The sequence below is a fragment of the Ochrobactrum sp. Q0168 genome (assembly GCF_016427605.1).
Taxonomy (GTDB): domain Bacteria; phylum Pseudomonadota; class Alphaproteobacteria; order Rhizobiales; family Rhizobiaceae; genus Brucella.
Window position 1 is genome coordinate 628,723 of record NZ_JAELXQ010000001.1, and the last position, 113,724, is coordinate 742,446.

Genomic DNA, 113,724 nt, shown 5'->3' on the forward strand with positions numbered 1-113,724 from the left:
CCCCATCGCCTTGCCTTTTGTGCGGTTACTTCCATGTTTCCTGCCCATGTAGAAGTGCGTTCTTCACAAGCCTCACTGCCTGTCATATGTAGTTACCAGAAATAACCTGATTATGAAACATGCCTTAAATCTAAAGGCTGTAAAAGCGTAAGGAAGGAACGGAAATGGCTAAAATTGCACTCATTGGCGCGACCGGATTTGTCGGCGCAGCGATCCTCAACGAAGCGGCATCCCGCGGTCATCAAGTTACCGCGCTGGTACGCCACCCGGAAAAGGTTGAAAAGCTAGCCAATGTAACCGCTGTCAAGACCGACGTGTACGACACGGACGCGCTGGCCCAGCAGCTTGCTGGACACGACATCATCATTTCCGCTTTCAATCCCGGTTGGGGCGACGCGAATATTCGTGAAAACCACATCAAGGGCAGCCGCTCGATCAACGAGGCCGCCAAGAAGGCAGGCGTCAAGCGCCTCATCGCTGTCGGCGGCGCGGGTAGCCTGTCGATCAACGGCCAGCAGCTTGTGGACTCCGCCGAATTCCCCGCAGAATGGAAAGAAGGCGCTCTGGGCGCCCGCGAAGCCCTGAAGGAATTGCGCAAGGAAACCGGCCTCGACTGGACTTTCGTCTCTCCTGCTATCATTCTTCAGCCGGGCGAACGCACAGGCAAATATCGTCTTGGCGGCGACGAGCCGGTTTTCAACGACAAGGGCGAGAGCATCATTTCGGTCGCCGATCTGGCCGTAGCCATTGTCGACGAGGCAGAACAGAGCAAGCATATCGGCAAGCGCTTTACGGCAGCCTATTAATCTCAGCTTCTTGATCCCACCGTTGTCTTAACATTCAAGCCGGGTGGCAAATGTCATCCGGCTTCACGCATCAAACAACAGACGGAGGCGAGCGGAGATCGAGCGAGCCGATCAGGTTTTTCTGGATTTTCTCGGCTTTGGGGAAGAGCTTTTGGCACCACGGTTGCACAAGTGCGCAAAAAGCTCGGCGTGCCATCCGTAACATAAAGAAAAGTCCGATCTCCCGACCGGGCTTTTACTAAACCAGTTCCACGTCGACAACGCCTTGAATGGCTTTCATGGCGCTCGCAATCTGCGGACTGACACGGTAGCGGTGCGGCAATTCGATTTCGACTTCGCGCTGGCCGTTATCCTTGATGACGATCAGACTCACCTGTCCATCACCGCGGGTGTTGAAATGCGGCGCGATGTGGCGAACCGCTTCCGCCGAGCGCAGATAAAGCCGCATGGCCTTCTGCATGCGGCAGGCCTCGTCCTCAAGCGACTGCACCGTCTGGATGCGCAAACCAATACCTTCCGGGCGGTTTTCAGCCTGCACCGTGATCACCACCGATTTGCCGCTTTCCAGAAGATCGCGGTATTGCGCGAGCCCTTCCGAAAACAGCACGGCTTCAAACTGACCACTGGCGTCCGATAATTGCACAATGCCCATCTTGTTGCCGGTGCGGGTCTTGCGCTCCTGACGCGCCGTTACCGTGCCCGCCAGACGCCCGGCATTGGCGCCGCGCTTCACCGCAGCCGAAAAATCAGCCCAGCTTTGCACGCGCATACGATCCAGAACCGCGCGATATTCATCGAGCGGATGCGCCGACAGATAGAAACCGACTGCCTGAAACTCGCGATGCAGCATTTCTGACGGCAGCCATGGTGCTGCCTGCGGTAGAATAAGCTGTTCCTTCGGCGCACCCGACAGGCCGAAAATATCGGACTGGCCGCTGGCTGCATTTTCCTGCGTACGCTGGGCAAAGCCCATGATGCGGTCCATGCCCGCACTCATTGCCGGGCGCTCGCGCTTGAAGCAATCCATCGCGCCCGCATTTATCAGGCTTTCCAGCACGCGGCGATTGACGATCCTCGGATCGATCCGCTCGCAGAAATCCTCAAGGCTTTCAAACGGCTTTTGCGCGCGCACCTCCACGATATGATCGACGGCGGCTTCACCGACACCCTTGATGGCTGCCAGCGAATAGAAAATCTGCTTCTCGCCGACTTCAAACGGACGGAAGGAGGTCATCACCGATGGCGGCACAACCTCGATCCCCAGACGATTAGCCTCGCGGCGGAAATCATTGAGCTTGTCGGTGTTCGACATATCGTAGGTCATCGACGCGGCGAGAAACTCGACCGGATGATGCGCCTTCATATAGGCGGTCTGGTAGGAAACGATGGCGTAGGCTGCCGCGTGCGACTTGTTGAATCCGTAATCGGCAAACTTCGCGAGCAGATCGAAGATCATATTCGCCTGCGCCTTGTCGACTCCGCCTTCAATGGCGCCATCCACAAAACGGACACGCTGCTTGTCCATTTCCTCGCGGATCTTCTTACCCATGGCGCGGCGCAGAAGGTCAGCTTCGCCGAGCGAGTAGCCGGAAAGCACCTGGGCGATCTGCATCACCTGTTCCTGATAAACGATAACGCCCTGCGTTTCCTTGATCAGATGGTCGATCTTTGGGTGAATGGAGGCGATTTCCTCTTCACCGTTCTTGCGCGCATTATAGGTCGGGATGTTCTCCATCGGGCCCGGACGATAGAGCGCGACGAGCGCGATAATGTCTTCGATCCGGTCCGGGCGCATGCCGAGCAGCGCCTTTCGCATGCCCGCGCTTTCAACCTGGAACACGCCGACCGTTTCGCCGCGCGACAGCATTTCATAGGTCAGCTCATCATCCAGCGGCAGATGAGTGAGATCAATGTCGATCCCCTTGCGCGCCACCAGCTTGACCGCCGTTTCGAGAACCGTCAGCGTCTTCAGCCCGAGAAAGTCGAACTTGACCAGCCCGGCCTGCTCCACCCATTTCATGTTGAACTGGGTAACCGGCATATCGGAGCGCGGATCGCGATACATCGGCACCAGTTCCGACAGCGGACGATCGCCAATCACGATACCGGCAGCATGGGTCGAAGCGTGGCGATAGAGGCCTTCCAGCTTGAGCGCCATATCGAGAAGCCGCCCGACGACCGGCTCCTTCTCTCGTTCCTCGGTGATCTTCGGTTCGGTTTCGATGGCCTGCGCCAGAGACACCGGGTTGGCCGGGTTCTGCGGCACGAGCTTGCACAGCCGATCCACCTGGCCATAGGGCATTTCCAGAACACGACCGACGTCGCGCAGCACAGCGCGCGCCTGAAGCGTACCGAAGGTGATGATCTGCGCCACCTGATCGCGCCCGTATTTCTCCTGTACGTAACGGATCACCTCTTCGCGGCGATCCTGACAGAAGTCGATATCGAAGTCGGGCATCGAAACGCGGTCAGGATTGAGGAAGCGCTCGAACAGCAACGAGAAGCGCAGCGGATCCACATCGGTGATCGTCAGTGCATAAGCGACGAGCGAACCTGCGCCCGAACCACGGCCCGGCCCCACTGGAATGCCATGGGCCTTGGCCCATTTGATGAAGTCGGCAACGATCAGGAAGTAGCCGGGAAATTTCATGCGTGTGATGATGCCGATCTCATATTCGAGACGCTCGGCATATTGTTCCGCCGTATAGCCTTCCGCGAGCCCGATGCTCTCCAGCCGCATCTGCAAGCCCTCGCGGGCCTGCCGCGCCAGCTCTTCCGCTTCCTCGGCTACAGCAGCTTCAGGATCATCGGATTCGCCGGTAAATCGCGGCAGGATCGGAGCACGCGTCTGCGTGTACCAGCTACAACGCTTGGCAATCTCGACCGTATTGTCCAGTGCCTCGGGCAAGTCGGCAAAGAGCGCCGCCATCTCGGCACGGCTTTTCAGATAATGATCCGGCGTAAGGCGGCGTCGGTCGTCATTGGAGAGGATTTGTCCTTCCGCAATGGCCAGGAGCGCATCATGGGCTTCGTAATCCTCAGCCTTGAGGAAGAATGCCTCATTGGTGGCAACCAGAGGCAATTCCATCTCATAGGCTAGCGCAACGGTCTTTGCTTCCAGAGCGCGATCATAGCCCGCATAACGCTGCAATTCGACGTAAAGCCGATTGCCGAATGTTTCATGCAGGAACGCCAGACGCGATTGCGCCCTGTCTGGTCGGTCTGCCGCAAAGGAGCGACCGATTGGCCCGAGCGGCCCACCTGACAGAACGATGACGTCCTTTGCCAAGGCGGGTAACCAGCTCGCTTCTATATGCACCGGATCGCCGGAAGGCGTATCCAGAAACGCGCGGCTTACAAGCCGCACGATATTCGCATAGCCCTCTTCCGTCGATGCAAGCAGGACGAGCGGAGCCAGATCGAGCGCAAGCCTGCGATTGACGCTACGCCCATTGTCGTTGTGGTCGCCAAAGGCAACATCGACCTGACAGCCGATGATCGGCTGCAGACCATCTTTTGACGCCTTCTGCGCAAATTCCAGCGCGCCGAAAAGATTATTGGTGTCCGTTACCGCGATGGCCGGCGCTTCGTCGGCAATCGCCTGTTTGATGACCTTGCCGAGCGGCAATGCACCCTCAAGCAAGGAATAGGCCGAGTGAACACGCAGATGCACAAAACGCGGCGTGGAAACGCTTCCACCGGCTGCATTGTCTGCTGCTGCATCACTCATTCTATTTACCCCGATCAAACTGAACCGTGCGGGTGGACATACACCCGCTTCATGGGACCGCCTACTGAAATGCGGCGGGTCGCCAGCGACTCTGTCGCTTTGAGCTTTCAGTTTCAGGGAATGTCCCGGCGATGTCCAGAGAGACCGCCGCCGGTATCGAAAGGGTACACAAGAGAACCCTCACTGTTGACTTCAGATCGCACTGACCCAGATGGCGAAGGTTGCAATAAACAGGCTGACGGAGACGAATGACAAAACGTCGTGGACGAGATCGGTCATGTGGAAAACTCCTCTGTGTTCACGTATGTTTATTTTTTGTTCTATTTTTGTTCCTAAGTCAACACCCTGTTCGAGTCGCCAGTTACATTAGGGTTTACGAATAATAAACACGCAACCGCAGGCGGTATCACGCGCCTGCGGTTTCAATGGCTTAACGATGGAGAGAGTTGGACGTCTTACAGATCAACGACCTTGCCGTCCTGCAGGGTCACACGCCGGTCCATGCGGCGGGCCAGCTCGTGATTATGCGTGGCGATCAGCGCCGCAAGGCCAGACTGACGCACAAGCGCTTCCAGCGCGCCGAACACATAGGATGATGTTGTCGGATCGAGATTGCCGGTCGGCTCGTCGGCCAACAGCACAAGCGGCGCATTGGCAACGGCGCGCGCAATGGCAACACGTTGCTGTTCACCGCCGGACAGCTCGGCAGGACGGTGCGATGCACGCTTGCCGATCTTCATATATTCGAGCAGTTGCTGCGCACGTTCCGCTGACGACTTCTTGGTCAGGCCACGGATCATCTGCGGCATCATCACGTTTTCCAGCGCGGAAAACTCGGGCAGCAGATGGTGGAACTGGTAGACGAAGCCGATGTCGTTGCGGCGCACCGCCGTGCGGTCGTCGTCGGAGAGCGTGCTGCAGGAGCGCCCATCGAGAATGACATCGCCATGGTCGGGACGTTCCAAAAGACCCGCCGTGTGCAGCAGCGTGGACTTGCCTGCACCGGATGGCGCAACGAGCGCGACCATCTCGCCGCGACGCAGCGTGAAATCGGCGTCCTTCAGGATGACCAGTTCGCGGTCGACTTCCTTATAGGCGCGACTGACCTTTTCCAGCCGCAGAATAATCTCAGCCGCCATTATTCGTACCTCAATGCTTCGACCGGATCGAGCTTGGCAGCGCGCCAGGCCGGGAAAATGGTGGCGATAAAGGAAAGAACCAGTGCCATGACGATGACGGAAATCGTCTCGCCCGGGTCCATCTTGGCTGGCAGCTGGCTCAGGAAATAGAGCTCCGGATTGAACAGCGTGGTGCCGGAAAGCCATGAGAAGAACTCACGCAGCCGCTCGACATTCAGGCATACGACGACGCCGAGAACCACACCGGCGACCGTGCCGGTCACGCCAATGGCGGCGCCTGTCATCAGGAATATGCGCATGACTGCGCCGCGCGTCGCGCCCATGGTGCGCAGGATCGCGATATCATGCCCCTTATCCTTCACCAGCATGATGAGACCGGAGATGATATTGAGCGCCGCGACCAGCACGATCAGCGTCAGGATCATGAACATGACGTTGCGCTCGACTTCCAGCGCCGAGAAGAACGTCTGATTACGCTGACGCCAGTCAACAAGCGTCAGCTGGCGGCCCGCCGCCTCTTCCACCGGCGCGCGCATCGCATCCACCTTGTCGGGATTATCGACAAAGATTTCCAGCGACTGCACCTTGCCTTCTTGATTGAAGAAGAGCTGCGCCTCGGAAAGAGGCATCATCACGATGGAATTGTCATATTCCGACATGCCGATCTCAAAGATCGCGACAATCGGATAGGCTTTCACACGCGGATTGACGCCAAATGGCGTCACATCACCATCAGGAGAGATCACCCGCAGCGTATCGCCGACTGCAAGCCCCAGATTTTCGGCCATGCGCGTGCCGATGGCGACGCCGCCGCTCTGGTCAAAACCTTGCAGCGTGCCCTGGCGGATATTGCCCGACACGAGCTTCAGCTTCTCGAGGTCTTCTTCGCGCAAGCCACGGATCAGGGCACCATTGCCCGCGCCGATAGTGCCCTGCACCAGAGCCTGCCCTTCCACAACGGGAATGGCGAATTTGATGCCGGATATACCGTCGATACGCTTGATCAGATCGGCGTAATCATCCAGCGGACGATCGATCGGCTGCATGATCAGGTGGCCATTGATGCCGAGAATGCGAGTCAAAAGCTCGGCGCGAAAACCGTTCATCACTGCCATAACGATGATGAGCGTCGCCACGCCAAGCATGATGCCGGTGAAAGAAAACCCGGCGATCACAGAAATGAACGTTTCACGGCGGCGCGCACGCAGATATCGCCACGCGATCATCCGTTCGAAGGCCGAGAATGGGCCGGACTTGGGCGGCTTTACCGCTGCCTTGGCATGCCCTTCGGACTTTGCTGCCGCCGCGCCGCTCATGCTTCAGCCGTCAGCATGTTGATGGCGGCTTCCACCGTCAGGTTCTGGCGTTCGCCGGTCTTGCGGTCCTTGACTTCAACCTCGCCAGCGGCAACGCCGCGCGGACCAACGATCACCTGCGTCGGCAGACCGATCAGGTCCATGGTCGCGAACTTAGCGCCCGGTCGATCGTCCGTATCGTCCAGAAGCGGATCGACACCGGCATTGGTCAGAGCTTCGTAGAGCTTTTCGCTGACAGCGTCGCAACCTTCGTCGCCGGGCTTCATGTTCACGATGCCTGCGCCGAACGGTGCAATGGCCTTCGGCCAGATGATGCCCGCATCATCATGGAATGCTTCGATGGCGGCAGCCACCAGACGCGACGGGCCGATGCCGTAAGAGCCCATCGACACCAGATGTTCCTTGCCGTCCGGGCCCTGCACTTTCGCGCCCATCGGCTCCGAATATTTGGTGCCGAAATGGAAGATGTGACCGACTTCGATGCCGCGCGCCGAAACCTGATCCTCTGCTTTGACCTTGGCCCAATCGGCTTCGTCATGCATTTCGTCGGTGGCCGCATAAGGCGTCGTCCAGCGATTGACGATATCGGTCAGCTGCGCATCGTTGCGGAAATCCGTATCCGCGCCCGGCACGGCCAGATCGAGATAGGCCTTGTCGCAATAGACCTGGCTTTCGCCGGTTTCAGCCAGAATGATGAATTCGTGAGACAGATCACCACCGATCGGACCGGTATCGGCACGCATCGGGATCGCCTGCAGACCGACGCGAGCAAACGTGCGCAGGTAGGAGACGAACATGCGGTAGTAAGCCATCTTCGCGCCCTCATAATCGAGGTCAAACGAATAGGCGTCCTTCATCAGAAATTCGCGCGAACGCATCACGCCGAAACGCGGGCGCACTTCGTCGCGGAACTTCCACTGGATGTGATAGAGATTGAGCGGCAAATCCTTATAGGAGCGCACATAGGAACGGAAAATATCCGTGACCATTTCTTCATTGGTAGGGCCGAAAAGCATTTCGCGCTCCTGACGGTCCTGAATGCGCAGCATTTCCTTGCCGTAGGCGTCGTAACGCCCGCTTTCACGCCACAGATCGGCTGATTGGATCGTCGGCATCAGGATTTCGTTAGCGCCAGCGCGGTTCTGCTCTTCACGAATGATATTGCAAACCTTGTTCAGCACCTTCAGGCCAATCGGGAGCCAGGAATAGATACCGGCCGACTGCTGGCGGATCATGCCCGAACGCAGCATAAGCCTATGAGAGACGATTTCCGCCTCCTTAGGATTTTCCTTCAGAATGGGCAAAAAATACCGCGACAAACGCATCGTAACCACCGATCCAAAGAGAATGCCTGCTTGCTTTAAGAATCAGGCAAAAATTAAGCATATTTGAAGGTTTCTTATCGGGTTATGCTTGTGTTGAAAACCCGCTTGAAAAAGCTTTGCGCGGAGCGGTTTTCGCCATCCACAGGCATAAGAGGCAGGTAAATGGCCCAAGGGTGCAAAACACCGCCTCCGAATTCACATTCAATTTCAATATATTACAGATATATCATCAGCTTCGGGAAAATTTCACGAAAGAATTATGACGTTGAAGAAGATTTTTGATGACAAAAGCTGTGCAGTTCGCTATTTTTTTCATCATAAGAGCAACAACGGAATAAAACCGTTGTTTTCACGCGGTCAAAGTCTTGGGAGGATGGATCCAGGCGCGAGCTACGCAGCCGCCAGTAACATGGAAACGGATCGAACGCGTATTTTATTAGCAAGGCGTAAGCCTTGCTTTTTTTTTGCATTTGCATGGATTTCAGTTCCCGCCGACAATTTCAAGAAAAGCCACACAATAACCCATTGAATTTGTATGATTTATCCAGCTGCTTTTGCAGGCGACTATCTGCAATCTATTGCTAAAGTAAAAGTAGTTTTATTCTTGCGCTGACGGCAAGGGTTCGGAAGGAACGCGATGCACACCGCGGAGCTTCCTTAGTTTCATATAATTCAGTGAGTTACGCTAAGATCATAAGTTTCTGCGCAGGGTCCTTTTCCTGCATAAAAGAATGGCTGCCTAAAATATAGGCAGCCCTGAAATTCTCATCCGACTTCGCGAATGCGATTATGTCAGATCGGGGAAGAAATGCGGAATGTCATCGAGACCGAAACCACTGACCTGCGTCACATAATAATAGACCGCGAAGATGAGCGTGGCGACGACTGTGGTGCGTAAAAATGCGCGACCGATGCGCGGCGTTGCCGGAGCGCTGGCCACCGTGCCAAGCGTGACGTTGTTTTCCTCAGCCTGTGTCCGCAGGCCGACGGGCAGCAGCGCGAAAAGCGCTGTCCACCAGATAATGAAATAGATCGCTATGCCGGACATGATGGACATGATTACACTTCCTCAAGCTCAATCAGCGTGCCGTTGAAGTCCTTTGGGTGAAGAAAAAGGACCGGCTTGCCATGGGCACCGGTCTTCGGCTCTCCATCACCGAGAATGCGCGCGCCTTCAGCCTTGAGCTTGTCCCGCGCGGCAATGATGTTTTCCACCTCATAGCAGAGATGGTGCACACCGCCCGAAGGGTTCTTTTCGAGGAAGGCCGCGATGGGCGATCCCTCGCCCAACGGCTCCAGCAGCTCGATCTTCGTATTGCCGACGTCGATGAAAACCACGGTCACACCGTGTTCCGGCAAGGCCTGCGGCGCACCAACATTTGCAGCCAGTTTGCCACGATAAAGCGCGGACGCAGCCTCGATATCCGGAACGGCAATCGCGACATGGTTCAAACGTTCGAGCATCAGCACCTCCCTTGCTGCTATTCCTGTCGAGTGATGGGTCAGCGTATCCTATTCACGAATACGGTCACCACCGGCTTTTTGCCCCACGTCTGATTTGCCGCAGCGCGCACCGCACGGCGCGCGGATTCACGCACCAGCTCGACGTCCTTGCGGCGGACGCGTGGAATGCTCTCGACAGCCTCAACGACCGCATCGAGAAGAATATCTTCCAACAACTCGCCCTGACCATCTTCTTCCGGCAGACCGAAGGTCACCAGATCAGGCTCATCGAGAAGCTTGTGCTCACGGTCCAGCAGGATCGAAACAGCGACGTGGCCGACATAAGCGAGCTTACGGCGCTCGACCATGCCGATCTCTTCCTCATCGCCGATCAGCTTGCCGTCCTTGTAGAGACGGCCAATCGGCGCTTCGTCGATGATTTCGGCCTTGCCCGGCGCCAGTCGCAGCACATCGCCATTGCGGATCTGGGCGACCTGACCGATCCCTTCCATCGCGCCAAGCGAACCCTGCGCCACCAGATGTGCGGCTTCGCCATGCACCGGAACGAGGATTTGCGGGCGAACCCACGAATACATGCGCTTCAATTCACTGCGACGCGGATGGCCGGAGACATGCACCAGAGCATCGTCGTCGCCAATGATCTTGATGCCCCGATCAATCAATCGGTTCTTGATATCAAGAATGGCTTTTTCGTTGCCCGGAATGGCGCGCGACGAATAAATGACCGTATCGCCCGGCGATAGCGCCAGACTGCGCATTTCATCGCGGGCCAGTTTGGCGAGTGCTGCACGCGGCTCGCCCTGACTGCCGGTCAGGATCATCACCACGTTTTCACGCGGAATATAGCCGTAATCCTCTTCGCTCAGATATTCCGGCAGACCTTCCATATAGCCAAGCTCGGTAGCGACCGAGATTGCGCGCTTCATCGAGCGACCAACCACCAGAACCTGACGACCCGCATCGCGCGCCGCTTCCGTAATCGAGCGAATACGGCCCACATTGGAAGAAAAGGTGGTGATCGCCACGCGTCCACGGGCGTTTTCGATCAGCTCGCGCAGGCTGTCGCCGACCTGACGTTCCGACGGCGATTCACCCTCGCGCATGGCGTTGGTGGAATCGCAGATCAGCGCCACAACACCAGCGTCGCCAATGGCGCGGAAGCGCGCTTCATCGATGACCGGGCCAAGCGACGGTTCCGGGTCCATCTTCCAGTCGCCCGTATGCACAACCGTGCCGAGCGGCGTAGTGATCGCCAGGGACACAGGTTCCGGGATGGAGTGCGTAACGGCGACCGCTTCAACCTTGAACGGACCAACTTCGAATTTCTCACCAGCCTTATAGATGGTGATCGGAATTTCCGGTGCACTGATCTCGGACTGGCGTTTGGCTTCAAGCAGACCGGCGGTGAACGGCGTCGCATAAACCGGAACCTTCAGGCGCGGCCACAGATCGAGCAGCGCGCCGAAATGGTCTTCATGCGCGTGGGTAATGATGATACCGCGCACATTGTTCTTTTCCGCTTCAAGATAGCGGATATCCGGCAGAATGAGGTCGGCGCCCGGCTGTTCCGGCCCGGCAAAGCTCACGCCCATGTCGACGACCAGCCATTCGCGGTTATCCGCAGGTCCAAAGCCGTACATAGCGAGATTCATGCCGATTTCGCCAACGCCGCCAAGCGGCAGGAAGACGAGTTCCGGAGTATTGGATCGGGCCATGAAATTTCCTTTGTAATTATACCTGCTTATAAAGTGTATCCGGATCTGTTTGCCCCAAAACTCGATCCCACTTTCTGACGACGTGTTTTCGTCGCATCCACTGAACCTAAATGGCTTTAGTTGCAACCCCGGCAAGAAAAAGAAAGCTGTTATTTACGCAGTGTTGCAGCCGTTCCGAAATAAACATCGCCCGCTGTGACCGTTACGCGGCCACCATCATTGTCGCGGATCACGAAGCGGCAGGCTTCATCTATCGTCTCGAACCGGCCTTCGATGATGTTGCCTTCGACCTGCATGGTGACATTGCCGCCAAGACCATGCGCACGCTCCAGCCAGCGTTTGCGAATGGCATCAAGCCCACGCCCCTCGTCCCATACACGATAATTGACCGACCATGCATCGGAAAGAGCGGCAAACAATGTCTCGGCATCGCACTTGCTGCCAAGCGCATTGAGCGAAGTCGCGGCATAGGGCAAATCGTCGGGGAAAGCCACGATATTGGTGCCAATCCCGATGGCGACCGCAAAGCGATCCTTCGCTAGAATCGACGATTCCAGCAGAATGCCCGACAGTTTTGCACCATCCAGCAGCACATCATTCGGCCATTTGAGGCCGATCTTCGGCGGCACGGCTGGCCCCGTTGCAGCAAAAGCCACTTCCAGCGCATCGGCGAGCGAGAGGCCCGCAACAAAACCGAGCGTCGCCGCCGTTTTCAACTCATAGGATTCAATCAGAAGAAGTGTGGAGGCCAGATTGCCTTCCGGGGTAGACCAGGCGCGACCGCGTCTTCCGCGCCCGCTTTCCTGTCTCTTCGAAACGAGCCAGAGCTTTCCCGGATCACCTGCCGTAGCCCTTTCCAGAGCCACCTCGTTGGTGGAACCTACCGTCTCGAAAACCTCGAGACGGTAGCCAGCATTTTCAGCGACAGGCGAAAGCGCGAAATGCATTCGATCACCTGTCGCGGGTTACTTAGAAGAACGTCTTTGCTGCGGCTTCGGCAAATCCGCCGATTGGGCCAGCAAGGAACACGTAGAACAGCACGAAGGCACCCGTGACGCCGAGAACGAGACGCAGCTCGCCCGCGACTGGCACGAAACCGCCGACTGGCTCATCGAACCACATGATCTTGATCATGCGCAGATAGTAGAACGCACCCACAACCGACGCCACGATACCGATGATCGCCAGCGGATAAAGACCGGCCTGAACAGCAGCGAGGAAGGTATACCACTTGCCGAAGAAGCCAGCGAGCGGCGGGATACCGGCGAGCGAGAACAGGAAGATCGTCATGATCGTTGCCAGCACCGGGTTGGTGCGGGACAGACCGGCCAGATCGCCGATGTTCTCGACATTGCCGTCCTTGGTGCGCATGGCGAGAATGAAGGCAAAGGTGCCGAGCGTCATGGCAAGATAGATCGCCATGTAGATCGCCACGCCCTTCACGCCGACAGCCGTACCGGCAGCGAGACCGACAAGGGCGTAGCCCATGTGGCTGATGGAGGAATAAGCCATCAGACGCTTGATGTTGCGCTGGCCGATAGCGGCGAAGGCGCCGAGAACCATCGAAGCGATTGCGATGAAGATCACAACCTGCTGCCAGTCATGGGTGACCGGAGCAAAGGCTTCCGAGACGACCCGGATGATAAGCGCCATGGCGGCCATCTTCGGAGCGGCGGCAAAGAAGGCTGTTACCGGGGTCGGCGCGCCTTCATAGACGTCCGGCGTCCACATATGGAACGGAACGGCGGAAATCTTGAATGCCAGACCGGCCAGAATGAAGACCAGACCGAACACCAGACCAAGCTCACGCTGGCCGCCCGAAACTGCTTGGGCGATTTCGGTGAAGCCGATATGGCCGGTATAGCCGTAAACAAGCGAGATGCCGTAGAGCAGCATACCCGAGGACAGCGAGCCGAGAACGAAATACTTCAGACCGGCTTCCGTAGAACGAACGCTGTCGCGGTTGAACGCTGCCAGCACGTAAAGCGCCAGCGACTGCAGTTCGAGACCGAGATAAAGCGACAGCATGTTGGAGGCCGACACCATCAGCAGCATGCCGAGCGTCGAGATGACGATCAGGACCGGGAACTCGAACTTGTCGAACTTTTCCGCCTTGGCGAAACCAACCGACATGACGAGCGTGACGATGGAGCCGATCAGGGTCAGCACCTTCATGAAGCGGCCGAAGCCGTCATTGACGATGGCGCCGCCGAAAGCGGAGCCGTTCGCCGGGAATAGAAGAACCAGTGCCAGCGCTGCAATCAGCACTGCGACGGACAGTCCGTTGACGAGCGTGGTTGCACGCTCACCAGAGAACACGCCGATCATAAGCAGTGCCAAGGCGCCCACAGCCAGGAGAACCTCCGGTGCTGCAAGGGTCAGATGAGCTATCAGATCAGTCTGCATGACCTTACGCCTTTATTTTCTTATTGTGCCAGCATTGCATTGGCGGCTCCGCCAATTGCAGCGTCGTAATGTTGAACCAGAGCGGTCACAGCACTTGCAGTCGCATTGAAGACCGGTGCCGGATACACGCCGAAGAAGATGGTGAGTACCACGAGCGGGTAGAGAATGATCTTCTCACGCGGGCTAAGATCAAGGAGCGCCTTGAGGCTTTCCTTGTCGAGTGCACCGAAGATCACCTTGCGGTAGAGCCAGAGCGCATAGGCCGCCGAGAGAATGACACCCGTGGTTGCGAACAGCGCCACCCAGGTATTGACCCGGAACACTCCGAACAGCGTCAGGAATTCACCAATGAAGCCCGAAGTACCCGGCAGGCCGACATTCGCCATCGTAAAGATGAGGAAGGCCACGGCATATTTCGGCATATTGTTCACCAGGCCGCCGAACGCTGCGATCTCACGGGTATGCATGCGGTCGTAGATCACGCCGACGCAAAGGAAGAGCGCGCCCGACACGATACCGTGCGACAGCATCTGAAAGATTGCACCCTGAATGCCCTGCTCGTTGGCTGCGAAGATGCCCATGGTCACATAGGCCATGTGTGCGACGGACGAATAGGCGATCAGCTTCTTGATGTCTTCCTGAACCAGAGCCACCAGAGACGTGTAGATGATGGCGATCACCGACAGCGTGAAGATAAGCGGCGCGAAATCAGCGGAAGCCAGCGGGAACATCGGCAGCGAGAAGCGCAGGAAGCCGTAGCCGCCGAGCTTCAGAAGGATACCGGCCAGAATGACCGAGCCTGCTGTCGGTGCTTCAACGTGCGCATCTGGAAGCCATGTGTGAACCGGCCACATCGGCATCTTGACCGCGAAGGACGCGAAGAAGGCAAGCCATAGCCATGTTTGCATGCCAGCCGGGAAGCTGAACTTCTGCAGTTCCACGATGTTCATCGTGCCAGCCTGCCAGTACATGGCCATGATGGCGATGAGCATCAGCACCGAGCCCAGCAGCGTATAAAGGAAGAACTTCAAGCTTGCATAAACGCGACGCTTGCCGCCCCACACGCCGATGATGATGAACATCGGGATAAGGCTTGCTTCGAAGAACACATAGAACAGGAACAGGTCGAGCGCGCAGAACACGCCGATCATGAGCGTTTCCAGAATAAGGAACGCGATCATATATTCCTTGACGCGCTTTTCGACCGATACCCAGCTTGCAAGAATGCAGAACGGCATCAGGAAAGCAGACAGCACCACGAACAGGACGGAAATGCCGTCCACGCCCATGTGGTAGCTGATGCCGCCACCCATCCAGCCAGCCTGCTCGACCATCTGGAAACCTGGGTTCGAATTATCGAACCCGGCCCAGACAACGAGCGACAGGATGAAGACGAACACAGTCGTCAGCAAAGCGACGTTGCGGATGTTGCGACGCGCAGCCTCGCTGTCGTCCTTGATCAAAAGGATCAGTAACGCGCCGACAAGCGGCAAAAACGTGACCGTTGAGAGAATTGGCCAGTCGGTCATCAGAAAGAGCTCCCGAGCATCATCCAGGTGACGAGCGCGGCGACGCCGATCAGCATCGCGAATGCGTAATGATAAAGATATCCGGACTGCATCTTGACGACGCGGTTGGTGACATCGAGCACACGGGCCGAGATACCATCCGGACCGAAGCCGTCAATGAGCCAGCCGTCGCCACCCTTCCAGAACAGACGACCGAGCCACTTCGCCGGACGAACGAAGAGGAAGTCGTAGAGTTCGTCGAAATACCACTTGTTCAGCAGGAACTGGTACAGACCGCGATGGCGTTCTGCCAGTGCCTTCGGCATTTCTGGCGACCGGATATAGAAGATCCAGGCCACGATGAAACCGATGATCATAGCCGTGAAAGGCGACAGCTTAACCCAGGTCGGAACATGGTGGTAATGATCGAGGATTTCGTTGGTCGGCAGCGTGAACAGAGCGCCCTTCCAGAATTCGGCATAGTCATGACCGAAGAAGAATTCCTTGAACACGACACCGGCAAGAATTGCGCCGACAGCGAGAATGAACAGCGGCACCAGCATCACGGCAGGCGATTCATGGACGTGATGCATGACTTCCGCCGAAGCGCGCGGCTTGCCGAAGAAGGTCATGAAAATCAGACGCCAGGAATAGAAGCTCGTGAACAGAGCCGAGACGACAAGGAGCGTGAAGGCGTAGCCAGCTGCCGGGCTGTGCGAAGCGAACGTCGATTCGATGATGGCATCCTTCGAGAAGAAGCCAGCCGTACCGATGATCGTGCCCGGAATGCCGAGACCCGTAATAGCGACCGTACCGATGAGCATCATCCAGTAGGTTACCGGGATCAGCTTGCGCAGGCCGCCCATGCGACGCATGTCCTGCTCTTCCGACACGGAATGGATAACCGAACCGGCGCAAAGGAAGAGGAGCGCCTTGAAGAAGGCGTGCGTGAAGAGGTGGAACACCGCAGCGCCGTAAGCGCCGACGCCGAGAGCCACGAACATGTAGCCCAACTGCGAACAGGTCGAATAAGCGATAACGCGCTTGATATCGTTCTGCACCAGAGCGACCGTTGCCGCGAAGAATGCGGTGGTGGCGCCAATGATGGTGACAACCAGAAGAGCCGTATGGGACAGTTCGAAGATCGGCGACATGCGCGCAACCATGAACACGCCCGCGGTCACCATGGTTGCGGCGTGAATGAGAGCCGAAACCGGCGTCGGGCCTTCCATAGCGTCTGGAAGCCAGGTGTGCAGCAGAAACTGCGCCGACTTACCCATCGCGCCCATGAACAGGAGCAGGCAGACAACGGTCAGCGCCGTTTCCTTGTGCAGTTCATGGCCGAGGAAGTTCAGCACGACCTGACCCGCATCCGCAGCGCCTTCTGCCGGCAGATAATTGGCGGCGGCAGCGAAGATCGTGTTGTAATCGACCGACTGGAACAAAGCAAACAGGCCGAAGATGCCGAGCAGGAAGCCGAAGTCACCGACGCGGTTGACGACGAAGGCCTTCATGGCGGCAGCATTGGCCGAAGGCTTCTTGAACCAGAAACCGATCAGAAGATAGGACGCCAGACCCACGCCTTCCCAGCCGAAGAACATCTGGACGAGATTGTCCGACGTAACCAGCATGAGCATCGCGAAGGTGAACAGCGACAAATAGGCGAAGAAGCGCGGACGATGCGGATCATGGTGCATATATCCAATCGAATAGATATGCACGAGAGCCGAAACCGAGTTCACGACGACGAGCATGACGCCGGTCAGGGTATCGACACGCAGCGCCCAGTCGAAGGAAAGCGCACCCGAGGTGACCCAGTGCAGCACCGGAATGCGCACAGTTTCGCCGTCGCCCATCGGAATCTGGAAGAACACGATCCATGAGCAGATCGCGACGATAACCATAAGGCCGGAAGTGATGTATTCACTCGCTTTCGCGCCGATCTTATTGCCGAACAAGCCAGCAATAAGAAAGCCGATAAGCGGAAGGAAGACGATCGCGTAGTAGAGCATTTGCCCGTCAACCTTTCATAACATTGACGTCTTCCACCGCGATGGAACCGCGATTACGGAAGAAAACAACGAGAATTGCCAGACCGATGGCCGCTTCGGCAGCCGCAACAGTCAGAACGAAAAGGGCGAAGACCTGCCCGACCATGTCGCCGAGCTGGCTGGAGAACGCCACGAAGTTGAGATTGACCGAAAGCAGGATCAATTCGATCGACATCAGGATAACGATGACATTCTTGCGGTTCAAAAAGATGCCGAAGACGCCAAGCGTGAACAGGATGGCCGAAACGGTCAGATAATGAGCGATACCGATTTCCATATGCTTATCCTTAGATGCCTTTGCCCGTTTCGACCTGCTTGATCTCGATCGCCGTTTCTGGCGTGCGAGCTACCTGAGCCGGAATGGACTGGCGCTTGACATTCGGCTTGTGCCGCAGCGTCAGAACGATGGCGCCGATCATCGCGACCAGAAGGACGAGACCTGCAACCTGGAAGTAGAAGACGAAGTCGGTGTAGAGAATGTCGCCCAGAGCAGCGGTATTGGACCGCTCGGCGATATTCGGGATCGGCACAGCGCCCTGCCCCAGCTTCGGAGCAAACATGTTGCTTGCGAAGACGAAGATCAGTTCGCCCAGCAGGATCAACCCGACCAGAGCGCCGACCGGCGCATATTGCAGCGCACCGCGCTTCAGTTCCGAGAAATCCACATCCAACATCATGACGACGAAGAGGAAGAGAACCGCCACAGCGCCGACATAAACGACGAGCAGGATCATGGCGAGGAACTCAGCCCCGGTCAGCAGGAACAAAGCTGCCGCATTGAAGAATGTGAGGATCAGAAACAGCACCGAATGCACGGGGTTGCGCGCCGCAATCACCATGAACGCGCTTGCGATCATGATGAAAGCGAACAGATAGAAAAACGCTGCCGCAATACCTGTCAGCATGGGGATCCCCCAACACCTTTCCGTGAGCAAAGCCCTATTGCTTTGCCCGCTTTATTCATAAACTCTTGTTCGAGCATCGGACTGACCGAAAATTCGATCTGACGCTCGAACTGATCGGGAGCCCGATCAGCGATAAGGCGCATCCATCGCGATATTGCGCGCGATTTCGCGTTCCCAACGGTCACCATTGGCGAGGAGCTTGTCCTTGTCGTAGTACAGCTCTTCGCGCGTCTCGGTGGCGAATTCGAAGTTCGGACCTTCGACGATGGCATCCACCGGACATGCTTCCTGGCAGAAGCCGCAATAAATGCACTTCACCATGTCGATGTCGTAACGCACCGTGCGGCGGGTGCCGTCGTTGCGGCGGGGACCGGCCTCGATGGTGATGGCCTGCGCCGGGCAGATTGCCTCGCAAAGCTTGCAGGCAATGCAGCGTTCTTCACCATTGGGATAACGGCGCAGCGCGTGTTCGCCACGGAAGCGCGGTGAAACCGGGCCCTTTTCATGCGGGTAGTTCAACGTCGCCTTCGGCGCGAAGAACTGGCGCATGGAAAGAAAGAACGCGCCGACGAATTCCTTGAGAAGGAGCGATTTGGCTGCTTGAGCAAATGTTGCCATTGTTTTTACTCCTTACGCCAGACCGAAGACTTTGAGGAAGGTCGCGGTTGCGACAACCATGAAGAGCGAGATCGGCAGGAAAACCTTCCAGCCCAGACGCATCAGCTGGTCGTAGCGGTAACGCGGTACGAAAGCCTTCACCATGGCGAACATGAAGAAGCAGAGGCAGAGCTTGAGCATGAACCAGATGATGCCCGGAACCCAGTTGAGGAACCATACGTCGACCGGAGGCAGCCAGCCGCCGAGGAAGAGCGTGGTCATCAGGGCGCACATCAGCGTGATCGCCACATACTCGCCGAGGAAGAACAGAAGGAACGGCGTGGACGAATATTCGATCATATGACCGGCCACAAGTTCGGATTCAGCTTCGACAAGATCGAAAGGCGGACGGTTCGTTTCAGCAAGCGCCGAAATGAAGAAGATCACAAACATCGGGAACAGGCAGAGCCAGTTCCAGTCGAGGAACGAGGCAGGCAGGCCAAGCATGGTGCCAAAGCCTGTATTCTGCGAAAGCACAATGTCGGTGAGGTTGAGCGAGCCAACCGTCAGCAGAACGGTAACGATCACGAAGCCGATGGAGACTTCGTAGGAAACCATCTGCGCGGCAGAGCGAAGCGCACCGAGGAACGGGTACTTCGAGTTGGAGGCCCAGCCGCCCATGATCACGCCGTAAACTTCAAGCGAAGAAATGGCGAAGATATAGAGGATGCCGACATTGATGTTGGCGATGGCCCAGCCTTCATTGACCGGGATAACGGCCCAGGTTGCCATTGCGAGAACGGCGGAGACGAAGGGCGCAAGGAGGAAGACACCCTTGTTTGCGCCCGACGGAATGATCGGTTCCTTGAAGACGAACTTCAACAAGTCGGCGAAGGCCTGGAACAGACCCCAGGGACCAACAACGTTCGGGCCGCGACGAAGCTGTACCGCCGCCCAGATCTTGCGATCCGCGTAAAGCAGGTAAGCGACGACGATCAGCAATACGACGAGCAGAACGACCGACTTCAGCGCCATGATCAGCGCGGGTAAGACGTAAGCTGCAAAAATTCCTTCCATTGTTCCGTCTCTCTCTCGCTTACTCGGCTGCCTGTTGGAAGCCGCCAGCCGCGAGCGCCGAGCATTCGGCCATGACGGCGGAAGCGCGCGCAATTGGGTTCGTCAGGTAGAAGTCCTTGACCGGGGAAACGAAGGCTGCGCCGCCGCCCAGGTTGGTTGCCCCATTTGGAGCCTTGCCTGCCAGCGCAACGAGATCGTCAGCGGAAGCAGGCGTGATGGTGTCGATGGCCGCCATATGCGGATAGTCTGCATAAAGCTTGGCGCGAAGCTGCTGCAGGCTGTCGAACGGCAGGCGCTTGCCAAGGCTGTCCGAAAGAGCGCGCAGGATTGCCCAGTCTTCCTTCGCTTCGCCCGGTGCGAAACCGGCGCGGCTGCCAAGCTGCACGCGACCTTCAGTATTGAGCCAGGTGCCCGACTTTTCGGTATAGGCTGCGCCCGGCAGGATCACGTCGGCGGCATGTGCACCGGCATCGCCGTGCGTGCCGATGTAAACGACGAAGCTCGAACCCTTCCGGGTCATGTCGAGTTCGTCTGCACCGAGCAGGAACACCACATCCAGATTGCCCAGCATATCGCCAGCTGCCTTGCCGCCCTCACCCGGTACAAAGCCGATATCCAGAGCGCCAACGCGCGAAGCGGCAGTGTGCAGAACGGAGAAGCCGTTCCACTCATCCTTGATCGCGCCGACATCCTGAGCGAGCTTGGCGGCGGTCGCCAGAACCGCACGACCATTTTCGCCGGCGAGCGCGCCCTGACCGATGATGATCAGCGGGCGTTCTGCCTTGGCCAGCACATCGCGGAAAGCGTTCGTGCCAGCGGCGACGGATGCCAGTGTGTCGGCGCCTGCGCCGAGATATTCGTAATTGTAACGCAGTTCAGCCTGTTCGCCGATCAGCGCGACCGGGAAATGGCCCATGCGCTGACGCTTGCGAATGCGTGCGTTCAGAACGGCAGCTTCAACGCGTGGATTGGAACCGATGATGAGCAGAGCATCAGCGTTTTCAATGCCTTCGATCGTCGCGTTGAAGAGGTAGCTAGCACGACCCAGAGCCGGATCAAGGGCTGCGCCATCCTGACGGCTGTCGATATTGGCGGAGCCGAGCGAAGCCATCAGCCCCTTCAGCGCATAGATTTCTTCAACCGAAGCCAGATCGCCTGCAACAGCGCCGATCTTATCAGCCGACGTTGCTGAAACCTTGGCGGCGATAGCGGAGAAGGCTTCCGGCCAGCTTGCGGCGACCAGACGGCCATCCTTGCGAACATAAGGACGGTCGAGGCGCTGAGTGCGCAGGCCGTCCCAGATGAAGCGGGTCTTGTCGGAGATCCACTCCTCGTTCACCGCTTCGTTGACGCGGGGCATGACGCGCATCACTTCACGGCCACGGGTATCAACGCGGATGTTGGAACCGACCGCATCCATCACATCGATGGTTTCAGTCTTGTTCAATTCCCACGGACGCGCCTGGAACGCATAAGGACGCGAGGTCAAAGCGCCAACCGGGCAAAGATCGATCACGTTGCCCTGCAGTTCCGACGTCATGGCGCGCTCGAGATAGGTGGTGATCTCTGCGTCTTCACCACGTCCGATCAGACCGAGTTCGGAAATGCCAGCAACTTCGGTCGTGAAGCGGACGCAGCGCGTGCAGTGAATGCAACGCGTCATTACCGTCTTGACGAGCGGGCCGATATATTTGTTTTCGACAGCGCGCTTGTTCTCGCGATAGCGCGAACCGTCGGTGCCGAAAGCCATCGCCTGATCCTGCAGATCGCACTCGCCGCCCTGATCGCAGATCGGGCAATCCAGCGGGTGGTTGATGAGCAGGAATTCCATCACGCCTTCGCGGGCCTTCTTGACCATTGGCGTGTTGGTGAAGATTTCAGGCGCTTCGCCATTCGGGCCGGGACGCAGATCGCGCACGCCCATGGCGCAGGATGCCGCCGGCTTCGGCGGTCCACCCTTCACTTCAACCAGACACATACGGCAATTTCCGGCGATGGAAAGCCGTTCGTGGAAACAGAACCGTGGCACCTCAGCGCCTGCGGCTTCGGCAGCCTGAAGGAGCGTATAGTGATCGGGTACTTCGATCTCCGTGCCGTCAACCTTGATCTTTGCCATCGCTTGTCCAAACCTGCGGCTTGTGCCGCATCTTCCAGATCGTAAAACTTTGCACCTGCCCTTGTATTGGCATGGCCTTTTCCGAAAACCGCTGGGCACTTTTCGGGGCCATGCCCTGGCGGGCAGGCATCGCACAACTCACTCAGCCGCTTCCAGACGGATATTGCGGCTCTGCACGGCGTTGCGTGTATAATCATCAATGCGCTTTTCAATTTCCGGACGGAAATTGCGGATCAGGCCCTGAATCGGCCATGCAGCCGCGTCGCCAAGCGCGCAGATGGTGTGACCTTCAATCTGCTTGGTCACGTCGAACAGCATGTCGATTTCGCGCTTCTGCGCATTGCCCTTGACCATGCGTTCCATGACGCGCCACATCCAGCCGGTGCCTTCACGGCACGGCGTACACTGGCCGCAGCTTTCATGCTTGAAGAAGGCCGACAGACGGGCAATCGCCTTGATGATGTCGGTGGACTTGTCCATGACGATCAGGCCACCGGTGCCGAACGACGATTTCTTGTCGCGCATGCCGTCGAAATCCATGATGGCGTCCATCATGTCTTCGCCCTTGATAACCGGGCACGATGCGCCACCGGGAATGACAGCCAGCAGATTGTCCCAGCCGCCGCGAATGCCGCCAGCGTGCTTTTCAATCAGTTCGCGGAACGGAATGCCAAGGCCTTCTTCTACAACGCAAGGCATGTTCACATGACCAGAAATCTGGAACAGCTTGGTGCCGACATTGTTCGGACGGCCGATGGACGAGAACCATGCACCGCCGCGACGCAGGATCGTTGGCGCAACCGCAATCGATTCCACGTTGTTCACGGTGGTCGGGCAGCCATAGAGACCCATATTGGCCGGGAATGGCGGCTTCAAGCGCGGCTGGCCCTTCTTGCCTTCAAGGCTTTCGAGCAGCGCAGTTTCCTCGCCGCAGATATAAGCGCCAGCGCCGTGGGTGACAAAAATGTCCATATCCCAGCCGCACTTGTTGTCCTTGCCAAGCAGACCGGCTTCGTAGCATTCGTCGATGGCTGCCTGCAGGGCTTCACGCTCACGCATGAATTCGCCGCGAATATAGATATAGGCAGTGTGTGCGCCCATGGCGCAACCGGCGATCACGCAGCCTTCAATCAGCGTATGCGGATCGTGGCGCAGAATTTCGCGGTCCTTACAGGTGCCCGGCTCGGATTCGTCGGCGTTGACGACGAGGTAATGCGGGCGACCGTCGCTTTGCTTGGGCATGAACGACCACTTGAGACCCGTCGGGAAGCCAGCGCCGCCACGGCCACGCAGGCCCGACGCTTTCATCTCGTCGATGATCCAGTCACGACCCTTCTCGATGAAACCCTTGGTGTTGTCCCAATGGCCGCGAGCCATGGCACCCTTGAGGGAGCGATCCTTGAAGCCGTAAATATTGGTGAAGATGCGATCTTTATCAGCCAGCATGTCTCACCTGTTTCCGTTCGTGTTTGCGAATATCGAAGTCATCATACCGGCTTCTTTCCGAATACCTTGATGTATTCCTCGACGCCGCCCTTGGCCAAAGCCTTGGCTTGCTTCACCCAGTCTTCCCGCTCGATGCGACCGTGGAAGCTGAGATAACCGTCAACCCATTCGCGCTCGGCCTTCTTCCAGGCGGCAACCTGTTTGAAGGTGAAGATGCCGAGTTCATGCAGAGTTTCTTCAATCTTCGGACCAACGCCGGAGATCAGCTTCAGATCGTCAACCGCTTCCGGGCGCTCTATGGCGACCGGACGATTGGCATCGTCAAGCTTGAATGTCTGTGTAGTGTCAACCGAAGCAGCCTTTTCAGCGGCATTCGACACCTTGACGTCCGAAGGCGTCTTCAGAGCCGGATCGGTTTCTGGCGCATTGGTGACCGGCTTGGCAGCGTTGGACGGCGCGGCCGCCTTCGCAGCTTCCGCAGCCTTTTCCTCGGCAGCCTTGGCTTCGGCTTCCGCCTTGGCCTTTGCTTCCGCTTCGGCCTTTGCCTTGGCGGTCGCGGCATCCGATGCCTTGCGAGTTTCGAGACCGATCTGCTTGTAATCCAGATCTTCGGTCAGCGACGTCAGGCCGTTGACCGGATTGGACGTTTCACGGCCAATCTGCGGGCCCGGCTTAACGGTGTCGCCCTTGCCAGCTTCAAAGGCGTCGATGATTTCGGCGAGGCGTTCCGGCGTCAGATCTTCATAAGCATCCTTGAAGATCATGACCATCGGCGCATTGGCGCAAGCGCCCTGGCATTCCACCTCTTCCCACGACAGCGTACCGTCGGCATTGAGCTCGAACGGATCGTGGTTGATCTTGTGACGGCAGACATCCATCAGCGCTTCCGCGCCGCGCAGCATGCATGGCGTGGTGCCGCAAACCTGAATGTGCGCGCGCGTGCCGACCGGTTTCAGCTGGAACTGCGTATAGAAGGTGGCTACTTCCAGAACGCGGATCAGCGGCATGTCGAGCATGCCTGCTACGTGTTCAATGGCAGCTTTCGTGACCCAGCCGTCCTGCTCCTGCGCACGCATGAGCAGCGGAATGACAGCCGACTGCTGACGGCCATCGGGAAATTTTGCGATCGTCTTGTGCGCCCATGCCTGATTTTCCGCGTTGAACGCGAAAGCGGCTGGCTGGACAGCATCATCTGCGAGACGGCGAACGGACATCAGCGGTCAACCTCACCAAACACGATATCGAGCGAGCCAAGAATTGCCGACACGTCAGCCAGCATATGGCCGCGGCACAGGAAATCCATGGCTTGAAGATGGGCAAAGCCCGGAGCGCGCAGCTTGCAGCGATAAGGCTTGTTGGAGCCGTCCGAAACGAGGAAGACGCCAAATTCGCCCTTCGGGGCTTCAACTGCTGCGTAAACTTCACCGGCAGGCACATGGTAGCCTTCCGTGTAAAGCTTGAAGTGGTGGATGAGCGCTTCCATCGAACGCTTCATCTCGCCGCGCTTCGGCGGCACGATCTTGTTGTCCGTATTGGAAACCGGACCAACGCGTTCCTTGCCGAGAAGCAGGTCAACGCACTGGCGCATGATACGGGCCGACTGGCGCATTTCTTCCATGCGGATCAGGTAACGGTCGTAGCAGTCGCCATTCTTGCCGATTGGAATATCGAATTCCATCTCGTTGTAGCACTCGTAAGGCTGCGACTTGCGCAGATCCCATGCAGCGCCCGAACCGCGAACCATAACGCCCGAAAAGCCCCAAGCCCATGCATCTTCCAGAGACACCACGCCGATATCGACGTTACGCTGCTTGAAAATACGGTTTGGCGTGATGAGATCGTCGAGGTTCTTCAGCGTGACCATAAACGGGTCGATCCACTTGCCGATATCCTCGACAAGCTGATCCGGCAGGTCCTGATGGACGCCGCCCGGGCGGAAGTAAGCCGCGTGCATACGCGCGCCGCAGGCGCGTTCGTAGAACACCATCAGCTTTTCGCGCTCTTCGAAGCCCCAGAGCGGCGGCGTCAATGCGCCAACGTCCATGGCCTGCGTGGTCACGTTCAGCAGGTGGTTCAGGATACGGCCGATTTCCGAATAGAGAACGCGGATCAGCTGGCCGCGCTTCGGCACGTCGATACCCAGAAGGCGTTCGACGGCAAGCGCATAGGCGTGCTCCTGATTCATCGGCGCGACGTAGTCGAGGCGGTCGAGATAAGGCACAGCCTGAAGATAGGTCTTGGCTTCCATCAGCTTCTCGGTGCCGCGATGCAGCAGACCGATATGCGGATCGACGCGCTCGACGACTTCGCCGTCGAGTTCAAGCACCAGACGCAGCACACCGTGCGCGGCAGGGTGCTGCGGACCAAAGTTGATATTGAAATTGCGGACCTGAGTCTCAGCCATGTTCAGCTTCCCGTCGCTCAGTTCGTCTTTGCCTTCTCATCGCCCGGCAGGACGTAATCCGTCCCTTCCCATGGCGAGAGAAAATCGAAATTGCGGAATTCCTGACGCAGTTCGACAGGTTCATAGATGACGCGCTTCAACTCGTCGCTGTAACGCACTTCCACAAAGCCGGTCAGCGGGAAATCCTTGCGCAGCGGATGGCCTTCGAAACCGTAGTCGGTCAGAAGGCGACGCAGATCCGGATGACCGGAGAACAGCACACCATACATGTCGTAGGTTTCGCGTTCGTACCATTCGGCGCCAACGAATACCGAAACCGCCGACGGAACCAGCGTGTCTTCATCGGCCTGAACCTTGACGCGGATGCGCTGGTTCTGACGCGGAGACATCAGCTGATAGACCACATCAAAGCGATTGGCGCGCTGCGGATAGTCAACACCGGAAATGTCCGTCAGATTGACGAACTGGCACTGCACATCGTCACGCAGGAAGGTCAGAACGCTGATAAGGCTCGTCACGGGTACGCAAAGCGTCAGCTCGCCATAGGCCAGCTTCGCCTCTTCGATTGCATCGCCGAGGCGTTCCTTGATGTAGCCGGAAAGTTCACCGAGAGCTTCTTCGCTCATTTCCCTAAGTTCCTTATTTAGAACTCACACTGCACTTGCCTTGGGAGACTTTTGGGAGAAATCCCACGCGGCGGTGTCAGTCGAACCCTAACAAAACCTGTATGGCGCAAACCGGTCCAGGGACCGGATTAACGCTCGATCGTACCCGTGCGGCGGATCTTCTTCTGGAGAAGAAGAATGCCGTAAAGCAGTGCTTCTGCAGTCGGCGGGCAGCCTGGCACATAGATATCGACCGGAACCACGCGATCGCAGCCACGAACCACCGAATAGGAATAGTGGTAGTAGCCGCCGCCATTGGCGCAGGAACCCATCGAGATCACATAGCGCGGCTCTGGCATCTGGTCGTAGACCTTGCGCAGAGCGGGCGCCATCTTGTTGGTCAGCGTGCCTGCAACGATCATCACGTCGGACTGACGCGGAGACGCGCGCGGCGCGATACCGAAGCGTTCGGCGTCATAGCGCGGCATGGAAATATGCATCATTTCCACGGCGCAGCATGCGAGACCGAAGGTCATCCACATCAGTGAACCGGTGCGCGCCCAGGTGATCAGAGCGTCAGCGGATGTGACGATGAAGCCCTTGTCGGACAGTTCGCTGTTCAGATCGTTGAAGAAAGCATCGTCGGAGCCGACAGGCTTGCCCGTACGCGGGTCAAGAATGCCCTTCGGCTGCGGAGCCACGAGTGTGGTGTTGGCTGTGGTCAATCCCATTCCAGCGCTCCTTTCTTCCATTCATAGATGAAGCCGATGGTCAGGACGCCAAGGAACACCATCATCGATGCAAAGCCGAACCAGCCGATGGAACCGAAGGACACAGCCCACGGAAACAGGAAGGCAACTTCCAGATCGAAGATGATGAAGAGAATCGACACGAGATAGAAACGAATGTCGAATTTCATACGGGCGTCATCGAAGGCATTGAAGCCGCACTCGTAAGCCGAAAGCTTTTCCGGGTCCGGCTGTCTATATGCGACGAGGAACGGCGCAACCAGAAGGGCTACACCGATTACCATTGCGATGCCGAGAAAGATGACAATCGGCAAATAGGAACTTAAAAGCTCGTTCATGATCCTTTATCCGGCTTGAATACGAGGCTGCGCCGCCTGTCATAAGCTTTTTGAAGCCCACGGCCATGCGACACATTGCATCTGTTGCAACCTCGTCGCCCCAAGCAGCTTCAAAAGGCATGCCGTGCGAACTAAGCGCTTTCGCGGGGACGGTTAGCGCAGCCCGCGTTGAAGCGCAACCCCTCCAGCGCCTTCAGATGGGCATAGACGGGCCGAGATGCTTAATAAGGCGTCGCCTCAGGCCCGAATAACCCGGCTGAACCCGTTCAGCCCCGTCCTGGCGCTTGTAAGATCATAATTTTGTGAGGCACTGTCTCATGATGCATTCTCGCTGACAACAGCAAAGAGAATCAACGCATATATAAATAAAGCGCGCTTACATGCCCTTTTCCGCGCCGCAGAACTTGCGATGAATATAAGCGCGACGCACGACAATCGAGCTCCCTCCCCAACATAGCAAGCGCCTCGTCCGAAAAAAGCCATGCGTGACATGCGCAAAATTTGTTTCGTGCGGACGGCAATGTGGAGAATGGAAATGGTCCGGCAGCGTTTCAGTGCGCCAAGCCATGCCTTCAGATCGCCGCCGCACACTTTATCATGAGAGTATTGTTTGGAACCGGAATCGAAAGGAGGTCACATATGCAGCATTTTCTGCTCGCCGGCGGCGACCTTCTGGTGATCGGCGTGATCGTTCTCTCGGTCGCCTATCTCTCCTGGAAACAATTCTCCCGATAGAAGAACGCTTTCTCAAGCATTTGAACCTGCCGACAGGTCAAATCCGTCTGCGCAGTGTCTTTTGTCATCTCTGTGAGGAAGTTTGGCAAATGGCGTGGAGCGCCACTTTCGGTTCAACAGTGCATTTAATTTTGTTGAAGGAAAGTGGCGCGAGTGACGGGGCTCGAACCCGCGACCTCCGGCGTGACAGGCCGGCACTCTAACCAACTGAGCTACACCCGCGCATTTTTTAAAGCCCGTAGGCTTCGGTCACCACCGGCGTTTCCGTCGGTGTGAGCGGTCGTTTAAGGGGTTCGCACACAAGTGTCAAGCGCATGTTCGGAGAAGAATTACGATATTCTGCAATTCATTCACGAGCTGTGCAAAACACCCCGAAAACACGTCGCGAGAATAGGCCCAAGGCGCAGCAATACGCAAACGCTAGCCCGATATGAAGTACGACAGGGGAAGTCAATGAGGAGGCGTGGAGCGCCACTTTCAGTTCAACATTATATCTTATTGTGTTGAAGGAAAGTGGCGCGAGTGACGGGGCTCGAACCCGCGACCTCCGGCGTGACAGGCCGGCACTCTAACCAACTGAGCTACACCCGCGCATTTTTTAAAGCCCGTAGGCTTCGGTCACCACCGGCGTTTCCGTCGGTGTGAGCGGTCGTTTAAGGGGTTCGCTCACAACTGTCAAGCAAGTGCTCGAAAGAAAGCAAAAGAATTTTCGTCTTTCTTTCAAAATGCCAGTTTTCCCGGCTTTTTCAAAGACATCCTGTTATCCACATTCTCCTGCTGCCGCCACAAAAAAGACGACCAGCGCGATGAATCACCTGCTGTTTCGGATTATCCGCCCGCTCTCCGCATTGTGCGATTCCAAATCCCGCACAGATAGGCGTCAGGAAGAATGTAACTGTGGTGTTACGCGACAATTCTCTCTATTCAATGTATCTATGCCTGTCCCATCCTTTTAGCCGCCAAGGCGTGCAGAAAACGGATCGGGATAATATCAAGATCGAGTTGCGATAGACTGGCTGCTGCAAAAGCAGATGGAAAGGAATTGAGATGAGCTGGACACCCCATGGACAACACCTGATAGCTGGCGAGTGGGTTGCGGGGGAGACGACTTTTGCCTCGACACCGGCAACGGGTCCATCGCATGAATTCGCAGTCGGCACGCCTGCTCTCGTGGCGCGCGCCTGCGAAGCGGCAGAAGACGCCTTCTGGACTTATGGATATACAAGCCGCGAAGAACGTGCCCTCTTCCTCGAAGCCATCGCCGACGAAATCGAAGCGCGCGCTGCCGCCATCACCGAAATCGGCACGCAGGAAACCGGCTTGCCAGGGGGACGCCTTGAAGGCGAGCGCGGACGCACCACCGGCCAGCTGCGCCTTTTTGCCAGCCATATCCGCAAGGCTGACTATCTCGACCGTCGCGTCGATGAGGCCCTGCCCGACCGCAAGCCTGCACCACGCCCGGAAATCCGCCTGATGCAGCGCCCGATCGGCCCGGTTGCCGTTTTCGGTGCTTCCAACTTTCCGCTCGCTTTCTCGACCGCTGGCGGCGACACCGCAGCGGCGCTCGCCGCAGGCTGCCCGGTCGTTGTGAAAGGCCACTCGGCGCATCCGGGAACCGGCGAAATCGTCGCCGACGCCATTCAAGCCGCCATCATCAAGACCGGCATGCCGAAGGGCGTATTCAGTCTCATTCAGGGCGGCGACCGCAAGGTCGGCGAAGTGCTGGTCACGCATCCGCTTATCAAGGCTGTCGGCTTTACCGGTTCGCTTGGCGGTGGCCGCGCTCTGTTCAATCTGTGCGCTCAGCGCCCCGAACCGATTCCTTTCTTCGGCGAGCTTGGCTCGGTCAATCCGATGTTCCTGCTGCCGGAAGCCATGAAGGCACGCGCGACGTCGCTCGGCGAAGGCTGGGCCGGGTCTTTGACCATGGGCGCCGGTCAGTTCTGCACCAATCCCGGCATCGCCGTGGTTATCGACGGTTCGGACGCCGACAGTTTTGTGCAGTCCACGCGCCGCGCTCTGGAAAAGGTCGGGCCGCAGGTCATGCTGACCGATGGTATTGCCAAGGCCTATCAGGACGGCAAGGCGCATTTCGACAGCCGCAACTCCGTCAAGCCGGTGCTGACCACCGAAAGCAAGGGCCGCGAAGCTTCGCCCAATCTCTATGAGACCACCGGTGAAGCCTTCCTCGGCGATCATACCATCGGTGAGGAAGTGTTCGGCCCGCTCGGCGTTGTCGTGCGCGTTAAGTCGGTTGATGACATGGTGCATCTGGCCAAGGGCTTTGAGGGCCAGCTGACGGCAACCTTGCATATGGACAAGGACGACACTGCCGCAGCCCGCAAGCTTCTGCCGGTTCTGGAGCGCAAGGCTGGACGTGTATTGGCCAACGGTTTCCCGACCGGCGTGGAAGTGGTCGATTCGATGGTTCATGGCGGCCCTTACCCGGCCAGCACCAATTTCGGTGCAACCAGCGTCGGAACCATGTCCATCCGCCGCTTCCTGCGCCCCGTCAGCTATCAGAACATCCCAGCCGATGTGCTGCCTGCTGACCTTGCTTAAATAAACAGACGAGATGCAGATCTAAAGTCTCAAAAAGCTTTGGTCTGCGTCTCGTCATGAGAGCATACGGCCGCACCTGTCTCAAAAGTCCAAGTCAGTCGGCATGAACCGTTTCCGCAAGCCGCGCACGTTCGCGCAAGCGGAAGCTGCGAGGTGTTTCTCCGGTGAAGTTCTGGAAGAACCGCGAGAAATAGGCCGGGTCGGAAAAGCCCAGCGAATAAGCGATGTGCTGCACCGAAGAAGGCATTGCGACGAGGTCGCGCTTGGCCGTGTCGATCAGCTTATGCGCAATCATATGTTGTGTCGTTTCTCCCGTCAGCCTTCGCACCAGCCGGTTGAGATGGGTGGGCGACAGGCCCAGAATATCGGCATAAAAGGCCACCGGACGATGTTCCCGATAATGACGGTCGATCAGTTCCAGAAGTTTTTCCACGCGTGCGTCGCTATAAGCCGCGCGCCCGTTTTCAGCTTGTAGCTCGCTCAATGCCGGACGTGAGACGAGAACAATCATCGTCTTGAGCATGGATTCCAATATACTGTTTTTATATGGCTTTCTGGAATGAAACTCCATTTGAATGCGATCGACTGTCAGAGCAGCCAGCGCGCAATCTTCCGCTGAAGCCTCCTCCATCCCAACAAGGCGCGGCCCGTTCAGCCAGGCCGCAAAGGCGCTCCCCGGACGGTCGCTGACAAAGGGCATCTGTGGGCGCAGAACCGTAATAATATGGCCGGTAATATCGCGCGAGAATGAAAACCCGTGATTGAATCCGGGTGGCACAAGAATAGCGCATGGCGTGCGAAAACTGTGAACCACGCCATTGAAACTGGCATTGCCCGCGCCGCCCTGAATGTACAGGAATTGAAAGAAATTCTCGTGACGATGCAGCTCGATTTCAAACTGATGCAGGCTGGATCGCGAGTAAAGCGTTTCGCAATGCAGCCAGAAATCCGGCTTTTTGTCGGTTCCCTCCCCGTATAGCTCGTAGGTAGGAACATCAATGCGCATCATTCTTCCTCTTCAACTGTGTTCGATTTGTACAATTTATTGCAGCAAGAATCCATTGCCAGTCTGCGGTGGTTTCAAAGAATAAAGGGCATTCGTTGCGTTGGGAGGAAATCATGCGCACCAAAGTCGCCATTATCGGTTCGGGTCCGTCGGGTCTTCTGCTCGGACAGCTCCTGACGCGCGCCGGTATCGATAATGTCATTCTCGACCGCGCCAGCGAAAGCTATATTCTTGGCCGTGTTCGCGCCGGCGTGCTGGAAGAAGGTACTGTTCGCCTGATGGAAGAAGCTGGCGCCGCCGAACGCCTGCATCGCGAAGGCCTGCCGCATGACGGCTTCTCTCTCGCCTTCGACGGACGTAATCATCGCATCGATCTTCATGCACTGACCGGCAAGCGCGTGACCGTCTATGGTCAGACGGAACTGACGCAAGACCTGATGGATGACCGGCACAAATCCGGCACGGTCGGCATTTATGAAGCCGCGAATGTCACACCGCATGATTTTGACGGCGCGATGCCTTACGTCACCTACGAAAAGGATGGCGTCACGCATCGGATCGACTGCGATTTCATAGCCGGTTGCGACGGTTATCACGGTGTGAGCCGCAAGTCGGTGCCGGAAAAGGCCATCACCGCTTTCGAAAAAGTCTATCCGTTTGGATGGCTTGGCATTCTGGCGGATATCCCGCCGGTCGATCATGAACTGATCTATGCCAATCACGAACGCGGCTTTGCATTGTGCTCGATGCGGTCGGAAACCCGCAGCCGCTATTATCTCCAGTGCTCGCTGGATGAAAAGGTCGAGGACTGGAGCGACGACCGCTTTTATGATGAATTGCGCCGGCGCCTCCCCGAAAATCACGCCGGATCCTTGGTGACAGGCCCTTCATTCGAGAAATCCATCGCCCCGCTTCGCTCCTTCGTCGCTGAGCCGATGCGCTTCGGAAAACTGTTTCTCGTCGGCGATGCCGCCCATATCGTGCCGCCAACGGGTGCCAAGGGCCTCAATCTGGCAGCCAGCGACGTCCACTATCTCTTTGAGGGCCTGCGCGAGTTCTATCTCGAAAATTCCCGAGCGGGTGTCGATGCCTATTCAGCGAAAGCATTGGCGCGAATCTGGAAAGCGGAACGCTTTTCGTGGTCGATGACGAAGATGCTGCACCGCTTCCCGGACATGGAAGCCTTTGATCAGAAGGTGCAGGAAGCGGAGCTGGACTATATCAGCCATTCCCATGCGGCATCGACCGCACTGGCGGAAAACTATGTAGGATTGCCGTTCTAAATATAAGCAATCTGACATCCGGCGCGCCCTCTGCACCTCCATAGCGCGCCCTCATGCTTATCAATACGCATCAGGCTTGAACGCGAGGATATATCTGACTCAAATCCTCCCAAGAAAGTCTGTGCGCAACGGCGTTGATTCATTTCTCGGTTGGACATTTCTATAACCAATCAGTTATGATTTCGACCAACAATATCATTTTACATAAACAATCAGATCGACATTCTATTGCGTATCCTGAAAGGCGTAAAACGGCTTTCCGAAAGGATATGCGTCAGAGCAAAAGCCGAGACGGACCGAGCGGATACCATCCGGTCGGAACGCGCTCTTTAGAAAGGTCATTCCCTGTGGCGCTGCGACGGTCAGGTGCGGGAATGGTGGGCAACTGGGAGGAGACTATGAAGAAATTGGCACTCACCGCATTGGCGGTTTTGTCGCTCACTGCATCCGCGGCTTATGCCGATGCGGTCAAGGTTGGCGTTATCGGCCCGTTCTCGGGACCGTTTGCCATTCAGGGCAAGAATTTCAAGGCCGGTATCGACGCCTATATGGCCGAACACGGCAATAAGGTCGGCGATAACACGGTGGAAGTCGTCTATCGCGACGTACCGCAGGCCGATCCAGCTCAATCGAAGGCACTGGCGCAAGAGCTGGTCGTCAAGGAAGGCGTGCAATATCTGGCAGGCTTCTATTTCACGCCTGACGCCATGGCCGTCACGCCGATCCTGAAGCAAGGCAATGTGCCGATGGTGGTGATGAACGCCGCCACGTCCGCAATCGTGACCAAGAGCCCCTATGTGGTGCGCACATCGTTCACGACTTGGCAGACCTCCACGCCTATCGCCAAAGTGGCAATCGACAAGGGCGTGAAGAGGGTCATCTCTGTCGTGAGCGACTACGGTCCTGGCGTCGATGCTGAAAATGCCTTCAAGGCCGCGTTCACCGACGCTGGCGGCGAAGTGGTCGAAGCCATTCGCATGCCGCTTGCCACCAATGATTTCAGCCCGATCATGCAGCGCATCAAGGATTCCGGTGCGCAGGGCGTTTTCGCCTTCCTACCGTCTGGTCCCACCACGCTCGGTTTCATGAAAGCCTATGTCGATAACGGACTGAAAAATGGCGGCGTACAGCTTTTTGCGCCGGGCGACCTGACGCAGGAATCCGATCTTCCCGCCCTCGGCGAAACAGCACTCGGCGTGCTGACCACCTTCCATTACGCGATTTCGCACGATTCTCCGGAAAACAAGAAGTTCGTTGAAGAAGCAGGCAAGGCCATCGGCAATACAGCCGAATTGTCCTTCCCGTCTGTCAGCGCCTATGACGGCATGCATGTGATCTACAAGATGATCGAAGCAACCGGCGGCAAGAAGGATGCGGAAAAGGCTGTGGAAGCCGTTAAAGGCATGGAATGGGTCAGCCCGCGCGGCCCGGTTTCCATCGACCCGGAAAGCCGTCACCTGACGCAGAATATCTATCTACGTGAAGTCGCCAAGGCGGAAGACGGCACCTACTACAACAAGGAAATCCAGACCTTCGAGAAGCAGGGCGATCCAGGCCTCAAGGCCAAGTAATTCACCTGCTTCGCGATTCAGCCCGCCTTATATTCCAAGGAATATGAGGTACTTGCGCTCCCGGATCGTTCCGGGAGCGACTTTCTCTCCGCCGTCGGGTGAAAGAATCAATCTAGAGCGGTTCCGGTTAAAACGGAATCGTGGAACCGCTCTATCTATTTGTTTTACGCATTATCCTACGCAAAACCGCTACGCATTTTTGCCGGATATGCTCCACTAGGATTACTCAATGCAGACTGTGCTCAGCATTGCTGTCGATGCCCTCGCCTATGGCATGGTGCTTTTCGTCATCTCCATCGGCCTTTCCGTCACCATGGGCCTGATGCGCGTTGTCAATCTGGCGCATGGCGCCTTTGCGATGATCGGCGGTTACTTTGCTTCTTATGCCGCGCACCAGCTTGGTCTAAACTACGGTTTTGCCATTATCATCGCCGTTATCGGCACGATGATCATCGCGGTGCCCGTGGAACGCCTGCTCTATCGGCGCGTTTATGGCGCGCCGGAGCTGACGCAGGTTCTGATGACCATCGGCATCACATTCTGCATCATCGGCCTGACAAACTATATTTTCGGCCCGACGCTCAAAACCATTCCGCTGCCGGAAATGCTGCGCGGCTCGATTGATCTCGGCTTCCGTTCTATCGCCAAGCATCGCGTTTTCGCCATTGGCTGCGGCCTCGCCGTTGCCGCTGGTCTCTGGTATATCGTCGAGCGCACCGCCTTCGGCGTGAAGCTGCGCGCTGCTGTCGATAATGCAAATATGGCTGCCGCGCTCGGCGTTCGAACCGAAATCGTCTACGCGGTCAGCTTTGCACTCGCCATCGGCCTTGCCGCATTTGGCGGCGTCGTCGGCGCAGAACTGCTGCCGGTCGAACCCTATTACGCGCTGCGCTATATGGTGACGTTTCTCGTGGTCGTGTCTGTCGGCGGCGCTGGTTCCATTCCTGGCGCACTCATCGCCTGCCTCCTGCTTGGAGCCATCGATACGACGGGGCGCTATCTCGCGCCAGAATATGGCGAATTCTTCTTCTATCTGGCGGTGATCGTGATCGTTACCCTGTTTCCACGCGGTCTTGCCGGAAGGTTGGCCAAGAAATGACCGACATGTCGCAAACTCTTCCCCAAAGCCGCAATTCCTACGCAAGCCTGATCGGAGTCATCGCCATCATCGTGGCCAGCGTTATCGGCTGGTTCCTGTTTCCCGATAATCTGGCGCTGCTGACCCGCATCATTGCGATTGCGCTTCTCGTACTCTCGCTTGATCTCGTCACCGGCTATTGCGGCATCGCAACGCTTGGCCATGCTGCATTATTCGGCGCGGGAGCCTATGGCGCGGGCATTGCCGCAGCGCATTTCGGCGTGACCGATCCGCTCCTCATGACGCTGATCGGTCTCGTCGCTGGCGCCGTCACGGGGCTGGTTTCAGGCGTCGTCATCTTGCGCGCACACGGATTGGCGCAGCTCGTTCTGTCGATTGCCGTTGTGCATCTTTTCCATGAAGCCGCCAACAAGGCGTCCAACTGGACCGGCGGCAGCGACGGCCTGAGCGGCATTTCGCCGGATCCGATCTTAGGCGTCTTCGAATTCGACCTCTATGGGCACACCGTCTATATTTACGGCGTCATCCTGCTGCTCGTATCCTTCATTTTCCTGCGCTATGTCGTGCGTTCGCCTTTCGGGATGCTCTGCCGCGGCGTGAAGGAAGACCCGATCCGTATTCATGCCATGGGCGCGTCGGTTCATTCGGCGCAGCTTCGCATGTATGTCATTTCTGGTGCCATTGCCGGTATCGGCGGCGCGCTCAACGCCATTTCCACGCAGGTCGTGGGTCTCGACAGCCTCAGCTTCACCATGTCGGCGGAAGCGCTCGTCATGCTGGTTCTGGGCGGCACGGGTACGTTGTTTGGCGGCCTGATCGGCACCGTCGTCTTCATGTGGTTTGAAGATCTGGTTTCTGCGGCCAATCCGTTTCACTGGCTTACCATGGTTGGCGCATTGCTGATCCTCGTGGTGCTGTTCGCCCCGCGCGGTCTCTACGGCACCGCCGTCCATTATTTCGAGAAGCGGAAGGCGCGCAACGCATGAGCACCGTGTTTGAAGTTTCAAAACTGCGCAAGAATTTCGGCGGTCTGGCGGTCACAAACGACGTTTCGCTCAGCATGGCCAAGGGCGACCGCGTTGCCCTCATCGGACCTAACGGCGCAGGCAAGACCACATTCGTCAATCTCGTGACCGGCAACCTTCCAGCCACCTCTGGCACAGTGACTCTCGGCGGCGAGAATGTCTCGAAGCTCAACGCCATGCAGCGCGTGCGGCGCGGTCTGGTGCGCTCGTTCCAGGTCACGCGGCTCTTCTTCGACATGACGCCGGAAGAACACGTCGCGCTTGCGATCCTGCAGCGCGAGGGCAAGACGGGCCGCATTCTCGGCGATTACCATAAAATGCCGGGCGTGATGGATGAGGTGCGCGATATTCTCGATACACTCGGCTTGTTGCCGCTCAGCCAGCTGCGGGTGAGCGAGATCGCTTATGGCCAGCAACGACTGCTGGAAATCGCGCTGGCATTGGCGTTGCGTCCAAAGGTGCTTCTGCTGGATGAACCCGCTGCCGGTGTGCCGCAAAGCGATACAGGACGCATCGAAGAAGCGCTCGACCGTCTGCCCGCCGATCTGGCCGTCCTCATGATCGAGCACGACATGGATCTGGTTTTCCGCTTCGCAAAACGTGTGGTCGTTCTGGCCGCGGGAACTGTCATTTTCGACGGACTGCCGCAAGATGTCGTGCAGGATAAGCGCGTTCGTGAAGCCTATCTGGGGAGCTATGCGCAATGAGTGCAGCCTCACTTGAAATCCGCAACCTCTCTTCCGGCTATGGCCCTACGCGGGTCATTGAGGACGTGTCGTTCAAAGCCAAACCCGGCTCACGGCTGGCCATATTGGGGCGCAACGGCGTCGGTAAGACCAGCCTATTCGCAACCATTGCAGGACAGACCCGTCGCTATGGCGGCGAAATTCTGTTGGGCGGCCAGAATATTACAACGCTACCATCAGCTGCCCGTGCGCTTGCCGGTCTTGGCTATGTGCCCCAGACACGCGATGTTTTCCCGACCCTCACCGTGGAAGAAAATCTATTTGTGGGCTTGAAGAAACGTCCAAAGGACGCGCTTGAGGAAGCCTACGCAATGTTCCCACGCTTGAAGGAGCGGCGGCGCAATCTCGGCTCACAGCTTTCCGGCGGCGAACAGCAGATGCTGTCGACGGCACGCAGTATTCTCGGCAAGCCGACGGTGCTGCTACTGGATGAACCGCTTGAAGGGCTTGCACCGGTCATTTGCGAAGAGCTGATGGCAGCATTCTCGACGCTGGCGCAAAAAGGCGACATGACGATCCTGCTCGTCGAACAGCGCATACAGAGCGCGCTCGATTTTGCGGATCATGTCATCATTCTGGAGCGTGGCCGCATTGCCTGGTCGGGCACGTCCAAGGAACTATCCGACGATCATAATGCTGTCGAGGAATATCTTGGCGTCGGCGGACTTCATTAGCCATTTCGATACATAGGGGCGACCGATCGGCTTTGCTCGGACGCCCCGACAATGCGCTGTAGTCAGGCTTCACGCCATTGTCTTGGAAGATATGCGACCGGACCGTGGTGTTCCTTTTCTCACTGGTCCTTGTCACTACCGTCGCTAGCTCTATTTGCCATGCGGGATAGCCTCCCAAATCATTGGGATTCTCAAGGAGAAACCGCGATGGCATTTATTCAGACACAGGACGGAACTGAAATCTTCTACAAGGATTGGGGGCCGAAGGACGCGCAGCCCATACATTTCCATCATGGCTGGCCGCTCAGTGCGGACGACTGGGACAATCAGATGCTGTTCTTCCTCAAGGAAGGCTTTCGTGTTGTCGCGCACGACCGGCGAGGACATGGCCGTTCGAGTCAGGTTAGCGATGGTCATGATATGGATCATTACGCTGCCGACGCGTCAGCAGTTGCGGAACATCTCGATCTTCGCAACGCCGTTCATATTGGCCACTCGACAGGCGGCGGACAGGTCGCACGCTATGTGGCAAAGTTTGGTCAACCGCAGGGCCGGGTCGCTAAGGCGGTTCTGGTCAGTTCTGTCCCACCTCTGATGGTTAAGACGGCCAACAACCCCGATGGAACACCTATCGAAGTGTTCGATGGTTTTCGTTCAGCGCTTGCCGCCAATCGGGCGCAGTTTTTTATCGATGTGCCCTCTGGTCCTTTTTATGGATTTAATCGTCCGGGCGCAAAGCCATTGCAAGGCGTTATCGATAACTGGTGGCGGCAGGGCATGATGGGAAGCGCCAAGGCACATTATGAAGGGATCAAAGCGTTTTCAGAAACGGATCAGACAGAAGATCTGAAGGCTATAACGGTTCCAACGCTCGTCTTGCAAGGCGACGATGATCAGGTCGTTCCTTATAAATGCGCGTCTATTCTGCAGGACAAGCTGCTGCAAAACAGCAAATTAATTATCTATCCCGGCTTTTCGCACGGAATGCTCACGGTCAATGCAGATGTGATCAACGCTGATCTGCTTGCTTTCATTCGCGGATAACCACAATGCTCGCCGGAGATTCTCCGGCGAGAATTCTTGACCTGAGCAGGTGAGTTGGAATAGGCGACCTAATGTTCCCCTTGAAATTGTTCAATGAACGCATCCAAAATATAAGATTTTAATTTCAAGGGGGTAAATGGTGGGCGATGAGAGACTCGAACTCCCGACATCTTCGGTGTAAACGAAGCGCTCTACCAACTGAGCTAATCGCCCGACTGATTTGTCAGTCGCGTGAGAGCCGTTTAGGCAATTCGCGCGCCAAGCGCAAGCGCAAAATTTGCCAATTCGTATAGTTTCGGCCTTTTTTCCAAAATGACCGAATCCGGTGCCCTCTCAACTGGCGAACTCTCATTAGCTGCGCAGGACTCCTGAGGAAATCGGAAGCGTTTCTACGCCAAGAAATATCGCCCACACACTCAAGAGACAGCCGAAGACATGGGTTAACGTGCAAATATGACGCTAACTTAAAAATTAAAAGAAATTAGTTCTATTATATTCCATTTCACTAATTAATCTTTCTTGAATTTTCTCAGTTTGAAAAATCGCATTATCTCGCCGTGTATTTGAAACACGGAGAGGAAATATAATGCGTAATGTCTTTCGCAATTCTTTGACCGGTCTTTTTCTCGGGGCAAATCTTACCGCTGCCTTGGCACAAGCTACGCCCGAACAGATGGAAATGGCCTATAATGCCGCCCGCAATCAGCTTGGTGTCCTGACCTATTGCAAGGACAAGGGCTATACTGATGGCGCAGCCATTGAAATCCAGAACAAGCTGCTTGGAATGATCCCTCCTCCAGCCGACACCTCCAAGGCTGAAGCTGCGGAAGAGACCGGTAAGCAGGGCAAAGTTTCCGCCATGGGCATGGAACAGGATATCGCCACCAGCGCAAAGGCGCAGAATGTTTCCGAAGAAAAGCTGTGCCAGACCATGGCGGACGCCGTGAAGCAGGCCGGCGCGCAGCTCCCGAAGTAAACACTGCTCTACCAACGAAAATAAACCCCGCTTAGGCGGGGTTTTTGTTTGCTCAATCCTTGCGCTGCGGAAATGATCTCCCAGCCCTGATACTTGCGTTCAAAGCGTCATTTCAGCAATTTATTAAGCATACAGGGCACTTAGCTTCTGTTTACCATGCAACTTAAGAGCGCAAAAAGAATTGCCCGTGTAATTTGCCCCCAGGTCAAGACGACCAGCTAATAAAAGCAGAGTCTCAGGAGCAACACATGTCCAAGCTTTTCTCGCGTTTTCGCAAAAACGAATCCGGCGCAACCGCTATCGAATACGCGCTGATCGCAGCATTGATGGCAACGATCATTATCGCCGCTTTCACCAGCCTTGGCACCACGATCAAGGACAAGTTTACAGAAATCGGCACTACAATTTCGGGTGCTAAGTAAACCCTGAAGCTAGACGCATCACTAGCTATCGGATAACAAAGCCGCCCTCAGGGGCGGCCGTTTGTTTTCCGGACCTGAGTTACGATTGCGAATTTTCTATTCTTGCCGCCGCTGTTCATAAGCCGCGAGATAGCAATCTCAGCTATCACACCGTAATCTTTAGTGATTTTGCCGCTTGTTGCTGGTTCTGCATAATCTTGGTTGAAAGAATGTTTGGCAAATGATGCAACATTCAACGATGCACAGCGTTCGAGCTTTGAAGGAGCGAAGGCCATGTCATTAAAATCACTTCTGATCGCCGTTGGCATAGGCATATCGGGACTAACGCTCTCTGGGTGCGTGTCCGAAGGCTACTATGGAAGCGGTGGCGGCTATTACGATCCTTATTATGTGCAGGGCAGCTATATCGGCACCGGCGTAGTCTATGACAGCAGTCGCTATCGGAATTACCCGCGTTATTATCGGGATTCACGCTACCGCGATTACCGTTATCGTGATCGGGATCGTCGCCCAAACTACAACAGACCAGACCGTCCGCGCCCGCCGCAGGGCGAAAGACCTCGACCTCCGCAGGCCGAGCGCCCATCGCAACCGCGCCCGGATGTAAGGCCGCCTTCGGGAGGCGATAGGCCGCGCGCTTATATTAGAAGAGGCTATGAGCCGCGATAGATCGAGAACCAAAAAGGCTGCGAATTTCGCAGCCTTTTCTTTGGTCAGAACTTGATCACATATTCCTTGCGGGTGGTTTCCAACACGTCCCAACTGCCCTTGAAACCGGGCCGGATAACGAAACTGTCGCCCGCCTTGACTTCCCGGCTCAATCCGCCGTCCTCGCTCACAATCGAGCGACCGGAGAGGATGTGACAGAACTCCCATTCGTCATATTCGATCCGCCATTTGCCGGGTGTACTTTCCCAAATGCCGGCAAAAAGCGTGCTCTCGGCGTTTTCTTCCAGATTCCATGTCCGGAATTTGGGATCACCGGAAAGAACGCGCTCCGGCAAGGGAGCGCCCTCTTCCGGTTCAATGCCTGTCAAATCGAAGTCGAGAAACCGACTCATCCAATCAGACCTTGGCCAGAGCCTGTTCGATATCGGCGATGATATCGTCGGCATCCTCGATGCCGATAGAAAGACGCACAACGTCTGGACCGGCGCCAGCCGCCACTTTCTGCTCATCGCTTAGCTGGCGATGCGTGGTGGAAGCCGGATGGATCACCAGCGAGCGGGTATCGCCGATATTAGCCAGCAGAGAGAACAGGTCCAGGCTGTCCACAAATTTCACACCTGCATCGTAGCCACCCTTGAGGCCGAAGGTGAAGACCGAGCCCGCACCCTTCGGCGAATATTTCTGCTGAAGCGCGTGATATTTATCATGCGGCAGCCCGGCATAGTTCACCCAGGACACTTTCTCGTGGCCATGCAGCCAGGTTGCAACCTTCTGGGCATTGTCACTATGGCGTTGCATGCGCAGCGGCAACGTTTCCACACCGGTCAGAATCTGGAACGCATTAAATGGCGAAATTGCCGGACCGAAGTCGCGAAGCCCAAGAACACGTGCCGCAATCGCAAAGGAGATATTGCCGAAGGTCTTGTGTAATTCCAGACCGGCATAATCCGGGCGCGGTTCGGTCAGAAGCGGGTAATTGCCCGACTTTGCCCAGTCGAAGGTTCCACCGTCGATGAGAATACCGCCCATGGAATTGCCATGGCCGCCAATGAACTTGGTCAGCGAATGCACCACGATATCCGCACCATGCTCAATCGGGCGCACGAGATAAGGAGACGCCAACGTATTATCGACGATCAGCGGCAAGCCATGCTTGTGGGCGATTTCGGCAATCGCTTCGATATCCACGACGATGCCGCCCGGATTGGCAAAGCTTTCAATGAAGATCGCGCGCGTCTTATCATCGATCTGCTTGGCAAAATCGGTCGGGTTGGTGGCATCGGCCCAGCGCACCTGCCAGCCAAAAGACTTGAAGGACTGACCGAACTGGTTGATAGAGCCGCCGTAGAGCTGTCGCGCAGCGACGAAATTATCGCCCGGCTGCAACAGGGTATGGAAAATGAGTAACTGCGCCGCATGCCCGGATGCCGTTGCCACGGCCGCAGTGCCGCCTTCCAGCGCTGCGATGCGCTCTTCGAGCACTGCTGTCGTCGGATTGGTAATGCGCGTATAGATATTGCCAAATGCCTGTAGCCCGAACAGGGCAGCGGCGTGATCCGCGTCTTCGAACACGAAAGAGGTCGTCTGATAGATCGGCGTTGCACGTGCGCCGGTCGTTGGATCCGGCTTTGCGCCTGCGTGAACGGCCAGTGTTTCTATGCCGGGTGAGCGTTTGGACATCTATTCCTCCTGATAACGAATGCCACTCTTCGAGGCGGACGTTAGGCTTTGCCAAAAAGAAAGCAAAGGAGGAATTTCTCGAGCGGAAGCAAAACACGAAAATTTATTTCGACTTCAAACGCTTATCCTATCAAGCGCGGATATTCTATCGCCGGACAACGATCCATGACGACGTTCAGCCCAGCCTCTTCGGCACGCTTGCCCGCTTCTTCATGAACGACACCCAGCTGCGTCCATAGAACCGACGGACGCTGCTTCATGGCGAGGACCTCATCGACAATTCCCGGCAGCGAATAAGGCTCGCGAAATACATCGACCATATCGACCGACTCTTCGATATCGGATAGACGCGCCACAACGCGCTGGCCATGGATTTCCTTGCCGACCTGCCCCGGATTGACCGGAATGACGCGGTAGCCCTTGGCAAGCAGAAACTCCACCACGCCATTGCTGGGGCGCTCGGGTTTCGGCGAGGCGCCAAGAAGCGCTATTGTTTTGACGGATTGGAGAATGTGGCGAATCTGTTCGTCAGACGGATTGTTCATTTTTTTCCTCACCTGTCTCGACTGCGTGACTGTGTTTATCGTTTGCACGAGCGGATGCCGCTTGCAACACGATGGTCCACGCTTCTATTCCTATAGAAATTGGGAGGATTGGATGAATATCAATATGGCACGGCACACAACCTTGGCACCGGTGATGGATATCGATGACCTGCGCGCCTTCATGAAGCGCGAGTTTCCGCAGCTTGGTGACAGTTTCGAGATCGTCGCGATCGATGAAGGCTCCGCCACGATGCGCCTTCACGCCGATGAGCAACATTTGCGCCCCGGCGGCACGGTTTCCGGTCCTGCGCTTTTCGCGCTGGCCGATGTTGCGGCCTATTCGGCAATTCTGGCGCATATTGGGCCGGTCGCGCTTGCGGTGACGACCAATCTCAATATCAATTTCCTGCGCAAGCCCTCGCCCGGTGCGGTAGAAGCTATTGCGCGGCTTCTGAAACTTGGAAAACGCCTCGCTGTCCTCGATATCAGCCTGACCGACGGCGTGAACGGGGAACTGGTAGCCCATGCAACTGCGACCTATTCAATCCCGCCTCGCTAAAACAACTGCAAAAAGATACGGTATTATAATACCAAATATACAAGCCATTGATTTCATTTATCTTTTAAAATCATCGCGCAAAAGCAGGACTTGACGGCGGGCCCGAGTTTGTGTATCGACCCGCCGGAAGCGCGCGAAAACTATCTTTTGCACGCCCGTTCGGGTTGGATAGCTCCAACACAAGCAACAAAAAAAGCCCTGATACAAGATCGGGGATTAGTCTAAGGAAGACTTCAATGGCAACTTTTTCTCAGAAGCCGGCTGAAGTGGTGAAGAAGTGGGTACTGATCGACGCCGAAGGTCTCGTCGTTGGTCGTCTCGCAACCATCGTCGCCAATCGCCTGCGTGGCAAGCACAAAGCAACCTTCACCCCGCATGTTGACGATGGCGACAATGTCATCATCATCAATGCCGACAAGGTTGTTCTGACCGGCAAGAAGTACACCGACAAGGTTTATTACTGGCACACCGGCCATCCGGGCGGCATCAAGGAGCGCACTGCTCGCCAGATTCTCGAAGGCCGTTTCCCCGAACGCGTTCTCGAGAAGGCTATTGAGCGTATGATCCCGCGTGGTCCGCTCGGCCGTCGCCAGATGAAGAACCTGCGCGTTTATGCAGGTCCGAACCATCAGCATGAAGCTCAGCAGCCGGAAGTCCTCGACGTCGCAGCGCTGAACCGCAAGAACAAAGGGAATGCATAATCATGGCTGAGCAGCTCAACTCGCTCGAAGAACTCGGCACCGTTGCCAAGACCGAAGCTGCCGCTCCGGTTCACGTCCAGAAGCTGGACGCACAGGGCCGCGCTTATGCCACCGGCAAGCGTAAGGACGCCGTTGCACGCGTTTGGGTCAAGCCGGGTTCCGGCAAGATCACCGTCAACGACAAGGAATTCGAAAAGTACTTCGCACGTCCGGTCCTGCAGATGATCCTCCAGCAGCCGATCATCGCTTCGAACCGCGCTGGCCAGTTCGACATCGTTGCTACCGTTGCCGGTGGCGGCCTGTCTGGTCAGGCTGGTGCCGTTCGTCACGGTATCTCGAAGGCCCTCACCTACTACGAACCGGGCCTGCGCACGGTTCTCAAGAAGGGTGGCTTCCTGACCCGCGATAGCCGCGTCGTCGAACGTAAGAAGTACGGTAAGGCCAAGGCTCGCCGTTCGTTCCAGTTCTCCAAGCGCTAACGCGCTTAGGGCCAGTTCGCCAAGCGCTGGCCCGCTTCAAGGCAAATTCCCAAGCGCTACGGCGCTTGGGACTCAATTTCCAAACGGTATTATTTCTGTCGTCGGAATATGTCAAAAAAGCGAGCCGCAAGGCTCGCTTTTTTGGTTTTTACCGCCCTCCGATCCCTATTCAAAGGAGCCTAATTTACACTATTCTTATATTATTTCTAGTATTTTTGGTTCATACTTTTTATCAGGATACTGATTTTGACATACATTCCCAATAGGAAAGTCAATATTCTATTGACTTTTTTCACGGCTGTTCAATTTTTGCTTTCTACTGCAGCTTACTCTCAGAGTATTACCGACAATGACGACAAGACCTATTTCAACAGGGCCATCATTTTTGGCGACAGCCTGAGCGACAACGGTACATTTGCTGATTGGATCACGCGCTTCAAAGACCACATCACGACAGATGGACGTTTCAGCAATGGGCTTGTCTGGAACGAATATCTTTTCCGTACTCAGGAAAGAGGGACTAAATTCCTTCCAACTCGCCAGCCCGTTGGTAATTTCGGCAGCAATACCCCAAACCGCGATACCAATGTGAACTACGCCATCGGCGGTACAAAGTATGAAAGCAGCGGTTTACCTGGAATAATTCCATCTATTGCGGAAGAGGTAAGCGAGTTCATTCGCGGGGATAAGGCCATTTCTCCTCAAACCATCTCCGCCCACAGCATCGTTTCTCTATGGGCAGGCGGCAATGATGCTCTGGATGCGATCCAACACGGTGAATCCACCCGAGTAAAGGCTGCATTCAGCGGAGATGAATTATCCAAGGCACTGGAACGGCTTTACCAAGTGGGTGGGCGGCAGTTTCTGGTGCCCGATATGCCCGATTTTTCGAAAATTCCACGCTATGCAAATAAGCCCGGCGTCTATGCCCACGAAGCAACAGAAGATTTCAACAAGACGATTGCCAACAGTATCGCTGCCTTTAAAAATAAACATCCAGACGCCGTGGTCTATGCCCCCAAAGTGGTCGACATACTCGATCTGGTCGTGAAATATCCCGGCATTTTCGGCTTTTCGAATGCGACCGGCAGTTGCGTCGCGGACGCTGCATGCTTTGACCAGTCGAGAGGCTCCGCCCTGCAGAATGAGTATGTTTTCTGGGACGATATTCATCCGACCACGCGGACACACAATTACATTGCCAACTATATGCGGGAATATTGGGCAAACCCGGAATTGGCAGGCTTTTACGTTCGATCCCCTGAAGGGTTATTCACGACCGAGCGCGATATCTTCTCTCCAACAACCGATAAAATCGTGACAGGCTATCTGGACGGGAACAGAGCGCTATACAAGGTGAATCCTGGAAAGCTGACGCTGATCTGAGATAACACTTATACCGGCAACAGCTTCGTGCGTGAAGGTGGACTGGAGCTTGGCAATGGCGGTAAAAACGGCTCCATCATTGGCAATGTCGACTTGATGCAGAAGGATGCGTTTCTGTCCTTCAATCGCAGCGATTTGTACAATTTCGACGGCAAGATTACCGGCGATGGTCGCGTGCAGCAGGTCGGACATGGCACCACCGTCTTTCGCGGTTTCAATAAACACAACGGCGGAACCGACATTTATGCCGGAGAATTGATGGTCAACGGCTCTATCACCTCTCCGGTTCTGGTTCATACGAAGGGAACGCTGAGCGGCACAGGCTTTACCGGCAGCGTAACGGCAGACAATGGTGCCCGCGTTTCACCCGGTGATTACCGTTCGCCCGGCATGAAGCCATTGAACGTCAAGGGCGATATCGATCTGAAAGCTGGCAGTGTCCTCGACGTCAAGGTTGACGCCAACGGCAGCACTTCGGCTCTTTATGCAACCAATCGGGCCATGCTCGCAGGCGGTATTAAGTTCGGCGGAGATCCAAAACTGACAGTCGATGAGATATCGGCACGTCTGGGCAAGAGCAATGTGTTCCTGAAAACCAACAACGGGGTCAATGGCCGCTTCAGCGAAGTTCTGCCCACATATCACTTCATTACGGAAAATCTTCAGTACCGGCCCAATGAAGTCGAAGTTACCTTTGCAACACCGGGCAAATCATTTGCCGACTACGCGGCGACCAACCAGCAAATCAGAGTTGCTCGCGCCGTGCAGCGACTTAGCCACGACAACAAGCTCTATAAAAACGTGCTCGTTTCAAGGATGGAAGAGGTCTGTCAGAAGCTTATACTGAGCTGTCCGGCGATATTTACGCATCCACACTGACATCGCTCCTTTACGACAACCAGCTGTCACGCGAAGCCGTGACACAGCGTATGAACGATCTGTCCGATAGTCGCTTCACTCATTCGGCGAACGCGCTCAATGCACCCCTTCAAAACGGCGTCTGGGGACAGGCCTATAATTCGAGGGCCCGTTTCCAGAGCGACGGCGAAGCGCAAGGCATGAGTCGCAGCGCCACAGGCTTCATCACCGGCATTGATGGCCAGATGTCCGATCATTGGCAGCTCGGTCTCTTCACCGGCTATATGCAATCGTCGCTCAATAGCGGCCTGTCGTCTGCGAAGGTCGATAGCTATCAGATCGGCGCCTATGGCGGCTATGCATGGAAAAACTTCAACTTGACCTTTGGTGGCAATGCCAATCTGCACGACATCGACAGCAAGCGGACGATCCGCTTCAAGGAAGTCTCGAACGATAATCGTGCAAGCTACAAAGCCAACAGCTTCCATGGATTTGCGGAACTGGGCTACAATATCGATACCAGCCTGGCGCTGCTGGAGCCTTTTGCGGGCATTTCCTATGCCTATGCAAAAACCAACAGCTTCACGGAAAGTGCGGCGGTGACCGCCCTCTCCGGCTCTGGCGCAAACAGCGATCTGCTGAGCAACTATCTTGGCATACGCCTCTCGAATAACTATGCGCTCTCCGAAACCAACAGCCTCAACACCAAACTGGCGCTTGGCTGGCAGCATAATAGCGCCGACCAGCCGGAAACCACGCTGCGTTTCAGCGACGGTCCCGGCTTCATGGTTGAAGGCCTGCCGCTCGACAAAAACATGTTCTATGCACAGGCCGGGCTGGACCTCAATCTGGCGCACAACACGTCTCTCGGAGTGCACTACCGCGGACAATTCGCAAACAAGGCGCAGGATCACGCAATCAGAGTGAACCTTGCAGTCAACTTCTAACGCACCCGCAAGCTATTATCGCTTTAAACAAACGGAAAGCGGGCCTTCGGGCCCGTTTTTTGTTATGGATTTCAGGAATCAGCCAGCCAGGAGCCAGCACGATGTCGTCCGACCGCTTTGCCCCAACACCGCAGCCACCTTATTACGTCGTCACCTTTGCCTCGCAGCGTATTGGCGACGACGAGGGCTATGGGGATACGGCCGTGCGCATGGCCGAACTCGCAGCGCAACAAACCGGATATCTTGGCGTCGAAAGCGCCCGCGATGCGGAAGGCTTCGGCATTACAAATTCGTTCTGGGCGGACGAAGACAGCATTCGCGCTTGGAAACGTGAAGTGGACCACCTTGTGGCGCAAAAGCTTGGCCGCCAGCAGTGGTATGAGGCCTATCGCGTGCGCATTGGCCGTGTCGAACGCGCCTACGGCTTCGACCGCGATTAAAACCTCTTCCCAATTTCTCAACTGACCGGTTATAGAAGTCTGAGCTTCATCGGGAACGGCCATGCCATCCAAGACCATCGATCACGCATTTACCGCGCGCAGCCTGACCAGCGCTGCGACCGACCCGACCCATGCGGGTGTGCTGTCTTTCATGCGGCGGGTCTATACCAAGTCGCTCAAGGGCGCGGAGGCTGTTGTCTGGGGCATTCCGTTCGATGCCGCCGTGTCCAACCGGCCCGGCGCACGTTTCGGCCCACAGGCCATCCGGCGTGCATCGGCCATTTTCGACAACGACCCGCAATATCCGTTCCAGCGCGATCTTTTCGAGAATCTCGCCGTCATCGACTATGGCGACTGCCTGCTCGACTACGGCAATCACTACAAGACACCTGCCACGATTGAACGCGAAGCGGCAAAAATCCTTAAATCCGATGCGTTTTTGCTGACGCTTGGCGGCGATCACTTCGTGACTTGGCCGCTTTTGAAAGCCCATGCTGCGAAATACGGCCCGCTAGCGCTGGTGCAGTTCGATGCGCACCAAGATACCTGGTTCGATGACGGCAAGCGGATCGACCACGGCTCTTTCGTTGCCCGCGCCGTTCGTGACGGCATCATCGACCCGGAACACTCCATTCAGGTCGGCATTCGCACCCATGCGCCGGACGATTGCGGCATAAAGATCATTTACGGCCACGAAGTTGAAGACATGACGGCGGCAGAAATTGCCGACGCCATTCTAAAGCGCACTTCTGGCAAGAAGACCTATCTGACATTCGATATCGATTGTCTGGATCCGGCCTTTGCGCCCGGCACGGGCACACCGGTGGCTGGCGGCCCTTCATCCGCCAAGATGCTATCGATCCTGCGCAAGCTCACGCCGCTTGACTTCGTCGGTGCGGATGTGGTCGAGGTTGCACCAGCTTATGATCATGCCGATATTACGGCTATCGCTGGAGCCACAATCGCAATGTATTATCTGGGCCTGCTGGCAGAACAGAAAGAACGACGATGACGGCGCCGCTTTTGCGCGGTTGAGAAATTGATTCAAGCGGTTGAAAAACCGATTCCGGAATTTGTCGTAACTTTATGAAATCAAAGGCAAAAGCATGAAACCGAAAATCTTCATCGATGGCGAACACGGCACTACCGGCCTGCAGATCCGCAGCCGTCTGGCCGAGCGCGACGATCTTGAAGTGATTTCAATCCCGGAAGCCGAGCGGCGCAACAAGGATTTGCGTGCCGATTATCTGCGCTCTGCCGACATTGCCATCCTGTGCCTGCCCGACGATGCGTCGAAGGAAGCGGTTTCCCTGCTTCGGGATCACAACTCGACCCGGATCATCGATACGTCCACTGCATTCCGCGTGCATCCGGAATGGGCCTATGGTTTTGCCGAACTGGCCAAAGGCCAGCGCGAACGCATCGCCGAGGCGCGTCTCGTCGCCAATCCCGGCTGTTATCCGACCGGCGCGATTGCGCTCATTCGCCCGCTGCGTGACGCGGGCCTGTTACCGTCTGACTATCCGGTCTGCGTCAATGCCGTTTCCGGCTATACCGGCGGCGGCAAGCAGCTGATCGCGCAGATGGAAGACAAGAACAATCCGGACTATCTGGCCGCCAACAACTTCCTTTATGGCCTGCCGTTGCATCACAAGCATGTGCCGGAACTGCAGCTGCATGGTCGCCTTGACCGTCGCCCGATCTTCAGCCCGAGCGTCGGGCGTTTCCCGCAGGGCATGATCGTGCAGGTTCCGCTGTTCCTGAACGAGCTTGAAGGCAAGCCGTCACTGGCAAAGATTCATGCAGCCCTGAGCGCGCATTATGCCGGTCAGGACATTGTCGAAGTCGTGCCTTTGGAAGAATCCAGCAAGCTGCCGCGCGTCGATGCGGAAGAGCTTGCCGGCAAGGACGGCATGAAGCTCTTTGTCTTCGGCACCGAAGGCGACGATCAGGTCAATCTGGTCGCCCTGCTCGACAATCTCGGCAAGGGCGCTTCGGGTGCCGCTGTCCAGAACATGAACCTCATGCTTGGCAAAGCCTGATGGTGACTGAACCGGTATTCCCCGGCAAATGGAATGTCGGTTCGTTCGAACCACTGGCGGATACGCATTCAAGCCTCGTCTGGAAGGTCGAACGCATCGATCATCCGGGCGAGGTTTTTGTTATCAAGCAGCTGAAACCCGCCGGAATGGAGGAAATGCGCGGTGCGCATTATCTGCGCTGGCAGGATGGGCACGGTGCGGCGCGTCTGTACGATCTTGAAGGCACATCGATGCTGCTCGAATATGCGGGCAGTTATCATCTCGATGAACACCTCAAAGACGGCCACGATGCGGATTGTCTGGTGATTTTTGGGCGGATTTTGGAAGCATTGCATACACCCTCGCCCGAGCCTGTACCGTCAGACCTGCAACCACTCGACAAGCATTTCTCCGGCCTTTTCGCGGCCGCAGACCAGACACCGCTCTACGCGGAGGCAGCAGCGCTTGCAAAAGAGCTGCTGGCGACACCGCATCAGCCTATTCCGCTGCATGGCGACATCCACCACGAAAACATCCTGCGGGGACCACGCGGGTGGCTTGCCATCGATCCGCACGGGTTGATCGGGGATGCAGCTTTCGATGCCGCCAATATCTTCTACAATCCACTGGATCGTGACGATCTTTGCCTCAACCTTGACCGTGCAAAGCGCATGGCGGAGCATTTCGCGCCGATCACCGGTCGCGCGCCGTCCTATATTCTCGATTATGCCTTTGCCTATGGCTGCCTTTCAGCCGCGTGGCACCGCGAGGACGGCAATAATGCCGACGAAGCGCGGGAGCTGAAGATCGCCACCGCGCTGAGATATTTGCGCCGGATCGCTTATCCCGCGTAAGCACCCTTGGTGGCGCGCCAATGGGCAACCGCGAAAGCCAGCACGATCAGCGCGACGAACTGATGCGTCAGGCCCATATGCAGCGGCACGCTCATCAGCAACGTTCCGATGCCGATGACCGCCTGCACCAGCACCAGGCCGAGAAGCACAATCGTGCGGCGCGCATGGGTGGTGCCCGGCGCATCTTTCCACACCTGAACGGCATGGAGAACAGTGAGAACCAGCACCGTATAGGCGAACATGCGATGCACGAACTGTACGGTTTTCGGGTTTTCGAACAAATTGCGCCACCATGGCGACTGGATGAACAGATCGGACGGGATGATCGCACCATCCATCAAGGGCCAGGTGTTGTAGGTGAGACCGGCATGCAGCCCGGCAACCAGACCGCCGAGATAGATCTGCACCAGAACGGCAAAGACCAGCCATCCTGCAAAGCGCTGCACCGATCGCTCCGCCGGGCGCTCCGTATAGGTCACAAGTCCTCTCGCAATGTAGAAGACCGCCGTAATGATCACGCAGGCCGTGGTAAGGTGGATCGCAAGCCGATACTGGCTGACACTGGTCAATTCGCTCAGGCCCGATGCGACCATCCACCAGCCAATGGCGCCCTGAAACCCGCCCAATGCCAGAAGACCCAGCATACGGTATTTCAGCCCGCCCTTCAGACGGCCCGTCGCCCAGAAGAAAGCAAGCGGCACCGCAACCAGAAAGCCGACGAAGCGGGCCAGCAGGCGATGCGCCCATTCCCACCAGAAAATATACTGGAACTCTTCAAGGGCCATGCCCTTGTTGATTTGCTGATATTGCGGGATTTGGCGGTATTTATCGAACTCTTCCACCCATTCCGCATGATTGAGCGGAGGGATAACGCCATGGATCGGCTTCCATTCGGTGATGGAAAGGCCAGAACCGGTCATGCGCGTGGCGCCGCCCACCATGACGATGGCGATCAGCACGACGAAAACCGCATAAAGCCAGTAGCGCACAAGACGCCGGTCGCGTTCGTCCTTCGACGTTCTCGAATTCCGCTCACCGCGCCGCGCCATCGATGCTGCCGTCATGCCGTTCATCCTTCAAAACATCTGGAGGGATACATGCCGCATCGACCCGTGAGTTACAAGGCAAGCCCACGCGACATGCCGCCGCGTTTTTTGCCCTTTCGCAGACAAGATACAGCGGTTAGTGATGGTGCGGGGAAAAGGAGAGACGCAATCATGCCCGTAAGGCTGAAGAAACTGATCGGCACGTTTTTGCTGGTAACGCTGGTCATCGTCTATGCGATTCTGGCCACGATCATCGCCGTCGCGCATCTCGGCAATTCTCCGGCATGGGTGCATCTCATCTATTTCATCGTGTCGGGCCTGCTCTGGGTTCTGCCTGCCATGGCGATCATCTGGTGGATGGCGCAACCGCCGCGTAAAAAGCAGCTCTGACAGCATATTCAAGAGGCGCATTGCAGCATGAGCGAGCGGGGCAAAATGGCGGGAGCGGCCACGCTTACGGAACGCATCATCAGCGATTTTTCCGAAATCGAGCGCCTCTGGACGATAGGGCCTGCCCTGCATGGCGCTCCCCAATCCTTTGCCTGGATCGATTGCTGGCATCGTTGCGTCAACAGCGACTGTTTCGTTGCCGGAATTTTCGATGCTGATCGCCCCGTTTTTCTCCTGCCTCTGGAAGTCGTCCGCCAGAACGGCGTGAAAATCGCGCGCTATCCCGGCGGCAACCATGCCAATGGTAATTTCCCGTGGTTGAACGGTGCACAAGCATCCGCTGTCAGCCGCAAGGCGCTGGAAAGGCTTGTCGCCACCATTCGCAAGGAGCGACCGGATATCGACGCGCTGTCGCTGACCCGCCAGCTTGAAGCCGTTGATGATATCGACAATCCGGTTTTTGCGCTGGGGCAGAAACGGAACCCCAACCCGGTCCTGATGGTCTCGCTCGATGGCGGTTTTGAAGCCGTGCTTGAGCGCACCAATCGCCGCCGCAGATTGAAGAAGCACCGCCAGCATGAGCGCCGTTATGAAGAGGCGGGCGGCTGGCGCATAGAAGAGCCGCAGACACCGGAAGAATCCGACGAAATTCTCGATCTTTTCTTCGCCATGAAAGCCGGGCGTTTTCGGCAGATGGGTATCTGCGACCCTTTTGCCGACAAAGCCGTGCAGGCATTTTTCAAAGCGCTCTACGGTCAGGCTCTCACGGCGCAAGTGCCCGTTTGCGAATTACGCTTTCTCAAAGTGGGCGGCATTATCCGCTCCATCGTTGGCAAAAACCTCACGTTAAGCGGACCAACTGCCGAATTTGCCGCCATTGCTGACGACGATATGGCCCATGCCAGCCCCGGCGAGTTTCTATTTTTCGAAGATATCAAGCGCTGTTGCGATGCCGGTTATGCGGTCTACAGTTTCGGCGTGGGCGATGAACCCTACAAGCGCGACTGGTGCGATATCGAGCTTGAAATCTTCGACACCGTTCTGCCGCTCTCGGCGAAAGGCAGGCTCTTTGTAGCGCTGCAATCCGCGCGCAGCGCCTTGGCCAGCACAATCAAGCGCAACCCCCGCCTTTGGCGACTCGCGAAACGCCTTCGAGCAAAGCTTGCTCGTGGATAAGTTGCGATATTGATTCAGCTTTTTGGCATAAGCCGATGTTTTTGAATCGAATTACGCGCGTGGCTGCGGGTTCTTGTCGTCCATGAGAATAACGACATCCTCATAACCGCCCTGGTCGAGATCGAGCGCGGCAAGAGCAACGTCATTGTTTTCTGGATCGACGATACTCATCACAACGGTCGCATTGTCTTCGGCGACACGGCGGATTTGAGCAGCGGAAGATGGGCCGCATTCCACGATCACAAAGTCATAAACCGTCTCAAGCGCATCAAGGATCAGCGGCAGGCGATCAACGGAACGCATGGCTTCAACCGGGTCCGCCGCCCCCAGTGGCACGACATGCGCCTGCGAGAAACGGTCACTGTGTATCACTTCGTTGAAGCGCTTCTCGCCGATCAGAAGTTCGGTAATGCCGGGCAGCTTATGCCGGTCCAGCATCGCACTGCCAACCGTGCCCTGCGCGGTCATATCCACCAGAAGAACGCGCTTGCCACGATCAGCCAGGTCGCGCAGCAGTCGCACCGTCGTTGCCGAAGCTTCGTCGCCTTCGGGTGAAACCACCACGATGCGTTTATCGCGACCGTCCAGCAGGCGATTGGCAATCGCTTCCACGCCGTTCGGATTTTTCGGTGCAGACATGGTCGTCTCCTTCGCGGATGACGCAGGTGTCGTCCGTACGCCAGAGCCAGACGATCTCGTGATAAAAGGCACGGTCCAGGACCGGCGCGAAGCAACGGGCTCCTCTTCCCGTTCGGATGCCGTTGGCGGAACTGCTGCGGCTTCGGCAGCAGCCGTAATCACCGGCATTTCGATTTCCTCTACTGCCTCAACGCGTCTGCCATCGGCGGTCACGAAAGCGCGCCCGCTGAACAATTCACGCAGCAACACGAAGATCGAGAGCAGCAGCAAGCCCGCCGCAAAGGTCGCCGTAACCGTTGGCAGAACCATCGGGAAATAGGGCAGCGATGGTGTCTCACCCGGCAGAATGCGCGCATCGACAGGCACATAATTGCGGTCGATACGCGAAGCAGCTTCGCGATAACGGGTCAGATAGGTTTCCAGAAGCTGCCGCTGCGCCGCTGCCTCGCGCTCGAGCGCGCGCAGCTCGACTTCCTGATCGCCTGCCTGCGCCGCCTGCGACTGCACCCGATTGAGTTCGCGGGTCAGTTCGTCCTCACGCAGCTTCGCTGTCGTGACATCGTTTTCAAGGCTGGCGAGCAGCTTGCGGCCTTCCGCCTTGGTCTGACGGTCAAGATCGGACAATTGCGAGCGCAACGCCTTGATGCGCGGATGACCATCGAGAAGCGTCGTCGAGAGATCGGCGATCTGGGCATTGAGCTCAATGCGGCGCTCGGCAAGTCGCTGCATCATGCCGGATGCTACAACCTCCGGCAGGGTATCGACCGGCGTGCCTGCCGCAAGCGCCTTGCGAACACTCGCCGCCCTCGCCTCCGCCGTGGCGCGATCGGTGCGCACGCGGGTCAGTTCCGTCGAAACTTCGGAAAGCTGCTGCGAAGCAATCGTATTGTTGGTCTGGCCGGTTAGCAATCCACGCGAGGCGCGGTAATCCGCGACCTTTTTCTCGGCATCGCGTACACGCGTGCGCAGGTCTTCGATTTCCGGCGCCAGCCAATTGGTGGCGTCGTCGTTCGATTGCAGCTTCGCCGCGCTTTGCAGGGAGATATATTCTTCCGCAATCGTGTTGGCGACAGTGGCAGCCATTTGCGGATCAGCGGACCGGTATTGCACGACGATCACGCGGGACCCGGTGACGTTGTATACCTGCAGGTTCTTGCGCAGCCGCAGTTGAACCCGTTCCTCCGGCGAAAGATTTGCCGGATCAGGGAGCATGCCAAGCAGCATGAGGATGCGGCTGTAAGGCTTTACTTCGGTCGTGGTGAAGGCTTCATCTTTGGTCAGATTGAGCTTGTCTGATACGCGCTTCAACAGATCGCCAGACATCAGAATCTCGATCTGGCTTTTGACCCCTTCCGGATCGAGCAGTGGGCGCTCGGCAGGATTATCGCCATTCGGGCGTGTATAGACGGATTCGCGGGGCTCGATCACAATGCGGGTTTCAGCACGGTAATCCGGCGTCAAAAGCAGACAAATAATCCAGGCCGCCGCCGCCATCAAAAGAGCGCCGCCAACAATCAAAAGCCAGTGACGGCGCAAGCTTCCAAAAAGCGCGCCTATATCGATGTCTGCGTCTTTCAACGACGAATCGACTTCCGCCATTTCGTTACTCCGCAGGCGCCCGTCGATTACTGACAATCGTCATTTCCATCCAGGTCGCATAGCCATTTCCGGCCCGAAAAGTAAACGCTTAAGGTAACCATAGGGTTAAGCGTTCGAACTTCCGCAATCTTCATGGGCGTCGCTTTCATTCCCCTGCCGCCCTCGCCTGCAAAGTTTTTTGGCCATCGCCGCACATCTTTACCAGCCATTAACCCTAATCAATCGATAACGCAGTGACAGGAATTCATCTGGCGGCGCTTCGGCGGCGGTCAGATTCCATAAATGCGGGCGATGCTTTTCGGGATACCGAGGCGAGACATGATGGCGAAGAAAATTCACAACAAGCGTACAGGCCGTGCTTTGCTCACGGCGCTCGGTCTTGCGGCGATCACTCTATCGTCGGCATGCACGAGCTATCGCCCTGCTCCGCCAGCCTTTCATGAAGCGCTGAACCAGCCCTATATGCTCGATGCGGGCGACCGCGTGCGCATCACCGTTTTCGAACAGGCAAGCCTGACCAACACCTATAGCGTCGATCAGGCAGGCTATGTGGCCTTCCCGCTTGTCGGCAGCATTCCAGCGCGCGGCAAGACCGCAAAGCAGCTTGAAGGCCTGATCGCATCGAAACTGCGCGGCGGTTATCTGCGCGACCCCGACGTCAGCGTCGAAATCGACCGCTACCGTCCAATCTTCGTCATGGGCGAAGTGGGCGCAGCCGGGCAATATTCCTATGTGCCGGGCATGACCGTCCAGAAAGCCATTGCAGCCGCAGGCGGTTACAGCCCGCGCGCCAATCAGGAAAATGCCGACATCACCCGTCAGTTCAATGGCAAGGTGCTGACGGGCCGGGTTCTGATCTCCGATCCGATCCTGCCCGGCGATACGATTTATGTCCGCGAACGTCTGTTCTGATGGCGATTGATGGCTGATGACGACATCGTTTCCCCTCTGCGTATCGTCCACTGCTTTCGCGAGCCCACTGGCGGATTGTTCCGCCATGTCCGCGATCTGGTCGGCGCACAGGCGGAAAAAGGTCACCTTGTCGGGGTCGTCTGCGACGCAACAACAGGCGGTCCAAGGGAGGATGCGCTTCTAGAAGAGTTGCGGCCAAAGCTTGCGCTTGGCCTGCACAGAATTGCCATGCAGCGCCATATTGGTATCGGCGATGCAGCGGCGGCATTCAAAGCATACCGCGTTGTCAAGAAATTGCGGCCGGACATCTTGCACGGACATGGCGCCAAAGGCGGCGTCTATGCCCGATTGTTCGGCTCTGTTCTACGGGTTTTTAGGTCTCGCGTAGCCCGTATCTATTCACCGCATGGCGGAAGCCTGCATTTTGACCGGAAGACGCGCCGCGGCAGCGCTGTCTTTCTGGTCGAGCGGCTTCTCGCCCCCATGACCGATGCGGTGATGTTCGTTTCCAATTTCGAGAAACGGACCTATGAAGAAAAGGTCGGTCGGCCCTACGGCCTCCATGCAGTGGTCTATAACGGCCTTGCTGACGACGAATTCCTTCCCGTTCCCGACGCTCCCGATGCCAGAGACCTTCTGTTCGTCGGCACGATGCGCGATCTGAAAGGCCCGGATATTCTGATCCGCGCCTTGGCTAAGCTTCGCGATGAGGATGGCCTGTCGCTCAGCGCAACCATTGTCGGCGACGGGTCCGAAAAGCCAGTCTTTACGGCACTCACTGCCGAACTCGACCTTGACGAAAACGTCCATTTCGTACCCGGCATGGCGGCGCGCGAAGCATTTGCGCTTGGCCGCCTGATGGTGGTCCCTTCCCGTGCGGAAGCCTTCCCTTACATCGTATTGGAGGCATTGGCCGCCGGGAAAACCGTCATCGCCAGCCGCGTTGGCGGCATTCCCGAAATATTTGGCCCCGCATCCCCGGCATTGTTCGATCCAACGGTAGAGGCGCTCGTCGCTAAGATTCGCGAATTTGGCGCTGACAAAAGCGGATTCAGCACGCAAATGCCTGATGGTTCACGGCTTCGTGAACGTTTCAGCGTGCACTCCATGGCTCATTTTATAGAATTGATTTACCGTGAAGCACATTGTTGAGTATTTGGCGGGTTCGATACCAGCATACTCAGAGATTTCTTAGTAATCTGACGGTACACATCCCCTGTAAACTGATAAGCGGGACATTATCGTGCGGGACAATAATGCTTTCTCACCATTCGGACGCAAGGCCATCGAAGCCAGCGCCAAGCAGGATTCGAAGCCGCAAGAACCGGTGGAACTCAGCCCTCTGGCGCGAAGCATAGCTGCGCAATATCAGCGGGACACGTTCTCGCCGCTCATGCTAAGCGGCGTCGTGCGGCTGGTTGAGTTCGGCCTCATCTTCCTGATGGGCATATTAAGCCTTGGCTATTATGTCGGACTTGAGAGCAATTATCTGCTTTATTATCCGCTGATTATCATCGCTGGCGGCGTACTCTATGTCGCGCTGATGGAAATCAATGACGGCTATCAGGTCAATATCCTCAGAAGTCCCACTCGCCATTTGCGACGACTGATCATCAGCTGGGCTGCGACGCTCGGCACGCTTGCAGTGCTCGGCTTTCTCTTCAAGGTTTCCGCCCACTTCTCACGCGGCTGGTTTCTCATCTGGGCGGTCAGCGCCATTGCCGTCATCCTGATTTTTCGCCTTATCATCGCTTGGAAAATCCGCCGCTGGGCGCGCAATGGCACCATGGAACGCCGCGCAGTTATCGTCGGCGGCGGCCCCAATGCCGAAGCGCTGATCCGCTCGCTCGAACAGCAGCCGGACAACGATATCCGTATTTGCGGTATTTTCGACGACCGCGACGACAAGCGCTCGCCGCCTGTGGTTGCCGGTTATCCAAAGCTCGGCAACATCAACGAACTGATCGAATTTGCGCGTATCGCGCATATCGATCTGCTGATCGTCTCTCTGCCGATCAGTGCCGAGGCGCGTGTTCTCGCACTGCTTAAGAAGCTCTGGGTGCTGCCTGTCGATATTCGCCTTTCGGCGCTCAACAACCACCTGCGTTTCCGCCCGCGCTCCTATTCTTATGTCGGCTCGGTGCCGATGCTGGATATTTTCGACAAGCCGATCAACGATTGGGATTCTGTCGCCAAGCGTATTTTCGACATCGCCTTCAGTCTCGTCGGCATTGTTGTTCTGTCGCCCATCATGATCGGCGCGGCCATTGCCATCAAGCTCGACAGCAAGGGGCCGGTTTTCTTCAAGCAGAAGCGCCATGGCTTCAACAATGAAGTCATCAATGTCTGGAAATTCCGCTCGATGTATACCGAGCAATGCGACCCGACGGCGCGCAATGCGGTAACAAAGAACGATCCGCGCGTCACCCGCGTCGGACGCTTCATCCGCAAGACATCCATCGACGAGCTGCCGCAGTTCTTCAATGTCGTCGCCGGATCGCTATCGCTGGTCGGCCCGCGCCCTCATGCGGTGGCGGCACATTCCAACAATCTTCTCTATAATGAAGTGGTCGACGGTTATTTCGCACGCCACCGCGTCAAGCCGGGCGTGACCGGCTGGGCCCAGATCAATGGCTGGCGCGGCGAGATCGACAATGAAGAGAAGATCATGATGCGCACCGAATATGATCTTTATTACATCGAAAACTGGTCGCTCTGGTTCGATCTCAAGATCCTCTTCCTGACACCCATCCGCCTTCTCAACACGGAAAACGCCTATTGAGCCAGGCAGTGCCCATAGTTGCGCCGATGCACAATCCAGCGCCCCCTGCGGGCGCGACGGTGCATCAACGCCGGGCACTGAACCGCCTGATCGTCAATTTCGCAGTGGGGTTCGGGGTTTTCCTGCTAGGCTTCGTGCTGAGCGAACCAGCGCCCTATGAAATTTATATGGCGGGGCTGATTGCTGTTGCACTGCTGTTTGGGCTTCGCTTGAGCCGAACCAACCTCGTTCTGCTGGCGATCCTCGCGGTCTTCAACTTTGGCGGGGTCCTGTCCACCTTGCAGATGGCCGATCTCAAAAACGCGCCGCTTTATATCGCCGTTTCGCTGTTCCTCGCTTTCACCTCGGTTTTCTTTGCCGCGATGATCGAGATGGATTACCGGCGGCTGCAGACGATCTTCAAAGCCTATCTGCTTATCGGTCTGATCGCCGCATTTCTTGGCATTGCAGGCTATCTTGGCCTAATTCCCGGTGCCGACCTTTTCACGCGCTATGGGCGCGCCAAGGGAGCGTTCCAGGACCCCAACGTGTTCGGTCCGTTTCTTATTCTGCCGCTGAGCTGGACCGTCTATCGCATTCTGACCGGACGCGCGCGCGACATGCTGGTCTATCTGCCCGCTGCGGCCATCTTGGCGCTCGGCGTTCTGTTCTCCTTCTCACGTGCAGCCTGGGCCATGGTGCCCCTCGCCTGTCTGGTGATCCTGCTTACCCTGTTTCTGCAAACCAATAATAACCGCTTTCGTTTGCGCCTCATCCTGCTTGCCTTGCTGGCGGTTGCAGCCGTGGTGGGCGGACTGCTGATCCTCATCGAAATCCCCGGCATAGGGGATTTCTTTTTGCAGCGCGCGCAACTCGAACAAAGCTATGACGCGGGTCGTATGGGGCGCTTTTCCCGCCACTGGTATGGCATGGTGCTTGCCACACAGCATCCACTCGGCATCGGCCCGCTGGAGTTCGGTCCGATGTTCGGCGAAGATACGCATAATAACTGGCTGAAAGCCGCGCTCGATTATGGCTGGATCGGCTTTATAGCTTTCGTCATACTGACGTTCATGACGCTTGGCATCGGCTTTCGCCTGCTGTTCCGCAACAGGCCGTGGCAGCCTTTTCTGCTCTGCGCTTATGCGACCTATCTCGGCCATGTTCTGATTGGCAATGTTATCGACACAGACCATTGGCGGCATTTCTATCTGCTGTTCGGGATCATCTGGGGTTGCGCCGGGCTTGAATATAAATACCGGTGTCAAACTTCCCGGCCAGCCCGCCGCCAGCCAGTACGAGCATAGGAGCCCGCTTGCAGTTCATCATCTATGCCGCCGCCGCAATCTGCGAAATCGCCGGTTGTTTTGCTTTCTGGGCCTGGCTGAAACTCGACAAATCGCCGCTGTGGCTCATTCCCGGCATGGCGTCGCTGGCGCTCTTCGCCTATTGCCTGACACTGATCGAGAGCGATACGGCGGGCCGCGCCTATGCGGCCTATGGCGGCATCTACATTGTCGCGTCCATTTTGTGGATATGGATTGCCGAAGGCGCAAAGCCGGATCTTTGGGATATCACCGGCGCTTGTGTGGCTCTTGCAGGCACGTGCATCATCCTGTTCGCCCCTCGAACATAAGCGATACTGGTAGTTTTCCTGAGATCAATTGTGCGCATTTTGCCGTTTTGCCACTTTTAGGGCTTGCGGAAAATTCCTTTGCATTCTAAGGCTTTCCCCGGCTCGGAGCGTAGCGCAGCCCGGTAGCGCACTTGACTGGGGGTCAAGGGGTCGTGGGTTCGAATCCCGCCGCTCCGACCATTTTTCCCTTCCCCTTATTGTTTTATCTTCAAAATTTCCGCTTTGCGGGAAGCGCCAAAACGTTTTAACTCCGCCATGAAAAATGCGGAGGAGCTCAAGCTTGAAAAACGTTCTGATTACCGGCGGCAGCCGGGGCATCGGCAAGGCAACCGCGATGCGCTGCGCCGCAGACGGTTGGTCTATCGCGCTCAATTATGCCGGAAACGCCTCGGCAGCAGCCGAAACTACCGACAGCCTGAAACGCGCGGGCGCGCAGGCTATTGCGCTGCAAGGCGATATTTCACGCGAAGAAGACGTGCTTTCCATCTATGACCACGCCGAGCAGGAATTTGGCAAACTGCAAGGCGTCGTCTTGAATGCCGGTATCGTCGCGCAGACGATGCCGCTCGCCGAGATGAGCGCAGAGCGCCTGCGCACCATGTTCGATGTCAATGTCTACGGCACCTATCTCTGCGCGCGTGAAGCAGCGCGCCGCGTCCAAACGGGTGGTTCCATCGTCATCGTTTCCTCGATGGCAGCAAAGCTCGGCTCACCGTTCGAATATGTCGATTATGCAGGAGCCAAGGGCGCGCTCGACACATTGACCATCGGCCTTTCGCGTGAACTTGGACCCAAGGGCATCCGGGTCAATGCCGTCCGGCCGGGCCTGATCGAAACAGAAATTCACGCCAGCGGTGGCAATCCCGACCGGGCCAAACAGCTGGGTGCGGGCACCCCGATGGGACGCGCCGGAAAAGCCGAGGAAGTCGCTGAAGCGATCTACTGGTTGCTCAACGACGCCCCAGGCTACACCACCGGCTCGTTTATCGATGTTGCAGGCGGACGCTGACCGGAACTATTTGTCCCGCAGCTGGTAAGTTTCAGGAATATAGCGGTATCCCGCGCCTTGCTTTTCCAGATAGGCCACTGCCGGGAACGGCATGTGATAGCCGATGAAAGGCAGGCGCTCGGTTGCCAGCATGTCGAAGACGCGTTTGCGCGTCGTGACGGCGGTCTCCTTGTCCACATCGAAGGCCACATGCCATTCGGGCCGCTGCAAGGTGATGACAAAATGATTGGCGGTGTCGGAAATCAGCATTAGCTGCTTACCCCCGGATTCGACGCGAAATATCAAGTGGCCGGGCGTATGCCCGAAAGCCGCCAGCGCGTGAATGCCTGAGACGACTTCGCTATTGTCTTCCAGAAACGTGATCTTCTCGACGAGCGGCTTCACATTCTTGCCGACAAGCTCGGCCCCGCCCTTCAGCGGGCTGTCCAGCCGCGCGGGATCGGTCCAGAAATCGAACTCTTTCTGTCCAGCCGCGTAACGGGCATTGGCGAAGGCAGGCTTGCCGTCTTCCATAAGCCCGCCGATGTGGTCGCCATGGAAATGGCTCAGCACCACGAGCGAAACATCCGAGGCCTTGTAGCCAGAAGCTTCCAGTGCACCGATAAGCTTGCCCTGCCCGTTTGCGCGCGCCCCGGCTCCCATGCCCGTATCGAAAAGGACAAGATCCTTGCCGGTATTGATCAGCACCGGCGTAAAGCTGTTCACGAACCGGTCGGTGGGAAGCATGTTTTCTTCCAGCAGCGCGGCGACGTCCTTCGGTTCCTGATCGATGGCATAGGTTTTCTCAGGCGCTTCACCTGCCCGACGCCCATCGGACAGGGTGGTGATTTCAAATTCGCCGAGCTGAAAGCGATGGAAACCTGGATTTTCAACTTGTGACGGCTTTTGCACGTTGGAACTGCCCGTGTCGGCTGCTGCGCTGGCGAGGTCCAGCGGCGAAAGCGCCATTCCCGCACCGGCAGCAGATGCTGCAACAATAAAATTACGTCTTGAGATGGTCATTGATCGATCTCCCGGCATAATTGTGAGTAAGAATGACAGGATAACCGAAAATAGCCGCCGATCTACGATGAAAGCGATCAAGTTTATGTTGGCAGGAATTTCGTCATGCACCTTGCCACAGCACCAGCGAAACACTATCTATCTGGCGCGCGGGACGACCCACGCCAGTGTTCGCATAGGGGACGGCCCCATAGGAGTATCCTATGTTACGGCCAATCGAACCAATCACCATCAAGCAGATCGTCAGGTTCAGGCTTATTGGCGGCCATTCGGCCAGCCTTGGTGATTTCGCACGTTTCGCGTTTGCGAAATCAACGGAACCAATGACATCGGACTTTTGAGAAACTGATTCATCAAAACAGTCTAAGTCTCTGATTTTACCCATTTCCAAATATGGAGCATTCACAATGGCATGGGTCTATCTGGCTATCGCCGGCATCCTTGAAGTCGTCTGGGCTTTCTTTATGAAAAAGTCGGAAGGCTTCTCGCTTCTGACGCCCAGCATCATCACACTGGTCACAATGATCGGCAGTTTTCTGCTGCTTTCTATCGCCATGCGCTCGCTGCCTCTTGGCACGGCCTATGCGATCTGGACCGGTATCGGCGCGGTCGGCGCTTTCGTGGTCGGCATCTTTATTCTCGGGGAAGCAGCAAGTTTCTTCCGCGTGGCGAGTGTCATGCTCATTCTCGCGGGCATCGTCGGCCTGAAACTCTCGTCCAGTTGACGATAAAAAGGGAGGCCATGCCCCCCTTTTCACTTTCTGCCTGGCTTAGAGCGGTTCCTGTTTTAACAGAATCGTCGGAACCGCTCTATCCATTTGTTTTCGCGCATTATCCTACGCAAAACCGCTACGCACTTTTGCTGGAAATGCTCTAGCGCACCTGATCCAGCAATCGCTTGCATTCCAGAAGATCAAAAAGCGCTTCCTGCAAAAGCGAGCGATTGTCCTTGGAAGGGCGTTTGCCATCGGCGCCAATGGGGCCGTCATCTTCGCCCTTCAACAAGCCGAACAGCTTGCGCGAGGGCTGCGGGGCTTTGATGCCGCTTGGCAGCGCCATTTCATTATCGGCAGCTTCTTCCGCTGCACGCTTGTCAGCAGCAGCCTGTTTCTGGCGCGAGATGACTTCAATGGCCTGCACATCCCCATTGCCGAGTGCAATGATGAACTGCGGATTGTTTTCGCGCAGGAGACGCTGCACGCCCTTGATCGTATAGCCTTGATCGTAGAGCAGATGGCGAATGCCCTTGAGCAGCTCGACATCGATTGGACGATAATAGCGGCGACCGCCACCACGCTTCATCGGCTTGATCTGTGTAAAGCGCGTTTCCCAGAAACGCAGCACATGCTGGGGAAGATCGAGATCCTCCGCAACCTCGCTGATCGTCCTGAATGCATCAGGGCTCTTGTCCATCCACCTGCCCTTTCCAGCAGCAACGGCCCGCTCACCGAGCGATCCGTATAGGCTTTGAAATTCCACTTGCGGTCCGCACGATACACAGACAGTGACAATAAAGTGGAATGCCACCAGTTTTTCAAAAACCGCGGCCTACTTATACTGTCCGAACGCCGATTGAAACCTGATGGCGTTTCACGCTGAAACTCTTTCCGAAAAGCCTATGCGCTCTCGGATTCGAATATTAGCGAAATGATTCGTTTCACTATATCCATTATATAATATCAGAGCTTTATACGCATCCCTTCACATGGGTGAGACACAGTAGCTCGCCCTTAAATACGGCTCAGCCGAATTTAAATGCGCGCAGTCGCTCCACCTTGCAGCGAAGCACACCACCGAACCGCGATGTAAGTGAAGTGAGACGGCAGCATGAACCCGTCATTACGCGCTATGCGCCAGAACGCGCAAGCCGCCGCTTTTTGCCACCTGATCTGAAAAACAAATGCCGCCCGGAGAATATGAGGCGGCATTGATCTGGATTATTTGCTCTTGGTTTCGCGCTTCTGATGTTCCTGCAGAATACGCTGCTTGAGAACATTGGAAGCCTTGAAGGTCATCACGCGTCGCGGAAGAATTGGCACTTCTTCGCCGGTCTTCGGATTGCGACCGATACGCTCGTTCTTGTCGCGGACCTGAAAAGTGGCAAATGACGACAGCTTCACTGTTTCGCCATTGACGATTGCGTCACAAACCTCGTCGAGAATCATCTCGACCAAAGCCGCCGACTCCGTTCTGGAAAGACCGACCTTTCGGTAAACAGCCTCTGCCAGATCAGCCCGCGTGACCGTTTTACCTCCCATAACCGAACCCACCTGGTTAGCGTTTGAACAGATAATATCCTTACGTGACAGGACGTTACACAAATAAAAGCGGCTCGGTCAAGCCGCGAGTTCCCTCGCGGCGGATCAATTTTATTGCTTTTCTTGTCCGATCCGATTCCGAACGTGACAGAGCGCCCCCGTTTTGGGGCGATTGGCTTACCAGCGCAGCAAAACCGCACCCCAGGTAAATCCACCGCCCATGGCTTCGAGAAGCACGAGATCACCCTTCTTGATCCGGCCGTCGGCAACAGCCGTCGCCAGCGCCAGCGGCACCGATGCAGCCGAGGTATTGCCGTGGCGGTCGACAGTGATGACGACCTTGCTTTCGGCGATATTCAGCTTCTTGGCCGAAGCGTCGATGATGCGCTTGTTGGCCTGATGCGGCACAAACCAGTCGATATCGTCTGCTGTAAGGCCCGTTTCCGCGAAGGAAGCTTCGATAACATCGGTGATCATGCCGACAGCGTGCTTGAAGACTTCACGGCCTTCCATGCGCAGATGGCCGACGGTCTGTGTGGTAGAAGGACCACCATCCACATAGAGCTTTTCCTTGTGGTTGCCATCCGAGCGCAGATTTGCAGCCAGAACGCCGCGGTCCGAGGTCAGGCCCTTGCCTTCGGCAGCTTCCAGCACCACAGCGCCAGCGCCATCCCCAAACAGAACGCAGGTCGTGCGGTCGGTCCAGTCGAGAATGCGCGAGAATGTTTCCGCACCGATGACCAGAACGCGCTCGGCCATGCCGCCGCGAATATAAAGATCGGCGGTCGTGATGGCATAGATGAAACCGCTGCACACGGCCTGCATGTCGAAAGCGAAACCGGAGGTGATGCCAAGCTCGCGCTGGATTTCCACGGCGCTGGCCGGGAATGTGTTGTTCGGCGTCGAGGTGGCGACCAGCACGAGGTCGATATCCGATGGCTGAAGGCCTGCATTCTCGATGGCCGCACGTGCGGCGGCAGCACCCAGCGAAACCGTGGTTTCGTCATCGCCTGCGATATGGCGTTCGCGAATGCCCGTGCGCTGCACGATCCATTCGTCCGAGGTCTCTATGACACCCTCAAAATCGGTGTTCTTCATGACCCGTTTCGGCAATGCCGAACCGATACCCCGCACGACAGATCGTATCATTTTTTATTCCTGTCCTTATAAGCGAACGGAACGAGGCTGTTGCCCGCACCGTCGAAATCCGCGCCCACCAGAGGGGCAAACAATTATTTGGCCGCTTCGTCGCCTTCACTGGACGAAACATGCGGGTGACTGTGGTGAAAATGCGCCAGATCGGCCTCAATCTTCTCAAGAAGACGATTGCGCACCATGTCATAGCCCACTTCAATCGCCGAGCAGAAGCCTTCTGCATTCGCGCTGCCATGGCTCTTGATCACGATGCCGCTCAAACCAAGGAACACACCGCCATTGACCTTGTTCGGGTCCATCTTTTCGCGCAGGCGATCAAAAGCGCCTTTGGCAAAGACATAACCGATCTTGGCCAGCAGAGTGCGGGTCATGGCCTGGCGCAGCAATGTCGCCATCTGACGCGCAGTGCCTTCAGCGGCCTTAAGGGCGATATTGCCGGTGAAGCCTTCGGTCACCACGACATCGACGCTACCTTTGCCGATATCGTTGCCTTCTACAAAGCCGGAATATTGCAGGCCGTCCAGCGGCGTATCGCGCAGAATCTGCCCGGCTTCCTTGATCTCGTCGAGACCCTTGACCTCTTCCGTGCCGACATTCAACAGGCCGACGGTCGGCTTTCGCACTTCAAACAGCGCGCGCGCCATGCCTGCGCCCATGACAGCATAATCGACCAGCTGGCGCGCATCGGCGCCGATCGTCGCGCCAATGTCCAGCACGATGCTTTCGCCGCGCAGCGTCGGCCAAATGCCTGCAATTGCCGGACGCTCGACATCCGACATCATGCGCAGGCAGAATTTCGACATCGCCATGAGCGCCCCCGTATTGCCCGCAGAAACGCAGGCATCGGCTTCGCCGGTCTTCACAGCTTCAATCGCCTTCCACATTGTGGACTTGCCACGACCGTTGCGCAGCGCCTGGCTTGGCTTGTCATCCATGCTGACAGCGACTTCACAGGCGCGAAACTCGGATGCGGCCTGCAGCTTGGGAAAGCGCGCCAGCACCGGCTCAACCTGTCCGGCCAGACCGAAAAAGATAAAACGCATGTCGGGATGGCGCTCAAGCGCCTTTGCCGCGCCGGGGACGACCACTTCAGGACCGAAATCACCGCCCATCGCGTCAATCGATATTTTTACCACTCTTGATTATTCCTGTTCGATCCCTGCTCGCCCCCTGTTCCCACGCCGCGCTCAAGTCGCGGCAGGGCTTTCGGCGAAAATAGTGGTTTTGCGTTGCTGTACAACAATATTTTGTCCAACCCGTCGCAAATCACCGTCGATCACGGCTTCTTGCGCCATTCCGACAGCTTTGCGAAGGGCGACTCCGGCTTGTCATCCTCCTCACCGGCATCCCCGAAGGTCCGAAGTTCCGCGTCATCCGGCAGACCGGGCTTGCGCGGATAGGGATCGATTGCCAGTTCGAAGAACTCTTCGGCAACCGCGCCGACATCGATCCGGTCGCCGACAAAGGTTTCGGGGCTGTCGGCGCCATCGGCGTCCAGCAGCATTTCGCCGCTTTCGTCGAGCTGAACGCGGGCCAGACGCGAATTTTCCGGCACGAAGATCGTATCGACTTCTTCCGCTATCACATTGGTGAGCGGCTCCAGCGTAGTGACGCAAGCCTGCACGATCTCCGCATCGATGCGTCCGCGCACACGAATGCCATCTTTTTTCCAAGGGGTCAGCAAAAATTCAACCGAAAACGCGTTCACCGCCTCCAGCGCATGGCTGGCAGCGAGCGCGGCGCGCTCCTTCTCATCAGTGCCGATTGTTACTGTCACGCCCTTCTGGGGCAGGTGCAGAACCGGAACGGGATAGGTCAGCGCCGGCTTATCAGTCATTTTGTTTTGCCTCTTCGGTATTGTCATGCGTCAGCGCCGGATCGTCGGCATCCATAAAGGAAATCTCACCCGCCACCAGTGTACTATCGTCGATTGCGCGTAACCGGTCGCGACAACGCAGAACATATTCGCCTAAATGGCGAGCCTGGGGCCAGAATTCCAGATCGGGCCTGATATTTCGCGTCAATGCGGCTGCAAGCGCTTCCGCATCCTCAGTATCGAGCGCCGCGCCATAAGTCGACACACGGCCATAAAACATGCGCGCCAGTTTTTTCATACGTTTGGGCACGCCCTGATCGCCGATTCCCAGTTCCCGCAGCGAGTGATCGACATCCTTGAAAAATTCGTCGGCCACCTCCTGAGCGAGCGCCATCAGAGCCGGATTGTCGCCGCGCATACGGTGCAGCGTCAGAAAAATATGCACTGACAACATTTCATACCGCCCAAGGGGCGTATCCGGCACATGAAATTGTGCATAAAACCGTTTTTGCCGCGCCGCTGCCACGATCGCCTCGTAAACGCGAAGCACGATAGCCTCATTGGCCTTCGATTTGCGGCGGAAAAGTTGGAGAATCATCCCTGTACGACCGTTCCAGTTGCATATAGAAGCAAGGTGGTTTACCGAAGTTCTCCCGACGGCGAAAGTGCCGCGCTGATAATAGAATTATGGAGAGGTCTTTGTTGCAGCGGATTTTCTCAACTGTGCGTTCCGGCGCATCAACAGGCGCACGCAAGCAGCGTGTTCTTCTGGCTGGTACGGCAATTCTGTTTTCGGCCGCCCTCGCCGGATGCAACACCGCATCCACTCTGAACCCGTCCGAGACGCTGACAGAGGGCTATGTCCTCGACCAGCAGGCGCTTGATTCGGTGCCGGTCGGCTCCAGCCGCGAGCAGGTGCTGCTGGCGCTCGGTACGCCATCGACCACCGCAACCTTCGACAACGAAGTGTTCTATTACATTTCGCAGAAGCGCCACCGCATGGCTCAGTTCATGAAGCCGAAGCTGGTCGATCGTCAGATTCTCGCGATCTATTTTAACAAGGACGGTAAGGTCGAGCATATCGCCAATTACGGCATGCAGGATGGCAAGCTGTTCGACTTCGTATCGCGCACCACGCCAACCGGCGGCAAGGACCAGACCTTCCTGGGTCAGGTTATCCAGGGCGTTTCCAAGGCGCCGACCTCGATACCCGGCGCTGGCGCAGGCGGACCGGGTGGAGCTGGCGGCAGCTAATCGCCACACTATATTATCCAAAAGAAAACCCGCCTTTCGGCGGGTTTTCTGTTTTCAGACCTTTCGGCAACAGATCAGGCCATATGCGCCAGCACTGCAAGCAGCAGAAGCGCCACGATATTGGTGATCTTGATTGCCGGGTTGACGGCAGGACCGGCAGTATCCTTGTAGGGATCACCCACCGTATCACCCGTCACGGAAGCCTTATGCGCTTCCGAACCTTTCAGGTGTTTCACGCCATCGGCATCCGTAAAGCCATCCTCGAAGCTCTTCTTGGCGTTGTCCCATGCGCCGCCACCGGAAGTCATGGAAATGGCCACGAACAGCCCGTTGACGATGACGCCGAGCAGCGAAGCGCCAAGCGCTGCAAAGGCCGCAGCCTTGGAGCCCGAAATCAGCAGCACGCCGAAATAGACGACCAGCGGCGCCAGCACAGGCAGAAGCGACGGAATGATCATTTCGCGGATTGCCGCTTTGGTCAGAAGATCGACCGCGCGGGCATAATCCGGGCGTTCCTTGCCGGTCATGATGCCCGGCTTCTCCTTGAACTGGCGGCGAACTTCCTGCACCACGGCCCCGCCTGCGCGGCCCACAGCCGTCATGGCCATGCCGCCGAACAGATAAGGAATAAGGCCCCCGAAGATCAGACCAGCCACCACATAGGGATTGGACAGATCGAACGAGACCGGCCCCATATCCGCAAAATACGGATAGGTCTGGCCGTTGGCCGCGAAATAAGCCAAGTCGTTGGAATAGGCTGCAAATAGCACCAAAGCGCCCAAACCCGCCGAACCAATGGCATAGCCCTTGGTCACGGCCTTGGTCGTGTTGCCGACCGCATCCAGCGCATCGGTGGACTTGCGCACTTCCGGGTCGAGACCGGCCATTTCCGCAATACCACCGGCATTGTCGGTCACCGGCCCGAAGGCATCGAGCGCCACGATCATTCCGGCAATGCCCAGCATGGCCGTGACCGCAATGGCCGTGCCGAAGAGACCGGCCAACTGATAGGTGCTGATAATGCCGCCAACGATCACGATGGCGGGCAAGGCGGTTGATTCCAGCGAAACAGCAAGGCCCTGAATGACATTCGTGCCATGCCCCGTCACGGAAGCCTGCGCGATGGAATTGACCGGGCGCTTGTTGGTGCCAGTATAGTATTCGGTGATCACCACGATCAGGCCCGTCACGATGAGACCGATCAGACCGCAGATGAAGAGATTCGTGCCGGTAATGACTTTACCGGCCACAGTGCCGATTTCGCCCCAGCCAATCGTTAGCGTGTTGGCAACCCCAAGCCCGATGATGGACAGGAGGCCCGTCACGATCAGGCCCTTATAGAGCGCGCCCATGATGGAGCCGTTGACGCCAAGCTTGACGAAAAACGTACCGGCAATCGAGGTGATCACGCAGGCACCACAGATCAGCAGCGGATAGAGCATGACGCTCGACAACACGTCCGAACCATTGAAGAAGATCGCGCCCAGAACCATGGTCGCAACCACGGTGACGGCGTAAGTCTCGAACAGATCGGCTGCCATACCGGCGCAATCGCCGACATTATCGCCGACATTGTCGGCGATGGTTGCCGGATTGCGTGGATCGTCTTCCGGAATGCCCGCTTCAACCTTGCCGACCAGATCGCCGCCGACATCCGCACCCTTGGTGAAGATACCGCCGCCGAGACGGGCGAAAATCGAAATCAGCGATGCGCCAAAGCCGAGCGCCACCAGCGCATCGATGACCGTGCGATCAGCAGGTGCATAGCCCAGCCAGACGGTGAGAATGAAATAGTAGACGGATACGCCCAGCAGCGCGAGACCGGCCACCAGAAGGCCGGTAACGGCACCGGACTTGAAAGCCATTTCAAGCCCGCCTGCAAGGCTCAAGGAAGCGGCCTGTGCTGTGCGCACATTGGCGCGCACCGAAACATGCATCCCAATAAAGCCTGTGAGGCCGGATAGGACCGCGCCGATCAGAAAGCCGATGGCGGCGCTCAGCGACAGCAAATACCATGCGGCAAGAAACACAACGACGCCGACAATCGCAATCGTGGAATATTGTCGTGTGAGATAGGCCGACGCGCCCTCGCGGATGGCGCCAGCGATTTCCTGCATACGCGGTGTTCCCTGGTCAGCCGCCAGGATCGAACGGATCGACCAGAAGGCGAAAAGAACGGAAACCACGCCGCAGGCAATAACGAGAAGTAAAACTGCCACTCCCACTTGCATAAAGGCCAACTCCTATTGAGTTTGCGCCGGCTACCGTCAGCTTGACCGCAGATAAACATCCGGTACTGGGTAATTAACGGCAGGCATATGCGCATGAAGGCCCGAAAACCCCTCCCCGGGCCGATTAGAGCGGCATGGAAAGCACTTGAAGCCACCACGTCGTACCGGGCTTCAACGGTATAGTTTCATCAGGAACTTATGCCTTTGAATCAATAAATTGGCGAAGTTCCCTTGCAGTCGAGCATTCTCAATGCCGCATGACCAACATGCGAAACGGTTGAACAAACGTCAAGACGTTCTTTGCCAGCATACAATGAAAGAAGGGCTGCGATTTCTCACAGCCCTTCTCGTTTTTACAATCTCTGAAACCGCTCTTAGTGACGCGGCTTGGTCCCACGGCTTTCGCCACGAATGACGAAGGCAAGGCGGTCAAGCACTGCGTTGACGAGCTTGGGCTCGTCTTCGGTGTAGAACGCCTTGGCGATATCGACATATTCCGAGACGATCACGGCGGTCGGCACATCGTTGCGCGAGGTCAGCTCCCATGCACCGGCGCGAAGAATCGCGCGCAGCGTGGAATCGAGACGCGACAGCGGCCAGTCCTCGGTCAACGCCTGATGGATCATCGGATCAAGCTTGAGCTGGCTGTCGACAACACCGGCGACAATAGCGCGGAACCATTGCGGATCGGCATCAAGATATTGCGTGCCGTCCACTTCCTTGCCGAGGCGGAAGGCTTCGTATTCTGCGACCACTTCCATCACGCCCGTACCGGCAACGTCCATCTGGTAGAGCGCCTGCACGGCTGCAAGGCGAGCAACGCCACGCTTGTTCGCCGTGCGCGGCAGGTTCGGTGTCGGGCGACCTTCTGCGGAAGAACTCATAATATTCACGCTCCGAACTTCTTGCGCAGATCAATCATGGTCAGTGCGGCGCGGGCAGCAAAACCGCCCTTGTCCTTGTCAGTACGGCGCGCACGCACCCATGCCTGTTCGTCATTCTCGACGGTCAGAATGCCGTTGCCGATGGCAAGGCTTTCTTCAACGGCCAAATCGGTCAGCGCACGGCAGGATTCGTTAGCAACGATGTCGAAATGATAGGTCTCACCACGGATCACCGTGCCCAGCGCGACATAACCGTCATATTCAGTGCCGTCATTGTCGGCGCCGTCGAGGGCAAAGGAAATGGTTGCCGGAATCTCCAGCGCGCCCGGTACAGTCACGACGTCATAGGTCGCGCCCGCCTCATCAAGGGCTGCCTTTGCGCCATCAAGAAGCGCATCAGCTAGATCGTCGTAGAAACGCGCTTCAACAATAAGCAAATGCGGCGCATGCGCCTCGTGATCGGACATGAGAAACTCCATGACAAATTTTGCGGACCGCAACACCTGCGGTCAACGCTCAAATCGGGATATGCTTTTACAGCCTGGAATTTTAGGCTGTAAGCCTATTTCCGATATTGCGCAAGCCTTGCCGCATAGCGTGCGAGCTGGTCGATCTCGATATTCACCTTGTCGCCAGCTTTTCGCTGGCCCCACGTCGTCACTTCCAGCGAATGGCGGATGAGCAAAACGTCAAATTCATTGCCTTTCACACCATTGACCGTAAGCGACGTGCCGTCCAGTGCTACCGAACCTTTCTGGGCGATGAATGGCGCCAGTTCTTCCGGAGCGCGCAGGGTAAAGCGCACCGCGTCGCCCTCGTCCTTGCGCTCAACGATTTCAGCCTGTCCATCAACGTGGCCGGAAACGAGATGCCCGCCCATTTCATCGCCAAGCTTCAGCGAGCGTTCCAGATTGATATTGGTTCCATTCTCCCAGGTGGAGATGGTGGTCAAACGCAGGGCTTCTTCCCATGCTTCGACCTCGAACCAACGGGCATTGGTGCCCTTCTCCGGCAGCGCAACGACCGTCAGGCAAACACCGGAACACGCAATCGATGCACCAAGCTCGATGGTTTCAGGATCGTAGACAGTTTCGATACGCAGCAACACGCCTTCATTCAGCGGCTTGATCCGGTCAACCTTGCCGATATCGGTAATTATGCCTGTGAACATCAAGACTTCCTTACATATTCCACAAAGGCATCGTCGCCGTAACGCGCCTGTCTGAGAATTTTGAATTCTTCTGCGATATGGGTTTCAAGACCGGGCACGGCAACCCCATCGGCAGTACCAATTTCTATTGGTGAGCGAAAGGTGATCAGGCGGTCAACTAGCTTTTCATTCAGAAAGCTCTTGGCTATGCCCGCGCCGCCCTCCACGAGAACAGAACCAATGCCCTGTGCGGCAAGATCGTCCATCAATTCCGGCAAGGCGATCCGGCAGTCATCAGTCTCGGTTGCCAGAATGCGGCACCCCGCCGCCTTCAGTTCGTAGCGCCGTTCCGGCGATGCGTCATCGCTGCAAGCGATCCACAGCGGCTGCGCATCTGCCGATTGAACCAGCTTTGAAGACAGCGGCAACCGCAATCCGCCGTCGAGCACGACGCGGATTGGCGAGCGCTGTTCCAGCCCCGGCAGACGACAGTTCAAAACCGGATCGTCAGCGAGTGCTGTTTCGATACCAATCAGGATAACATCGGTTTGCGACCGTAAGATGTGGGACTGCGCACGCGATACGGGACCGGTAATCGGCACCTGTCCCTCGCCTCTTTTTCCGATCATGCCATCGGCGGAAAGTGCAAGTTTCAGAATCACTTCCGGGCGTTTTCTGGAAGATCGATTCAGGTAGCCTGCCAGATCATTGGCTGCTTTTTCGGCGAGGACGCCCGGCACCACTTCAATGCCCGCTTCCCGCAGGATCGCAAAGCCCTTGCCGCTGACCCGGTCGTCCGGATCGGTGGCCGCGACGACCACGCGGGCAACACCAGCACGCACCAGCGCTTCAGCGCAAGGCGGCGTGCGACCATGATGAGCGCAGGGCTCCAGCGTGACATAGGCCGTTGCGCCCAGCGCCGCCTCGCCTGCATCGGCAAGCGCCTGTGGCTCGGCATGGGGCCTCCCGCCCAGTGCCGTGATGCCGCGCCCGATGATGACACCATCCTTGACGATCAGCGTACCGACGGACGGATTGGTTCCCGTCAGCCCCTTGTGGTGGCGAGCATAACGGATTGTCGCTTCCATGAAGCGGATATCATCCGAGGTCACCTGCGAATGCGGTCGTTCCAGTGCAGTCATGCCTATCTATCCAGATCGTCCTCGGTATCGGGGGCTGCAAGCTCATCAATCACGTTATGGAAATCGACGGCCTTGCTGAAATTGCGATAGACCGATGCAAACCGGATATAGGCGATATCATCCACACCCTTGAGGGCATCCATTGCAAGACGGCCAATCTCGTCGGACGTCACCTCCGCCTCACCCGAACTTTCGAGCTGGCGTACAATCCCGGAAATTGCACGCTCGACGCGCTCGCTGTCGACATCGCGCTTGCGCAGCGCCACTTCGATGGAGCGGGTCAGCTTATCCCGGTCGAAGGGGACGCGGCGTCCGCTTTTCTTCACCACCATCAGATCCCGAAGCTGAACGCGTTCGAAGGTCGTGAATCGCCCGCCGCACACCGAGCAGACACGACGCCTGCGAATAACCGCTCCGTCCTCGGCAGGACGGGAATCCTTCACTTGCGTATCTTCAGATTGGCAATAGGGACAACGCATGGAACACTTTCACTTAACTCTTCGAAGACTGATTCCTATAGATCATAGCTGATCTGCGCCAATCAACCTACCGAATGCGACGCGCCGGATATGACGGACAAAAAAAACCCCGCTCAACAAGGATGAACGGGGCTTTTGATACTCTTCTTTCAGGGACTGATTATCCCTGATAGCCATACATCGGGAAACGGTCGGTCAGCGCGATGACCTTGTCCTTCACGGCCTGTTCGACAGCAGCATTGCCTTCATCGGAATTGGCGACCTTCAGACCGTCGAGAACTTCTGCGATCAGCGAGCCGATCTCCTTGAATTCGGTCACGCCGAAGCCGCGCGTGGTGCCGGCAGGCGTGCCGAGACGAACGCCGGAGGTGACGAACGGCTTTTCAGGGTCGAACGGAATGCCGTTCTTGTTGCAGGTGATGTTGGCGCGGCCGAGAGCGGCTTCCGCGCGCTTGCCCGTTGCATTCTTCGGACGCAGATCGACCAGCATAAGATGGTTGTCGGTGCCGCCGGAGACGATATCGAGGCCATGCGATTTCAGTTCTTCCGAGAGTGCGCGCGCATTGTCGACGACGTTTTTGGCATAGAGCTTGAATTCAGGCTTCAGCGCTTCGCCGAAGGCAACGGCCTTGGCGGCGATGACGTGCATCAGCGGGCCGCCCTGAAGACCGGGGAACACAGCCGAATTGAACTTCTTCGCCAGATCGGCGTCGTTGGTCAGGATCATGCCGCCACGCGGGCCGCGCAGGGACTTGTGCGTCGTCGTCGTGCAGACATGAGCATGCGGGATCGGCGACGGATGCTGGCCACCGGCGACGAGACCCGCAATATGCGCCATATCGACCATGAGGTAAGCGCCAACTTCATCGGCGATCTCGCGGAAACGTTTCCAGTCCCAGATGCGCGAATAAGCGGTGCCGCCAGCGAGAATCAGCTTTGGCTTGTTTTCGCGAGCGAGACGAGCCACTTCGTCCATATCGAGCAGATGGTCGTCCTGTCGGACGCCATAGGACACGACATTGAACCACTTGCCCGACATGTTGACCGGCGAACCATGCGTCAGGTGACCACCCGAATTGAGGTCGAGACCCATGAAGGTATCGCCCGGCTGCAGCAGAGCCAGGAATACGGCCTGATTCATCTGGCTGCCGGAATTCGGCTGAACATTGGCGAATTCGCAGCCGAAAAGCTTCTTGGCGCGTTCGATCGCCAGTTCTTCCACCACGTCCACATACTGGCAGCCGCCATAATAGCGCTTGCCCGGATAGCCTTCGGCGTATTTGTTGGTGAGGATGGAGCCTTGCGCTTCAAGAACAGCGCGCGAGACGATGTTTTCCGAGGCGATCAGCTCGATTTCATGGCGCTGACGACCGAGTTCGTTGCGAATTGCACCGAAAATTTCGGAATCGATGTCCTCGAGGCTTGCATTGAAGAAAGCGTCGGAAAACGCATTCTTGGCGGCGGCGTTGGCTTGAGACATTTTCACACCCTCCGGGTCAGCCGGTAAAAGCTATTGGATGAGGCGCATTATCACACTTGAATGCCCTAGGCCAATGGCCGCAAAGCGAAAAGCATGTTCCAAAATGCGGCAAACCGATTTGATCTTGGATTTGAGACTAAAAAAGCCGCCCCGAATATTCGAGGCGGCTCTTCTTCGGTCGAAAATAACGAAAAATCAGGTGTCGGTGCCAAGCGCCAGCGAAGCGGCGCCGTCCATCTTGTAGATGTCGTCGCGGAACTGAACAACACCGTCGCCCGTCGACCAGGCGGAGATATAGACGAAGTGCAGCGGCACGGGATCTGCAACCTGAATAGGCGTGTTGTTGCCAGAGCGGATCGTTTCTTCGATGTTCTGGCGATCCCAGCCAGCCGTGTTCTTCAAGAGCCATACGTCCAGATCGCGAACATTCTGCACGCGCACGCAGCCCGACGAGTCGAAACGCATGAGCTTATTGAAATAGCTCTTCTGCGGCGTATCATGCATATAGACGGCATACTGATTGTGGAAGTTGATCTTGGTCGAGGACATGGCGTTGATCTTGCCCGGATCCTGACGGAACATCAGCTTCACGGCGTCATCCGTGTTCCAGTCGATGGTTTCGGGTGCAACTTCCTGACCCGACTGATCGTAAAGACGGATCTTGTTCTTAGCCAGATATTGCGGATCTTTCCGCATCAGCGGAATGATATCCTTCTGGATGATCGACTTCGGCGCCGTCCAGTAAGGATTGAGAATGACCTCGTGAATCTTCGAATTGAGGAGCGGTGTCTGGCGATCAATCTTGCCGACAACGGCTGTGTGACGCTGCACGACGCTGCCGTTTTCAACGGCTTCAATCCGCGCGGCGGGAATATTCACCATAACAAAGCGCTGTTCCTGCATACCAGCGCTGACCAGCGGCGAAAGGCGCTGCAAATTGGTCTGGAGTTGGCCAAGACGCGTATTCGCGTCCACATTCATCGCTGCATAGGTGAACTCACCCATCACCCCATCTGCAGGCAGACCATGACGCGACTGGAAACGCCTCACTGCGGCATCAACATAGGTGTCGAAAGCATTGGAAAGACCGGCGCCCTGCGGCAGATCACCAGAAACCATCAGACGCTTGCGCAAGTACTGCACCGACTGGTCGTTCGCGCCAAGCTGCAGCTTTGCATTGCCCGGAACTGTCGGCCAGCCACCGCGACCGGCAATATCGGTATATTGTGCGATAGCGCCTTGAAGATTGCCGATGGTCTGCTGGCTCAGCACCGGCTGGTTGGTCGCAACCTTCTGGCCGCCTGTCGCGCGCGCATCGAACTGGTCATCCCAGTTACCGCGCCGCGGCGACGCGAGCACATCGTTAAAAGCCTGTTGCGCAAAGGACGAGGTTGCAAAAGCCGTGGCTGCCACTGAAAGGCCGGCTGTTGCAGCTCCGCGCAGGAAGCGGCGGCGGTCTACGTTGAAAGCTTCGGCATTCTTGTCTGTTGGCTTGGTCATTTGCTTAGTCCCAAAAAGGCACGCCGCTCATAGATCAATGTCGGCGGCAGTCGTCCGAGAATATCAGCAACAGGACATCAAGGCGATAGGCGACCCGCAAACATGCGCGCCCGCTTATATCTCCCGACCTGTTGGAAGATGGCACATTCTTGCCCGTGCAGTCTTGAGAACTGCTTATGTCGGTTTTTATGGCTTAATCATGTCGCGCGGCCCGGTTTGCAAGCCGCGCACGTCAAGATCGAAGCATAATTGCCATTCCGCATCAGCAAATGCAGGTCTATTGTGTCCGTTCTGCAACAAACTTGCCGGAACACCGGTCGATTTATCAGAGACGATAAGCGATGCTGTCGTTCCAGAAGCGGTCGAGGCGCTGCAAGGACTTGTTCATCGCCATGAATTCTTCAACCTGAATTCCGCCGACCTGTTCGATGGACAGGACGTGCCGTTCATAAAGAGCCGCGACCTGATTGGCGATCTCATTGCCCTTGTCGGTCAGGCTAACACGCACCGAACGGCGGTCGACACGCGAACGCTGGTGATGAATGAAGCCCATCTCGACAAGCTTCTTGAGGTTGTAGGAAACATTCGAGCCGAGATAATAACCGCGCGAGCGCAGTTCACCGGCGGTCAGTTCCGAATTGCCAATGTTGAAGAGCAACAGCGCCTGCGTCGCGTTGATGTCGAGCTGACCGTTGCGGTCGAACTCGTCCTTCACAACATCGAGCAGGCGGCGATGGAGACGCTCCACCAGCTGAAGAGCTTCCAGATACAGGCTGCGGAGTGCGGCTTCCGGAGCATAGAGCGGAGCGTCGATCTTGCGCTGAGCATTCATCATTGTCTTTGCCTCTCTGTCGGAGCCGCATTCGGGAAATCCTCGATGCAGCTCTCTTCCTGTTTTAATGCAGCGATGTTTCTCGCTGTCTTGAGAGGACTTTAGGGGAGATGCATAAAATTCGACTTAAAAGTCAGACTTAACAGTAGCTTACCGAGAGGAATGCAAATTCAGGCTTAATGTTTACTTACCCACTCCCGCGATCAGGCGGAAATGCTGGCCTTTGCCTGCCGCCGCTTCTCCAGAACCAGCAGCACGCGGAACGCGATATAAATGACGATGCACAGCGCATTGAATGTGACCGTCAACGGTCTGCTTTCAAAGTTCCGATCAAAGACCGAATAGATGCTGATCTCGCCGACTGCGGCGACAAACCAAAGCACCGGACCCCAGGTCGCCCGCATCCAGAGACCCGTTGCAGCAACAGGCATTAACACTGCCAGCGCGACAACGGCGGTCTGCCACATCCATGGCATCAGATCGAACCGCCAGAGCAACCCCGGATGAATGCCGATGAGCCGCACCCAATAGAAAACGCCGCTTGCAAGCGCAGTCAGCGCCAGCAATCGAATGAACCATGTAAATGTCCATTCAAGGCCGGTCGGTTGCGTGTGCTGGCGCAGCTCATCCATATGCATCAGCAATTCCTCATGAGAACGTCAGTTCCTTTTCGCCAAGATTGACGAAATAGGCGTTTACCTGTTCCGGTTTCACATCCTCGATGGAAGCCGGCTGCCAGGATGGAGCGCCATCCTTGTCGATCAGCAGCGCCCGCACACCTTCATAGAAGTCGTGCGCTTCAAGCATCCGGCTGGCAATGCGGTATTCCATGCGCATGCAATCATCGAGGTTGAGCGGGCGTCCGTCGGCGATCTGCCGGAAGGTCACCGCCACGCTGGTTGGCGAGCGCGTTGCAATCACGTTCAGTATATCTGTCGCCGGTTTGCTGCCCGAAGCAGCCGCCTTGTCCAGCAAGGCCAGGCAATCTGCAAGCGTCGCGCCGGAAAAGCACTCATTGATCACATGCCGCGTTTCGGCAGATGTTTCGAAATCCGGATATTGGCTACGGGTCAGAGCCGCGTCGATATCCGCCGATGCGATGAGATCGTCGCGCACGTCATTGAGATCGCTGGCCGCAACCGCATGGGTGGCAATGCCGCTCTGGAGACAATCGCCCCAGCGAATGCGGTTGCCCGTCAAGGCGAGATAATAGCCGAAATTGTCGTGGAGATGCGGCAGGAATGCGCTTCCGCCGACATCGGGAAAGAAGCCGATTCCCGTTTCCGGCATGGCGAACATGGTGTTTTCGGTCACGATACGATGCGAGCCATGCACCGAAATGCCAGCGCCGCCGCCCATGATGATACCGTTGATCAGTGAGATATAGGGCTTGGGAAACCGACCGATGCGGGCATTGAGCCGATATTCATCGCGGAAAAATTCGTAAGCGGGCGTTCCCTCGCGGCCAGACTTGTAGGCAGCAACGACATCGCCACCGGCGCAGAATGCCCTACCTTCACCTTCCAGTATCACGCAGGCGACTTCCGGATCGTTTTCCCAGGCCTGCAATGCGCGGTCGAGCGCCAGAATCATCTTGTGCGTCAGCGCGTTGAGCGCTGCGGTCCGCGTCAGCTTTACAAGACCGGCTTTTCCCTTGCGTTCAAAGCTGATTTCGTCGCCACCGCCAAAGTCAATCTGCATATCTTGTCTCCCGTTCCCCCAAATGGGTAGAAAGTGAGACGCCCCGCGTCAATCCCACACAGGCGCCTACGGGCCAATCTTCTTGGTTTCACCACTTTTCCCGTGATAAACGGTGCGCATCCGAAGTCAGCCCTTTGATTGCATTTGCATCGCGGCTTCCATTCTCGGGAATAATTCAATGAGCGACCGTCAATCCAAATATCTCCCCCCTCATATCGGCAGGCATGTCGATGACGTAACCGGCAGCCGCCGTTTGCGCCGTATGCGCAAGGCCGACTGGTCGCGCAGGCTGGTGCAGGAAACGCAGCTGACGGTGGACGATCTGATCCTGCCATTCTTCCTCACCTACGGGGACGGGGTTTCCGAACCTGTGGAAGCCATGCCGGGTGTGGAGCGCTATTCGGTCGATATGGCGGTGCGCATGGCGGAAAAAGCCGCGAAGCTTGGCATTCCGGCCATTGCCCCCTTCCCGCGCGAAAAGGCGGAAGTGAAGACGGACGACGGCGCCTTTGTCGCCAGCCCCGACAATCTGATCAATCGCGCCGTGCGGGCGATCAAGAAGGAAGTGCCTGAGATCGGCATCATCACCGATGCCGCGCTCGATCCGTTCACCACGCATGGCCATGACGGCATTTTGCGCGACGGCGAGATCGTCAATGACGAATCCGTGGCTATGGTTGTGCGCGGCGCGCTTTCGCAGGCCGAGGCCGGTGCCGATATCATCGCGCCATCCGACATGATGGACGGCCGTATCGGCGCGATCCGTCAAGCGCTGGACGAGAACGGCTTTCATCATATTCCGATCATGTCTTATGCGACGAAATTCGCTTCGGCTTTCTACGGCCCTTATCGCGAAGCCATCGGCACGCAGGGCCTGCTGAAAGGCGACAAGAAAACCTATTACATCGACCCAGCCAATCCGGAAGAAGCGGTGCGCGAAGCCGAACAGGACATCGCGGAAGGCGCGGACATGCTGATGGTCAAGCCCGGCCTGCCCTATCTCGACATCATCCACCGGCTGAAGAGCGAATTCCGCCTGCCGACCTATGCGTATCAGGTGTCGGGCGAATATGCGATGATCAAGGCCGCGGGTATCAATGGCTGGATCGACGAAGAAAAGGTGATGATGGAAAGCCTTCTGGCTTTCAAGCGCGCCGGTTGCGACGGCATCCTCACCTATTTCGCGATTGAGGTCGCCGAAAAGCTGAAACAGCACGGTTAAGCTGACAGGGTGCCTGCGCTTTCTCTGGCAGCTTCCTTGAAACGGCCCACTTCATTTACCATGTTGGTAGCGTTGCGCCTGGAAGGCGGAGCGACGCCGGATATTGTCTGTCTCCGGTTGTCTTTTTAAACGACTGGAAGGAAAAATGTCCGACCATATCCTGCACGGCGAGATCATGGCTCCGCGTTACGACAGCCGAGCTTTCTTCGAAGGCGTGCGTACGCGCCGGATGATGGCTTTTCTCATCGATTATCTCATCGTCTTTCTGCTGTGTATCCCGGCTGCGATCATCATTGCGCTGTTCGGCATATTGACGCTTGGCGTCGGGTGGATGCTTTACGGCATCATGTTCCCCATCGTCGCGCTGATCTATGTGTCCCGCACCATGGGCGGCCCGCAGCAGGCCACAAAGGGCATGCAGATGATGAACATCAAGCTCGTCCGGCTTGAAGGCGGCATGGTGGACCCAATGCTCGCCATCGTCCACTCGGTGCTGTTCTGGGGGCTCAATGTCGTGCTGACGCCTCTGATCCTGCTAGCAACGCTCGTCCTCGACCGCAAGCGCACGGTGCATGATCTGCTGCTGGGCACAGCGGTTATCCGCTCGGATCGTTAAGATCACCCTCAAAGACAGTTTCGTGTTTCCCGACACTAACCGATGTGGAGGGAAACAGACTTAGTTCAACTTAAGATCAAAAAAATTCAGAGCCGGCTGCGCAAAATGCCTATTGACGTTTTGCGCCGTCGGTTCGATCCTTGTCTCGTATCGTGATGGTTTCGGTATTACCATTTCGTGGATATTGAATGACCCATCAACCGCAACAGTCTCCGCAGTTTTTCTTGACGGCACCCTCGCCCTGTCCGTATCTCGACGGGCAGATGGAGCGCAAAGTTTTTACGCATCTGGTTGGCGACAAGGCCAACGAGATCAACGATCTCCTGACACAAGGCGGCTTCCGCCGTTCCCAGAACATCGCCTATCGTCCGGCCTGCGAGCTTTGCCGCGCCTGCGTTTCCGTGCGTATTCTGGCGGGAGAGTTCGAGATGACGCGCAATATGCGCCGCGTCTGGAGCCAGAATCGCGATCTGGTTGGTCGCGTGCACAAGGCGCAACCCAGCACCGAGCAATATGCGCTGTTTCGGGATTATCTCGATGCGCGCCACCGTTCAGGCGGCATGTCGGACATGACCGTGCTCGACTATGCGATGATGGTTGAAGACACCCACGTCAACACGCAGATCATCGAGTATCGCCGTCGCGGCCCCGACAGTTTTATCGATCCAAAGGGCGATGGTGAGCTGATCGCCGTGGCGCTGACCGATGTGATGGCCGATGGCCTTTCCATGGTCTATTCGTTCTTCTCTCCGCACATGCATGACCGTTCGCTCGGCACCTATATGATTCTCGATCATATTGAGCGGGCACGGGCCGCAGGCTTGCCGCATGTCTATCTCGGCTATTGGGTCGAGGGATCGCGCAAGATGCAGTACAAAATCCGCTTCACGCCGCAGGAACATCTCGGCCCTCGTGGCTGGCAGCGGTTTGAAGGGTAGTCAGGAAAACAGCAGCTGATACCGCCTTTTTCATTATGAGCGGTGCGCGGTGTCTGAATCAAAAAGTGCCGGGCCGTGGCGAAAATGGTGATTTCGAGAACCGGAGCGCAGCGTACATTAAAGTACGTGAGCACCGGAAGCGCAGAAATTGCCATTTGCAGTCCGGCATGGCGACTTTTAGATCAGACACCTAGAACTTGCCCGAACGCGGGAATCCCTTCGGGACAACGCGCCCTGCGGAAGCGCGAGCGCCAATCCACTCGACAAGCTCTTCCTTGTTACGGGTAAAGGTCCGTTCTGCCGAATCCTGCCAGGACAGACCTTCGGCAATCGCAAATGTCCGAATATCCGAAACGCCACCATCCTTGTATTTTTGCAGACGGACGCCCTTGCCGCGTGTCATTTCCGGGATTTCCGAAAGCGGGAAGACAACCATCTTGCGGTTTTCGCCGACGACCGCGATGTGATCACCGGAAACACGCGTGCAAATCTTCGCTTCGTCCGGCGCCTTCACATTCATCACCTGCTTGCCCTTGCGGGTATTGGCCACGGCTTCATTCTCCGGAACGATGAAACCATTGCCCTCATGCGAAACAAGCAGCAGCTTTGCCGATGGGTCGTGAACGAAGGCCGTCAGGATGTCCTGATCGTTTTCCATATCGACCAGAATGCGGATCGGTTCGCCATGGCCGCGACCGCCCGGCAGCGTATTTGCGCCGATGGTGAAGAACTTGCCGCCCGTCGTGAAGAACAGAAGCTTGTCAGTCGTTTCCGCATGGAAAGCGAGCTTCAGCTTGTCGCCTTCCTTGAAGGAGAGCGTCGAAAAATCGGCCATATGGCCCTTCATCGCACGCAGCCAGCCCTTTTCGGACACGACAATCGTGACCGGTTCGCGCTCGATCATCGCATTGTGGATGTCTTCCAGATCGTGGGTCGGGGCTTCCGCAAAATTCGTACGACGCTTGCCAAGCTTGGTCGCGGGGCCGAATTTCTCACGCACCGCCTTGATTTCAGCACTGATCTTCTTCCACTGGCGTGTGCCGGAAGCGAGCAAGCCTTCGAGATCGGCCTTTTCAGCAGTCAGATCCTCAAATTCCTTGCGGATCTCGAATTCCTCGAGCTTGCGCAACGAACGCAGACGCATATTGAGGATCGACTCGGCCTGAACATCCGTCAGCTCGAAGGCTCGCATCAATTCCTGCTTCGGCTCGTCTTCCTCGCGGATGATGCGGATGACTTCGTCGAGATTGAGATAGGCAATCAGGAAACCGCCGAGAATTTCCAGACGCCGCTCGATCTCGGCCAGACGATATTGCGAGCGACGAACCAGAACTTCCTTGCGGTGTTCCAGCCATTCGCGCAGCACGCCGCCCAGCGACAGCACATTCGGCACCTTGCCGTGCGACAGCACATTCATGTTGAGCGAAACGCGGCTTTCAAGCTCGGTCAGCTTGAACAGCGATTCCATCAACAGTTCCGGATCGACGGTGCGGTTCTTCGGCTCCAGAACGATGCGGATATCTTCCGCAGATTCATCGCGAATATCGTCAAGCAGCGGCAGCTTCTTGGCCAGCAGCAATTCGGCGATCTTCTCGATCAGGCGCGATTTCTGCACCTGATACGGAATTTCAGTGACGACGATCACCCAGGTGCCGCGATTGCCCTCTTCCTTTTCCCAACGCGCGCGAACGCGGAACGCGCCGCGACCGGTGCGATAGGCTTCGACAATATTGCTATGTTCTTCAACCAGAACACCGCCCGTCGGGAAATCCGGACCGCGCACCTTGGCTTTCAAAAGTGCGGACGGATCGGTTTTCGCCTCGTGCTCGATTTCAGCATATTGCTCCGGCGAGGTGATGAGTTCTTCCACGCCCGCATCCGGATGATTGATCAGGTAAAGCGCCGACGAGCACAGCTCCGCCACATTATGCGGTGGAATATTCGTTGCCATGCCAACTGCAATGCCCGCCGATCCATTGGCGAGCAGGTTCGGGAAAGCGCCCGGCAGAACGATCGGTTCCTCGTCTTCCTCATTATAGGTCGGACGGAAATCGATAGCGTTTTCGGTGATGCCTTCAAGCAGCAGCGTCGCCACTTCGGTCATGCGCGCTTCGGTGTAACGCATGGCGGCGGCATTATCACCGTCGATATTGCCGAAATTGCCCTGCCCGTCGACCAGCGGATAACGCACCGCGAAATCCTGCGCCAGACGCACCAGCGCATCGTAGATCGACGCATCGCCATGCGGGTGGAACTTACCCATCACGTCGCCGACGATACGCGCGCATTTCGCATAGGCCTGATCGGGATTGAGCCGCAGCAGACGCATGGCATGCATGATGCGCCGATGCACCGGCTTCAGACCGTCGCGCACGTCCGGCAGCGCACGATGCATGATCGTGGACAGCGCATAAGCGAGGTAACGTTCCTCAAGGGCCGATTTGAGATCGACCTTTTCGATGTGTTCTTCGCCGTCGCCCGGCGGAATCAGACTTTTTCCCATGTTTCCCAGTACCAAGTGCGCGATTCGTCAGCAAGCGTTGAGGAGAACCAAAGCAGTACATTACAGCGCCATGCGTCAAATATGGCACGCAAACAACGCAGCGGTGTTTGAAATCCACTGCATAATCCACACCACCAAATCAAATCCCGGCGGGCGTCAGTCGCAAATCTGCCGCCATTTACCCACTATAGAGCAGTCGGAAACAGGTTTTCCTATGTTGCAAGCACAGGTTAAGCAAATCGGGTTGTTAAATCAGAAGATTTAAGCCTATGAATGCCGCACTAAAATCAAGAGATCAGGCAGGAGCTTCGAATGCAGGTTTTCGTCAATATCAAGCCAGCGACGCGCATTTTTGCTGCGAGCACAGCGCTTTCGCTGATTTTCGGCAGCGCCGCCATGGCTGCGGATGCCAATGCCGTCGCCGAGCGCCTCAAGGCCCTTTATGCGAAACAGGGCGGCGAACTGAGCTTCGCAAATGTGAAGGCTGACGGTTCGAACATCGTGCTCGAAGGCACCAAGGTCAAGCTCGCCACCCTGTCTCCCAAGGACGTGGAAATCGGCGACGTGACGCTGGAAGATGTTCAGGACGCATCGGATGGCGGTTTCACCATCGGACAGGTTGCTGTTCCCGACCTCACGCTCGACAGCACCGACGGCAAGAACGATCAGGCCTCCATCAAGGGCATGTCGATGCAGAACCTGCAGATTCCGGCCGAATCCGCCAAGGGACCGCTCGACAGCATGGTTCTTTATGACAAGATGAAAATTGAGGAACTGGCTTTCGGTAAGCCAGGCACGGACGGCGCCACGGTGAAGGGCGTCGATGTTTCGCTCGACACGTCGAACAAAGCCGAAAAGATCGGCTACAGCGCCACTGTCGCCAGTATTGACGCCACCTTCGGCAAGGACGAGCAGAACCCGCTGGCCCCGCTTGGGATGAAGAGCCTCCAGGCCGCGGTCAACATGAAAGGCCAGTGGTCGCCGAAGTCGGGCGACGCCACGCTCGACCAGATGGAAGTTCAGGCGCAGGATCTTGGCAAGATCAACATTACCGGCAGCCTCGGCGGTTATGATCTGGCCTTTGTCGAAGCCGTGCAGAAGACGCAGGAAGCGATGACCAAATCGGACGCCGACAAGGACGCCGCCGGTCTTGCCATTCTCGGCCTCGCAGAACAGCTCAACCTCAAGAACCTGACGATCCGCTTCGACGACGCATCGCTGACGGAAAAGCTGCTGACCTATTATGCCAAGCAGCAGGGTTCGGACGCCAAGGCGCTTGGCGAACAGCTGAAGATGATGGTTCCGCTGATGGCCACGCAGCTGAAAAACCCGGAATTCGCGCAGCAGCTGAAGGCGGCATCGGACAAGTATTTTACCGATCCGAAGTCTCTGACGCTGAGCGCCTCGCCTGACCAGCCGGTCACCTTCGCATCGATTGTCGCAACCGCCTCGCTCGATCCAACGAAAATCATCCAGCTGTTGAAGGTCGGCATCGACGCCAATAATTAAAATCGAAAAGGCCCGGTGCACCCACCGGGCTTTTTTCGCGATATGATCCAATAAAAAACCCGGCTCAAGGCCGGGTTTTTTTGTTCTCTGAACAAAGAGCTTAACTCTTTTGAACCGGAGCAAGGCGGATATGGAGATCGCGCAGCTGGGCTGGCGTCACATCCGAAGGCGCGTTCATCAGAAGATCGAGCGCCTGCTGGTTCATCGGGAACAGGGAAATTTCACGCAGGTTCTTTGCACCGACCAGCAGCATGATGACGCGGTCGATACCGGCAGCCATCCCGCCATGCGGAGGCGCGCCGTACTGGAACGCACGGTAGAGACCGCCGAAACGCTCTTCCACGTCCTGCTGGCTGAGACCAACCTTTTCAAAGGCCTTGACCATGACGTCAGGCAGCTGGTTGCGGATCGATCCCGAAGCAATTTCAAAGCCGTTGCAGACGAGATCGTACTGATAGGCCTTGATGGCGAGCGGGTCCTGATTTTCCAGCGCGTCCAGTCCGCCCTGCGGCATGGAGAACGGGTTATGCGCGAAGTCGAGCTTCTTGTTGTCTTCGTCCCATTCGTAGAACGGGAAATCGATGATCCAGGCTAGTTCGAAACGGTCGCGATCCACAAGGTTCAGTTCTTCGCCTGCACGGGTGCGCGCATCGCCGGCGAACTTGTAGAACTTCGACGGCTGGCCAGCCACGAAGAAGCAGGCGTCACCATCGTCGAGGCCCATCTGCAAGCGAATTGCTTCGGTGCGTTCTTCGCCGATGTTCTTCGCAATCGGGCCTGCGCCCTCAAGCTTGTCGCCTTCCTTGCGCCAGAAGATATAGCCGAGACCCGGCTGACCTTCGCTCTGCGCCCAGGAATTCATGCGATCGCAGAATGCGCGGCTACCACCGGTCTTGGCCGGAATGGCCCAGACTTCGACCTTAGGGTCGTTAGCGATCATGTTCGCGAAGACCTTGAAGCCGGAACCAGCGAAATGATCGGTCACAGCCTGCATTTCAATCGGGTTGCGCAGATCCGGCTTGTCCGAACCATAGGTGCGGATCGCATCGTCATAGGCGATACGGCGGAAGGTCTGCGTGACCGGCTTGCCTTCGGCAAACTCTTCGAAAATGCCGCGCATGACCGGTTCCATCGTTTCCCAGACTTCTTCCTGGGTCACGAAGCTCATTTCAAGGTCGAGCTGGTAGAATTCGCCCGGCAGGCGATCGGCGCGCGGGTCTTCATCGCGGAAGCAGGGCGCGATCTGGAAGTAACGGTCAAAACCGGCAACCATCAGAAGCTGCTTGTACTGCTGCGGCGCCTGCGGCAGCGCATAGAACTTGCCTTCATGGATGCGGCTCGGCACGAGGAAGTCGCGCGCGCCTTCCGGCGACGAGGCCGTCAGGATCGGCGTGGTGAACTCGTTGAAGCCGATTTCGGTCATGCGGCGACGCATCGCGGCAATGATCTTGGTGCGGCTCATGATGTTCTTGTGCAGCGTTTCGCGGCGCAGATCGAGGAAGCGGTATTTCAAGCGGATATCTTCCGGATAATCCGGCTCGCCAAAGACAGGCAGCGGCAGTTCCTTGGCTGCGGCCAGAACTTCGATCTCGGTCGCGAAGATTTCGACTTCGCCGGTCGGCAGGTTCGCATTGACCGCATCACCTGCGCGGGCCTTCACTTCACCATCGACGCGGATGACCCACTCGCCGCGAACCGTTTCGGCAACCTTGAAAGCGGGCGAATCGGGATCGGCCACAATCTGGGTAATGCCGTAATGATCGCGAAGATCGATGAAGAGAATGCCGCCATGGTCACGGACGCGGTGAACCCAGCCGGACAGACGAACGTTCGAACCGACGTCCGTTTTGCGAAGGGCTGCGCAGGTATGGCTGCGGTAACGGTGCATGATTTCTGCCTTTTGGTAAGATAAGTCAGTGCAGGCAAAGCGCTGCAAATTCTGGCGGAAAAGCGCATTTTGACCGGGTTTTGTCAAGTCTGCACTCTCTACAAGTGTCGCGGTTCCGACCGCATGACGTAACGTATCGACAAAAAACACGATTTGCACTTGTTATGCTACGGCTTTTGCGCATTCTTTCGGGACAACCAGCGTCGCTTTGTCTGAATGCAGCTCGCATTTCCAGACGCAAAACCGCTTCACACTTTTGCTGGAAATGCTCTAGAAGAAAAACATGCAACTCATCACGACCACCGAGGCCCTTGAAGAGGCCGTATCCGCCCTGTCCAAGTCAGATTTCGTCACTGTCGACACGGAGTTCATCCGCGAAACGACTTTCTGGCCGGAATTGTGCCTTATCCAGATGGCTTCGCCGGATCACACCGCACTGGTGGATGCCCTTGCGCCCGATCTCGACCTTGCACCTTTCTTCCGGCTGATGGCCGACGAGAAGATCGTCAAGGTTTTCCATGCCGCACGGCAGGATATCGAAATCGTGTTCCATCTTGGCGACCTCATCCCCTCGCCTGTCTTCGACAGTCAGGTCGCGGCGATGGTCTGCGGTTTCGGCGATGCGATTTCCTACGACCAGTTGGTTCAGAAAGTCACCGGCAAGCATCTCGACAAGTCGTCCCGCTTTACCGACTGGCGCAGACGCCCACTGTCGGACAAGCAGCTCGACTACGCGCTGGCCGATGTCACCTATCTGCGCGACATCTATCTTTACCTCAAGGAAGAGCTTGAGAAGGAAGAGCGCAGCGAGTGGGTGAATGAGGAAATGGCGGTTCTGACCGCCCGTGAGACCTATGATCTGCATCCGGACGACGCATGGCGGCGTGTGAAGGCCCGCGTGCGCAAGCCGATCGAACTGGCCATCATGCAGTCCGTCGCCGCATGGCGCGAACGGGAAGCGCGCGAACGCAATGTGCCGCGCGGCCGCATCATCAAGGACGACACGATTGCCGAAATCGCGCAGCAGCAGCCGCGCGATGCCGAGGCGCTCGGTCGTCTGCGCTCGATCCCCAAGGGTTGGGAGCGCTCAGCACAGGCTGCCGGTCTGGTGGCGGCAATCCAGTCAGCGCTTGCTATTCCGAAGGAAGACTTGCCGAAGCTGCCAAAGCCGTCGCATTCGCCGGAAGGTAGTGCTGCCGCTGCCGATATTCTGAAAGTTCTGCTGAAGCTGGTCACCGAAGAGCACGGCGTTGCCGCCAAGATCGTCGCCAGCTCGGACGATATCGACAAGATTGCAGCCGAAGGTGAGGAAGCGAAAGTACCAGCCTTGCAGGGCTGGCGTCGCGAAGTGTTCGGTCAGAAGGCCCTGGACCTGATCGACGGCAAGATCGGCATCAAGTTCGAGAACCGTCGTATACGCGCAGTGGAATTAGGGGAGTAAGGGAGTAGGGGAATAGGTGAACAGGGCTATATAAACATACTCCCCTATTCCCTTACTCCCTTATTCCCCTCCCTTTTCGCCTATCGCAAAATACAGGTTCTTGCCCGTCAACTTGGCAAGCTGCTGCAAGCGGCCTTCCGGGCGGTCCGACACAAGATCGGCCAGATCGCTCGGAACAACCAGCGCGATGCCGTTTTCTTCCTCGCGCCAGTAAAGCCGCGGGATAACACCCGGCATGGACGCCGAGAGAAGATAGACAACTCGCAGCAGAGCACCGAGCAGTTTTGCCCTTTCGCGCAGACGCGGCGTGGCGAGCTGCACGATTTCCGGCGCAATCTCGTCTTCGATCAGCCCTTCATGGCGGTAGTAATTGGCCAGCGCCATATAGGAGCGCCCCGGATGATCAATGCCGCCAAACGAGCCGTGAGCAATGATATTCAGCGCCTGCGAACCGCGATAATCGGGATGCGCACGCCAGCTGATATCCGCCACGAGACAGGCAGCCTCGCGATAGCGCGCCTCATCCTCGGTCTCATCAAAGCCAAGCTGCTGCAATGAAAGCGTCGTCCAGACCGCCAGCTCGCGGGCATGGCGTGGCGAGCGCGAGCGCAGGATCGCCAGTTCTTCCGCAGAAGCCAGCAATGGGTCGAGTTTCTGTTCGTTCTTCGGCAACAGCGAATAGAGATAGCCTTCGCGCACGCCCAATGCCGAGAAGACGATCTTCGACGGCTTCATGCGGCGAATGGTTTCCAGCATCACGGTCGCACCATAGGACAGAAGCTGGCGACGGTTTTTCGATACCGCCTCGATGCCGCGCATCGTGTCGATATTGCCCTTGGCGACGCGCTTGAGAAAACTCTGCGCCTCGACCGGGTCCATCTCGTAACCATGCATGACCAGCAGCGGATAATGCTTGGCGGTCATATGCAGCTTGGCAAGGTTACGCCATGTGCCGCCCACCGCATAGAAGACCTGCCCCTGATGCATTTCAAGGAGGGTCGCCTTTGCAAGCTCCGTGCGTGTGATCTTCGCAGCCTCTGTCAGCTTTTCGTCGGCCATGTCCTGAAGGCGCAAGCCCCCGAGCGGCAAGGTGATGCCCTCGCCGATATCGTGATCATTGACGGCCACGAGTTCGAGACTGCCGCCGCCGAGATCGCCCGCGACGCCGCAAGGTTTGTGGAACCCGGAAATGATACCGAGCGCCGAATAATAGGCTTCTTCCTTACCGGACAGAACTTCGATGTGCCGCCCGAGAATGGCCTCGGCCTGCGCGATGAAATCAGGTCCGTTCTTTGCTTCGCGTGCGGCAGCCGTCGCCAGCGCGTGCACGGAAACCGCGCCCGCCTGTTCGGCCAGCGCACGGAAGCGCCGCAAGGCGCGCAGTGCGATATCGACAGACTTGTCGTTGAGCCGGCCAGTCTTGGCCAGTCCCTTGCCAAGACCGCAAAGGAGTTTTTCGTTGAAAAGCACCGTCGGTGAACGGACGATGCCTTCGTAAATGACGAGACGGATCGAATTCGAGCCGATGTCAATGACCCCGATGGGCTTGAGACCCTTCAGACGGCCTTGTGCTATAGCTGGACTCATGCAGTCGTTTTTCTTTCCGCCTGTGCACGCTTACGATGTGCGATCAGACGGGGGGCCGAAGACTTCAGCGACTTTCCGCGACCCGACAGGCTGGGATTGGTCATGAAATATTCCTGCGCGTTGAAAGCTTCCTCTCCTTCTTCTTTTTCTATCCGGCGAGAGGTGCCGTCCGCAAGTAGCTGATAGCTCTGTTGGTTATCAATTATGTTGGCAAACATGATTTGTGACAGGATTTGCTGGTGCACTGTTGCATTGGTGATGGGCACCAGCGTCTCCACGCGACGGTCTAGATTGCGCGGCATCATGTCGGCAGAACCGATATAGACAATGGCTTTGTCTGAGGGCAGATCATGCCCGTTTCCGAAGCAGAAAACGCGGCTATGCTCAAGAAAACGCCCGACAATCGACTTGGCGCGGATATTGTCCGATAGGCCCGGAACGCCCGGGCGCAGACAGCAGATGCCACGCACGACCAGCTCGATGTGAACGCCCGCCTGACTTGCCCTATAAAGCGCATCAATAATCTGTGGATCGACCAGCGAGTTCATCTTCATCCAGATCGCCGCCGGTCGACCGGCCTTCGCATGCGCCACTTCATCCTCGATGTGCCTGAGGATGCGCGCGCGCAAGGTGAAGGGCGAAATGGCGATTTTCATTTCTTCGGCAGGCTGCGCATAGCCGGTGATGAAATTGAAGATATGCGCCACATCGCGGGCAATATCCGCATCCGAGGTGAAGAAGGATAGATCCGTATAAATGCGCGCGGTGATCGGATGATAATTGCCGGTGCCCAGATGCACGTAAGAGCGCAGCTTCTGGTCTTCGCGGCGCACGACAAGCGACATTTTCGCATGGGTTTTCAACTCGATGAAGCCGAACACCACCTGCACGCCCGCGCGTTCGAGATCGCGCGCCCAGCGAATATTGGCTTCTTCATCGAAGCGCGCCTTCAGCTCGACCAGCGCCGTCACCGACTTGCCCGCTTCAGCCGCATCGACCAGCGCACGCACGATCGGGCTGTCGTTGGAAGTGCGGTAGAGCGTCTGCTTGATGGCCAGCACATCCGGGTCCGCCGCCGCCTGACGCAGGAATTGCACGACGACATCGAAGGATTCATATGGGTGATGAACCACGATGTCCTTTTCGCGAATCGCGGCGAAGCAATCGCCGCCATGTTCACGGATGCGTTCCGGGAAACGCGGATTATAGGACACGAATTTCAGGTCATCGCGCGGGATCGAGACGATCTCCGAGATCATGTTGAGCGCCAGAAGCCCTTCATGCACGCTGACGCGATTTTCGGATACGCCGAGTTCCGTCGCCACGAAGACGCGCAAGGCTTCCGGCATTTCGCCATCGAATTCGATACGGATCACCTGACCGCGACGGCGGCGTTTCAGCGCCGTTTCGAAGAGACGCACGAGGTCTTCGGCTTCTTCTTCCACCTCAATATCGCTATCGCGAATGATGCGGAACGTGCCTGCGCCGCGCACTTCATAACCGGGGAACAGCCGCCCGATAAACAGACTCACGGCATCCTCAATGGTGATGAAGCGATAGACGTTCTGCTGATCGGTCGGCAGCTGGATGAAACGCTTCAAAGCCACCGGGATGCGCAGCAGCGCCGTCATCGGATGATTGTCGGCGCGCCGCGCCAGCTGCAAGGCAATCGAGAAGCCCAGATTCGGGATGAACGGAAACGGATGCGCCGGATCGATGGAAAGCGGCGTCAGAACGGGGAAAATAGTTTCGAGAAAATGACTTTCCAGCCAGTCCTTCTCCGGCTCCGACAAAGCCGATGGACGAACAATGTCGATATTTTCCTGTACCAGCTCGTCACGAAGGATGCGGAACCGTCCCTGCTGCTCAGCCTGCAAGCGGCCCACTTCATCCAGAACGAAGTCGAGCTGCTCCTGCGGCGTACGACCGTCGGCGCTGCGCAGCGCCACACCGGCGCGAACCTGCGCGGCAAGACCGGCAATGCGCACCATGAAAAACTCATCGAGATTGGTGGCCGAAATGGAGAGAAAACGCAGGCGCTCCAACAAGGGCTGGCGCATATTGGCCGCCTCATCCAGAACACGGCGGTTAAACTGGAGCCAGGAAAACTCGCGATTGACGAAGCGATCAGCGCTGTTCATCAGCTCAGCGATTTCATCTTCATTCAAAGCTTTGTGAGGATCAGGCGCGTTCTGCATATCCGAACCGATTTCGGAGGTGCTGGTCGGTTCCGCGGTCATCTTAAGAGTCCCACTTTGGGTTTCACTGGCCAACGCACTGTTTTCGCTCATTTTTCCTAATCCGGCATTTGCCGGAACCAACCGGCGCATCGTAAAGCCTATGGCTGTCACATGACAGTTTGATAGCAAATCACTTAAATATCCCTAGAATTGATGAAAACGCTTCCGGAAACAAGCGTTTCGCGGTAAACGCAAGCAGAGTTTTGAGCGCGCCGGTCTGAGGCGTGCTATATACCGCGAACGACAGCCCGGAGCGTATTATGTCCGATCACATCATTCCTCATTTCCAGAACGACGCCGGCCATAATGCCATTGAAATCGGCGTAAAGGAATTCATGTGCGTCGGTGCGAACCCGCCTTTCGATCATCCGCATGTCTTCCTCGACATGGGCGACGAAAGCGAAGTGGTCTGCCCGTATTGCTCGACCCTTTATCGCTATAATGCCAAGCTGCATGCCGACGAAACCCTTCCGGCAGGCTGCACCTACGACGCCCCAGCCGACAAAGCGGCCTGATCAGCGTCTGTTTAAGCCCATCTCATCACAGCATTGGGCAAGAAGACCGATATGGGCAAAGGCCACATATTGATAGCAGGAGCCGGCGTCGCGGGATTGAGCGCGGCGCTGGAACTTGCAGCGCGGGGCTGGACCATCCAGCTCATCGAGAAAGCTTCCGCTCTTTCGGAAGTCGGCGCGGGCCTGCAACTGGCCCCAAACGCGATGCGTCACCTTGAGCGCCTCGGCGTTGCCGACAAGCTTGTTTCTCACACCGTAACACCTGAAAAACTTTATCTTGTTGACGGGCGCAAGGCGCGTCCCCTGCTCGCAATGGAGCTGGGCGATAAGGCCCGTCGGCGCTGGCGCCATGCCTATGTGGTCTGCCACCGCGCCGATCTGCAATCAGCTCTTTTGCAAGCCTGCGAGGAAAATCCAGCGATCCAGATCAGCCTCGGCAGCGAAATCCTCGACCATGCCGACCGCGACAATGGCATCGTGGCGACCGTCAAAAGCGAAAGCAGGACGTATACCCTTGAGGCCGATTATCTGATCGCCTGCGACGGGGTCTGGTCTGCGCAGCGTGCGTTTGCCGGTTACGACAAGGCGCAGTTCAGCGGCCATATTGCATGGCGCACCACATTGGCGACCGATGCCCTGCCCGCCTCTTTCCTGAGCGCTCTTCCTGAACGCAAGGCCGTATCCGCCTGGCTCGGCCCCGACATTCATTTCATCGCCTATCCCGTCAAAGCCGGAACCTTCTTCAATTTCGTTGCCATCACCGCAGGCGAAAATCCCGGCGAAAGCTGGTCGAAAGCCGGCGACCGCACAAAACTGCAGGCCGCGTATAGGAACTGGGCCAAGCCGGTTCGCGATGTGTTAGCCGCTGCCGAAGACTGGACCTATTGGCCGCTTTTTGAAATGGCGGAACCGCAGTTTTTGGGGCCCAACCGCACGGTGCTGCTCGGCGATGCATCCCATGCCGTTACGCCATTTGCCGCACAAGGTGCTGCGATGGCGATCGAGGACGCCGCCGCCCTTGCCGAAGCGCTTGATGCCGCCGATCGATCAGCGGGACTGCGCCGCTTCGATGCCATCCGCAAGGAAAGGATCGCCGCTGTCGCTAAACGCGGCCAGCTGAACCGCTTTGCCTATCACGCCACCGGACCGATGGCGCTTGGCCGCAACATGCTCTTTGCCCTGCGCCGTCCGGATACCTTCCTCAAGGATCTGGACTGGCTTTATGGCTATGATGCCGTTGCGGCCCTACGCGGATAGTCGGAAGTCAGGCTGCGTCGCGCGCAGCTTCCAGTGTCGCCACGTCGATCTTGACCATTTTCATCATGGCATCCGCCACGCGCTGGCGCACATCAGGTGCACCATTTTCCAGAATATCGAGCAACATGTCCGGCACGATCTGCCACGCGAAGCCGTATTTGTCGGTCAGCCAACTGCATTCCATCGGCGACCCGCCTTCCAGAAGCCTTTCCCAGAAGGCATCCACTTCCGCCTGATCCTTGCAGCGAACGATCAGCGAAGCCGCCGGTGAAAACTTGAACTGCGGACCACCGTTGAGGCCGCATATCTTCTGTCCATCAAGCGTGAAATTCGCCGTGACCGCCTGTTCCTCGTTTTGCTGGTGGCCATGCTTGAAGCGGATGAAGCCATCAATCGAAGCCGGTCGCCCACAGGCGCGGAAAATCGAAACGTAATGGTGGGCGGCTTCTTCCGCCTGCCCATCGAACCACAGGCAAATGGTGAGACCAGACATGGTCAATTCCTCCCTGTCTATTCGGTTTTTGTCAGCCCATGACCTTGGCGGCTTCTTCCATATCCATCCACATCAGCTCCCAGATATGGCCGTCCAGATCTTCAAAGCTGCGCCCATACATGAAACCATAGTCCTGCTTGGCCGCCGGATCGGCGCGACCGCCAGCCTTTGCGGCCTTTTCAACCGTATCATCCACCTCGGCCTTGCTGTCGGCAGAAAGGCAGACCAGCACTTCGCTGACCGCACCGGCATCGGCGATTTTCTTCGGCGTGAACTGGCTGAACTTTTCGTGATTGAGGATCATCGCGTGGATCGTATCGGAGAAAACCATGCAGGATGCGGTTTCGTCCGAGAACATCGGGTTCTTCTTTGCGCCAATGGCTTCATAAAAGCTCGTTGAGCGCGCGACGTCTTTTACAGGCAGATTCACGAAAATCATCTTCGGCATGTCATTTCCTCCATTGGCAGGGCGCGGCCCTGGCTCCATTGCTATCATTAGTCGCCCACTGCGCCCCGCCGCAGCGCCGGACATTTCTCAGCTGTTGTTCCGGCTTAAGTTTGCTTGAACATAATGACAGATAAGTTATAATAGGCAACCATGAAGTTAGAAAAAATAACTAGAACTGCAAAAAAGACGGCTAAACGCAGCTATGACGATGCGTGCGCTGCCGCGCATGGCCTTGATTTAATTGGAGAACGTTGGGCGTTGCTTGTCATGCGCGAATTACTGCTGGGACCGAAGCGCTTCAGCGATCTGCGCACCGATCTGCCGGGCGTCAGTGCGAATGTGCTCACCCAAAGGCTCGAAGGGCTGGAGCTGGCGGGCATTCTCCACAAGACCAAATTGCCCCCGCCTGCCTCCGTGCAGGTCTATGAACTCACCCAATGGGGCTATGAAAGCGAGCCGATCCTGCAAGCGCTTGGCCGCTGGGCTGCGCGCTCGCCGCTGCACGATCCGAATCTGCCGATCTCAACGGTTTCCTTCCTTCTATCCCTGCGCACCATGCTGGATAGCGGACGCGCCCATGGCATGAATGCGACCATCCACCTGCGGCTGGATGGGGAAGATTTCACCGCACGGCTGCATGACGGGACGCTGGACATCGCCCGCGGCAGGCCGGAGCGATACGATCTTTCGCTGCAAGGCGCGCCGCGTATGCTAGCCGCAACCATCTATGGCGGACAGCCATTGTCAGCGCTGGAGGAAGCCGGTCTGCTGATCGTCGAAGGGGATCGAGCCCTGGCAGAAAAACTTCGCACACTCTTCCCCCTGCCCGACAAGGCATCCCTGCCGGAATGAATATGCAACTTTTTGGTTGCTTATTTTTCCGACGTCTGTAAATTGGCAACCATTAAGTTGCCAATTACGGAGGATGAACGCTATGACCGTTGCAAGCACCACAGATCGCATTGAGAAAACCGTCGACATTCGCGCGGGCATTGAGCGCGTCTGGCGCGCTTTGACGGATCATGACGAGTTTGGACGCTGGTTTCGCGTCAAGCTCGATGGACCGTTCATCGTCGGCACAGCATCGACCGGCCACATCACCTATCCGGGTTTTGAGCATGTGCGCTGGGAATCCTTCATCAAGGATATGAAAGCGCCACATTATTTCGCTTTCACCTGGCATCCCTATGCCGTCGAACCCGACGTCGATTATTCCAAGGAGCCGCCGACGCTGGTGGAATTCAAGCTTGAACCGATCGATAACGGCACGCGCCTGACGGTTGTTGAAAGCGGTTTCGACGCCCTGCCCGCCGAGCGCCAGCCATTGGCGCTGCGCATGAACGAGGGCGGCTGGCAGGAGCAGGTCGGCAATATCAAGGCCCATGTCGAAAAATGAATGAAAGCGCGGCCCCACACGCCATGGAAATATCCGCAATTTTCGGGGCGCTTGCCGACCCGACGAGACTCGCTCTCATCGAAACCTTGAGTGACGGTGAGAGCCGTTCCATCGTGGTGCTGTCGCAGAATGGCAGCATCACGCGGCAGGCCGTGACCAAACACCTCTCCGTTCTCGAACAGGTGGGGCTGGTGCAGCGGGAAAAGATCGGGCGGGAAAGTCATTTCCGCCTGCATCCGGCTCCACTTGTCGACGCCCGCGCCTATCTGGCAGCCGTTTCAAGCCAATGGGACGATGCCTTGCAGCGCCTGCGCCATTTCGTGGAAGATTGAAAACACGCGGTCGATGGCAATGTGTAGGACTTTCAATAAAAACACCCGCCAGCACTACTGGCGGCTGTTTTTCAATTCACGCCCTTAACTGGATCAGTGCAGGATCTGGCTGAGGAACAGCTTGGTACGCTCATGCTGCGGATTGTCGAAGAACTCGTTCGGCGAATTCTGTTCGACGATTTGGCCCTGATCCATGAAGATCACGCGATTGGCGACCTGACGGGCGAAGCCCATTTCGTGCGTCACGCAGATCATGGTCATGCCTTCGGCTGCGAGGCTCACCATCGTATCGAGCACTTCCTTGACCATTTCCGGATCGAGCGCAGAAGTCGGCTCGTCGAACAGCATGACCTTCGGGTTCATGCACAGCGCACGGGCAATCGCCACGCGCTGCTGCTGGCCGCCGGAAAGCTGGCCCGGATATTTATTGGCCTGTTCGGGAATTTTTACGCGCGCCAGATAATGCATGGCGATTTCTTCCGCCTGCTTCTTTGGCATCTTGCGCACCCAGATCGGGGCCAGCGTGCAGTTTTCCAGAATGGTAAGGTGCGGGAAGAGATTGAAGTGTTGGAAAACCATGCCGACTTCGCGGCGCACTTCATCGATCTTCTTCAGGTCATTCGTAAGTTCGATCCCGTCAACGACGATCTTGCCCTTCTGGTGTTCCTCCAGGCGGTTGATGCAGCGGATCATCGTCGATTTTCCCGAGCCCGACGGACCAGCCACGACGATGCGCTCGCCGCGCATCACCTTCAGATTGATGTCGCGCAGGACATGAAACTCACCATACCACTTGTGCATATTGGTGATTTCGATGGCGACATCGGTTTTGGATACCTGCATCTTCGAGCGGTCAACCTCAACACCGAGCTCTGATTGCGGGAGGGCGCTTTGTGCACTCATTCCATTCTTCCCTTTTGTTCTTTTTATCGTTTGTGACCCGTGTCGAGCCGTCGTTCCATGAATATAGAGTATCGCGACATAGCGAAACAGAAAATCCAGAAAACAAAGCCCGCAAAGATCAGGCCGGTAGCAGGCGTCTGTGGAGAAGCCCAATTGGCATCGGAGAAGCTCTGGCGCACGATGCCCAGAAGATCGAACATGCCGATGATGTAGACGAGGCTCGTATCCTTGAAGAGCCCGATGAAGGTGTTCACAATACCCGGAATAACCAGTTTCAGCGCTTGTGGCAGGATAATGAGTCCAGTCTTCTGCCAGTAGCTGAGACCGAGCGCATCCGCGCCTTCATATTGCCCGCGCGAGATTGCCTGAAGTCCGCCGCGTACCACTTCCGCCATATAGGCCGATGCGAACAGCGCCACGCCGATCAGGGCCCGCAGCAATTTATCGAAGGTAACACCCGGCGGCAGGAACAGCGGCAGCATGACGCTCGCCATGAACAGCACCGTTACCAGTGGAACACCGCGCACCATTTCGATGAAAATGATGCTAAATGTCTTGATGACGGGCAGATGCGACCGGCGACCAAGCGCCAGCAGAATGCCGAGCGGCAACGAGACCGCGATCCCGACGAAGGACAGAACAAGCGTCACCAGAAGGCCGCCCCAAAGCGGCGTTTCCACGAAAGGCAGGCCGAACCAGCCGCCAACCAGCAGAAAGAACGCCACGAATGGAAAGACGAAGAAGAACGCAATGGCGTTGAGCGCCTTCTGTGGCACCTTCGGTATCATAAGCGGCACGAGAAGGATGACGAATAGCAAAGCCGTCAGATTGACCCGCCAGCGCTGATCGATGGGGTAGCGGCCATAGATGAACTGCTCATACTTGGCATGAACGAAAGCCCAGCAAGCCCCGGACCAGCCATCCGGCTGTGCGCCACCCTGTGCGACGGTCAGACAGGCGGTGCGGTCGGTTCCGCTCCACACCGCATTGATGAAGAGCCATTGAATGACCGAGGGCAGAAACCAGACCAGCAGAAACAGAGCGAAGATTGTTAGAGCCGCATCGGTCGGAGACGCGAAGAGATTGACGCGCAGCCAGTGCGAAAAGCCCTGCACGGACCGCGGCGGCTTTTCGCCATCAACCATTTGCGTGCGGATATATTGGAGATCGGCATTTTCCATGGTCATCTCTCCACCAGCGCCATTTTGGCGTTAAACCAGTTCATGATGGCGGATGTGACCAGGCTGATGCCCAGATAGATCACCATCCAGATCGCCACGACTTCAACCGACTGGCCGGTCTGGTTGAGGACCGTGCCGCCGACAGCGACCAAATCCGGATAGCCGATGGCAATTGCCAGCGAGGAGTTCTTGATAAGGTTCAGATACTGGCTCGAAAGAGGCGGGGTGATAATGCGTAGCGCCTGCGGCACGATGATCAGGGGCATGGTCGGACCAGGCCGCAGGCCAACCGCATAGGCCGCTTCCGTCTGCCCCCTGTTGACGCCGAGAATGCCCGCGCGAACCGTTTCAGCGATGAACGAGGCTGTATAGAAGGACAAGGCCAGGAAAAGCGCCAGGAATTCGGGCTTGATCTGGGCACCGCCCGTCAGATTGAATGTGCCGAGTTTCGGAACATCGAAGGAAATCGGAAAACCGGTCGCGATGAAGGCAACCAGTGGCAGACCGATAATCAATGCTATCGTCGCACGGATCGTATGGAAGGGCTGACCGGTCGCCATCTGCCGACGCTTGGCCCAGCGCGCCACCACGAAAGACGCGACGATACCCAGCACAAGCGCCACCGGAATAAGCCATGCTCTCTCACCCCAGACGGGTGCCGGCATGAAAAAACCGCGTGTATTGATATAGGTGTGCAACGGTCCGCTGATGCTTTCGCGCACGTTCGGTAAGGTGGACAGAATGCCGAAATACCAGAAGAAAATGACCAGCAGCGGCGGAATGTTGCGAAACACTTCAACATAGACTGTGCAGAGCTTGCGGATGAGCCAGTTGCGGGACAGACGACCGATACCGACGAGAAACCCGATGATCGAGGCTGTAATTACGCCCAAACCGGCAACATAGAGCGTGTTGACGAGCCCCACCAGAAAGGCCCTGGCATAAGTCGAATCGCTGTTATACGAAATCAGCGTCTGGCTGACATCGAAGCCCGCGCGGCCTTTCAAAAAGCCGAAGCCGGAGGCGATATTCGCGCGCTGCAGGTTGGTGACCGTGTTTCCGACGATCCAGTAGATCGCCGCCACGACCGCGACGAACACTAAAATCTGATAGAAGATGCCGCGAACGCGCGGATCGTACAGAAGTGAGGTTCCACCGCCACCATGGCGTTCAGTTGCAGAATAGGAAGCCATATGTTTCCTGTATCTTGGGCTCAGGCGCAAATTTTTCGGAACGGAAACGGCGCCCCGAAGCAGGCGCGTAATTCTCGAAACGACAATGCAGCCGAACCATTATTTCTTGCGACGGGCCGGTTCAAATGTCTGGCCAGCGAAATGCTATGCGCTATTGGGCAATCGCCCATATCAAATGCCTGTGCTGCGAAACAGATCCCGCTCCCCGCGGAAAAACCTGTTCTCAGAGGAATAAAGAGCCGACAAATCCGGCATGAGGCGGGTTCCAGTAGCCCCACCTCATGTCAGATGCAAAAACAGTCGTCCTTAACGAACAGGCATGCCGTATTGCAGGCCACCCTTCGACCACTGGGCATTGAGACCGCGCGCAATCTTGAGCGGGCTGCCGCTACCCAGATTGCGGTCGAACAATTCACCGTAATTACCGACACCCTTGATGATCTTGATGACCCAGTCATTATCGAGGCCGAGATCAGTACCGATTTTGGTGTCGGCTTCGGTGCCGAGCAGGCGCTTGATTTCCGGATTGTCGGAGTTCTTCATCTCATCGACATTCGCCTTGGTGATCCCGAATTCCTCGGCATTCAGCAAAGCATAATGCGTCCAGCGGACAACATCGGCCCACTTCGAATCGCCCTGACGGACGGCAGGTCCAAGCGGTTCCTTGGAAATGATTTCCGGCAGGATGACGTGATCGTCCGGATTGGCCAGTGTCAGGCGAATTGCATAGAGGCCGGACTGGTCGGTGGTGTAGGCGTCGCAACGGCCGGAATCGTAAGCCGCATTGGCTTCATCGACCTTTTCGAATACGACCGGGTTATATTCCATCTTATTGGAACGGAAATAGTCCGCCATGTTCAGCTCGGTCGTCGTACCGGCCTGAACGCAGATGGAAGCGCCCGAAAGCTGAAGCGCCGAGTTGATGCCGGAAAGCTTCTTCGAATTGATCATGAAGCCCTGACCGTCGAAATAGTTCACGCCCGGAAAATCAAGGCCGAGCGAGGTATCGCGGCTGATAGTCCAGGTCGTGTTGCGGATCAAAACATCGACTTCACCCGACTGAAGCGCCGTAAAGCGCTCCTTCGCATTGAGCGGCGTAAACTTCACCTTGGTCGGATCGCCGAAGATTGCGGACGCAACCGCGCGGCAATAATCGACGTCAAAGCCCGACCAGTCGCCCTTATCGTTCGTGGAAGCAAAACCGAGAAGACCGGTGTTCACGCCACATTGCACGAAGCCCTTTGCCTTAACGTCGGAAAGTGTGTCGGCGGATGCCCCCGAAGCTGCGCCGAACAGCGCTGCTGCACCCAATAATCCCATTACAATTGTATTTTTCATCTGGCCTGCAACCTTTTTGTTCCCTGGAAACGAAGGGCAAATCGCCCGAGCGTCTCTCTCATTGTTGTTGCATAGGTTTTTCTGGAAAAAGCTGTGCGCTCCTCCTCACCCCACGCTGCAATAGCAGACCGCCTCGCCCCTGACCGGTTTATCCCAGCCTCTTGATTATGTTCGAGCACAGCGGCGCCTGTCGCCTTCACCGCCTTATCGAAGGCGATATTTGGGCATTGGTCAAGTTAATAACGGCGGTAAAATCTGCGTTTCGTGGAAAAGCTTTGAAGGAGGGATCCATTTTTTACACGGTTTCCCAATTTCTGGGTAGTGCGGCTAACAAAGTTCGAGGTTTGACGTCTAAAGAAACAACCTTCAAGAAAATATTGTAATAACAAATATTTAAACGCGATAGGCTCTGCCGTGACGGTCCGTCATAGAAGAGAGCGCGGCCAGAATCACACCGTAGGAAGTGCCAGTTTATCATCCAACGAAAAAATAATATTTCGCGTCGCCAGGTAGCGAGCCACCCACCAGGTTGCGACACACCCAATCGTACAACCTGCCACAATGTCGGTCGGGAAATGCGCGCCGGCGGCAAGTCTGCTGATGCAGAACAACAGACCGACGACAATGATCGGCAGGCGCCAGCGCGGCAGATAAATGCTCAGCGATACCATCATGATCCCCGCCATCATGGAATGGCCGGACGGGAAGCTTTCATAAAGAAACTCGCCCTTGAACGGCGAGAAATAGGCAGCGCCATATTGGTCAAGCAAAAACGGGCGCGCGCGACCGATCGCCAGCTTGCCAATTTCCGACGGAATGCTGGCCACCACGATGGACGCCAGAACCAGCGTGGCCCAGCCGTGCCAGCGCATGAGAATAGGGCGCAATTGGCCCCGATAGCCGGGCGACAAGATGAAAGCGGTAACGAGCCAGACGACCAGCGCCACCGCCAGCCAGACGACCGTGCGGATCGCGTCAGTCACCGTTCGCAGAATTTCCATGACGATATTGCTGCTTCCAGCCGCCGCCCGGACGATATCGGCATCCCACAGATGCAGGATCAAAATAATGAAGGGTAGCAACACAACGATTGCCGTCATCTGCATCGTCCAGGAAGACGGTGCGCCCTTGTAGGCCGGTCGCAGACAAGCGCGAACAAGTTCGAGGGCCGCATAAACCGGATTGAGAAGCGTATTTTTCAAATCCGGTGATGACATTCCATTATTCCCTTTTCGCATCGCGTCTTGCGCTTCAAGCACTGAACGCGGGGTTGCATCCAGCCCTGACGCGGCTTATCGAATGGACTTCTAAATATTCCGCAACAGACGGAATCGATGATCTTTCTGCCAACCGCATCTGGTCGCATCCGGTAGACGGTACGACCATGCAGAGCTCTCTGAATGAGAACCGGCGGAATGCATGCAACATGGTCTGGAGGCATTTTCGTGGCTAAGCAGCAAGATGAGACGGCGAAACTGGGGATAAACACGCGATTGGCGCATGATGGCTATCAGCCACGCGACTATCACGGCTTCGTCAACCCACCCGTCGTCCGCGCTTCGACCGTGCTTTTCCCTGATGCCGAGACCATGGCGACCGGCAACCACAAATATACCTATGGCACGCGCGGAACCCCGACCAGCGATGCGCTTTGCGATGCGATCAATGCGCTGGAAGGCTCTGCCGGAACCGTCTGCGTTCCTTCCGGTCTGGCGGCAGTGACTGTACCACTTCTCGCATTCCTGTCTCCCGGCGATCACGCCTTGCTGGTCGATTCGATCTACAACCCGACCCGCCATTTTGCCGATACGATATTGAAGCGCATGGGCGTTGATGTCGAATATTACGACCCGGAAATCGGCGCGGGTATCGCAGCGCTTATGCGGCCCAATACCAAGGTCGTCTTCACGGAATCCCCTGGCTCCAACACTTTCGAGATGCAAGACATTCCGGCCATCGTAGAAGTCGCCCACAAGGGGGGCGCCATCGTGATGATGGATAACACCTGGGCGACTGCTGTTTATTTCAAGGCGCTCGACTTCGGCGTGGACATTACCATTCACGCCTCCACCAAATATCCGTCCGGTCATTCCGACATTCTGTTCGGCACTGTTTCAGCCAATGAAAAGTGTTGGCCGCAGCTTCTGGAAACACACGGCACGCTTGGCCTTTGCGCAAGCCCCGACGACACCTACCAGATCCTGCGCGGCATGCGCACGATGGGCATCCGTCTTGAACATCATCGCAAGAGCGCCCTTGAAGTTGCCCATTGGCTGGAAAGCCACCCTGCGGTCGCACAAGTTCTGCACCCGGCACTCGAAAGCCATCCAGGCCATGAAATATGGAAGCGCGACTTCACCGGCTCGTCAGGTATCTTTTCCTTTGTCTTGAAAAAAGGCGGACAGGCAGAAGCCCATGCCTTCCTCAACGCGTTGAAAATTTTCGGCCTTGGCTATTCCTGGGGTGGTTATGAGAGCCTGGCGCTGCAGGTGCGTGTTGCCGACCGCCTGATTGCCAAAGGCAATTATCCGGGTCCGGTCATCCGCCTCCAGATCGGCCTGGAAGACGTCGCGGACATCATCGCCGATCTTGAAAACGGCTTTGCAGCCATCTGACGGGCGAGATCGAATGTGAGCGCATGTCCGTTGCCTTGCAGCAGCCGGAATGCGCTCTATACTTTTCGCAAAGTGCTTTCAATGGCACTACATGATGCGCGGTGGCTTGACGGAAAACCACCAGCGCTGAAGGACGATATCATGATGAATGCAGTTTTCATTATTCAGGGTTTCATCGCCATCGGTCTGGCCGTCCTGGCGATTGCCGTCATTCTGCGTTATCGCCGCTAGTGGTCTGATTCCAACATTTGCATCCCTCGGGTCACGCCCTGTGCAAATTTTGGAATCAAAAAGATCACTAGTAACTATATGGATTTTTCGAATTTAACGTTCGTAACAGCGTATTTGTCAGCCGGGATTCGAACGTCAAATTCAATCCACTAGCCACTGTTTTCCCTGCAAATTCTCCTTTATTTTAGAGCAACCGATTTCAAGTCGAATCGTTCTTGTTGTATCGCTGCACTCACGGAGGACACAGAAATGCGGAAAGTAGCACTTGGACTGGTGGCGCTGATGGCAATTTCGGGCTGCACCACCACTGAAAAAGATCTCTCGATAGGCACCGGTGCAGGCGCTATTATTGGGGGCATTGCCGGTGGCGGACGCGGTGCTCTGATCGGTGCCGGCGCCGGCGCCCTTGGCGGTTTGCTCGTGCGCGAACTGCGTAACGGCAATTGCGAATATCGCAACCGCCACGGCAAGATCTACGTTGCGCCGTGCAAGCGGCGCTGAGAATAAATGAGTAAAGAAACTGCAATCAGAAGCGCCGGGTTATCCGGCGCTTTTTATTTGCATCGCACACTCTGATGCCGTCCCCTTTGGTCGTTTACCAAGATCAACAGAGGAACTTTCGCCTGATAGCCTCGTTTTATGAAAGATTGTCGTCATTCATCGCGATCATTCAGGGAGATGTTCGATGAAACTCGCTTTGAAAGCTGCTCTTGTCGTATTGGGAGTCTTGTCGGCTGGCGCGGCGCAGGCCGCAAACGCTATCTCCACCGCCAATCTCAATATTCGTACCGGCCCCGGCACCCGCTATGCGTCCATGGGTTCCATTCCAGGTGGCGCGCCGGTAACTGTGCATGGCTGCACGTCTGGTTATGGCTGGTGTCAGGTGAGCTATGGCGGGACCCGTGGCTGGTCGTCTTCGCGCTATATTGCTTTTCAGGAAGGAACAGTTGGCAGCGGCTATTCCAATGATTTTGGACGGAATGCCGCCCTTATCGGTATCCCGCTGATCGCCGGTGTGGCAATCGGCTCCGCACTCAACGACCGCGATGATTATTATTATCGGCGTGATTACTGGGGACGCCCGGATTATCGCTATCGAAACCGTCACTGGGATCATCGTCCCGGCTGGGATGGCGGACGCCCTGGCTGGCATGGCGGACGCCCCGGTGGCCATGGCCCACGCGCCTATATTCGCCGTGGTCACGAACCGCGCTAAGCCGACCATGAGAACATGAAAATGGCGGGGCCAAACCCCGCCATTTTTTATCATTCAGACACCGTCTGCGGGTTGAGATTCAGCATCGGGATCGAGCTATTCGGCAACATGGTCGACGGCAATTGGCCGTTCCATCGTTCAGCTTGTGTCAGCGAAACGAGACCCGGATTGTCCCGCAGCGCGTCGCCGCGTGCCTTGATAGCGGTTGCTTCCGCCTCGCCCCTCAGACGAATGGCTTCGGATTCAGCTTCGGCCTGAAGACGTACTGCATCGGCCTGCGCTTCGGCTTCTGCGCGGCGCGCATCGGCTTGCGCCTTGGCCTGCGTCACGGTGATTTCCGCCTGGACCTTTTCGCGCTCGGCATTCTGGCGCAAACGTTGCACTTCCACCTCGGCCAGCATGCGCTGTTCGATGGACTGTTCATAGGCGTCAGAGAAATCGATATTCTCAATCTGGACGCTATCGACGACCACCGGACCACGCACACTGTTCTGGATGGCTTCTGCAATCTCCTGATTGAGACGGCTGCGCTCCTGAATGGCGGTCACGGCATTGAACTTGCCGAACACCGTCTTGCTTTCCTCAAACACACGACGCTCGACGAGACGCGACAGTAGGCCATCCTCACCTCCATAATTCGCGTAGACCTCTTCAACCCGATCAGGCGGAATGCGATAATTAACCGACAGATTCATGGTCGCCGGTTGCTGGTCGCGGCTATAGGCTTCCATCTGATTATAGATCGCCGCTTTCGACTGTACCGAAACGCGCACGACGGAATCGATCACCGGGATCTTAACCCCAAGCCCCGGCTGAGCGACCCCAGCGCCCGCGCCATAGCGCAGAATAACGCCGCGTTCGCCTTCATCGATCGTGTACCACGAACCCAGAATAATACTGAGAAAACCCAGCCCGATGACCCCGGCCACCGCCGTTGGAATATAACGCATACCCTCTCCTCTTCACTTATTAAACCTTTGCTGAAATACACGCGAAAGCTGTAAACAAGAAAGACAATCGGGCTATATGCACCGGATATCGACAGTTTTACTGACGGAGGAGCGGGCTCAGACCGGCTTATGTTCTGCTAGTATAGGAGAAGCAGAACAGAGAATTGGGCTTGTCCTTACCGGGACGACATTTCTGCGGATGCTCAACGATACATCCGTCGGCTTGTACGCCCGTCGCCGCATAGCGCTGCAGTTGCATTCTTCGTGATGCCGGTCTGCAACGAGCAATTTCCTGTGCTCACGTACGTTGAAGTACGCTCCGCTCCGGTGCTCGAAAATCACTCGTTTCGCCACGGCCTGACGAATTTGCAACTATAGTGATAGGCAATTGTAGTGAGAAAAACGATAGCGAGCGAAATGAACAGGAATTTGGGAAAGGTGGCGATCCCGGCAGGATTCGAACCTGCGACCTACGGCTTAGAAGGCCGGTGCTCTATCCAGCTGAGCTACGGGACCCCGTCTTAAAGGCGAAGCCAATGAGAGTGCTCCGGGCTTTGGTAAAATCCGGAGCGGTGGTGTTCCGGCCTTATCGCGAATTGCAAGGCCCGGAAAGCTGTCAATGCGTCCAGGGCATCGTGCGGTCGAAGCGGAAATTGTCCGAATAGGACACCTTGCGGCGCTTCGGTTCGTTCGGCTCAACAACACGATAGGCAATCCCATAGCGCTTTGCATAAGCAACGGCGTCTTCCTGGCTATCGAAAGCGAGACGAATCTGGCTTTTCATATCGCCTGACGACGTGTAGCCCATCAGTGGCTCGACCTTGCGCGGACTTTCCGGCTCGTATTCGAGAATCCATTGATCTGTCTTGGCCTGACCGGACTGCATGGCAGTCTTAGCTGGACGGAAAATGCGTGCAACCATTTGAAGAACCTTGGACTATGCTCTTGTCGCCCCCTTAAGGGCTCGGAATTTCAACAAGGCAATAGTAGACCCACCAACCCATGTCAACGCGATAAAGTCGCGCGTCGTGAGCCAAGCACAGGATAGCTTGGTTTTTCAGTTCAATCATGGTGGGGGAAAAATGGTCGGAGCGAGAGGATTCGAACCTCCGACCCCCTGATCCCAAATCAGGTGCGCTACCAGACTGCGCTACGCTCCGTGGCCCTTTCGGACGTTGAGTTCCCTAGAGAATTCGCTTTCCCAAGGCAAGAGCTATTTTCAAACTTTCATAAAAAAATCGACCAGTTGACACAGATCGCGACCCGGCACCGCGAAAAGCTCGCTGGAATGCACCGGCCTGCGCATCGCAAGCCGGCGCAAATTCGCGGATAAAATCAGTCTTCCGAGCCGTAAGCGTCGAAATCGAAATATTTGTCGTTGATTTCCTTGTATTTTCCGTTGGCACGGATGGCCTTGATGGCGGCATTGAACTTTTCAAGCAGTTCCGGCCGCCCCTTCTTTAAGGCAACGCCCACGCCCACACCGTGAATTTCCGGGTCTGGCGGATAGGTGCCGACCATCTTGCAGCAGGCGCCGTCTGGCGTCTTTAGCCACTCGGCCAGAGTGACGCTGTCGTCATTGGCGGCATCCAGACGTCCATTGGCGAGATCGAGCCGATATTCGTCCGCCGTCGGATAAGCCTTGATCGTGCTGTCAGTAAAGGCATGTTCGGCATAATTAGCGTGTGTGGTCGAAACCTGAACGCCGACCGTCTTGCCTGCGAGATCCGCTTTGGTCACGCCCTTGATATCGCTATCCTTCGGAACGGCAATGCCTGGAGGCGTGTTGTAATATTTGTTGGAGAAGTCGACCTGCTTCTTGCGTTCTTCCGTGATCGACATGGACGACACATAGGCATCGAATTTATCGGCCTGCAGCGCCGGGATTGTCCCATCCCATTCCTGCGTGATGAAAGTGCATTCGGCCTTCATTTCATCGCAGAGCGCTTTGGCGATATCCACGTCGAAGCCAGACAAAGTGCCATCCGGATTGATGAAATTGAAAGGAGGATAGGCGCCTTCGGTGCCGATGATGAGTTTCAGTGGCGCTTCGGCATTCGCACCAGTCGTTGCCAGACCGCCGATCATGGTTGCCATGGTCGCAATTGATGCCGCCATGACGACACGCTTCAAGACACGCATTTAAAATTCTCCCAAATTGCTCTGGCTGGTTCCCTTATTGATATGCCGACCCAGCCGTCGGCAGGGTATTCACAACCAGTCAACGCAAATTGACGACTCGCAGTGCCTTCCCCCGCTCTATCAATAGATGTTTCTTTGAAATCTGGACAATGCTTTTCATGTGAAAGCTTCAGTATGAGCCTTCACCCGCGATTCGCGTCAGCGAAGCGTCGCGCCGTGTCATTCAGCGAACGGCGATGAAAGGGTGGTGCAGCTCTACCTACCCGGTTCTAACCAAATAGCCCGACAAACATCCACACGACGATGGACGCCATCAGACTGGCAATCAACACGGTCAGAACCTCTGTTCCCTGTCTGCCCTGACGAACATTCTGTGCCTCGAATTCCTTCGGCGGCAATGCGCGCGTGACCATGACAGCCTCCTCTCAAAGAGGCCTTTTATTATGCGCGGGAATAACGACGAAAAAGCGGCTTGTAACGGCGTGTAATTTCCCGATGGAGGGTCAGTTCTGATATCGCGTCAGCTGGACAAACATAGTGTTTTCCCGTGCTTGGACAGCATATCCGTGCCTAAAGTATCAGAAGAGTCAGAATTGACAGTCCTGGTAAAGTAAGTTTACCAATCAAGCGTCTACAGAAGTAATCTAAAGGCAAGAGGCACCTCCAAGGAAAAGACGGTGTCCGTCGCCTCTTCATCGGCGCACCGCATGATGAAGCATTTTGCATTGAAGAGAGGAACGTTTTCAGTCCAGGAAGGGAGGAAACCATGCCCTGGAATCAAGTATATGACCCTTTGGGCAGCATGTTTTGGTCAACATTGCTTGCCGCTTTGCCAATTGTCGTCCTGTTGGGCGGCATCGGCTTTCTCCATATGAAAGCCCATACTGCAGCAATACTCGGTCTTCTGACCGCTCTCGTCATAGCCGTCATTGGATTTGGAATGCCCGCCGACAAGGCCGGCGCAACCGCAGTATATGGCGCAGCCTACGGCCTTCTGCCCATCGGCTGGATCATTCTGAACGTCATTTTTCTCTATCGGCTCACCGAACAGACCGGCCAATTCAACATCCTGCGCGATTCGATCGCCGGGATTACACCTGATCGCCGTCTCCAGCTTCTGTTCATCGCCTTTTCCTTCGGCGCCTTTTTTGAAGGTGCGGCGGGGTTCGGCACGCCTGTGGCTGTCACCGCTGCGATGCTCATGGGGCTGGGCTTTGCCCCTCTCCCGGCGGCGGGCCTGTCGCTGATCGCAAACACCGCGCCTGTCGCCTATGGCGCGCTTGGAACACCGGTCATCGCGCTTTCCGCCGTGACTGGCATCGACCTTCTGCAACTATCCGGCATGATCGGACGGCAATTGCCGTTCTTCTCGGTTATCGTGCCCTTCTGGCTGATCTGGGCCTTTGCCGGGCGGAAGGGTATGCTGGAGGTCTGGCCAGCCTTGCTGGTTGCCGGTGTAGCCTTTGCTGTTCCGCAATATCTGGTTTCAAACTTCCATGGTCCGTGGCTCGTCGACGTGATAGCCGCCGTCTGTTCCAT

110 protein-coding genes and 6 tRNA genes (1 of these 116 only partly in view) are annotated in these 113,724 nt (G+C 56.7%); 49 read left to right on the plus strand and 67 right to left on the minus strand.

What is annotated here, in order from left to right; translation table 11 throughout:
- Positions 1–164: 164 nt before the first annotated feature.
- Positions 165–806, plus strand: coding sequence for an NAD(P)-dependent oxidoreductase (locus tag JAU75_RS03025; protein WP_199054462.1), 642 nt, complete (start codon positions 165–167; stop codon positions 804–806).
- 238 nt (positions 807–1,044) lie between these two features.
- On the opposite strand, the gene dnaE is transcribed toward JAU75_RS03025, so the two are convergent.
- The 4 genes from dnaE to proS all read right to left on the minus strand — a co-directional run bounded on the left by dnaE (position 1,045) and on the right by proS (position 8,316).
- Positions 1,045–4,536: a DNA polymerase III subunit alpha gene (gene dnaE / locus JAU75_RS03030; RefSeq protein WP_199054463.1), complete on the minus strand. Its 3,492-nt coding sequence runs from the start codon at positions 4,534–4,536 to the stop codon at positions 1,045–1,047.
- A gap of 455 nt (positions 4,537–4,991) precedes the next feature.
- On the minus strand, positions 4,992–5,675 hold the full coding sequence (locus JAU75_RS03035; protein ID WP_199054465.1) for an ABC transporter ATP-binding protein: 684 nt from the start codon (positions 5,673–5,675) through the stop codon (positions 4,992–4,994).
- Complete coding sequence (locus tag JAU75_RS03040) at positions 5,675–6,991, minus strand: lipoprotein-releasing ABC transporter permease subunit (RefSeq protein WP_199054467.1); 1,317 nt, start codon at positions 6,989–6,991, stop codon at positions 5,675–5,677. The genes JAU75_RS03035 and JAU75_RS03040 overlap by 1 nt, the downstream gene beginning before the upstream one ends.
- Positions 6,988–8,316 carry a proline--tRNA ligase gene (proS, locus tag JAU75_RS03045; RefSeq protein ID WP_199054469.1) on the minus strand — a complete coding sequence of 443 codons (1,329 nt, stop codon included), beginning with the start codon at positions 8,314–8,316 and terminating at the stop codon, positions 6,988–6,990. The genes JAU75_RS03040 and proS overlap by 4 nt, the downstream gene beginning before the upstream one ends.
- 259 nt (positions 8,317–8,575) lie before the next feature.
- On the opposite strand from proS, the gene JAU75_RS03050 reads away from it, so the two are divergent.
- Positions 8,576–8,845 (plus strand): hypothetical protein, encoded by a 270-nt coding sequence (locus JAU75_RS03050; protein ID WP_199054471.1) that lies wholly within the window; start codon positions 8,576–8,578, stop codon positions 8,843–8,845.
- Between the two features lie 258 nt (positions 8,846–9,103).
- On the opposite strand, the gene JAU75_RS03055 is transcribed toward JAU75_RS03050, so the two are convergent.
- The 20 genes from JAU75_RS03055 to JAU75_RS03150 all read right to left on the minus strand — a co-directional run bounded on the left by JAU75_RS03055 (position 9,104) and on the right by JAU75_RS03150 (position 29,023).
- Positions 9,104–9,373 carry a DUF1467 family protein gene (locus JAU75_RS03055; protein ID WP_078338437.1) on the minus strand — a complete coding sequence of 90 codons (270 nt, stop codon included), beginning with the start codon at positions 9,371–9,373 and terminating at the stop codon, positions 9,104–9,106.
- 2 nt (positions 9,374–9,375) lie between these two features.
- On the minus strand, positions 9,376–9,780 hold the full coding sequence (gene mce, locus JAU75_RS03060; protein WP_199054474.1) for a methylmalonyl-CoA epimerase: 405 nt from the start codon (positions 9,778–9,780) through the stop codon (positions 9,376–9,378).
- Between the two features lie 38 nt (positions 9,781–9,818).
- A complete protein-coding gene (locus tag JAU75_RS03065; protein WP_199054476.1) occupies positions 9,819–11,495 on the minus strand; it encodes a ribonuclease J in 1,677 nt (558 codons plus the stop codon).
- A gap of 149 nt (positions 11,496–11,644) precedes the next feature.
- Positions 11,645–12,442 carry a biotin--[acetyl-CoA-carboxylase] ligase gene (locus JAU75_RS03070; protein WP_199054477.1) on the minus strand — a complete coding sequence of 266 codons (798 nt, stop codon included), beginning with the start codon at positions 12,440–12,442 and terminating at the stop codon, positions 11,645–11,647.
- 22 nt (positions 12,443–12,464) lie between these two features.
- A complete protein-coding gene (nuoN, locus tag JAU75_RS03075; RefSeq protein WP_199054478.1) occupies positions 12,465–13,901 on the minus strand; it encodes an NADH-quinone oxidoreductase subunit NuoN in 1,437 nt (478 codons plus the stop codon).
- Positions 13,902–13,921: 20 nt separating this feature from the next.
- Positions 13,922–15,430: an NADH-quinone oxidoreductase subunit M gene (locus JAU75_RS03080; RefSeq protein ID WP_199054480.1), complete on the minus strand. Its 1,509-nt coding sequence runs from the start codon at positions 15,428–15,430 to the stop codon at positions 13,922–13,924.
- Positions 15,430–17,421: an NADH-quinone oxidoreductase subunit L gene (gene nuoL, locus JAU75_RS03085; protein WP_199054482.1), complete on the minus strand. Its 1,992-nt coding sequence runs from the start codon at positions 17,419–17,421 to the stop codon at positions 15,430–15,432. Before nuoL ends, JAU75_RS03080 begins: the two co-directional genes overlap by 1 nt.
- A 7-nt stretch (positions 17,422–17,428) precedes the next feature.
- On the minus strand, positions 17,429–17,737 hold the full coding sequence (gene nuoK / locus JAU75_RS03090; RefSeq protein WP_006466598.1) for an NADH-quinone oxidoreductase subunit NuoK: 309 nt from the start codon (positions 17,735–17,737) through the stop codon (positions 17,429–17,431).
- Between the two features lie 10 nt (positions 17,738–17,747).
- On the minus strand, positions 17,748–18,365 hold the full coding sequence (locus tag JAU75_RS03095) for an NADH-quinone oxidoreductase subunit J (RefSeq protein WP_006471807.1): 618 nt from the start codon (positions 18,363–18,365) through the stop codon (positions 17,748–17,750).
- A 126-nt stretch (positions 18,366–18,491) separates the two neighbouring features.
- On the minus strand, positions 18,492–18,983 hold the full coding sequence (nuoI, locus tag JAU75_RS03100) for an NADH-quinone oxidoreductase subunit NuoI (protein WP_140019677.1): 492 nt from the start codon (positions 18,981–18,983) through the stop codon (positions 18,492–18,494).
- 12 nt (positions 18,984–18,995) lie between these two features.
- The gene (gene nuoH, locus JAU75_RS03105) at positions 18,996–20,039 is read right to left on the minus strand and encodes an NADH-quinone oxidoreductase subunit NuoH (protein WP_199054484.1); all 1,044 of its coding nucleotides are present in this window, start codon (positions 20,037–20,039) and stop codon (positions 18,996–18,998) included.
- 19 nt (positions 20,040–20,058) lie between these two features.
- Positions 20,059–22,155, minus strand: coding sequence for an NADH-quinone oxidoreductase subunit NuoG (nuoG, locus tag JAU75_RS03110; protein ID WP_199054486.1), 2,097 nt, complete (start codon positions 22,153–22,155; stop codon positions 20,059–20,061).
- Between the two features lie 138 nt (positions 22,156–22,293).
- Complete coding sequence (gene nuoF / locus JAU75_RS03115; RefSeq protein WP_199054488.1) at positions 22,294–23,601, minus strand: NADH-quinone oxidoreductase subunit NuoF; 1,308 nt, start codon at positions 23,599–23,601, stop codon at positions 22,294–22,296.
- A gap of 41 nt (positions 23,602–23,642) precedes the next feature.
- Entirely contained in the window at positions 23,643–24,815 is a 1,173-nt protein-coding gene (locus tag JAU75_RS03120) for an NADH-quinone oxidoreductase subunit E (protein ID WP_199054490.1), read from the minus strand.
- Positions 24,815–26,005, minus strand: a complete 1,191-nt coding sequence (locus tag JAU75_RS03125; protein WP_199054492.1) for an NADH-quinone oxidoreductase subunit D — start codon at positions 26,003–26,005, stop codon at positions 24,815–24,817. The genes JAU75_RS03120 and JAU75_RS03125 overlap by 1 nt, the downstream gene beginning before the upstream one ends.
- A gap of 17 nt (positions 26,006–26,022) precedes the next feature.
- Positions 26,023–26,631 carry an NADH-quinone oxidoreductase subunit C gene (locus tag JAU75_RS03130; protein WP_199054494.1) on the minus strand — a complete coding sequence of 203 codons (609 nt, stop codon included), beginning with the start codon at positions 26,629–26,631 and terminating at the stop codon, positions 26,023–26,025.
- A gap of 128 nt (positions 26,632–26,759) precedes the next feature.
- On the minus strand, positions 26,760–27,341 hold the full coding sequence (locus JAU75_RS03135; RefSeq protein WP_078338423.1) for an NADH-quinone oxidoreductase subunit B family protein: 582 nt from the start codon (positions 27,339–27,341) through the stop codon (positions 26,760–26,762).
- Positions 27,332–27,697 carry an NADH-quinone oxidoreductase subunit A gene (locus tag JAU75_RS03140; protein ID WP_182520273.1) on the minus strand — a complete coding sequence of 122 codons (366 nt, stop codon included), beginning with the start codon at positions 27,695–27,697 and terminating at the stop codon, positions 27,332–27,334. Before JAU75_RS03140 ends, JAU75_RS03135 begins: the two co-directional genes overlap by 10 nt.
- Before the next feature lie 880 nt (positions 27,698–28,577).
- Positions 28,578–28,654 (minus strand) — tRNA-Asp (locus JAU75_RS03145).
- A 292-nt stretch (positions 28,655–28,946) separates the two neighbouring features.
- Positions 28,947–29,023 (minus strand) — tRNA-Asp (locus JAU75_RS03150).
- A gap of 456 nt (positions 29,024–29,479) precedes the next feature.
- On the opposite strand from JAU75_RS03150, the gene JAU75_RS03155 reads away from it, so the two are divergent.
- Positions 29,480–30,994 carry an aldehyde dehydrogenase (NADP(+)) gene (locus JAU75_RS03155; RefSeq protein WP_199054496.1) on the plus strand — a complete coding sequence of 505 codons (1,515 nt, stop codon included), beginning with the start codon at positions 29,480–29,482 and terminating at the stop codon, positions 30,992–30,994.
- A 94-nt stretch (positions 30,995–31,088) separates the two neighbouring features.
- On the opposite strand, the gene JAU75_RS03160 is transcribed toward JAU75_RS03155, so the two are convergent.
- Positions 31,089–32,000: a helix-turn-helix domain-containing protein gene (locus JAU75_RS03160; protein ID WP_199054913.1), complete on the minus strand. Its 912-nt coding sequence runs from the start codon at positions 31,998–32,000 to the stop codon at positions 31,089–31,091.
- 113 nt (positions 32,001–32,113) lie between these two features.
- Between JAU75_RS03160 and pobA the strand changes: the two genes are divergently transcribed.
- The 7 genes from pobA to JAU75_RS03195 all read left to right on the plus strand — a co-directional run bounded on the left by pobA (position 32,114) and on the right by JAU75_RS03195 (position 39,442).
- Entirely contained in the window at positions 32,114–33,283 is a 1,170-nt protein-coding gene (gene pobA / locus JAU75_RS03165) for a 4-hydroxybenzoate 3-monooxygenase (protein WP_199054498.1), read from the plus strand.
- 398 nt (positions 33,284–33,681) lie between these two features.
- A complete protein-coding gene (locus tag JAU75_RS03170) occupies positions 33,682–34,854 on the plus strand; it encodes an ABC transporter substrate-binding protein (protein ID WP_199054500.1) in 1,173 nt (390 codons plus the stop codon).
- 229 nt (positions 34,855–35,083) lie between these two features.
- A complete protein-coding gene (locus JAU75_RS03175; RefSeq protein WP_199054502.1) occupies positions 35,084–35,953 on the plus strand; it encodes a branched-chain amino acid ABC transporter permease in 870 nt (289 codons plus the stop codon).
- Positions 35,950–36,939 carry a branched-chain amino acid ABC transporter permease gene (locus JAU75_RS03180; RefSeq protein WP_199054504.1) on the plus strand — a complete coding sequence of 330 codons (990 nt, stop codon included), beginning with the start codon at positions 35,950–35,952 and terminating at the stop codon, positions 36,937–36,939. The genes JAU75_RS03175 and JAU75_RS03180 overlap by 4 nt, the downstream gene beginning before the upstream one ends.
- Positions 36,936–37,685: an ABC transporter ATP-binding protein gene (locus tag JAU75_RS03185; RefSeq protein ID WP_199054506.1), complete on the plus strand. Its 750-nt coding sequence runs from the start codon at positions 36,936–36,938 to the stop codon at positions 37,683–37,685. Before JAU75_RS03180 ends, JAU75_RS03185 begins: the two co-directional genes overlap by 4 nt.
- Entirely contained in the window at positions 37,682–38,398 is a 717-nt protein-coding gene (locus JAU75_RS03190; RefSeq protein ID WP_199054508.1) for an ABC transporter ATP-binding protein, read from the plus strand. Before JAU75_RS03185 ends, JAU75_RS03190 begins: the two co-directional genes overlap by 4 nt.
- 207 nt (positions 38,399–38,605) lie before the next feature.
- Positions 38,606–39,442 carry an alpha/beta fold hydrolase gene (locus JAU75_RS03195; RefSeq protein ID WP_199054914.1) on the plus strand — a complete coding sequence of 279 codons (837 nt, stop codon included), beginning with the start codon at positions 38,606–38,608 and terminating at the stop codon, positions 39,440–39,442.
- Between the two features lie 137 nt (positions 39,443–39,579).
- On the opposite strand, the gene JAU75_RS03200 is transcribed toward JAU75_RS03195, so the two are convergent.
- Positions 39,580–39,655, minus strand: a tRNA-Val gene (locus tag JAU75_RS03200).
- Positions 39,656–40,028: 373 nt separating this feature from the next.
- Here JAU75_RS03200 and JAU75_RS03205 point away from each other — a divergent pair.
- Both JAU75_RS03205 and JAU75_RS03210 read left to right on the plus strand, forming a co-directional pair.
- Positions 40,029–40,418 carry a pore-forming ESAT-6 family protein gene (locus tag JAU75_RS03205; protein ID WP_199054510.1) on the plus strand — a complete coding sequence of 130 codons (390 nt, stop codon included), beginning with the start codon at positions 40,029–40,031 and terminating at the stop codon, positions 40,416–40,418.
- Positions 40,419–40,666: 248 nt separating this feature from the next.
- Positions 40,667–40,840: a Flp family type IVb pilin gene (locus JAU75_RS03210; protein ID WP_199054512.1), complete on the plus strand. Its 174-nt coding sequence runs from the start codon at positions 40,667–40,669 to the stop codon at positions 40,838–40,840.
- Positions 40,841–40,887: 47 nt separating this feature from the next.
- Here the strand turns inward: JAU75_RS03210 and JAU75_RS03215 are convergent, their stop codons facing one another.
- Positions 40,888–41,148, minus strand: coding sequence for a hypothetical protein (locus JAU75_RS03215; RefSeq protein WP_199054513.1), 261 nt, complete (start codon positions 41,146–41,148; stop codon positions 40,888–40,890).
- On the opposite strand from JAU75_RS03215, the gene JAU75_RS23995 reads away from it, so the two are divergent.
- The gene (locus JAU75_RS23995; RefSeq protein WP_247880361.1) at positions 41,114–41,509 is read left to right on the plus strand and encodes a hypothetical protein; all 396 of its coding nucleotides are present in this window, start codon (positions 41,114–41,116) and stop codon (positions 41,507–41,509) included. The genes JAU75_RS03215 and JAU75_RS23995 overlap by 35 nt on opposite strands.
- A gap of 44 nt (positions 41,510–41,553) precedes the next feature.
- Here JAU75_RS23995 and JAU75_RS03225 read toward each other — a convergent pair whose 3' ends face one another.
- From JAU75_RS03225 to JAU75_RS03235, 3 genes are all read right to left on the minus strand, one after another.
- Positions 41,554–41,901 (minus strand): cupin domain-containing protein, encoded by a 348-nt coding sequence (locus JAU75_RS03225; RefSeq protein ID WP_199054515.1) that lies wholly within the window; start codon positions 41,899–41,901, stop codon positions 41,554–41,556.
- 4 nt (positions 41,902–41,905) lie between these two features.
- The gene (locus JAU75_RS03230; RefSeq protein WP_199054517.1) at positions 41,906–43,189 is read right to left on the minus strand and encodes an O-acetylhomoserine aminocarboxypropyltransferase; all 1,284 of its coding nucleotides are present in this window, start codon (positions 43,187–43,189) and stop codon (positions 41,906–41,908) included.
- A 122-nt stretch (positions 43,190–43,311) separates the two neighbouring features.
- Positions 43,312–43,734, minus strand: a complete 423-nt coding sequence (locus JAU75_RS03235) for a CoA-binding protein (RefSeq protein WP_199054519.1) — start codon at positions 43,732–43,734, stop codon at positions 43,312–43,314.
- Positions 43,735–43,846: 112 nt separating this feature from the next.
- On the opposite strand from JAU75_RS03235, the gene JAU75_RS03240 reads away from it, so the two are divergent.
- The 10 genes from JAU75_RS03240 (at position 43,847) to JAU75_RS03285 (ending at position 51,979) form a co-directional block, all read left to right on the plus strand.
- Positions 43,847–44,293 (plus strand): PaaI family thioesterase, encoded by a 447-nt coding sequence (locus JAU75_RS03240; protein WP_199054521.1) that lies wholly within the window; start codon positions 43,847–43,849, stop codon positions 44,291–44,293.
- A 236-nt stretch (positions 44,294–44,529) separates the two neighbouring features.
- Positions 44,530–44,994: a 50S ribosomal protein L13 gene (gene rplM, locus JAU75_RS03245; protein ID WP_078340528.1), complete on the plus strand. Its 465-nt coding sequence runs from the start codon at positions 44,530–44,532 to the stop codon at positions 44,992–44,994.
- A 2-nt stretch (positions 44,995–44,996) separates the two neighbouring features.
- Positions 44,997–45,473, plus strand: a complete 477-nt coding sequence (gene rpsI / locus JAU75_RS03250; protein WP_078340527.1) for a 30S ribosomal protein S9 — start codon at positions 44,997–44,999, stop codon at positions 45,471–45,473.
- Between the two features lie 246 nt (positions 45,474–45,719).
- Positions 45,720–46,859 (plus strand): SGNH/GDSL hydrolase family protein, encoded by a 1,140-nt coding sequence (locus JAU75_RS03255; RefSeq protein WP_199054523.1) that lies wholly within the window; start codon positions 45,720–45,722, stop codon positions 46,857–46,859.
- 27 nt (positions 46,860–46,886) lie between these two features.
- Complete coding sequence (locus tag JAU75_RS03260) at positions 46,887–47,738, plus strand: hypothetical protein (RefSeq protein WP_199054525.1); 852 nt, start codon at positions 46,887–46,889, stop codon at positions 47,736–47,738.
- A gap of 38 nt (positions 47,739–47,776) precedes the next feature.
- On the plus strand, positions 47,777–48,664 hold the full coding sequence (locus tag JAU75_RS03265) for an autotransporter domain-containing protein (RefSeq protein ID WP_371836101.1): 888 nt from the start codon (positions 47,777–47,779) through the stop codon (positions 48,662–48,664).
- Between the two features lie 101 nt (positions 48,665–48,765).
- The gene (locus tag JAU75_RS03270) at positions 48,766–49,104 is read left to right on the plus strand and encodes an antibiotic biosynthesis monooxygenase (protein WP_199054527.1); all 339 of its coding nucleotides are present in this window, start codon (positions 48,766–48,768) and stop codon (positions 49,102–49,104) included.
- A 61-nt stretch (positions 49,105–49,165) separates the two neighbouring features.
- Positions 49,166–50,116, plus strand: a complete 951-nt coding sequence (gene speB / locus JAU75_RS03275; RefSeq protein WP_199054529.1) for an agmatinase — start codon at positions 49,166–49,168, stop codon at positions 50,114–50,116.
- A 94-nt stretch (positions 50,117–50,210) separates the two neighbouring features.
- The gene (gene argC / locus JAU75_RS03280) at positions 50,211–51,146 is read left to right on the plus strand and encodes an N-acetyl-gamma-glutamyl-phosphate reductase (protein ID WP_199054531.1); all 936 of its coding nucleotides are present in this window, start codon (positions 50,211–50,213) and stop codon (positions 51,144–51,146) included.
- Entirely contained in the window at positions 51,146–51,979 is an 834-nt protein-coding gene (locus tag JAU75_RS03285) for an aminoglycoside phosphotransferase family protein (protein WP_199054533.1), read from the plus strand. The genes argC and JAU75_RS03285 overlap by 1 nt, the downstream gene beginning before the upstream one ends.
- Here JAU75_RS03285 and JAU75_RS03290 read toward each other — a convergent pair.
- Complete coding sequence (locus JAU75_RS03290) at positions 51,967–53,043, minus strand: COX15/CtaA family protein (RefSeq protein ID WP_199054535.1); 1,077 nt, start codon at positions 53,041–53,043, stop codon at positions 51,967–51,969. The genes JAU75_RS03285 and JAU75_RS03290 overlap by 13 nt on opposite strands.
- Before the next feature lie 153 nt (positions 53,044–53,196).
- On the opposite strand from JAU75_RS03290, the gene JAU75_RS03295 reads away from it, so the two are divergent.
- Positions 53,197–53,415 (plus strand): DUF2842 domain-containing protein, encoded by a 219-nt coding sequence (locus tag JAU75_RS03295; protein WP_199054536.1) that lies wholly within the window; start codon positions 53,197–53,199, stop codon positions 53,413–53,415.
- A gap of 27 nt (positions 53,416–53,442) precedes the next feature.
- Entirely contained in the window at positions 53,443–54,591 is a 1,149-nt protein-coding gene (locus JAU75_RS03300; protein WP_247880362.1) for a GNAT family N-acetyltransferase, read from the plus strand.
- Between the two features lie 51 nt (positions 54,592–54,642).
- Here the strand turns inward: JAU75_RS03300 and JAU75_RS03305 are convergent, their stop codons facing one another.
- Positions 54,643–56,829: an exopolysaccharide transport family protein gene (locus JAU75_RS03305; protein WP_199054537.1), complete on the minus strand. Its 2,187-nt coding sequence runs from the start codon at positions 56,827–56,829 to the stop codon at positions 54,643–54,645.
- Between the two features lie 321 nt (positions 56,830–57,150).
- On the opposite strand from JAU75_RS03305, the gene JAU75_RS03310 reads away from it, so the two are divergent.
- The 7 genes from JAU75_RS03310 to JAU75_RS03340 all read left to right on the plus strand — a co-directional run bounded on the left by JAU75_RS03310 (position 57,151) and on the right by JAU75_RS03340 (position 63,147).
- Positions 57,151–57,741 (plus strand): polysaccharide biosynthesis/export family protein, encoded by a 591-nt coding sequence (locus JAU75_RS03310; protein ID WP_371836102.1) that lies wholly within the window; start codon positions 57,151–57,153, stop codon positions 57,739–57,741.
- Positions 57,742–57,750: 9 nt separating this feature from the next.
- Positions 57,751–58,893: a glycosyltransferase family 4 protein gene (locus JAU75_RS03315; RefSeq protein ID WP_199054538.1), complete on the plus strand. Its 1,143-nt coding sequence runs from the start codon at positions 57,751–57,753 to the stop codon at positions 58,891–58,893.
- 91 nt (positions 58,894–58,984) lie between these two features.
- A complete protein-coding gene (locus JAU75_RS03320) occupies positions 58,985–60,523 on the plus strand; it encodes an undecaprenyl-phosphate glucose phosphotransferase (protein ID WP_199054542.1) in 1,539 nt (512 codons plus the stop codon).
- Between the two features lie 26 nt (positions 60,524–60,549).
- Positions 60,550–61,809: an O-antigen ligase family protein gene (locus JAU75_RS03325; RefSeq protein ID WP_199054925.1), complete on the plus strand. Its 1,260-nt coding sequence runs from the start codon at positions 60,550–60,552 to the stop codon at positions 61,807–61,809.
- 8 nt (positions 61,810–61,817) lie between these two features.
- Complete coding sequence (locus JAU75_RS03330; RefSeq protein WP_199054544.1) at positions 61,818–62,138, plus strand: YnfA family protein; 321 nt, start codon at positions 61,818–61,820, stop codon at positions 62,136–62,138.
- A gap of 103 nt (positions 62,139–62,241) precedes the next feature.
- Positions 62,242–62,318: transfer RNA gene (locus tag JAU75_RS03335), tRNA-Pro, on the plus strand.
- A 100-nt stretch (positions 62,319–62,418) separates the two neighbouring features.
- On the plus strand, positions 62,419–63,147 hold the full coding sequence (locus JAU75_RS03340) for an SDR family oxidoreductase (protein ID WP_199054546.1): 729 nt from the start codon (positions 62,419–62,421) through the stop codon (positions 63,145–63,147).
- Positions 63,148–63,153: 6 nt separating this feature from the next.
- On the opposite strand, the gene JAU75_RS03345 is transcribed toward JAU75_RS03340, so the two are convergent.
- Positions 63,154–64,149: an MBL fold metallo-hydrolase gene (locus JAU75_RS03345; protein ID WP_199054548.1), complete on the minus strand. Its 996-nt coding sequence runs from the start codon at positions 64,147–64,149 to the stop codon at positions 63,154–63,156.
- A gap of 407 nt (positions 64,150–64,556) precedes the next feature.
- On the opposite strand from JAU75_RS03345, the gene sugE reads away from it, so the two are divergent.
- Positions 64,557–64,874, plus strand: coding sequence for a quaternary ammonium compound efflux SMR transporter SugE (sugE, locus tag JAU75_RS03350; protein WP_199054550.1), 318 nt, complete (start codon positions 64,557–64,559; stop codon positions 64,872–64,874).
- Positions 64,875–65,022: 148 nt separating this feature from the next.
- Here the strand turns inward: sugE and JAU75_RS03355 are convergent, their stop codons facing one another.
- From JAU75_RS03355 to JAU75_RS03380, 6 genes are all read right to left on the minus strand, one after another.
- The gene (locus JAU75_RS03355) at positions 65,023–65,562 is read right to left on the minus strand and encodes a MerR family transcriptional regulator (protein WP_109368739.1); all 540 of its coding nucleotides are present in this window, start codon (positions 65,560–65,562) and stop codon (positions 65,023–65,025) included.
- A gap of 524 nt (positions 65,563–66,086) precedes the next feature.
- A complete protein-coding gene (locus JAU75_RS03360) occupies positions 66,087–66,407 on the minus strand; it encodes an integration host factor subunit alpha (protein ID WP_078340512.1) in 321 nt (106 codons plus the stop codon).
- 177 nt (positions 66,408–66,584) lie between these two features.
- A complete protein-coding gene (locus JAU75_RS03365) occupies positions 66,585–67,556 on the minus strand; it encodes a beta-ketoacyl-ACP synthase III (protein WP_138785869.1) in 972 nt (323 codons plus the stop codon).
- Positions 67,557–67,639: 83 nt separating this feature from the next.
- Positions 67,640–68,698 carry a phosphate acyltransferase PlsX gene (plsX, locus tag JAU75_RS03370; protein ID WP_199054552.1) on the minus strand — a complete coding sequence of 353 codons (1,059 nt, stop codon included), beginning with the start codon at positions 68,696–68,698 and terminating at the stop codon, positions 67,640–67,642.
- Between the two features lie 140 nt (positions 68,699–68,838).
- Positions 68,839–69,399, minus strand: coding sequence for a DUF177 domain-containing protein (locus JAU75_RS03375; RefSeq protein ID WP_199054554.1), 561 nt, complete (start codon positions 69,397–69,399; stop codon positions 68,839–68,841).
- Positions 69,392–69,976 (minus strand): ubiquinol-cytochrome C chaperone family protein, encoded by a 585-nt coding sequence (locus tag JAU75_RS03380; protein WP_199054555.1) that lies wholly within the window; start codon positions 69,974–69,976, stop codon positions 69,392–69,394. The genes JAU75_RS03375 and JAU75_RS03380 overlap by 8 nt, the downstream gene beginning before the upstream one ends.
- An 89-nt stretch (positions 69,977–70,065) precedes the next feature.
- Here JAU75_RS03380 and JAU75_RS03385 point away from each other — a divergent pair, with 89 nt between their 5' ends.
- Positions 70,066–70,632 carry an outer membrane protein assembly factor BamE gene (locus JAU75_RS03385; RefSeq protein ID WP_199054557.1) on the plus strand — a complete coding sequence of 189 codons (567 nt, stop codon included), beginning with the start codon at positions 70,066–70,068 and terminating at the stop codon, positions 70,630–70,632.
- Between the two features lie 74 nt (positions 70,633–70,706).
- Here the strand turns inward: JAU75_RS03385 and JAU75_RS03390 are convergent, their stop codons facing one another.
- The 11 genes from JAU75_RS03390 to JAU75_RS03440 form a co-directional block, all read right to left on the minus strand.
- Positions 70,707–72,863, minus strand: a complete 2,157-nt coding sequence (locus tag JAU75_RS03390) for a sodium-translocating pyrophosphatase (protein WP_199054559.1) — start codon at positions 72,861–72,863, stop codon at positions 70,707–70,709.
- A gap of 374 nt (positions 72,864–73,237) precedes the next feature.
- Complete coding sequence (nusB, locus tag JAU75_RS03395) at positions 73,238–73,747, minus strand: transcription antitermination factor NusB (protein ID WP_109368732.1); 510 nt, start codon at positions 73,745–73,747, stop codon at positions 73,238–73,240.
- 5 nt (positions 73,748–73,752) lie between these two features.
- A complete protein-coding gene (locus JAU75_RS03400) occupies positions 73,753–74,214 on the minus strand; it encodes a 6,7-dimethyl-8-ribityllumazine synthase (RefSeq protein ID WP_199054561.1) in 462 nt (153 codons plus the stop codon).
- Positions 74,215–74,309: 95 nt separating this feature from the next.
- Complete coding sequence (locus JAU75_RS03405) at positions 74,310–74,918, minus strand: riboflavin synthase (protein WP_078340504.1); 609 nt, start codon at positions 74,916–74,918, stop codon at positions 74,310–74,312.
- On the minus strand, positions 74,918–76,039 hold the full coding sequence (gene ribD, locus JAU75_RS03410) for a bifunctional diaminohydroxyphosphoribosylaminopyrimidine deaminase/5-amino-6-(5-phosphoribosylamino)uracil reductase RibD (protein ID WP_199054563.1): 1,122 nt from the start codon (positions 76,037–76,039) through the stop codon (positions 74,918–74,920). The genes JAU75_RS03405 and ribD overlap by 1 nt, the downstream gene beginning before the upstream one ends.
- Positions 76,040–76,041: 2 nt before the next feature.
- A complete protein-coding gene (gene nrdR / locus JAU75_RS03415) occupies positions 76,042–76,518 on the minus strand; it encodes a transcriptional regulator NrdR (protein WP_199054565.1) in 477 nt (158 codons plus the stop codon).
- A 160-nt stretch (positions 76,519–76,678) separates the two neighbouring features.
- On the minus strand, positions 76,679–77,998 hold the full coding sequence (glyA, locus tag JAU75_RS03420; RefSeq protein ID WP_199054567.1) for a serine hydroxymethyltransferase: 1,320 nt from the start codon (positions 77,996–77,998) through the stop codon (positions 76,679–76,681).
- A gap of 195 nt (positions 77,999–78,193) precedes the next feature.
- The gene (locus tag JAU75_RS03425) at positions 78,194–79,498 is read right to left on the minus strand and encodes a L,D-transpeptidase family protein (protein WP_199054569.1); all 1,305 of its coding nucleotides are present in this window, start codon (positions 79,496–79,498) and stop codon (positions 78,194–78,196) included.
- Between the two features lie 325 nt (positions 79,499–79,823).
- Positions 79,824–80,333, minus strand: a complete 510-nt coding sequence (gene ldtR / locus JAU75_RS03430) for a transcriptional regulator LdtR (RefSeq protein ID WP_078340499.1) — start codon at positions 80,331–80,333, stop codon at positions 79,824–79,826.
- Positions 80,334–80,533: 200 nt separating this feature from the next.
- Positions 80,534–80,968, minus strand: a complete 435-nt coding sequence (locus tag JAU75_RS03435) for a DUF6163 family protein (RefSeq protein WP_199054571.1) — start codon at positions 80,966–80,968, stop codon at positions 80,534–80,536.
- Between the two features lie 10 nt (positions 80,969–80,978).
- Positions 80,979–82,031, minus strand: a complete 1,053-nt coding sequence (locus JAU75_RS03440) for an enoyl-CoA hydratase/isomerase family protein (RefSeq protein ID WP_199054573.1) — start codon at positions 82,029–82,031, stop codon at positions 80,979–80,981.
- A 178-nt stretch (positions 82,032–82,209) separates the two neighbouring features.
- Between JAU75_RS03440 and hemB the strand changes: the two genes are divergently transcribed.
- The 3 genes from hemB (at position 82,210) to JAU75_RS03455 (ending at position 84,807) form a co-directional block, all read left to right on the plus strand.
- Positions 82,210–83,253, plus strand: a complete 1,044-nt coding sequence (hemB, locus tag JAU75_RS03445; protein WP_199054575.1) for a porphobilinogen synthase — start codon at positions 82,210–82,212, stop codon at positions 83,251–83,253.
- A 145-nt stretch (positions 83,254–83,398) separates the two neighbouring features.
- Positions 83,399–83,869: an RDD family protein gene (locus JAU75_RS03450; protein WP_199054576.1), complete on the plus strand. Its 471-nt coding sequence runs from the start codon at positions 83,399–83,401 to the stop codon at positions 83,867–83,869.
- Between the two features lie 188 nt (positions 83,870–84,057).
- Entirely contained in the window at positions 84,058–84,807 is a 750-nt protein-coding gene (locus tag JAU75_RS03455) for an arginyltransferase (RefSeq protein ID WP_109368722.1), read from the plus strand.
- 190 nt (positions 84,808–84,997) lie between these two features.
- Here the strand turns inward: JAU75_RS03455 and parC are convergent, their stop codons facing one another.
- Positions 84,998–87,310, minus strand: coding sequence for a DNA topoisomerase IV subunit A (gene parC, locus JAU75_RS03460; RefSeq protein WP_199054580.1), 2,313 nt, complete (start codon positions 87,308–87,310; stop codon positions 84,998–85,000).
- Positions 87,311–87,622: 312 nt separating this feature from the next.
- On the opposite strand from parC, the gene JAU75_RS03465 reads away from it, so the two are divergent.
- On the plus strand, positions 87,623–88,819 hold the full coding sequence (locus JAU75_RS03465) for a hypothetical protein (protein ID WP_199054581.1): 1,197 nt from the start codon (positions 87,623–87,625) through the stop codon (positions 88,817–88,819).
- Positions 88,820–88,919: 100 nt separating this feature from the next.
- Here the strand turns inward: JAU75_RS03465 and aspS are convergent, their stop codons facing one another.
- Positions 88,920–90,707, minus strand: coding sequence for an aspartate--tRNA ligase (aspS, locus tag JAU75_RS03470; RefSeq protein WP_199054582.1), 1,788 nt, complete (start codon positions 90,705–90,707; stop codon positions 88,920–88,922).
- 283 nt (positions 90,708–90,990) lie between these two features.
- On the opposite strand from aspS, the gene rnd reads away from it, so the two are divergent.
- Entirely contained in the window at positions 90,991–92,148 is a 1,158-nt protein-coding gene (gene rnd, locus JAU75_RS03475; RefSeq protein ID WP_199054583.1) for a ribonuclease D, read from the plus strand.
- A 60-nt stretch (positions 92,149–92,208) separates the two neighbouring features.
- Here the strand turns inward: rnd and ppx are convergent, their stop codons facing one another.
- Together ppx and JAU75_RS03485 are read right to left on the minus strand one after the other, a co-directional pair.
- Positions 92,209–93,735, minus strand: a complete 1,527-nt coding sequence (gene ppx / locus JAU75_RS03480) for an exopolyphosphatase (RefSeq protein WP_199054585.1) — start codon at positions 93,733–93,735, stop codon at positions 92,209–92,211.
- Entirely contained in the window at positions 93,732–95,975 is a 2,244-nt protein-coding gene (locus tag JAU75_RS03485; protein WP_371836103.1) for an RNA degradosome polyphosphate kinase, read from the minus strand. The genes ppx and JAU75_RS03485 overlap by 4 nt, the downstream gene beginning before the upstream one ends.
- Positions 95,976–96,235: 260 nt before the next feature.
- Here JAU75_RS03485 and JAU75_RS03490 point away from each other — a divergent pair, with 260 nt between their 5' ends.
- Complete coding sequence (locus tag JAU75_RS03490; protein WP_199054588.1) at positions 96,236–96,490, plus strand: zinc-finger domain-containing protein; 255 nt, start codon at positions 96,236–96,238, stop codon at positions 96,488–96,490.
- 51 nt (positions 96,491–96,541) lie between these two features.
- Positions 96,542–97,747, plus strand: a complete 1,206-nt coding sequence (locus tag JAU75_RS03495; protein ID WP_199054590.1) for an FAD-binding protein — start codon at positions 96,542–96,544, stop codon at positions 97,745–97,747.
- A gap of 7 nt (positions 97,748–97,754) precedes the next feature.
- Here JAU75_RS03495 and JAU75_RS03500 read toward each other — a convergent pair whose 3' ends face one another.
- Positions 97,755–98,240 (minus strand): VOC family protein, encoded by a 486-nt coding sequence (locus JAU75_RS03500; RefSeq protein ID WP_199054592.1) that lies wholly within the window; start codon positions 98,238–98,240, stop codon positions 97,755–97,757.
- A 31-nt stretch (positions 98,241–98,271) separates the two neighbouring features.
- A complete protein-coding gene (locus JAU75_RS03505) occupies positions 98,272–98,688 on the minus strand; it encodes a VOC family protein (protein WP_199054594.1) in 417 nt (138 codons plus the stop codon).
- Between the two features lie 150 nt (positions 98,689–98,838).
- Between JAU75_RS03505 and JAU75_RS03510 the strand changes: the two genes are divergently transcribed.
- The 3 genes from JAU75_RS03510 (at position 98,839) to JAU75_RS03520 (ending at position 100,416) form a co-directional block, all read left to right on the plus strand.
- Positions 98,839–99,540, plus strand: coding sequence for a helix-turn-helix domain-containing protein (locus tag JAU75_RS03510; protein WP_199054596.1), 702 nt, complete (start codon positions 98,839–98,841; stop codon positions 99,538–99,540).
- An 82-nt stretch (positions 99,541–99,622) separates the two neighbouring features.
- Positions 99,623–100,084 carry an SRPBCC family protein gene (locus tag JAU75_RS03515; protein WP_199054597.1) on the plus strand — a complete coding sequence of 154 codons (462 nt, stop codon included), beginning with the start codon at positions 99,623–99,625 and terminating at the stop codon, positions 100,082–100,084.
- A gap of 23 nt (positions 100,085–100,107) precedes the next feature.
- Positions 100,108–100,416, plus strand: coding sequence for a metalloregulator ArsR/SmtB family transcription factor (locus tag JAU75_RS03520; RefSeq protein WP_199054598.1), 309 nt, complete (start codon positions 100,108–100,110; stop codon positions 100,414–100,416).
- 93 nt (positions 100,417–100,509) lie between these two features.
- On the opposite strand, the gene JAU75_RS03525 is transcribed toward JAU75_RS03520, so the two are convergent.
- The 5 genes from JAU75_RS03525 to lpxE all read right to left on the minus strand — a co-directional run bounded on the left by JAU75_RS03525 (position 100,510) and on the right by lpxE (position 106,248).
- The gene (locus JAU75_RS03525; RefSeq protein WP_199054599.1) at positions 100,510–101,319 is read right to left on the minus strand and encodes an amino acid ABC transporter ATP-binding protein; all 810 of its coding nucleotides are present in this window, start codon (positions 101,317–101,319) and stop codon (positions 100,510–100,512) included.
- Between the two features lie 23 nt (positions 101,320–101,342).
- The gene (locus JAU75_RS03530) at positions 101,343–102,500 is read right to left on the minus strand and encodes an amino acid ABC transporter permease (RefSeq protein WP_199054600.1); all 1,158 of its coding nucleotides are present in this window, start codon (positions 102,498–102,500) and stop codon (positions 101,343–101,345) included.
- 2 nt (positions 102,501–102,502) lie between these two features.
- Positions 102,503–103,693 (minus strand): amino acid ABC transporter permease, encoded by a 1,191-nt coding sequence (locus JAU75_RS03535; RefSeq protein WP_199054601.1) that lies wholly within the window; start codon positions 103,691–103,693, stop codon positions 102,503–102,505.
- Positions 103,694–103,999: 306 nt separating this feature from the next.
- Positions 104,000–105,031 carry an amino acid ABC transporter substrate-binding protein gene (locus tag JAU75_RS03540; protein ID WP_199054603.1) on the minus strand — a complete coding sequence of 344 codons (1,032 nt, stop codon included), beginning with the start codon at positions 105,029–105,031 and terminating at the stop codon, positions 104,000–104,002.
- A gap of 449 nt (positions 105,032–105,480) precedes the next feature.
- Complete coding sequence (gene lpxE, locus JAU75_RS03545) at positions 105,481–106,248, minus strand: lipid A 1-phosphatase LpxE (RefSeq protein ID WP_199054611.1); 768 nt, start codon at positions 106,246–106,248, stop codon at positions 105,481–105,483.
- Between the two features lie 228 nt (positions 106,249–106,476).
- On the opposite strand from lpxE, the gene JAU75_RS03550 reads away from it, so the two are divergent.
- The 4 genes from JAU75_RS03550 to JAU75_RS03565 all read left to right on the plus strand — a co-directional run bounded on the left by JAU75_RS03550 (position 106,477) and on the right by JAU75_RS03565 (position 109,093).
- Positions 106,477–107,646: a cystathionine beta-lyase gene (locus tag JAU75_RS03550; RefSeq protein ID WP_199054613.1), complete on the plus strand. Its 1,170-nt coding sequence runs from the start codon at positions 106,477–106,479 to the stop codon at positions 107,644–107,646.
- A gap of 81 nt (positions 107,647–107,727) precedes the next feature.
- On the plus strand, positions 107,728–107,877 hold the full coding sequence (locus JAU75_RS03555; protein WP_199054954.1) for a hypothetical protein: 150 nt from the start codon (positions 107,728–107,730) through the stop codon (positions 107,875–107,877).
- 249 nt (positions 107,878–108,126) lie between these two features.
- The gene (locus JAU75_RS03560) at positions 108,127–108,378 is read left to right on the plus strand and encodes a YMGG-like glycine zipper-containing protein (protein WP_199054614.1); all 252 of its coding nucleotides are present in this window, start codon (positions 108,127–108,129) and stop codon (positions 108,376–108,378) included.
- A 184-nt stretch (positions 108,379–108,562) separates the two neighbouring features.
- Positions 108,563–109,093, plus strand: coding sequence for an SH3 domain-containing protein (locus JAU75_RS03565; RefSeq protein WP_199054615.1), 531 nt, complete (start codon positions 108,563–108,565; stop codon positions 109,091–109,093).
- Between the two features lie 50 nt (positions 109,094–109,143).
- On the opposite strand, the gene JAU75_RS03570 is transcribed toward JAU75_RS03565, so the two are convergent.
- The 6 genes from JAU75_RS03570 to JAU75_RS03595 form a co-directional block, all read right to left on the minus strand.
- Positions 109,144–110,043: a prohibitin family protein gene (locus tag JAU75_RS03570; protein WP_199054616.1), complete on the minus strand. Its 900-nt coding sequence runs from the start codon at positions 110,041–110,043 to the stop codon at positions 109,144–109,146.
- A 439-nt stretch (positions 110,044–110,482) separates the two neighbouring features.
- Positions 110,483–110,559, minus strand: a tRNA-Arg gene (locus tag JAU75_RS03575).
- A 100-nt stretch (positions 110,560–110,659) separates the two neighbouring features.
- Positions 110,660–110,965 (minus strand): ETC complex I subunit, encoded by a 306-nt coding sequence (locus JAU75_RS03580; protein ID WP_199054617.1) that lies wholly within the window; start codon positions 110,963–110,965, stop codon positions 110,660–110,662.
- Positions 110,966–111,126: 161 nt separating this feature from the next.
- Positions 111,127–111,203 (minus strand) — tRNA-Pro (locus JAU75_RS03585).
- A 175-nt stretch (positions 111,204–111,378) separates the two neighbouring features.
- Positions 111,379–112,161 (minus strand): ABC transporter substrate-binding protein, encoded by a 783-nt coding sequence (locus JAU75_RS03590; RefSeq protein ID WP_371836112.1) that lies wholly within the window; start codon positions 112,159–112,161, stop codon positions 111,379–111,381.
- A gap of 293 nt (positions 112,162–112,454) precedes the next feature.
- Positions 112,455–112,598 carry a hypothetical protein gene (locus tag JAU75_RS03595; RefSeq protein WP_199054619.1) on the minus strand — a complete coding sequence of 48 codons (144 nt, stop codon included), beginning with the start codon at positions 112,596–112,598 and terminating at the stop codon, positions 112,455–112,457.
- 353 nt (positions 112,599–112,951) lie between these two features.
- On the opposite strand from JAU75_RS03595, the gene JAU75_RS03600 reads away from it, so the two are divergent.
- A protein-coding gene (locus JAU75_RS03600; RefSeq protein WP_199054620.1) for an L-lactate permease crosses the window boundary here: on the plus strand, positions 112,952–113,724 show its 5' portion. Its footprint extends 901 nt past the window's final position; only the first 773 of its 1,674 coding nucleotides appear in the window; the start codon lies at positions 112,952–112,954; its stop codon lies beyond the right edge, outside the window.

Coding starts and splice junctions, on each gene's coding strand:
- JAU75_RS03035 (WP_199054465.1), bottom strand. CDS start 5,675: ATGGCGGCTGAGATTATTCTGCGGCTGGAAAAGGTCAGTCGCGCCTAT.
- ldtR (WP_078340499.1), bottom strand. CDS start 80,333: ATGATGAATGCTCAGCGCAAGATCGACGCTCCGCTCTATGCTCCGGAA.
- JAU75_RS03565 (WP_199054615.1), top strand. CDS start 108,563: ATGAAACTCGCTTTGAAAGCTGCTCTTGTCGTATTGGGAGTCTTGTCG.
- nuoK (WP_006466598.1), bottom strand. CDS start 17,737: ATGGAAATCGGTATCGCTCATTATCTGACCGTTTCGGCCATCCTGTTC.
- JAU75_RS03580 (WP_199054617.1), bottom strand. CDS start 110,965: ATGGTTGCACGCATTTTCCGTCCAGCTAAGACTGCCATGCAGTCCGGT.
- rnd (WP_199054583.1), top strand. CDS start 90,991: ATGCAACTCATCACGACCACCGAGGCCCTTGAAGAGGCCGTATCCGCC.
- JAU75_RS03065 (WP_199054476.1), bottom strand. CDS start 11,495: ATGGCCCGATCCAATACTCCGGAACTCGTCTTCCTGCCGCTTGGCGGC.
- rplM (WP_078340528.1), top strand. CDS start 44,530: ATGGCAACTTTTTCTCAGAAGCCGGCTGAAGTGGTGAAGAAGTGGGTA.
- nuoN (WP_199054478.1), bottom strand. CDS start 13,901: ATGCAGACTGATCTGATAGCTCATCTGACCCTTGCAGCACCGGAGGTT.
- lpxE (WP_199054611.1), bottom strand. CDS start 106,248: ATGTCATCACCGGATTTGAAAAATACGCTTCTCAATCCGGTTTATGCG.
- JAU75_RS03155 (WP_199054496.1), top strand. CDS start 29,480: ATGAGCTGGACACCCCATGGACAACACCTGATAGCTGGCGAGTGGGTT.
- JAU75_RS03570 (WP_199054616.1), bottom strand. CDS start 110,043: ATGCGTTATATTCCAACGGCGGTGGCCGGGGTCATCGGGCTGGGTTTT.
- JAU75_RS03325 (WP_199054925.1), top strand. CDS start 60,550: ATGCACAATCCAGCGCCCCCTGCGGGCGCGACGGTGCATCAACGCCGG.
- JAU75_RS03055 (WP_078338437.1), bottom strand. CDS start 9,373: ATGTCCATCATGTCCGGCATAGCGATCTATTTCATTATCTGGTGGACA.
- JAU75_RS03505 (WP_199054594.1), bottom strand. CDS start 98,688: ATGCCGAAGATGATTTTCGTGAATCTGCCTGTAAAAGACGTCGCGCGC.
- JAU75_RS03500 (WP_199054592.1), bottom strand. CDS start 98,240: ATGTCTGGTCTCACCATTTGCCTGTGGTTCGATGGGCAGGCGGAAGAA.
- JAU75_RS03235 (WP_199054519.1), bottom strand. CDS start 43,734: ATGAACAATCCGTCTGACGAACAGATTCGCCACATTCTCCAATCCGTC.
- JAU75_RS03025 (WP_199054462.1), top strand. CDS start 165: ATGGCTAAAATTGCACTCATTGGCGCGACCGGATTTGTCGGCGCAGCG.
- JAU75_RS03540 (WP_199054603.1), bottom strand. CDS start 105,031: ATGAAAAATACAATTGTAATGGGATTATTGGGTGCAGCAGCGCTGTTC.
- JAU75_RS03185 (WP_199054506.1), top strand. CDS start 36,936: ATGAGCACCGTGTTTGAAGTTTCAAAACTGCGCAAGAATTTCGGCGGT.
- JAU75_RS03175 (WP_199054502.1), top strand. CDS start 35,084: ATGCAGACTGTGCTCAGCATTGCTGTCGATGCCCTCGCCTATGGCATG.
- JAU75_RS03450 (WP_199054576.1), top strand. CDS start 83,399: ATGTCCGACCATATCCTGCACGGCGAGATCATGGCTCCGCGTTACGAC.
- parC (WP_199054580.1), bottom strand. CDS start 87,310: ATGGGAAAAAGTCTGATTCCGCCGGGCGACGGCGAAGAACACATCGAA.
- nrdR (WP_199054565.1), bottom strand. CDS start 76,518: ATGCGTTGTCCCTATTGCCAATCTGAAGATACGCAAGTGAAGGATTCC.
- JAU75_RS03385 (WP_199054557.1), top strand. CDS start 70,066: ATGGAGAGGTCTTTGTTGCAGCGGATTTTCTCAACTGTGCGTTCCGGC.
- JAU75_RS03560 (WP_199054614.1), top strand. CDS start 108,127: ATGCGGAAAGTAGCACTTGGACTGGTGGCGCTGATGGCAATTTCGGGC.
- JAU75_RS03170 (WP_199054500.1), top strand. CDS start 33,682: ATGAAGAAATTGGCACTCACCGCATTGGCGGTTTTGTCGCTCACTGCA.
- nusB (WP_109368732.1), bottom strand. CDS start 73,747: ATGAGTTCTTCCGCAGAAGGTCGCCCGACACCGAACCTGCCGCGCACG.
- glyA (WP_199054567.1), bottom strand. CDS start 77,998: ATGTCTCAAGCCAACGCCGCCGCCAAGAATGCGTTTTCCGACGCTTTC.
- JAU75_RS03040 (WP_199054467.1), bottom strand. CDS start 6,991: ATGAGCGGCGCGGCGGCAGCAAAGTCCGAAGGGCATGCCAAGGCAGCG.
- JAU75_RS03215 (WP_199054513.1), bottom strand. CDS start 41,148: ATGCCAACGGCGATCAGAAGTGATTTTAATGACATGGCCTTCGCTCCT.
- JAU75_RS03180 (WP_199054504.1), top strand. CDS start 35,950: ATGACCGACATGTCGCAAACTCTTCCCCAAAGCCGCAATTCCTACGCA.
- JAU75_RS23995 (WP_247880361.1), top strand. CDS start 41,114: ATGTCATTAAAATCACTTCTGATCGCCGTTGGCATAGGCATATCGGGA.
- JAU75_RS03190 (WP_199054508.1), top strand. CDS start 37,682: ATGAGTGCAGCCTCACTTGAAATCCGCAACCTCTCTTCCGGCTATGGC.
- dnaE (WP_199054463.1), bottom strand. CDS start 4,536: ATGAGTGATGCAGCAGCAGACAATGCAGCCGGTGGAAGCGTTTCCACG.
- JAU75_RS03300 (WP_247880362.1), top strand. CDS start 53,443: ATGAGCGAGCGGGGCAAAATGGCGGGAGCGGCCACGCTTACGGAACGC.
- JAU75_RS03070 (WP_199054477.1), bottom strand. CDS start 12,442: ATGCATTTCGCGCTTTCGCCTGTCGCTGAAAATGCTGGCTACCGTCTC.
- JAU75_RS03525 (WP_199054599.1), bottom strand. CDS start 101,319: ATGAGTGCACAAAGCGCCCTCCCGCAATCAGAGCTCGGTGTTGAGGTT.
- nuoF (WP_199054488.1), bottom strand. CDS start 23,601: ATGCTGGCTGATAAAGATCGCATCTTCACCAATATTTACGGCTTCAAG.
- JAU75_RS03455 (WP_109368722.1), top strand. CDS start 84,058: ATGACCCATCAACCGCAACAGTCTCCGCAGTTTTTCTTGACGGCACCC.
- ppx (WP_199054585.1), bottom strand. CDS start 93,735: ATGAGTCCAGCTATAGCACAAGGCCGTCTGAAGGGTCTCAAGCCCATC.
- JAU75_RS03485 (WP_371836103.1), bottom strand. CDS start 95,975: ATGACCGCGGAACCGACCAGCACCTCCGAAATCGGTTCGGATATGCAG.
- JAU75_RS03160 (WP_199054913.1), bottom strand. CDS start 32,000: ATGCGCATTGATGTTCCTACCTACGAGCTATACGGGGAGGGAACCGAC.
- argC (WP_199054531.1), top strand. CDS start 50,211: ATGAAACCGAAAATCTTCATCGATGGCGAACACGGCACTACCGGCCTG.
- JAU75_RS03435 (WP_199054571.1), bottom strand. CDS start 80,968: ATGCATATGGATGAGCTGCGCCAGCACACGCAACCGACCGGCCTTGAA.
- ribD (WP_199054563.1), bottom strand. CDS start 76,039: ATGACTGCACTGGAACGACCGCATTCGCAGGTGACCTCGGATGATATC.
- JAU75_RS03295 (WP_199054536.1), top strand. CDS start 53,197: ATGCCCGTAAGGCTGAAGAAACTGATCGGCACGTTTTTGCTGGTAACG.
- JAU75_RS03520 (WP_199054598.1), top strand. CDS start 100,108: ATGGAAATATCCGCAATTTTCGGGGCGCTTGCCGACCCGACGAGACTC.
- JAU75_RS03375 (WP_199054554.1), bottom strand. CDS start 69,399: ATGACTGATAAGCCGGCGCTGACCTATCCCGTTCCGGTTCTGCACCTG.
- JAU75_RS03530 (WP_199054600.1), bottom strand. CDS start 102,500: ATGGAAAATGCCGATCTCCAATATATCCGCACGCAAATGGTTGATGGC.
- JAU75_RS03205 (WP_199054510.1), top strand. CDS start 40,029: ATGCGTAATGTCTTTCGCAATTCTTTGACCGGTCTTTTTCTCGGGGCA.
- JAU75_RS03490 (WP_199054588.1), top strand. CDS start 96,236: ATGTCCGATCACATCATTCCTCATTTCCAGAACGACGCCGGCCATAAT.
- JAU75_RS03405 (WP_078340504.1), bottom strand. CDS start 74,918: ATGTTCACAGGCATAATTACCGATATCGGCAAGGTTGACCGGATCAAG.
- JAU75_RS03400 (WP_199054561.1), bottom strand. CDS start 74,214: ATGTCCGATCACGAGGCGCATGCGCCGCATTTGCTTATTGTTGAAGCG.
- JAU75_RS03120 (WP_199054490.1), bottom strand. CDS start 24,815: ATGTCCGTTCGCCGTCTCGCAGATGATGCTGTCCAGCCAGCCGCTTTC.
- nuoL (WP_199054482.1), bottom strand. CDS start 17,421: ATGCTCTACTACGCGATCGTCTTCCTTCCGCTTATCGGCTTTCTTATT.
- JAU75_RS03130 (WP_199054494.1), bottom strand. CDS start 26,631: ATGAGCGAAGAAGCTCTCGGTGAACTTTCCGGCTACATCAAGGAACGC.
- mce (WP_199054474.1), bottom strand. CDS start 9,780: ATGCTCGAACGTTTGAACCATGTCGCGATTGCCGTTCCGGATATCGAG.
- JAU75_RS03225 (WP_199054515.1), bottom strand. CDS start 41,901: ATGAGTCGGTTTCTCGACTTCGATTTGACAGGCATTGAACCGGAAGAG.
- JAU75_RS03535 (WP_199054601.1), bottom strand. CDS start 103,693: ATGGCTTCCTATTCTGCAACTGAACGCCATGGTGGCGGTGGAACCTCA.
- JAU75_RS03125 (WP_199054492.1), bottom strand. CDS start 26,005: ATGGCTGAGACTCAGGTCCGCAATTTCAATATCAACTTTGGTCCGCAG.
- JAU75_RS03050 (WP_199054471.1), top strand. CDS start 8,576: ATGACGTTGAAGAAGATTTTTGATGACAAAAGCTGTGCAGTTCGCTAT.
- JAU75_RS03230 (WP_199054517.1), bottom strand. CDS start 43,189: ATGTCCAAACGCTCACCCGGCATAGAAACACTGGCCGTTCACGCAGGC.
- JAU75_RS03345 (WP_199054548.1), bottom strand. CDS start 64,149: ATGACCATCTCAAGACGTAATTTTATTGTTGCAGCATCTGCTGCCGGT.
- JAU75_RS03425 (WP_199054569.1), bottom strand. CDS start 79,498: ATGACCAAGCCAACAGACAAGAATGCCGAAGCTTTCAACGTAGACCGC.
- JAU75_RS03080 (WP_199054480.1), bottom strand. CDS start 15,430: ATGACCGACTGGCCAATTCTCTCAACGGTCACGTTTTTGCCGCTTGTC.
- JAU75_RS03310 (WP_371836102.1), top strand. CDS start 57,151: ATGGCGAAGAAAATTCACAACAAGCGTACAGGCCGTGCTTTGCTCACG.
- JAU75_RS03210 (WP_199054512.1), top strand. CDS start 40,667: ATGTCCAAGCTTTTCTCGCGTTTTCGCAAAAACGAATCCGGCGCAACC.
- aspS (WP_199054582.1), bottom strand. CDS start 90,707: ATGCACCGTTACCGCAGCCATACCTGCGCAGCCCTTCGCAAAACGGAC.
- nuoG (WP_199054486.1), bottom strand. CDS start 22,155: ATGGCAAAGATCAAGGTTGACGGCACGGAGATCGAAGTACCCGATCAC.
- proS (WP_199054469.1), bottom strand. CDS start 8,316: ATGCGTTTGTCGCGGTATTTTTTGCCCATTCTGAAGGAAAATCCTAAG.
- JAU75_RS03315 (WP_199054538.1), top strand. CDS start 57,751: ATGGCTGATGACGACATCGTTTCCCCTCTGCGTATCGTCCACTGCTTT.
- JAU75_RS03140 (WP_182520273.1), bottom strand. CDS start 27,697: ATGAACGAGCTTTTAAGTTCCTATTTGCCGATTGTCATCTTTCTCGGC.
- JAU75_RS03515 (WP_199054597.1), top strand. CDS start 99,623: ATGACCGTTGCAAGCACCACAGATCGCATTGAGAAAACCGTCGACATT.
- pobA (WP_199054498.1), top strand. CDS start 32,114: ATGCGCACCAAAGTCGCCATTATCGGTTCGGGTCCGTCGGGTCTTCTG.
- hemB (WP_199054575.1), top strand. CDS start 82,210: ATGAGCGACCGTCAATCCAAATATCTCCCCCCTCATATCGGCAGGCAT.
- JAU75_RS03095 (WP_006471807.1), bottom strand. CDS start 18,365: ATGCTGACAGGTATTGCGGCAGCGTTTTTCTATCTGTTCGCTTTCATC.
- JAU75_RS03290 (WP_199054535.1), bottom strand. CDS start 53,043: ATGACGGCAGCATCGATGGCGCGGCGCGGTGAGCGGAATTCGAGAACG.
- JAU75_RS03590 (WP_371836112.1), bottom strand. CDS start 112,161: ATGGCGGCATCAATTGCGACCATGGCAACCATGATCGGCGGTCTGGCA.
- JAU75_RS03135 (WP_078338423.1), bottom strand. CDS start 27,341: ATGGGATTGACCACAGCCAACACCACACTCGTGGCTCCGCAGCCGAAG.
- JAU75_RS03510 (WP_199054596.1), top strand. CDS start 98,839: ATGAAGTTAGAAAAAATAACTAGAACTGCAAAAAAGACGGCTAAACGC.
- rpsI (WP_078340527.1), top strand. CDS start 44,997: ATGGCTGAGCAGCTCAACTCGCTCGAAGAACTCGGCACCGTTGCCAAG.
- JAU75_RS03365 (WP_138785869.1), bottom strand. CDS start 67,556: ATGATACGATCTGTCGTGCGGGGTATCGGTTCGGCATTGCCGAAACGG.
- JAU75_RS03380 (WP_199054555.1), bottom strand. CDS start 69,976: ATGATTCTCCAACTTTTCCGCCGCAAATCGAAGGCCAATGAGGCTATC.
- nuoH (WP_199054484.1), bottom strand. CDS start 20,039: ATGGAAGGAATTTTTGCAGCTTACGTCTTACCCGCGCTGATCATGGCG.
- JAU75_RS03240 (WP_199054521.1), top strand. CDS start 43,847: ATGAATATCAATATGGCACGGCACACAACCTTGGCACCGGTGATGGAT.
- JAU75_RS03440 (WP_199054573.1), bottom strand. CDS start 82,031: ATGCAGATTGACTTTGGCGGTGGCGACGAAATCAGCTTTGAACGCAAG.
- JAU75_RS03465 (WP_199054581.1), top strand. CDS start 87,623: ATGCAGGTTTTCGTCAATATCAAGCCAGCGACGCGCATTTTTGCTGCG.
- nuoI (WP_140019677.1), bottom strand. CDS start 18,983: ATGGCAACATTTGCTCAAGCAGCCAAATCGCTCCTTCTCAAGGAATTC.
- JAU75_RS03360 (WP_078340512.1), bottom strand. CDS start 66,407: ATGGGAGGTAAAACGGTCACGCGGGCTGATCTGGCAGAGGCTGTTTAC.
- JAU75_RS03595 (WP_199054619.1), bottom strand. CDS start 112,598: ATGGTCACGCGCGCATTGCCGCCGAAGGAATTCGAGGCACAGAATGTT.
- JAU75_RS03285 (WP_199054533.1), top strand. CDS start 51,146: ATGGTGACTGAACCGGTATTCCCCGGCAAATGGAATGTCGGTTCGTTC.
- JAU75_RS03355 (WP_109368739.1), bottom strand. CDS start 65,562: ATGGACAAGAGCCCTGATGCATTCAGGACGATCAGCGAGGTTGCGGAG.
- JAU75_RS03555 (WP_199054954.1), top strand. CDS start 107,728: ATGGCACTACATGATGCGCGGTGGCTTGACGGAAAACCACCAGCGCTG.
- JAU75_RS03270 (WP_199054527.1), top strand. CDS start 48,766: ATGTCGTCCGACCGCTTTGCCCCAACACCGCAGCCACCTTATTACGTC.
- speB (WP_199054529.1), top strand. CDS start 49,166: ATGCCATCCAAGACCATCGATCACGCATTTACCGCGCGCAGCCTGACC.
- sugE (WP_199054550.1), top strand. CDS start 64,557: ATGGCATGGGTCTATCTGGCTATCGCCGGCATCCTTGAAGTCGTCTGG.
- JAU75_RS03390 (WP_199054559.1), bottom strand. CDS start 72,863: ATGCAAGTGGGAGTGGCAGTTTTACTTCTCGTTATTGCCTGCGGCGTG.
- JAU75_RS03305 (WP_199054537.1), bottom strand. CDS start 56,829: ATGGCGGAAGTCGATTCGTCGTTGAAAGACGCAGACATCGATATAGGC.
- JAU75_RS03195 (WP_199054914.1), top strand. CDS start 38,606: ATGGCATTTATTCAGACACAGGACGGAACTGAAATCTTCTACAAGGAT.
- JAU75_RS03495 (WP_199054590.1), top strand. CDS start 96,542: ATGGGCAAAGGCCACATATTGATAGCAGGAGCCGGCGTCGCGGGATTG.